Annotated in this window: 85 protein-coding genes, 4 tRNA genes and 7 pseudogenes; 46 read left to right on the top strand and 50 right to left on the bottom strand. The window is 68.8% G+C overall.

Annotated elements, in window-relative coordinates; translation table 11 throughout:
- Positions 1-182: 182 nt before the first annotated feature.
- A pseudogene (locus AB0B45_RS44595) lies at positions 183-449 on the bottom strand (transposase); the annotation flags it as partial.
- Between the two features lie 582 nt (positions 450-1,031).
- Here AB0B45_RS44595 and AB0B45_RS44590 point away from each other — a divergent pair.
- The 5 genes from AB0B45_RS44590 (at position 1,032) to AB0B45_RS44570 (ending at position 3,981) form a co-directional block, all read left to right on the top strand.
- On the top strand, positions 1,032-1,187 hold the full coding sequence (locus AB0B45_RS44590; protein WP_358143926.1) for a DUF6131 family protein: 156 nt from the start codon (positions 1,032-1,034) through the stop codon (positions 1,185-1,187).
- Between the two features lie 310 nt (positions 1,188-1,497).
- On the top strand, positions 1,498-2,127 hold the full coding sequence (locus tag AB0B45_RS44585) for a hypothetical protein (RefSeq protein ID WP_358143924.1): 630 nt from the start codon (positions 1,498-1,500) through the stop codon (positions 2,125-2,127).
- 4 nt (positions 2,128-2,131) lie between these two features.
- Positions 2,132-2,713, top strand: coding sequence for a hypothetical protein (locus AB0B45_RS44580; protein ID WP_358143923.1), 582 nt, complete (start codon positions 2,132-2,134; stop codon positions 2,711-2,713).
- Position 2,714: 1 nt separating this feature from the next.
- Positions 2,715-2,909, top strand: coding sequence for a hypothetical protein (locus AB0B45_RS44575; RefSeq protein WP_358143922.1), 195 nt, complete (start codon positions 2,715-2,717; stop codon positions 2,907-2,909).
- Between the two features lie 238 nt (positions 2,910-3,147).
- A complete protein-coding gene (locus AB0B45_RS44570; RefSeq protein WP_358143920.1) occupies positions 3,148-3,981 on the top strand; it encodes a DUF1206 domain-containing protein in 834 nt (277 codons plus the stop codon).
- Positions 3,982-5,282: 1,301 nt separating this feature from the next.
- Here AB0B45_RS44570 and AB0B45_RS44565 read toward each other — a convergent pair.
- On the bottom strand, positions 5,283-5,750 hold the full coding sequence (locus AB0B45_RS44565) for an STAS domain-containing protein (RefSeq protein WP_358143919.1): 468 nt from the start codon (positions 5,748-5,750) through the stop codon (positions 5,283-5,285).
- 281 nt (positions 5,751-6,031) lie between these two features.
- Here AB0B45_RS44565 and AB0B45_RS44560 point away from each other — a divergent pair, with 281 nt between their 5' ends.
- Positions 6,032-7,153 (top strand): AI-2E family transporter, encoded by a 1,122-nt coding sequence (locus AB0B45_RS44560; protein ID WP_358143917.1) that lies wholly within the window; start codon positions 6,032-6,034, stop codon positions 7,151-7,153.
- 435 nt (positions 7,154-7,588) lie between these two features.
- Here AB0B45_RS44560 and AB0B45_RS44555 read toward each other — a convergent pair whose 3' ends face one another.
- The gene (locus AB0B45_RS44555) at positions 7,589-7,768 is read right to left on the bottom strand and encodes a hypothetical protein (RefSeq protein ID WP_358143916.1); all 180 of its coding nucleotides are present in this window, start codon (positions 7,766-7,768) and stop codon (positions 7,589-7,591) included.
- A 335-nt stretch (positions 7,769-8,103) separates the two neighbouring features.
- On the opposite strand from AB0B45_RS44555, the gene AB0B45_RS44550 reads away from it, so the two are divergent.
- Positions 8,104-8,319 (top strand): DUF2795 domain-containing protein, encoded by a 216-nt coding sequence (locus AB0B45_RS44550; RefSeq protein ID WP_358143915.1) that lies wholly within the window; start codon positions 8,104-8,106, stop codon positions 8,317-8,319.
- Positions 8,320-8,500: 181 nt separating this feature from the next.
- Here the strand turns inward: AB0B45_RS44550 and AB0B45_RS44545 are convergent, their stop codons facing one another.
- The 4 genes and pseudogenes from AB0B45_RS44545 to AB0B45_RS44530 all read right to left on the bottom strand — a co-directional run bounded on the left by AB0B45_RS44545 (position 8,501) and on the right by AB0B45_RS44530 (position 10,742).
- Positions 8,501-9,271 (bottom strand): STAS domain-containing protein, encoded by a 771-nt coding sequence (locus AB0B45_RS44545; RefSeq protein WP_358143913.1) that lies wholly within the window; start codon positions 9,269-9,271, stop codon positions 8,501-8,503.
- 27 nt (positions 9,272-9,298) lie between these two features.
- Positions 9,299-9,865, bottom strand: coding sequence for a hypothetical protein (locus AB0B45_RS44540; RefSeq protein ID WP_358143930.1), 567 nt, complete (start codon positions 9,863-9,865; stop codon positions 9,299-9,301).
- Between the two features lie 124 nt (positions 9,866-9,989).
- Positions 9,990-10,307 (bottom strand): annotated as a pseudogene (locus AB0B45_RS44535) (YihY/virulence factor BrkB family protein); the annotation flags it as partial.
- 24 nt (positions 10,308-10,331) lie between these two features.
- Positions 10,332-10,742 carry a hypothetical protein gene (locus tag AB0B45_RS44530; RefSeq protein ID WP_358143912.1) on the bottom strand — a complete coding sequence of 137 codons (411 nt, stop codon included), beginning with the start codon at positions 10,740-10,742 and terminating at the stop codon, positions 10,332-10,334.
- A gap of 249 nt (positions 10,743-10,991) precedes the next feature.
- Between AB0B45_RS44530 and AB0B45_RS44525 the strand changes: the two genes are divergently transcribed.
- Together AB0B45_RS44525 and AB0B45_RS44520 are read left to right on the top strand one after the other, a co-directional pair.
- Positions 10,992-11,330, top strand: a complete 339-nt coding sequence (locus tag AB0B45_RS44525) for a lipopolysaccharide assembly protein LapA domain-containing protein (protein WP_358143910.1) — start codon at positions 10,992-10,994, stop codon at positions 11,328-11,330.
- Between the two features lie 217 nt (positions 11,331-11,547).
- Entirely contained in the window at positions 11,548-11,733 is a 186-nt protein-coding gene (locus AB0B45_RS44520) for a hypothetical protein (protein ID WP_358143909.1), read from the top strand.
- Here the strand turns inward: AB0B45_RS44520 and AB0B45_RS44515 are convergent.
- Both AB0B45_RS44515 and AB0B45_RS44510 read right to left on the bottom strand, forming a co-directional pair.
- Positions 11,694-12,401: an SRPBCC family protein gene (locus AB0B45_RS44515; protein ID WP_358143908.1), complete on the bottom strand. Its 708-nt coding sequence runs from the start codon at positions 12,399-12,401 to the stop codon at positions 11,694-11,696. The two genes, AB0B45_RS44520 and AB0B45_RS44515, sit on opposite strands and share 40 nt — an antisense overlap.
- Positions 12,402-12,593: 192 nt before the next feature.
- The gene (locus AB0B45_RS44510; protein WP_358143928.1) at positions 12,594-12,848 is read right to left on the bottom strand and encodes a MerR family transcriptional regulator; all 255 of its coding nucleotides are present in this window, start codon (positions 12,846-12,848) and stop codon (positions 12,594-12,596) included.
- A gap of 814 nt (positions 12,849-13,662) precedes the next feature.
- Between AB0B45_RS44510 and AB0B45_RS44505 the strand changes: the two genes are divergently transcribed.
- The 3 genes and pseudogenes from AB0B45_RS44505 to AB0B45_RS44495 form a co-directional block, all read left to right on the top strand.
- Positions 13,663-13,845, top strand: coding sequence for a hypothetical protein (locus AB0B45_RS44505; protein WP_358143906.1), 183 nt, complete (start codon positions 13,663-13,665; stop codon positions 13,843-13,845).
- 1,103 nt (positions 13,846-14,948) lie between these two features.
- On the top strand, positions 14,949-15,365 hold the full coding sequence (locus tag AB0B45_RS44500) for a transposase (protein WP_358143905.1): 417 nt from the start codon (positions 14,949-14,951) through the stop codon (positions 15,363-15,365).
- Between the two features lie 17 nt (positions 15,366-15,382).
- Positions 15,383-15,520, top strand: a pseudogene (locus AB0B45_RS44495) (hypothetical protein); the annotation flags it as partial.
- Positions 15,521-15,592: 72 nt separating this feature from the next.
- Here the strand turns inward: AB0B45_RS44495 and AB0B45_RS44490 are convergent.
- Positions 15,593-15,665: transfer RNA gene (locus AB0B45_RS44490), tRNA-Lys, on the bottom strand.
- A 52-nt stretch (positions 15,666-15,717) separates the two neighbouring features.
- Complete coding sequence (locus AB0B45_RS44485) at positions 15,718-16,872, bottom strand: acyl-CoA dehydrogenase family protein (RefSeq protein WP_358143903.1); 1,155 nt, start codon at positions 16,870-16,872, stop codon at positions 15,718-15,720.
- Between the two features lie 65 nt (positions 16,873-16,937).
- Here AB0B45_RS44485 and AB0B45_RS44480 point away from each other — a divergent pair, with 65 nt between their 5' ends.
- Complete coding sequence (locus AB0B45_RS44480; protein ID WP_358143902.1) at positions 16,938-17,276, top strand: PspC domain-containing protein; 339 nt, start codon at positions 16,938-16,940, stop codon at positions 17,274-17,276.
- Positions 17,277-17,290: 14 nt separating this feature from the next.
- Here AB0B45_RS44480 and AB0B45_RS44475 read toward each other — a convergent pair whose 3' ends face one another.
- Both AB0B45_RS44475 and AB0B45_RS44470 read right to left on the bottom strand, forming a co-directional pair.
- The gene (locus tag AB0B45_RS44475) at positions 17,291-18,577 is read right to left on the bottom strand and encodes an MFS transporter (protein ID WP_358143901.1); all 1,287 of its coding nucleotides are present in this window, start codon (positions 18,575-18,577) and stop codon (positions 17,291-17,293) included.
- A gap of 117 nt (positions 18,578-18,694) precedes the next feature.
- Positions 18,695-19,045 (bottom strand): metallopeptidase family protein, encoded by a 351-nt coding sequence (locus tag AB0B45_RS44470; protein ID WP_358143899.1) that lies wholly within the window; start codon positions 19,043-19,045, stop codon positions 18,695-18,697.
- Between the two features lie 33 nt (positions 19,046-19,078).
- Here AB0B45_RS44470 and AB0B45_RS44465 point away from each other — a divergent pair, with 33 nt between their 5' ends.
- The 4 genes from AB0B45_RS44465 (at position 19,079) to AB0B45_RS44450 (ending at position 20,959) form a co-directional block, all read left to right on the top strand.
- Complete coding sequence (locus AB0B45_RS44465) at positions 19,079-20,557, top strand: metallophosphoesterase (protein ID WP_358143898.1); 1,479 nt, start codon at positions 19,079-19,081, stop codon at positions 20,555-20,557.
- 82 nt (positions 20,558-20,639) lie between these two features.
- Positions 20,640-20,712 (top strand) — tRNA-Glu (locus AB0B45_RS44460).
- A 90-nt stretch (positions 20,713-20,802) separates the two neighbouring features.
- A tRNA-Asp gene (locus tag AB0B45_RS44455) sits at positions 20,803-20,877 on the top strand.
- A gap of 5 nt (positions 20,878-20,882) precedes the next feature.
- Positions 20,883-20,959 (top strand) — tRNA-Phe (locus AB0B45_RS44450).
- Between the two features lie 131 nt (positions 20,960-21,090).
- Here the strand turns inward: AB0B45_RS44450 and AB0B45_RS44445 are convergent.
- Both AB0B45_RS44445 and AB0B45_RS44440 read right to left on the bottom strand, forming a co-directional pair.
- Positions 21,091-21,663 carry a DUF2637 domain-containing protein gene (locus AB0B45_RS44445; protein WP_358143897.1) on the bottom strand — a complete coding sequence of 191 codons (573 nt, stop codon included), beginning with the start codon at positions 21,661-21,663 and terminating at the stop codon, positions 21,091-21,093.
- 5 nt (positions 21,664-21,668) lie between these two features.
- A complete protein-coding gene (locus AB0B45_RS44440; protein WP_358143895.1) occupies positions 21,669-22,064 on the bottom strand; it encodes a hypothetical protein in 396 nt (131 codons plus the stop codon).
- Between AB0B45_RS44440 and AB0B45_RS44435 the strand changes: the two genes are divergently transcribed.
- From AB0B45_RS44435 to AB0B45_RS44425, 3 genes are all read left to right on the top strand, one after another.
- Positions 22,036-22,578, top strand: a complete 543-nt coding sequence (locus tag AB0B45_RS44435; protein WP_358143894.1) for a helix-turn-helix transcriptional regulator — start codon at positions 22,036-22,038, stop codon at positions 22,576-22,578. The two genes, AB0B45_RS44440 and AB0B45_RS44435, sit on opposite strands and share 29 nt — an antisense overlap.
- Positions 22,579-22,868: 290 nt before the next feature.
- Positions 22,869-24,011, top strand: coding sequence for a site-specific integrase (locus tag AB0B45_RS44430; RefSeq protein ID WP_358143892.1), 1,143 nt, complete (start codon positions 22,869-22,871; stop codon positions 24,009-24,011).
- Between the two features lie 33 nt (positions 24,012-24,044).
- On the top strand, positions 24,045-24,950 hold the full coding sequence (locus AB0B45_RS44425) for a S41 family peptidase (RefSeq protein ID WP_358143891.1): 906 nt from the start codon (positions 24,045-24,047) through the stop codon (positions 24,948-24,950).
- 384 nt (positions 24,951-25,334) lie between these two features.
- Here AB0B45_RS44425 and AB0B45_RS44420 read toward each other — a convergent pair whose 3' ends face one another.
- On the bottom strand, positions 25,335-25,751 hold the full coding sequence (locus tag AB0B45_RS44420) for a hypothetical protein (RefSeq protein WP_358143890.1): 417 nt from the start codon (positions 25,749-25,751) through the stop codon (positions 25,335-25,337).
- 260 nt (positions 25,752-26,011) lie between these two features.
- Between AB0B45_RS44420 and AB0B45_RS44415 the strand changes: the two genes are divergently transcribed.
- Positions 26,012-27,244 (top strand): MFS transporter, encoded by a 1,233-nt coding sequence (locus AB0B45_RS44415; RefSeq protein ID WP_358143888.1) that lies wholly within the window; start codon positions 26,012-26,014, stop codon positions 27,242-27,244.
- A 90-nt stretch (positions 27,245-27,334) separates the two neighbouring features.
- Complete coding sequence (locus AB0B45_RS44410) at positions 27,335-27,478, top strand: hypothetical protein (RefSeq protein WP_358143887.1); 144 nt, start codon at positions 27,335-27,337, stop codon at positions 27,476-27,478.
- Here the strand turns inward: AB0B45_RS44410 and AB0B45_RS44405 are convergent.
- On the bottom strand, positions 27,475-27,621 hold the full coding sequence (locus tag AB0B45_RS44405; RefSeq protein ID WP_358143885.1) for a hypothetical protein: 147 nt from the start codon (positions 27,619-27,621) through the stop codon (positions 27,475-27,477). The genes AB0B45_RS44410 and AB0B45_RS44405 overlap by 4 nt on opposite strands.
- Before the next feature lie 423 nt (positions 27,622-28,044).
- Positions 28,045-29,337: a pentapeptide repeat-containing protein gene (locus tag AB0B45_RS44400; RefSeq protein WP_358143884.1), complete on the bottom strand. Its 1,293-nt coding sequence runs from the start codon at positions 29,335-29,337 to the stop codon at positions 28,045-28,047.
- Positions 29,338-29,779: 442 nt separating this feature from the next.
- Between AB0B45_RS44400 and AB0B45_RS44395 the strand changes: the two genes are divergently transcribed.
- From AB0B45_RS44395 to AB0B45_RS44370, 6 genes are all read left to right on the top strand, one after another.
- Positions 29,780-29,995, top strand: a complete 216-nt coding sequence (locus tag AB0B45_RS44395; protein WP_358143882.1) for a tyrosine-type recombinase/integrase — start codon at positions 29,780-29,782, stop codon at positions 29,993-29,995.
- Between the two features lie 345 nt (positions 29,996-30,340).
- Positions 30,341-30,580 (top strand): hypothetical protein, encoded by a 240-nt coding sequence (locus AB0B45_RS44390; RefSeq protein ID WP_358143881.1) that lies wholly within the window; start codon positions 30,341-30,343, stop codon positions 30,578-30,580.
- Between the two features lie 31 nt (positions 30,581-30,611).
- Positions 30,612-31,217, top strand: coding sequence for a Chromate resistance protein ChrB (locus tag AB0B45_RS44385; RefSeq protein WP_358143880.1), 606 nt, complete (start codon positions 30,612-30,614; stop codon positions 31,215-31,217).
- A 13-nt stretch (positions 31,218-31,230) separates the two neighbouring features.
- Positions 31,231-31,650 (top strand): DUF1232 domain-containing protein, encoded by a 420-nt coding sequence (locus AB0B45_RS44380; RefSeq protein WP_358143878.1) that lies wholly within the window; start codon positions 31,231-31,233, stop codon positions 31,648-31,650.
- Positions 31,651-31,812: 162 nt separating this feature from the next.
- Positions 31,813-33,078: a hypothetical protein gene (locus AB0B45_RS44375; protein WP_358143877.1), complete on the top strand. Its 1,266-nt coding sequence runs from the start codon at positions 31,813-31,815 to the stop codon at positions 33,076-33,078.
- Between the two features lie 54 nt (positions 33,079-33,132).
- Entirely contained in the window at positions 33,133-34,041 is a 909-nt protein-coding gene (locus AB0B45_RS44370) for a hypothetical protein (RefSeq protein WP_358143876.1), read from the top strand.
- Between the two features lie 137 nt (positions 34,042-34,178).
- Here AB0B45_RS44370 and AB0B45_RS44365 read toward each other — a convergent pair whose 3' ends face one another.
- From AB0B45_RS44365 to AB0B45_RS44355, 3 genes and pseudogenes are all read right to left on the bottom strand, one after another.
- Positions 34,179-34,592, bottom strand: a complete 414-nt coding sequence (locus tag AB0B45_RS44365) for a hypothetical protein (protein ID WP_358143874.1) — start codon at positions 34,590-34,592, stop codon at positions 34,179-34,181.
- A 35-nt stretch (positions 34,593-34,627) separates the two neighbouring features.
- Positions 34,628-34,894: a MerR family transcriptional regulator gene (locus tag AB0B45_RS44360; RefSeq protein ID WP_138664095.1), complete on the bottom strand. Its 267-nt coding sequence runs from the start codon at positions 34,892-34,894 to the stop codon at positions 34,628-34,630.
- A 980-nt stretch (positions 34,895-35,874) separates the two neighbouring features.
- Positions 35,875-36,608, bottom strand: a pseudogene (locus AB0B45_RS44355) (IS5 family transposase); the annotation flags it as partial.
- A gap of 747 nt (positions 36,609-37,355) precedes the next feature.
- Here AB0B45_RS44355 and AB0B45_RS44350 point away from each other — a divergent pair.
- Entirely contained in the window at positions 37,356-38,546 is a 1,191-nt protein-coding gene (locus tag AB0B45_RS44350) for a serine hydrolase domain-containing protein (protein WP_358143873.1), read from the top strand.
- 260 nt (positions 38,547-38,806) lie between these two features.
- On the opposite strand, the gene AB0B45_RS44345 is transcribed toward AB0B45_RS44350, so the two are convergent.
- Complete coding sequence (locus tag AB0B45_RS44345; RefSeq protein WP_358143872.1) at positions 38,807-39,613, bottom strand: MFS transporter; 807 nt, start codon at positions 39,611-39,613, stop codon at positions 38,807-38,809.
- Between the two features lie 81 nt (positions 39,614-39,694).
- On the opposite strand from AB0B45_RS44345, the pseudogene AB0B45_RS44340 reads away from it, so the two are divergent.
- From AB0B45_RS44340 to AB0B45_RS44325, 4 genes and pseudogenes are all read left to right on the top strand, one after another.
- Positions 39,695-39,745 (top strand): annotated as a pseudogene (locus AB0B45_RS44340) (hypothetical protein); the annotation flags it as partial.
- Positions 39,745-40,392 (top strand): annotated as a pseudogene (locus AB0B45_RS44335) (transposase). The pseudogenes AB0B45_RS44340 and AB0B45_RS44335, both read left to right, overlap by 1 nt.
- A 78-nt stretch (positions 40,393-40,470) precedes the next feature.
- Positions 40,471-41,004: a hypothetical protein gene (locus AB0B45_RS44330; RefSeq protein WP_358143870.1), complete on the top strand. Its 534-nt coding sequence runs from the start codon at positions 40,471-40,473 to the stop codon at positions 41,002-41,004.
- Between the two features lie 90 nt (positions 41,005-41,094).
- Positions 41,095-42,300 carry an MMPL family transporter gene (locus AB0B45_RS44325; RefSeq protein ID WP_358143869.1) on the top strand — a complete coding sequence of 402 codons (1,206 nt, stop codon included), beginning with the start codon at positions 41,095-41,097 and terminating at the stop codon, positions 42,298-42,300.
- Positions 42,301-42,414: 114 nt separating this feature from the next.
- On the opposite strand, the gene AB0B45_RS44320 is transcribed toward AB0B45_RS44325, so the two are convergent.
- From AB0B45_RS44320 to AB0B45_RS44310, 3 genes are all read right to left on the bottom strand, one after another.
- Positions 42,415-43,008, bottom strand: coding sequence for a hypothetical protein (locus AB0B45_RS44320; protein WP_358143868.1), 594 nt, complete (start codon positions 43,006-43,008; stop codon positions 42,415-42,417).
- 81 nt (positions 43,009-43,089) lie between these two features.
- Complete coding sequence (locus AB0B45_RS44315) at positions 43,090-44,250, bottom strand: VanZ family protein (RefSeq protein WP_358143866.1); 1,161 nt, start codon at positions 44,248-44,250, stop codon at positions 43,090-43,092.
- A gap of 173 nt (positions 44,251-44,423) precedes the next feature.
- Entirely contained in the window at positions 44,424-45,029 is a 606-nt protein-coding gene (locus tag AB0B45_RS44310; protein WP_358143865.1) for a cysteine hydrolase, read from the bottom strand.
- Positions 45,030-45,182: 153 nt separating this feature from the next.
- Here AB0B45_RS44310 and AB0B45_RS44305 point away from each other — a divergent pair, with 153 nt between their 5' ends.
- On the top strand, positions 45,183-45,944 hold the full coding sequence (locus AB0B45_RS44305) for a class I SAM-dependent methyltransferase (RefSeq protein ID WP_358143863.1): 762 nt from the start codon (positions 45,183-45,185) through the stop codon (positions 45,942-45,944).
- 68 nt (positions 45,945-46,012) lie between these two features.
- Here AB0B45_RS44305 and AB0B45_RS44300 read toward each other — a convergent pair whose 3' ends face one another.
- The 9 genes from AB0B45_RS44300 to rph all read right to left on the bottom strand — a co-directional run bounded on the left by AB0B45_RS44300 (position 46,013) and on the right by rph (position 56,367).
- Positions 46,013-46,222, bottom strand: coding sequence for a hypothetical protein (locus tag AB0B45_RS44300; RefSeq protein WP_358143862.1), 210 nt, complete (start codon positions 46,220-46,222; stop codon positions 46,013-46,015).
- Between the two features lie 409 nt (positions 46,223-46,631).
- Positions 46,632-47,114 (bottom strand): Pycsar system effector family protein, encoded by a 483-nt coding sequence (locus AB0B45_RS44295; protein WP_358143861.1) that lies wholly within the window; start codon positions 47,112-47,114, stop codon positions 46,632-46,634.
- Between the two features lie 260 nt (positions 47,115-47,374).
- Positions 47,375-48,244 carry a bile acid:sodium symporter gene (locus AB0B45_RS44290; RefSeq protein WP_358143859.1) on the bottom strand — a complete coding sequence of 290 codons (870 nt, stop codon included), beginning with the start codon at positions 48,242-48,244 and terminating at the stop codon, positions 47,375-47,377.
- Positions 48,245-48,283: 39 nt separating this feature from the next.
- Positions 48,284-49,618, bottom strand: coding sequence for a peroxidase (locus AB0B45_RS44285; protein ID WP_358143858.1), 1,335 nt, complete (start codon positions 49,616-49,618; stop codon positions 48,284-48,286).
- A gap of 22 nt (positions 49,619-49,640) precedes the next feature.
- Positions 49,641-50,657 (bottom strand): hypothetical protein, encoded by a 1,017-nt coding sequence (locus tag AB0B45_RS44280; protein WP_358143857.1) that lies wholly within the window; start codon positions 50,655-50,657, stop codon positions 49,641-49,643.
- Positions 50,658-50,684: 27 nt separating this feature from the next.
- Positions 50,685-51,218: a hypothetical protein gene (locus AB0B45_RS44275; protein WP_358143855.1), complete on the bottom strand. Its 534-nt coding sequence runs from the start codon at positions 51,216-51,218 to the stop codon at positions 50,685-50,687.
- Between the two features lie 117 nt (positions 51,219-51,335).
- Entirely contained in the window at positions 51,336-52,127 is a 792-nt protein-coding gene (locus AB0B45_RS44270; RefSeq protein WP_358143854.1) for a glycoside hydrolase family 16 protein, read from the bottom strand.
- 219 nt (positions 52,128-52,346) lie between these two features.
- Positions 52,347-53,510, bottom strand: a complete 1,164-nt coding sequence (locus tag AB0B45_RS44265) for an FAD-dependent monooxygenase (RefSeq protein ID WP_358143852.1) — start codon at positions 53,508-53,510, stop codon at positions 52,347-52,349.
- 244 nt (positions 53,511-53,754) lie between these two features.
- Positions 53,755-56,367 (bottom strand): rifamycin-inactivating phosphotransferase, encoded by a 2,613-nt coding sequence (gene rph, locus AB0B45_RS44260; RefSeq protein ID WP_358143851.1) that lies wholly within the window; start codon positions 56,365-56,367, stop codon positions 53,755-53,757.
- Between the two features lie 54 nt (positions 56,368-56,421).
- Between rph and AB0B45_RS44255 the strand changes: the two genes are divergently transcribed.
- From AB0B45_RS44255 to AB0B45_RS44240, 4 genes are all read left to right on the top strand, one after another.
- Entirely contained in the window at positions 56,422-57,201 is a 780-nt protein-coding gene (locus AB0B45_RS44255; protein WP_358143849.1) for an oxidoreductase, read from the top strand.
- Positions 57,198-57,809, top strand: a complete 612-nt coding sequence (locus AB0B45_RS44250) for a TetR/AcrR family transcriptional regulator (protein WP_358143848.1) — start codon at positions 57,198-57,200, stop codon at positions 57,807-57,809. The genes AB0B45_RS44255 and AB0B45_RS44250 overlap by 4 nt, the downstream gene beginning before the upstream one ends.
- A 102-nt stretch (positions 57,810-57,911) precedes the next feature.
- Complete coding sequence (locus tag AB0B45_RS44245) at positions 57,912-59,150, top strand: sensor domain-containing protein (RefSeq protein ID WP_358143846.1); 1,239 nt, start codon at positions 57,912-57,914, stop codon at positions 59,148-59,150.
- Positions 59,138-59,785, top strand: coding sequence for a response regulator transcription factor (locus tag AB0B45_RS44240; RefSeq protein WP_358143845.1), 648 nt, complete (start codon positions 59,138-59,140; stop codon positions 59,783-59,785). The genes AB0B45_RS44245 and AB0B45_RS44240 overlap by 13 nt, the downstream gene beginning before the upstream one ends.
- 69 nt (positions 59,786-59,854) lie before the next feature.
- Here AB0B45_RS44240 and AB0B45_RS44235 read toward each other — a convergent pair whose 3' ends face one another.
- The 11 genes from AB0B45_RS44235 to AB0B45_RS44185 all read right to left on the bottom strand — a co-directional run bounded on the left by AB0B45_RS44235 (position 59,855) and on the right by AB0B45_RS44185 (position 75,451).
- On the bottom strand, positions 59,855-61,606 hold the full coding sequence (locus AB0B45_RS44235; RefSeq protein ID WP_358143843.1) for a GEVED domain-containing protein: 1,752 nt from the start codon (positions 61,604-61,606) through the stop codon (positions 59,855-59,857).
- Between the two features lie 67 nt (positions 61,607-61,673).
- Entirely contained in the window at positions 61,674-62,834 is a 1,161-nt protein-coding gene (locus AB0B45_RS44230) for an NAD(P)-binding domain-containing protein (RefSeq protein ID WP_358143927.1), read from the bottom strand.
- A 63-nt stretch (positions 62,835-62,897) separates the two neighbouring features.
- Positions 62,898-63,983: an ATP-grasp domain-containing protein gene (locus tag AB0B45_RS44225; protein WP_358143842.1), complete on the bottom strand. Its 1,086-nt coding sequence runs from the start codon at positions 63,981-63,983 to the stop codon at positions 62,898-62,900.
- Positions 63,984-65,116: 1,133 nt separating this feature from the next.
- Positions 65,117-66,745 (bottom strand): glycosyltransferase, encoded by a 1,629-nt coding sequence (locus AB0B45_RS44220; protein WP_358143841.1) that lies wholly within the window; start codon positions 66,743-66,745, stop codon positions 65,117-65,119.
- Positions 66,746-66,756: 11 nt separating this feature from the next.
- Positions 66,757-67,362 carry a hypothetical protein gene (locus AB0B45_RS44215; RefSeq protein WP_358143839.1) on the bottom strand — a complete coding sequence of 202 codons (606 nt, stop codon included), beginning with the start codon at positions 67,360-67,362 and terminating at the stop codon, positions 66,757-66,759.
- Positions 67,363-67,364: 2 nt separating this feature from the next.
- Positions 67,365-68,459 carry a glycosyltransferase gene (locus AB0B45_RS44210; RefSeq protein WP_358143838.1) on the bottom strand — a complete coding sequence of 365 codons (1,095 nt, stop codon included), beginning with the start codon at positions 68,457-68,459 and terminating at the stop codon, positions 67,365-67,367.
- On the bottom strand, positions 68,456-69,220 hold the full coding sequence (locus AB0B45_RS44205; RefSeq protein WP_358143836.1) for a polysaccharide deacetylase family protein: 765 nt from the start codon (positions 69,218-69,220) through the stop codon (positions 68,456-68,458). Before AB0B45_RS44205 ends, AB0B45_RS44210 begins: the two co-directional genes overlap by 4 nt.
- Before the next feature lie 20 nt (positions 69,221-69,240).
- A complete protein-coding gene (locus AB0B45_RS44200) occupies positions 69,241-70,734 on the bottom strand; it encodes a lipid II flippase MurJ (RefSeq protein WP_358143835.1) in 1,494 nt (497 codons plus the stop codon).
- Positions 70,731-71,978 carry an O-antigen ligase family protein gene (locus AB0B45_RS44195; protein ID WP_358143834.1) on the bottom strand — a complete coding sequence of 416 codons (1,248 nt, stop codon included), beginning with the start codon at positions 71,976-71,978 and terminating at the stop codon, positions 70,731-70,733. Before AB0B45_RS44195 ends, AB0B45_RS44200 begins: the two co-directional genes overlap by 4 nt.
- A 2-nt stretch (positions 71,979-71,980) precedes the next feature.
- Positions 71,981-73,327, bottom strand: coding sequence for a sugar transferase (locus tag AB0B45_RS44190; protein ID WP_358143832.1), 1,347 nt, complete (start codon positions 73,325-73,327; stop codon positions 71,981-71,983).
- A gap of 345 nt (positions 73,328-73,672) precedes the next feature.
- Positions 73,673-75,451 carry a GTP-binding protein gene (locus tag AB0B45_RS44185; protein WP_358143831.1) on the bottom strand — a complete coding sequence of 593 codons (1,779 nt, stop codon included), beginning with the start codon at positions 75,449-75,451 and terminating at the stop codon, positions 73,673-73,675.
- Positions 75,452-75,613: 162 nt separating this feature from the next.
- Here AB0B45_RS44185 and AB0B45_RS44180 point away from each other — a divergent pair, with 162 nt between their 5' ends.
- Both AB0B45_RS44180 and AB0B45_RS44175 read left to right on the top strand, forming a co-directional pair.
- Positions 75,614-76,651, top strand: coding sequence for a histidine kinase (locus AB0B45_RS44180; protein ID WP_358143830.1), 1,038 nt, complete (start codon positions 75,614-75,616; stop codon positions 76,649-76,651).
- Positions 76,642-77,271 carry a response regulator transcription factor gene (locus AB0B45_RS44175; RefSeq protein WP_358143828.1) on the top strand — a complete coding sequence of 210 codons (630 nt, stop codon included), beginning with the start codon at positions 76,642-76,644 and terminating at the stop codon, positions 77,269-77,271. The genes AB0B45_RS44180 and AB0B45_RS44175 overlap by 10 nt, the downstream gene beginning before the upstream one ends.
- Here AB0B45_RS44175 and AB0B45_RS44170 read toward each other — a convergent pair.
- Positions 77,256-78,161, bottom strand: a complete 906-nt coding sequence (locus tag AB0B45_RS44170; RefSeq protein WP_358143827.1) for a LysR family transcriptional regulator — start codon at positions 78,159-78,161, stop codon at positions 77,256-77,258. The two genes, AB0B45_RS44175 and AB0B45_RS44170, sit on opposite strands and share 16 nt — an antisense overlap.
- 73 nt (positions 78,162-78,234) lie before the next feature.
- On the opposite strand from AB0B45_RS44170, the gene AB0B45_RS44165 reads away from it, so the two are divergent.
- Entirely contained in the window at positions 78,235-79,149 is a 915-nt protein-coding gene (locus tag AB0B45_RS44165; protein WP_358143825.1) for a DMT family transporter, read from the top strand.
- Here the strand turns inward: AB0B45_RS44165 and AB0B45_RS44160 are convergent.
- Positions 79,060-79,443, bottom strand: a complete 384-nt coding sequence (locus tag AB0B45_RS44160; RefSeq protein ID WP_358143824.1) for a tautomerase family protein — start codon at positions 79,441-79,443, stop codon at positions 79,060-79,062. The genes AB0B45_RS44165 and AB0B45_RS44160 overlap by 90 nt on opposite strands.
- Positions 79,444-79,461: 18 nt before the next feature.
- Between AB0B45_RS44160 and AB0B45_RS44155 the strand changes: the two genes are divergently transcribed.
- Positions 79,462-80,121, top strand: coding sequence for a response regulator transcription factor (locus tag AB0B45_RS44155; protein WP_358143822.1), 660 nt, complete (start codon positions 79,462-79,464; stop codon positions 80,119-80,121).
- Between the two features lie 11 nt (positions 80,122-80,132).
- Positions 80,133-81,185: a quinone-dependent dihydroorotate dehydrogenase gene (locus AB0B45_RS44150; RefSeq protein ID WP_358143821.1), complete on the top strand. Its 1,053-nt coding sequence runs from the start codon at positions 80,133-80,135 to the stop codon at positions 81,183-81,185.
- Between the two features lie 37 nt (positions 81,186-81,222).
- On the opposite strand, the gene AB0B45_RS44145 is transcribed toward AB0B45_RS44150, so the two are convergent.
- Both AB0B45_RS44145 and AB0B45_RS44140 read right to left on the bottom strand, forming a co-directional pair.
- Complete coding sequence (locus AB0B45_RS44145) at positions 81,223-82,482, bottom strand: acyltransferase (RefSeq protein ID WP_358143819.1); 1,260 nt, start codon at positions 82,480-82,482, stop codon at positions 81,223-81,225.
- Positions 82,483-82,565: 83 nt separating this feature from the next.
- Complete coding sequence (locus AB0B45_RS44140; protein WP_358143818.1) at positions 82,566-83,309, bottom strand: helix-turn-helix domain-containing protein; 744 nt, start codon at positions 83,307-83,309, stop codon at positions 82,566-82,568.
- 63 nt (positions 83,310-83,372) lie between these two features.
- Between AB0B45_RS44140 and AB0B45_RS44135 the strand changes: the two genes are divergently transcribed.
- The 3 genes and pseudogenes from AB0B45_RS44135 to AB0B45_RS44125 all read left to right on the top strand — a co-directional run bounded on the left by AB0B45_RS44135 (position 83,373) and on the right by AB0B45_RS44125 (position 84,864).
- Entirely contained in the window at positions 83,373-83,954 is a 582-nt protein-coding gene (locus AB0B45_RS44135; RefSeq protein ID WP_358143816.1) for a TIGR03086 family metal-binding protein, read from the top strand.
- Positions 83,955-84,254: 300 nt separating this feature from the next.
- A pseudogene (locus AB0B45_RS44130) lies at positions 84,255-84,479 on the top strand (AMP-binding protein); the annotation flags it as partial.
- Between the two features lie 67 nt (positions 84,480-84,546).
- Positions 84,547-84,864 (top strand): AMP-binding protein, encoded by a 318-nt coding sequence (locus tag AB0B45_RS44125; protein ID WP_358143814.1) that lies wholly within the window; start codon positions 84,547-84,549, stop codon positions 84,862-84,864.
- Positions 84,865-84,954: 90 nt separating this feature from the next.
- On the opposite strand, the gene AB0B45_RS44120 is transcribed toward AB0B45_RS44125, so the two are convergent.
- Positions 84,955-86,016: a hypothetical protein gene (locus tag AB0B45_RS44120; protein ID WP_358143812.1), complete on the bottom strand. Its 1,062-nt coding sequence runs from the start codon at positions 86,014-86,016 to the stop codon at positions 84,955-84,957.
- Between the last annotated feature and the right edge of the window lie 156 nt (positions 86,017-86,172).

Genomic DNA, 86,172 nt, shown 5'->3' with positions numbered 1-86,172 from the left:
CCAGGCAACTCGCCGACCAGCTTGGTTGGTTGGAAGCCGACGGCTCGGCCGCCGACCTGCCTTTGGGGCCGGGGGCGCGGGCGGTCATCAGCCGTAGCGATGAGGACTCTTGATGTTGACCATTGCCCCGGATGTCGGACGCGACAGTGCCCGTGGTGCCTATCGAACAGAGGGCTGGGTGCGGTGAGAACCTGGTAGATCTCGCGAGCGATGTAGCGCTTGAGGCAGCGGATGATGTCCTTCTGGGACAGGCCGTCCTTGATGCGTCGTTCCATGTAGGCGTGGGTGCGCAGGTCCCCGCGCAGGCGGCGGAGCGCGATGCGGTGCAGGGCTCGGTTGGGTTGCCGGTCACCGCCTCGGTTGAGGTGGTGACGGGTGATCTTGCCTGACGATACCGGGATCGGGGTCGTGCCGCAGAGCATCGCGAAGGCCGTTTCGGAGTGGAGCCGGTGGTGGTTCTTTGCGGCCTCACACCGGAACCGGCGGACGACCAGCACCACGTCACTGGGCGTCCGCCCGCCGCCAGGTCGGCGCGCCTCCGCTGATACCGATCATGGACCCGTTGCGAGCAGCACCCGCAGTCGGGACACCGCACCTTGTCCGTCGCGGTCCGAGCCTTGATCCTGAATCTCCCGTCAACCTCGCGGAGGTCTTCGACGACCAGCTCGGCCAAGTGCGGGAGTATCAGCCCCAAGATCCGATCACAGTTCACACATGATCAGATACCGGCCGTACGAACGTCACGGAGGGCATTCCCGAGAAGTGGATCAGAGCCGCTTCGCTTTTCCGCCGTCATACCTCTCTGATTCCAACGGCGTGGTGCAGAGAGGTGCTGCGTGCTGGGCAGACGGCGCCCCCTGCCACCCATGGCTCGACGAGACTTCCTTCCCGCCCCGGTCATGCCGCATGTCAATTCCCTGCAGGACCCGCAGGTGGGACCGCTCGAACGATTTAGATGCCAGCGACCAGGGAATATTGCAATTGCTACGCGACCACGTAGCAGAGGATTCATGTCTTCCAAGGAGGATGTCATGATCATCCTCGGTGTGATCCTGGTGGTGCTTGGGTGGCTCCTCGGCATCTCGATCCTGTTTACGATCGGCGCCATCCTCCTCGTCATCGGCCTCGTGCTGCTCTTGTTGGGCTCGATCGGGCGTCCGGTCGCTGGCCGACGACACTGGTTCTGACGCCCGGCGCGGGCGCGGATTATCCGAACTGAACGCAGTCACGTTGCGGGATCAGGGCAGCTTTTCGTCACGGTACTTCTGTGTCCTTGCGGGTGGGTTAACCGGCCAGTCGGCGAGCGGTGCGTCAAGTGAAGCCCGCAGGCCGCGCTGCTGCTCGTCGGCACAGTGGCCACGAGCGCGAGCACGAGGATCGTGCCAGACGCTCCCCAGGTACTGCGCGCGAAGTCATCGAAGTGGGGACTGACCTGGGCGTTTCGAGCGTCGTCTCCAGGGCAGTCGGGATCTCAACAAGCAGATTCGGAGGCGTCACATGACCACCGAGACTCTGATCTGGGTGGCCGTCGTCGTGGTAGTGGTGGCGGCCATCGCCGTAGTCGCATATCTTGCACTGCGGCATCAGCGCCGTGGCCGCCTCCGCGAACGGTTCGGCCCTGAATACGAACGCACGCTGGCCGAGCAGAAGAACACGGGAGCGGCCGAACAGGAGTTGCGCGCCCGTGAGGAACGCGTCGCCGAGCTCGACATCCGTCCGCTGACGCCCGAGAGCCGGCGGACCTATGCCGAGCGCTGGACAGAGGTGCAGAAGCGTTTCGTCGATGCTCCTGGTTTCGCGGTGACGGAGGCCGACCAGCTGGTGACGGGGGTCATGGCCGAGCGCGGCTACCCGATCGAGGACTTCGAGCAGCGGGTGTCCGACCTTTCGGTGGGGCACGGCGACACTCTTGACCAGTACCGGCAAGCCCATGAGATCAGTGGTCGTGCGGCCGCGAAGAAGGCCTCGACGGAGGAGTTGCGCCAGGCGATGAGGCACTACCGCTCCCTGTTCGAGGAGCTGCTCGGGGAGTCGCCGGCGAGCGACCGCGCCGCCCGCCGCGATCCGGCGACGGGCCGCGATGACCATGACGAAGGCAGCTCCCGTCGCGATCCCGGAGGACGGTGACGACATGAACCCGCGCAAGCGCGAAGACGAAGATCTGCGAACGCCGCGGCAGCGCGAGGAAGCGGTAAATAGGGGCGACGCCCCAGCGACGGGCCCTGCCCCTGCGCACAGGGAACAGGCCCGCAGGGATGTTCGTGACTCGGTGGAGGAGCCGGCGGGCCACGAGGCCCAGAGTTCGACCGACCCCCACGTAGTGTCCCAGGACAGGCGGTCCACGGACCTCGACGCCGCCACCGGCGACGTGCCGGTCGAGCCCGAACCCGCCCCAGCCCGGGCGCATGCCGTACCCCCGCAGAGCCCCGCCCTGTTCGACCAGGACCTTGAGCAGGCGCGCACGCGCTGGCGAGACCTGCAGACCACGTTCGTGGACGACCCGCGCCAGGCGATGGAGCAGGCGGACGAGCTTGTCGAGGAGATCGTCACCACGCTCACCAGCTCGCTGACCACGCGCACGAGCGAGCTGCGCGACCGGTGGAAGAACACCGACCAAAGCGACACCGAGCAGCTCAGGCTGACTCTTCGCGACTACAAGGCCACGCTCGAACAACTGCTCGCGCTGTCGGCCCCCAGAAATGAGGTCAGGTGACGTGCTCGCCATCGTGGCAGCGATCATTTTCGGAATCGGCTTCCTGCTCGACGTTCTGGGCATCGACATCCCGGGCGGGATCAGCGGCGTGACATTCATGCTGCTCGGCCTGTGCCTGCTGGCCCTGCATCAGGCGGGGATCGGCGCGGGCAGCACCGGCGGCCTCCTCGGCGGCTCGCGCCGTACACGACGCTGACGGCCGTGGGGAGGATGATCGAGGAACGCCCCTCCCAGGCGAGCAGGCGGCAACCTCGCCGCTGCCTATCAACGCCGTCCCGCATCAGTGTTTCGCGCCAGCCTCCAGGGCCGGCGTAGCTGGACAACCACCTGCCGCCCAGGAGGCAGACACGGCCATCATCGTCTGGCCCCTGCCTGTGGCCCGGCCTGGGGTTGGCCAACTGGTCGCTGCCGCGCCGAGAATGGAGGTGTCTGTGATGGCGATGAAGCGCGGCGTCGAGTCCGCGGGCCGCAAGGCGGCCTCTAGCCACTGGCTGGAGGGGCTCGCGCGCGGGGGGTTCGTGGCCTGTGGCGTGAACTACGTGCTGATTGGCCTGCTGGCCGTACAGATCGCGCTCGGGATCGGCGGTAAGACCGCTGACGCCGCGGGCGCGCTGCATGCCGTAGCCGCGCACCCCGGCGGGTTCGTGCTCTTGTGGCTGGTCGCCGTCGGCTTCGCGGGGCTGGCGCTGTGGCGGGTCGCCGAGGTGGTGTACGGGCAGGCCAGCCCGAACGGGCACACGGTCGCGAAGCGGTTGGCATCGCTGGCGCTCGCCGCTATCTACGTAGCCCTCTGCACCGGCATCGTCAGTTTCCTGATGGGCGTCGGGAGCCAACGTTCGGGCAACAGGCAATCCAAGGACTTCACCGCAACGCTCATGAGCTATACGGGCGGCCGATGGCTGGTTCTGCTGATCGGTCTCGGCGTCATCGCGGTCGGCGTAGGCATGATGGTGCAAGCCGTCCGAAAGAAGTTCATCGATAACCTGCACATGGCACAGATGAACGCGCGCACCCGCAAGTCGGTCGAGACGCTGGGGATGATAGGCATCCTCGCGCGAGGAGGCGTCTTCAGCGTTCTCGGGGTGTTCCTCATCATTGCCGCCGCCACGTTCGACTCCAAAGAGGCCCAAGGTCTGGACGGGACCCTGCGCAAGATCGCGTCGACACCGCTCGGTCCTTGGCTGCTGGTTGCTGTCGCGCTGGGCTTGGTGACCTTCGGGGTTTACTCCTTTTTCGAGGCCCGCTGGCGTAAGACCGAGCCCGGGTAGAAAGGGAGCCACCGATGACGGGGGATCTGAGAACGTGGCTACTCACCCCGCACGAGCGCGACAGCCCCTCGACACTGCTGGGCACGCCGACCGACAGGCTAGTAGACAGGCAAAGGCCGGGGCCGTTGGGGGGCCAGCCGCACATGGCGGGTGGTCAACCGACCGGCCGCGTAGCGCCATCAAGCCAAGCACTCCGGTGACCAGGTCCTCTGCGGGTCAGCGAGCTCCGGCACCCACGATGTCAGCGGTCCATGATGGTCCCATGACGCTCGCGCTCTTGCCCTCGCACACCAAGACGACGACCAAGACTTTCGTTGGACTTGTCTCGTGCGGAGATGGATAGCGGCTGACTGTTCGGTCCCTTGCCTGAGGGCGAACGGCGCAGGGGGCGTGTCTATGTGCGTCAAGCACGAACCTTGGCCCGGGCAGGCCGAGAGTCCTGACGGAAGGCCAGGACGCCGATAGTCGCCAGCGTCGACGCGATGACCAGTGCGATGATGACCACGATTGCTTTGCTCATGATCGACTCCTCTTGATTGCATTAAGTAGCGATCGGCTACTATTTGTAGTGTCTCCGGATGTGCCGTGCAGAAACCGCGCCTCCGGGGTTGCGGAGGAGAGATGACACCACTGTGAGCAATAACGGAAGGACGCCCCGGTCCGCCCGAACATGGCACCCCCAGTCAGCTCCTAGGCCTGGCTTGAATACACAGGCGGTCGCAGAGCAGGGTGACGCCCAGCAGCGCCTCCCGGAAATGACCGTCTCTGCCTTTGCGGAACGACACACAGCCGACTGCCCGCCGCCTATCAGCCAGCTGACCGCATCTGACATCAAGCACCGCTTCCAGCAGGCCGCTTTCCCGGACTGCTGCCGCCTGCGGGCCTATGCTCAATGCAACTCGAACCGGAGGTGACCGCGGCGAGGTCGTGGGTGGGCGTGGATCCTCATGTGAATGTCCACCAGCTAATCCATCACGCGGTGCCCGCTAACGCTGATGACCTCGTCGGGTGGCAAACCGCCTCGTGCGGGGAGCCGGTCGCCTTGGTGCCGCAGCGCCACTTGCTTCCGTTCTACGGGGCCGGGCACGGTGAGCCGCTGCAGTTCGACCCGACGCTGTCGATCCGTTGCCCTGACTGCCTGGCGATCGCCGTTGGAGAGGTGCCTGGCGTAACGGTGCTACGGCCTCAGGGCTCACAACAAGCGGTGTAGGCCAGGCAAAGGCCGGCGCCGGAGCATGATCCGCGGGTGGATGGGCAGCCTGCCCCGAGGCGAACTTCCAGGGACCTCTCGGGGCAGGTGCTCACCCACGACTTCCCGGCGGGGGCTCCGGCGAACCACCCGGCAACGGGGGGCACGGATGGGCGCGTCCGAGCAGTGCGTTCTCGGCGTCGGTCAGCGTCGGATAGCAGCGGAAGACCCGGTCCAGGCCGGTGCGGTACAGGATCTGCTCGACATTGTCATGCGCCCCGGCCAGGGCCAGCGGCCGACCGGCCGCCATCATCTGATGCCGGATGCCGATCAGCGCGCTCAGCCCGGAGGAATCGCAGAACGCCAGCTTCGACAGGTCCACGATCACGCCAGGCGGATACGGCACTGACTGGGCCAGAACCTTGTCCAACTCGCCGGTCAGCAACGTCCTGGTGTGCATGTCCAGTTCCCCGTGTAGGACGAGCACGAGTACCGAGGGCGTGCGGCGCACGACAACGCGCAGTGGCTGTTCCTGAGCCCCCGGCCTGTCCAACAGTCCCATCAGGACCACCCCCTTCACAGGGGCTTCTTCCCTCCCGAACAGGGAGAATCCGCCTTCTAAGCCGCCCGCACACTCGAGCGCTGCCTCGAACTCGGCACAGACTCGCGGGGCGGTGTGCTGGCCTTCTCGGCCTTCCCCTACGGCCGGAAGCCACCACCCTGGATGAACCTGGTCGCCTGGACCCCCTGTTGCGGGGCAGAAGGTGAGCTGTGCGCATCGTAGCCAGAGGTCACAGCCGGAAACGTGTCGAGTCGGATCGGGAGCGTCTCTGGAGGCTTGTGCCCCCCACGCTGGCGAAGATGGCGGCATGGAGCGCGTGTCTGATCCTCATCGGCATCGTGGCCGACTACGTGTTCGGTTTCGTGGCGATGATGCGCATCGTCGCCTTGCCGGTCGCGGTCGCGCTGCTGTTGACCGCCCTGCTGTTCCCGCTTACCAGGCGACTGCGCGCGGTGGGGCTACGACCGATCTACGCCACGTGGATCACCATGCTGGTCGCGTTGGCGGTGCTGGGCGGGACGGGCTGGATCATCGGGGTAAGGGCCAACGCGGAGTTCCCCAGCCTGGTCAGACAGGTGCAGGAGACCGCCAAGACGGTGGAGGGCTGGCTCTACACCGGCCCGCTGAACCTGGAGCCGAACCAGATCAGCAGATGGGTCGACGACATCGCCACCATGGTCACCCAGCAACAGCAGCAGATCACTTCGACGGTGCTCGCCGGTACCGTCGTGGTGCTCGAGGTGCTGGCCTCGATCGTGCTCCTGCTCTTCGTGACGTTCTTCCTGCTCAAGGACGGCGACCGGATCTGGGCCTGGTTCCTCCAAGCATTCGGTACGGCCGCGCCACGGGTCGACCGTGCGGGCAGGACCGCCTGGGTCACGCTCTCCCACTACGTGCAGGGCACCGTGGCCGTGGCCGCGGTGCACGGAGTCGTCATCGGTATCGTGCTGGCGGTCATGGGCGTCCCGCTGTGGGCCGCGCTCGCCGTGCTGATCTTCCTGGCCAGCTTCATCCCGATCGTGGGCATCTTCTTCGCCGGAGCCGTGGCCACGCTGGTCACGCTCGGCGCGAAGGGCCCGATCTACGCGCTGATCTTCCTCGGCATCCTGCTCGTCGAGCAACAACTGGAGAACCACGTCCTGCAGCCGCTGATCGTCGGCCGCGTGCTTCACTTCCATCCGCTGGCGATCATCATCGTGCTCGCGGTCGGCGGCATCCTCGCCGGCATCGCGGGCGCGGTCGTGGCCGTGCCCATCACCGCGATCCTCTACCGAGCGATACCCGAGCTCTTCAGGGAGGAGCCGCGCGGACGCCCGCCTGGGCCGGGTCGGCGACCACGGACACCAGCGGTACCTGATCGGGACGGCCCCAAGCCGGCGCCTGAACAGGCGAGCAGCGAGTCGCCCACCTCCATGGACTGATCCCTGCCCCCGCCACTCGATGCCACCGCGATCGGTACTGGGGTCATCGGCGAGGCGTTGCTGGCCCAACTCGATCCGGTCGACCGGGCCCGGCAGATCCGCGCCCGCCAAGCGCTGCGGCGATATGCCGACGTGATGTGCGGGGCGGTCAAGAACACCCACCCCGACAGCAGCCCCGCCACGCGTAACCCCTACAACTGCGTGGCCGCGTTGAGAGACCTCGCCGAAGAGCTATATGTCGCGGCCACAGGCGGCTGCCGCCGCCGACCCGGACGTCGACGACGGCGGCCCAGGCGACGTCGACATGTGGGGTGAGCAGGCCGGCGCCACCGGCACGCCCTTGCCGCGCTACCGCATGCCCGACCGCGCGCCGGGCGGTAGCTGCCGAGAGGCGTTCGGGACAACAATCCGTTTTGCGGGTGAAAGAAGAGGCTCTCACCAGGCGACCTGCAAACGCCGATCGGCGGCATCCGGCAGCCGGAATCCGGCACGGCCCGCGGGGTCGGTCTGCGAGAGGTCGCCCGCCAGTGTGTCGATGGCGTTCGCCAACTGGTCGGCGCGGGCGGCAAGCGCTCGCATCTGGTCGGGCGTGGGAGTGGCCGGTGTGGACGTCATGGTCACTCCTGTTCTTCCGACACGATCCAGGGATCTCGCCGCCTGAGACGTTTTCGCGAGACCTGCTGCCGGAAGTACCCCGCTAGCGCCGTGGAACGCGCCCTGACCAGGCCGGTAGCAGGGAGCAGCGCGCACAACGGCACCCCGCCACGGGCTCGTTGACGGGCGTCGATCGCGTGCCTGTCGCATATCAGCGCCTCGTCTCTGTTGGCGTCGATGAGGCGATGCGTGGCGGGTTCGCCCCGACCGCCGGGCCGCCGGAAGGGACCAACTTCACGAATGTTACTGTCTGAAATCAAACAGTAACTCTTCGTATCAATCTGTAGGGGAGAACCATGTCCATCACCAACGAGACGGTCACCGCAGACTTCGTCAAGAAGGCCCTGGCCGGCATGCAATATCCGGCCACCGCGCAGAGCGTGGCCAAGGCCCTGAAGGACAAGAACGCCCCCGAGCCCGTCGTCGAGACGTTCACTACGAACCGCGCCCTCCAGTACTCCCAGGCAGAGGACGTGGTCCGGGCGCTCAAGGAGCGCAAGCTGCTGAAGTAGCCGCAGAGCCGGTCGTCGCGGTCCGGCAACGCTGAGCGGAACCGCCTCAGACCGCCTGTCCGGTCAACAGCGCAAGGAATCCGCGTACTGAAGAACCGGCCCGCGCATCGCGGTGATGCGAGAGCCGGTGTGATGTGATCAAAGGCGTGCCCGGGGCTGAGTTGAGCAGTCCCGGGCACGCTCAGCGTGGCTGGCGCTCGACGACGAGCTTGTCCAGGTCGCGGTGCTCGACGACCACCGATGCCGCGCGCAGCGCGACAGCGATCTCTTCGGCCAGCAACGCCGACCGGTTCGGTGCCGCCGCCCGCGCATCCCACCGCGACCTCCCCGATCCGGATACGCGGGTACTGCCCTGTCGGGTCTGCGGTTGCGAGGCACGGTTTCCACGCGTCCCCGCCGGGCAGATGCTGCGAGTGCCTGTCCCGAGGAGGTCCCCAAAGATTCGCCTCGGGACAGGTCTGCTGTGCCAGCAGCGCCACGTCCGGCTCGTGCAGGTCACCCGGCCGGGTCCTGCGATCGCGCGCACGCGCGTGGGTAGCGCGCAGACTCCGAAAGCGCAAGGCCAGCGTGCCGGGCGCATGTGGGCATGTTTTGCCAAGTCCGCGAACTCCCCGACGCCGCAGGCGCGCTGTAGCGCTGCGGCAGATGGCCGATCCTTCCCCGTTGCCCAGCTCGATCGCCCGCGACATCTGCCAGTTGTTCGCCTGCGGTAGGCGAGCCGGGCCCCAGCGTCGCTGAGGCGGGTGTAGATCGCGATGAGGGCGGCCAGGCCGGTGGAGTCAAGAAAGTTGAGCGCGGACAGGTCGATCACGGTCAGCGGGGCCGGGTCGCTCGCGTACTCCTCGAACCAGGCGCGTAGGGCGGTGGCGGTTTGCCAGGTCAGCTCGCCGCTGGGCTGGAGGATGAGCGTGCCGGCGTCCGGTGTGGTGATCAGCTTCAGCGTGTCGCTCATGCAGGGTCCACCACCCGGGGTGGAGTCTCATTTGTCCCCGCGCGACCATCGGAAACGGGGCCTGAGTGGGCGTCGGAGTGGGTGGTGCGGTCCGCTGGGAGCCGCGGTGGCGTGCGGGTGGCGTCTGGGGGGTGGTGCGGGTTCGGCGGGTGTTGGTCGGGTGGCCAGGTCGGTGATGGTGCCGGTGGTGCTGGTGGCGGCCAGCGCGGTGGCGAGCAGGATCAGCTGGTTGGCGGCCTTGAGGTAGACGAGCATGACGGCGGCGCCGGCCACCAGCTGGTAGGCAGGGTTGGCCGCGGTGAGCTGAAGGTAGACCTGCCCCAGGCTGTTGAGGATTTGCAGGCCGACGGTGATGAGCAGGGCGGGTCCGAGCAGCCGCCGCAATGGCAGGCGCAGCCGAGGCGGTGCCGACAGCAGGGAGGTGGCCGGCAGCAGGTTCACGCCCAGGCCGAGCGCGACGCCGGCGCCGGTTTGCAGCCACCGGGCCGGGGCGGCGTCGCCTGTGAGGGTGTGGGTCAGCAGCCAGCCCAGCAGCGATTCGGCGGCGAAGGCCGCGGCCAGGCTGACGGCCAGCAGCAGACCGAGACCGGCCAGGATGGCCAGGTCGATGAGCTGGCGTAGCCAGACAGAAGCCGCCCGGGTATTGCTCCAGGTGCCAGATGGCCCGGCTGGCTGAGCGCAGCGTGTCCATCCAGAACAGCCCAGCCAGCGGCAGGGCGATGAGGGCGATGATGCCCACTGTTTCGCGGGCCTGGCGCAGCGCCTGGATGTCTAAGCGGGGGAAGTTGTCGCTGAGGTAGCCCGGCACCGTGGCCAGCACCGCGGGGTTGTCCAGGACGTGTCCGAGCAGCGAGAAGCCGAGCAGGATCAGGGCGAAGGTGGCGAAGAAGGCGTAGTAGGTCAACGCGGCCGACAGGCGCCCGGCGTCGACCTGGTCATAGCGCACGAGGGCGCGCACCAGGTGATCGAGCCAGCCGTAGCGGCGGCGGGCCGTCGACCAAGCCGCCGCCGCGTGCTTGGCTGCCCGCTTGAGCATCCGGCTCATTGGTATGGCTGCTCACTACCCCGCGCCGCATCCGATACCGCCACACCCGCCGCCATGCGTGCCGGGGGTGCGGGCCGCGCCCGGGATGTCGAGCGACGATGGAAAAGGGCCCGCCCAGGGCCGCAACGTGGGGGCGCTGGCAGGGCCGCTTGTCGTTAGGAGTTGCCCGACTCCGGCGGCGGAAAACGTCGAAAGCCGCCGGGCGATGGCGGCGAACGCACCCACTCCCTCGAAGTCGCAGAACGTCACCCCACCCGCGTCGAGGATCAGGGCCGGGCCGTCGCTCCACAGCCAAGCGGCATCGACATGGGCCATGAACACCGGCTCGCTGACGCGGTCCAGCACCCCTCGGGCGCTGACCATGGTGCAGTGGCCGTGATCGGAAATGCTGACCTGCAACGTGAAACCCTGCTGGGTATGCTCCACTTGCGATCACCTTCTTCCCAGATCAAGCCCTTCCCCGCCCCGTGCGAGATACGCACCGCCCACTGTTTGCGCCTGGCTCGTCACCGGAGCTTCAAGGGTTTGATCGCCCGCCTCATTCGGCCTCTGGATGGTTGGTCGGCCTCTATGGCAGTACGCCCGCCATAGGCGCAGACTGGCCGTATGAACGCCCCGAACCCCTCCTCGCCGGGCCAGCGGAAGCCACGTCGGTGGCCGGTTCGGCGTACCCGCGTGGGCGGCTGGTGGGTAGCGTTGATCGGCGGTGCGCTCGTGCTCCTCGTCTTGCTGATCTTCGTCCTGCAAAACGATCAACGGGTGCAGGTTTCCTTCCTTGGCTGGCAGGCTTACCTGCCACTCGGCGTGGCGCTGTTGCTGGCCGCCATTGGCGGCATCCTGGCTGTGGCCATCCCCGGCACAGCGAGGATCCTGCAACTGCGCCGCGCCGCCCTGCACCCCTCACCCCCGCGATCACAAGCCTCGCACATCACACCTGCCGCAGCAGCGGACCAGCAACCGCCCGCCAACCCTCAGCAGAGCCAGTCCGCGCCAGGTTCCGACGCGGCGCGCTAGATGGCGTGAGTACACAGCAGCCTGGCGCCCGAGCGGGAGCAGCCGTTGTCATCTGCCCTGAGATGCGCGCATACTGTGCCTGAGCCGGGCGCCTCGCGGTGCCAGAGGGCGGGCGGCGAACTCGCCCTCACCGGTGTGCACGGCAGGTGTGAACGCATCCTTCACATCACCGGCCTGGACGTCGTCTTCGCTCGACATCATCAATGACGCTGGCATCTTGACCTGCGAGCACCTGAACCGGATACCCAGCCCCGGCGCCCACGGCGCCCACCGCGGGTTCGGGCTGTACCTGATCCGCCGGCTGTGCGACGAGGTCCGGCTCGACCGTCCCGACGGCCACTCCCGCCTGCGCCTGCACATGCGCTACCCCGCCGCCCCGGTCGCTCGTCGTCGAATGGAGTAGGGAGTGATCGCTCGCCGCTTCCCCGGCTCTGCGCGCGCCTCCTCCATCGCCGTCTGGTGGTCCTTGACGACCTTGCCGTCGCGGATCTCACCGCGCCACCCCTCGCCGACGCTGTCGGGGTGCAGCAGGACATGCGCCATCACGTGCCGCTCGAAGTTCTTCAGTTCCAGCCGTACCCGCCGTCCCTGAGCGCGCCACAGGTTTCCGGTGCGCTCGAACAGCCCCTTCGGGTGATACTGCAGCACCACCAGGATCCGGGTGAGGTCGTCGGCGATCTCGTGGAACGTCACGACCCCGTCGACAGGGCCCTCCCGGCCCTTGCGGCCCTCGGAACACCAGAAGATCCGCTGGTCCGGAATCTGCTCGATGATGTGTACCTTCCAGTTTCGGTGGAAGGCGAAGACCTGAGCCTTCCAGGTGAGCTCCGTGTCGGAGTCCTGCTTGACGTTCGCCACCTTCTTTATAAAGGTCGGGAAGTCCGCAATCCGGGTCCACTGGTCGTACACCAGGCGGCGGGGCGCGCCGATGTCGATCGTCTCGACGATGTTGGTGGCCTTCTCAGGGCCGCCCTTGCCACGCTTCCCGCTGGTGACCTTCCCCCGCAGCTTTTTCCGTCCTCCTTTGAGGGCTCCGCTCAGCACGCTGCCGGGCTCGTCCGAGCCGGTCACCGCGCCGATGAGGCTCTTCCCGCCGTTGTCGGCGTAGTCGGTCAGCCGGTCGGCGAGGCCCCCGATCTTGTCTTCCGCGCGGGAGCGGGCAACGGCAAGAGCGCCAGGTGCGCACTGTCGCGGCGCTGCCTGGCGTCTTTGCTGTGCGGTGGGTCCTGCGACCCCGGCTCTGCTGGGGCCGGAATCCAGCGGTCAGTCGCGTTGACGCAGTTCTTCGTTGATGCGTAGAGCCTCGGCGAGCTGGTCTTCCAAGATGATGATGCGGCAGGCCGCCTCCAGGGCGGTGCCAGCATCGACGAGTTCGCGGGCGCGAGCGGCCAGGCGGAGCTGGTAGCGGGAGAAGCGGCGGTGGCCGCCCTCCGAGCGCAGCGGCTCGATCAGTTTGGCGGCGCCGAGACTGCGCAGAAACGCTGGGCTGACGCCGAGGATGTCGGCGGCCCGACCCATGCTGTAGGCCGGGTAGTCCTCGTCATCGAGCCGTTGCTCGGGACTGCCGGAGGCGGCGGCCGGCTTGTCAGCCTCCGTGCCGGCCCTCGTGCCAGCTGCCGTGTCGTTGGTGCGGTGGTGCGGGTCTCGCCTGGAGTGCGACACCTGGTGTGTTTGATCCATTCAACCTTCCCGAATGCGGACAGGGGCCCCGGCGCATGGATGCGCCGGGGCCCGAATGAGGTTTAACACCATCGACCGGCCATCCGGCCGGTCACTTCTTCCGCATATGCCCGCCTGCTGGGGCGGGGTGCGGGGATCGCGTAAGCGTGACCGTAGACCACCGTCCTGTTCGTGGAGCTGCGGTACCCGTGCGGCGATGACATCTAGCCGGCGACGGGCGATCCTGATGGCGTTCAACACTCCTTTCCGGTTATCCCTACGTCGACAGCGTGCGTCGACTCCGTGCAACGGCAGCGCGTCCACCGCCCCGGCCCTCTTCCACTGCACTGGCCGCGACAGTCCGACCTTCTGCCTCCTGCCTTTCCGCTCCGTACTGCTGTCCACGTCCGTCCGGGCAGTTCGTCATGGTGCTCGTCCTGCGCTGCCCTCGTGGATCCATCCCTTGCGATGTCAGAGACATTATCCCCACCCGGCGAGAATGTCTACCATGACGACAACAGGTTTTCTGCCCGCGAAGGGCAACAACCAGCCCTCGCCCCGACATGATCGACGCGAGGGCGGGCAGATCCCCAGGCAGTGAGGTGAGGGCGATGGGCGAGCACAGCCAGGTCCAGATCCACGGCCAGGGTCCAGGGCACCGTCAGAGGCAGAGGTGGGGGATGATCTGGCGATCGTGGTGTGGCATGGCGCGGTGTGCCCGGTGATCGCTCTGCGGGGCGAGCTGGACGCGGCGACAGTCGCCGGCTTCGCGCGCGAGGTGGACCGCGTCCTGGCCGACCGGCCCGCCGCGGCGGTGGCGGCTCTGTCCCGGCTGGCGTTCTGCGGCTTGGCATAGGCGCGCTGATCGGCGCGCGTGAGCGGGCGCGGGCACCTCGGCGGCGACCTGGTGCTGGCCGGGGCACAGGGCCGCTACGCGCGGACGCTGCGCCGCACCGGTCTCAACCAGGTCTTCCGGCTGATTCCCGGGCGGGCCGAGGTCGCCGACATGGACATGGGCGATGGCCGTAGTGACGCCGACCGGCCCGGCGCGAGAAGACGCCTCCCGCGGGTTTCGGAAGGTAAACCCGAGCGAGCCAAGGATCATGACAGGCACGGCAACATCGTCCTGCCCTGCGGCGGGCCTGCAGATCAGGGCGAGGCGCAAAAATCTAGACTCCGACCAGTGAACCCATCGAAAACACTGTGGGTGCCGAGAACTGTGTCACCTGCTCCGACCTGGCATGCGTCCCTCGGACAGCGGCGGTATACGAGGTGCTGTCGATCCCTGCCCGGCATGCTTGATCGCCGTGGCCTTCCGTTTGCTCTATCTGATCTTTGCTCGGCTGTGTGGCTGGCTCGTTCTGCTCGGCAGGTCTGCTGGAGCCAAGGATGCCGAGATCTTGGTGCTACGCCACCAGGTGGCTGTCCTTGAGCGGCAGGTGAAGCGGCCTCGGCTGTCGTGGGCGGACCGGGCGATCCTGTCGGCCTTGACGAGGGCGCTGCCGAGGGGGTGACGTAGCCGACTGCGGTTGATCGTCTCCCCGCGCACGCTCCTGCGCTGGCACGCCGATCTGGTCAAGCGCCGCTGGACGTTTCCGCGCCGCCGCCCAGGCAGGCCGCGAACGGGCATGACCCTCCAGCGGCTGGTGGTGCGATTGGCTCGGGAGAATGTGACCTGGGGATATCGGCGCATTCACGGTGAACTGGTCGGCCTGGGCTACGCGGTCGCCCCATCGACAGTGTGGGCGATCCTCAAGGCCGCAGGGATGGAGCCGTCTCCGAAGCGCGCGGGGCCGACATGGCGCGAGTTCCTTGCCGCCCAGGCCAAGACGATTCTGGCCGTGGACTTCTTCCACGTTGACACCATATTCCTGCGCCGCTTATACGTGCTGTTCTTCATCGAGCACGGCAGTCGCCGGGTGCATCTGGTCGGCGGCGAATCCGACCGGTGCGTGGGTCGTGCAGCAGGCCCGCAACCTGCTCATAGATCTCCAGGAAAGCGCCGGTGGTGCGCGGTTTCTGATCCGGGATCGGGACGCGAAGTTCACCGCGTTGTTCGATGCCGTGTTCCCCTCGATCGGGGTGAAGGCCATCATGACGCCGGTGCGAGCGCCGCGGGCCAACGCAATTGCCGAGCGGTGGATCGGCAGCGTACGCCGCGAATGCCTAGACCGGATGCTGATCACCGGTGAGCGGCATCTGCGCCACGTCCTGGCGGAGTACGCCGATCACTACAACCGCCATCGACCTCACCGGGCCCTGAACCAGACATCGCCGAACGGGCGGCCCGATCCGACCCCGCCGACGGGCCACCCTCGGCTGGTTCGCAGAGACCGCCTCGGTGGTCTGATCCATGAGTATGCGCAGGTCGCTTAGAGTGGCACTATTTCCGGCACCCACAGGATCTCCGGGTCGTGCAGGCCATCCTCGGCCACTCGCAACTGACCACGACGAAGCGCTACACGCACATCACCAAGACCCTCGCGACGGAGGCGGCGGCGCGGATGGGTCGCGCCCTCTGGGAGACGTGATTGCAACCCATAGTGCAACCCTGGGCGGATTCCCCGATCAAGAAAAGGGGAGTCCGCCCAGGTCATGTGAGGTAGGGCGCCCGGGGCTCGAACCCGGAACCTACGGATTAAAAGTCCGCAGCTCTGCCAATTGAGCTAACGCCCCTCGCAAGATGCAGGGTACAGAGAGTATCGCCCCCAGCGCGACGTCAGGCACCTCACCTGTACGCCGACAGTCCCGTCAGCGCCTCTCCCAGCACCAGCGTATGTATCTCCTCGGTTCCCTCGTACGTCAGGACGCTCTCCAGGTTCGTCATGTGCCGGATCACCGGGTACTCCAGTGTGATCCCGTTTCCACCCAGGATCGAGCGGGCCTGCCGGGCGATGTCCAGCGCGGCTCGCACGTTGGAGAGCTTCCCGAAGCTGATCTGCCGGGGCGTGAGTTCCCCCGCGTCCTTCAGGGCTCCCAGGTGGAAAGCGGTCAGCGACGACTGTGCCAGCCCGACGTACATCCACGCAAGCTTCTCCTGCGTCAGCTGGAATCCGCCGATGGGCCGGTCGAACTGGACGCGGGTCTGGGAGTAGCCGATCGCCGATTCCAGGCAGGCGCGGGCGGCGCCGACGACGCCCCAGAGGATGCCGAAGCGGGCCTCGGACAGGCAGGAGAGGGGCCCGCGCAGGCCGACCACCTCGGGCAGTACGGCGGAGGCCGGCAGGCGTACGTCGTCGAAGTACAGCGAGGATGTCACCGACGCCCGGAGCGACATCTTCTTGTGGATCAGGGGAGCGGAGAACCCGGGAGTGTCGGTCGGGACGACGAAGCCGCGGATGCCGTCGTCGGTCTGGGCCCAGACCACGGCGACGTCCGCGATCGAGCCGTTGGTGATCCACATCTTGGATCCGTTCAGGATCCAGTCCGAGCCGTCGCGCTTGGCGGAGGTGCGCATGGAGGAGGGGTCGGAGCCGTGGTCGGGCTCGGTGAGGCCGAAGCACCCGATGGCCGACCCTGAGGCCATCAGGGGCAACCATTGCTCCTTCTGCTCCTCCGACCCGTACTTCCAGATGGGGAACATGGCCAGGGAGCCCTGAACCGACACGAAGGAACGCAGCCCCGAATCGCCCGCTTCGAGCTCGCGGCAGGCCACGCCGTACGAGGTCGCGTCGGTGCCCGCGCAGCCGTACCCCTCGAGGTGCATGCCGAGCAGCCCGAGCTCGCCGAGGGCGGGCGCGAGCTCGCGAGCAGGGAAGACGGCCTCTTCGAACCAGTCGCCCACGTACGGCAGGACGCGGTCGCCGACGAACGATCTGACCGTGTCCCTGATCAGTTTCTGGTCGCCGGTGAGCTTGTCGTCGACCCGCAGCAAGTCGTCCATACCCCAGGGTTCTACCAGGGGCAATCCCGATGTGGAAACGCCGCGCCCGAGGGCAGTCTTGAGGCATGAGCGAATCGAACATCAAGCAGTTGCGCAGGACCCGCCAGGGCAGGATCATCGCGGGCGTCTGCTCCGGCATCGGCGACTACATCGGCATCGACGCCAACCTGGTCAGGATCGGCCTGGCGATCGCGACGGTGTTCGGTGGCGTCGGCATCGGCGTCTACGCGATCGGCTGGCTGCTCATGCCCGAGGAGGGCAAGAACACCTCGATCGTCCAGGACCTGATCAACAACAAGCAGGCCAAGGACACCTGGCACCAGGAGACCCCCGACTACAGCCCCGCCGCGGGTTGGCAGCACCAGGAGCCCACCGTTCCCGGTGACCAGAAGCCGCAGGCGTGACCATGCGGGCGGGCTCAGGCGGCGGCCTGAGCGCGCACCCTGGCGACGATGTCGCCGCGAGACTCGGTCCACATCATGGCCAGCACGGCCGCGACCGTTACCCCGCTGATCCCGGCGAGGGCGACGACGGGCTCGGGACCGAGTCTCTCGGCGGCCAGTCCGCCGATCAGGATGCCGATGCCCTGCGCCGCCATCAGGCCTGACTGCACCAGTCCGAACGCCTGGCCGCGCCGTTCAGCGGGGACGCACTGGACGAAGGCGGCATTGGCCGCGAGCTGGTAGGCGCCCCCGATCCCGGACAGAACCCACAGGCCGAGCACGATCGCCAGCGAGGGCCGCATCGCGCACACGATCAGCGGCGCACATGTGAGCATCGACAGCCACCCCATGGCCCGCAGCCGCCCCGACGGTGAGACGAACCTGCTGAAAAGGAACGCCCCCAGCACCGTCCCCGTCGGCATCGCCGCCATCAGCAGGCCGGTGATCACCGGCACCGGCAACGTCGTTCCCTTCGCCAGCTCGACCGCGTACGGCACCGCGATGCCCTCGGGCAGCACGTAGAACCCGCACAGCCACGCGAACATGACGAGCGTGCGCAGCTTCCTGTCGCCGAAGACCAGCACGACGCCGGCGCGCGTCATGTGCCACATCGACGGCTTCGATCCGTCCGTACGGCCGGCGGCAGGCCTCCGCCGTACCCCCGAGACGAGGATCAGCGCGGAGGCGAGGAAGGTGGCCGCGTCCAGCGCCAGCGCCCTGTAGGGCCCGAGGAAGGCGATCATCGCGCCGCCCGCGGCGAAGCCGAGCATCTGGACGGCCTGGTTGGTGATGTTCTGCAACGCCGAGCCCGCGACGTAGCGGTCGCCTTCGAGGATCTCGGGCAGCAGCGCCGCCCTGGCCGCCGAGAACGGCGCGCTGAGCAGCACGACGAAGAACACCAGCACGCACAGCGCGGCGAACGGCATGCCGGGTACGGCCATGGCGGCCACGAGCAGCGCGCGGACGAGGTCGCACACGATCATGACGCGGCGGCGCGCGAAGCGGTCGGCCAGGCCCGCGAGCAGCGGCCCGCCGACGATCGACGGCAGGTAGGTCAGCGCGTAGACGGCCGCCGTGGCCATGGCCGACTGCGTCCTGTTGAACACGAGCACGGCGAGCGCCACCTGCGCGAGCTGGTCGCCGAGCAGGGAGAGGCCCTGGCCGTACCAGAGCGCACGGAATTCGCGTATGGCGAGGACCTCGCCGTACGTGGCCTGTCGTTCGGAGGCGCGCCTGTGCCTCCCCGGAAGCCCAGCCCCCATAGGTCCCCGCTGAACCTGACTCAGAGTGTTCGCTATGTCACCTAAGGTGCCGGGGGGGAACCTTGAGCGCAACCGAAAGCAGCCAAGCTCTTGCAAACTGTAATCGTCAGCGCGGAATTACCAACCGAGTTGGTGGAGTCGGTCGTCATCGATCCCGAAATGGTGCGCGATCTCGTGGACGACCGTGATCTGCACTTCTTTCACGACCTGCTCCTCGGTATCGCACATCTGGCATATCGGGTTGCGGTAGATCTCGATGCGGTCGGGCAGAACCGCTGAGTACCAGTCGCCGCGCTGGGTGAGGGGAACACCGGTGTACAGCCCGAGCAGGCCGCGCTCCGGCGGGTCGTCGACGACCACCACCACGACGTTGTCCATCACGCTGGTCAGCTCAGGAGGGATCGTGTCCAATGCCTCGGCCACGAGTTCCTCGAACTTCTCCCGGGAGACCTCCATCACGGTTGCCATTCTGCCCCGTTCGTCAGGTAGGCAAGAAGGCGTATGAACTTCATCAGAACAGTCATACGGTCGCGGGCCGCCAAGGTCGCCGCGGTGCTTCTCGTGGCCGCGGTCGGCGCGTGGCTCGGCATCATCCTCAGCGGGACCGTCCGCGCGCAGGTCGGCCCTGTCGAGACGGGGATGTCCCTCAGGCCCGCGTGGACCGGCGAGACGGTGGTCGACGCCCACCCGCTCGGCACTCTGAGGTTCCGCAGCCACGACGCCCCGCTCCGCCTGCGCATCACGCTCGAGAACATCGACCAGGACAAGGCCAAAGCCCTCATCGACGACCCGCGGCTCGCCTCACGGCTACCCGAGATCATCGAGGACGACCTGAGAAACGGCGTCCAGGCGCTGGTGATCCGCTCGCTGCTCTGCGCCGCCGCGGGCGCCCTCCTCGCCGGATTCGTCGTCTTCCGCAGGCCCAAGGTCGCCCTCTACAGCCTGCTGGCCGCCGCCGTCGCCCTCGCGGGCACCGGCGCCGCCGCCGCCGTCACCTTCCGTCCGAGCTCCCTCGTCGAGCCCCGCTACTCGGGGCTGATCGCCGCCGCGCCGTCACTCGTCGGCAGCGCGCAGTCGATCGTGACCAAGTTCGAGTCGTACCGCCAGCAACTCACCAAACTCGTCACCAACGTCTCCAAGCTGTACGACACGGTCTCCGCGCTGCCCACCTACGACCCCGCGCCTGCCTCCATCAAGGTCCTGCACATCTCGGACATCCATATCAACCCGATCGCGTGGAACGTCGTCCGCTCGCTCAAGGAGCAGTTCATGGTCGACGCCATCGTGGACACGGGCGACATCTCCGACCACGGCACCAAGGCGGAGAACGCCTTCATGGACGAGATCGGCAAGCTCGGCGTGCCGTACGTCTTCGTCAGAGGCAACCACGACTCCAAGATCACCGAACGGGCGGTCGCCGCGCAGAAGAACGCGATCGTCCTCGACGACAAATCCGCCACGGTGGCCGGGCTGCGCGTCTACGGTCTCGGCGACCCCCGCTTCACTCCCGACAAGTCGATGGCGGCCGACAACGATCCCGCCCACATGCTCGAGTTCGGCCGCCAGCATGCCGTCCGGCTGCCGCGGCCCTCGCCCATCGACCTCGTCGCCATCCACGACCCCGACGCGGCCAAGGGATTTTCCGGAGCCGCCCCCATGGTCCTGGCCGGCCACTCCCACCGCCGATCGACCACGCTCCTGCCGACGGGGACCCGCATCCTCGTCCAGGGTTCGACCGGTGGCGCGGGCCTGCGCGCCCTCGAACACGCCGAGCCGACACCCGTCCAGGCGTCCGTTCTGTACTTCGACAGAGCCACTCACAGGCTCCAGGCCTGGGACGACATCACGCTCGGCGGTCTCGGAGAGCAGTCGGTGTACATCCAACGTCACGTCGAGCCGGACCCTCGACGTATGATTTCCCCAGAGCCAACGACAGCCCCGTCGCCAACGGGAACTGTCAGCGGCGCTTCCCGCGGATAGCCGCTTTGGCACTAGGGGCAATCGTCCCCTATGCTTCAGAGGTCTCCAACGGAAGACGTCAGGAACGGGACGAAAGTCCCGAGCCCCCATCGTCTAGCGGCCTAGGACACCGCCCTTTCAAGGCGGCGGCACGGGTTCGAATCCCGTTGGGGGCACGGCTACACCGGACGAACGGAAGGTCGAAGACCTCCGAAAGACTGGTAAGCTAAGCGAGGCGCTCCGGCCGAAAGGCCGGAACGAAGCAAGGTCCTGTAGAGCAGTTTGGAGTGCTCGCCACCCTGTCAAGGTGGAGGTCGCGGGTTCAAGTCCCGTCAGGACCGCTCTGGGTCAGGTAGCTCAGTTGGTACGAGCGTCCGCCTGAAAAGCGGAAGGTCGGCAGTTCGACCCTGCCCCTGACCACCATTCCTGAGCTGCAAAGAAGCCCCGAAGCGATAATCGCTCCGGGGCGTTTTTGTGTCTGTGACAGCAACGCTGACAGCAACAGCGCGCCGCCTCCGCTGCTCGGCGACCGTGGCAGGCTGATCCTCGTGTGGTTACTTCCTTGGCCTGTGGCAAAAGATCTTGATCGCGGCACGGCGCTGAAAGTCGACGAGGGCGGGAGCAGGGCCGCCGTCGCGGGCCAGGACGAGTTGGGGACGGCTCGGGACGGTCAGGGACTCGGTGGAGTTGGCGTCAGACGTCCTGATCGGGTCCGGGGACGTCTCCGAGACGTCTTCGGCACCCGGAGGTGATGAGCGGCGTTCGAGCATTGAGACCGCGACGAGGAAAGCGCCGGCGGGTGTGGCGGCGGTGAGCCAGCCCCAGAGGGTCGGGTCGGCTTGGGCGAGGTTGGCGGCCAGGGACAGGACGATGCTGCCGATGAGGACGAGGGTCGGCCAGGACATGCGGCCCTGCCGTACTCGACCGGTCCGCTTGTCGCGCTGGCGTTCGCGGGCGGCCATGACGCAGGTGAGGTCGATGCATACGGCGACGGCCCAGGCCATCCAGCCGGTCTGGCCGTGTTCGCTGGCGGTGTCGCGGATGTGGGTGAAGGAACCCGCACCCGCGATGACGGCCAGGACGACGACGGGGCCGGAGTCGAGCAGCCAGTAGGCGAGGCGTCGCATAGCGGTCAGCCCTTCCTCGGCTCGGGGATGGCCTGGAGGAGTTCGGTCAGGTTGGCGCCCGTGATCTGCGACCAGGCCGGGGAGCGGTGTGCCCAGGTACGGGCAGCGTTCTCGGCGGCTTCCGAGGAGACGTAGAAGGATCGGGCGCGGTACCAGTGGCCGTCCTGGCCGGCGACGATCGCGACGCCGGGCGTCTCGGAGGGGATGGCGCGAGCGGAGGCGAGCGCGGCGGGGTCAAGGTCGCCGAGGGCCATGGTGGCGGTCTCGGGGTCGTTGACGCGGTGGCAGATCCGTCCGGAGCACTGAGCGCGCAGCGCCGTCACGCCAGGTCCGAGGTCGGAGCCGATGCGCTGGCCGCAGCAGAACAGGTAGATGCCGAAGGCTCGCCCGAGCTGTGCCACGCGGAGGAGCGCGGTGGACGTGCGAGCTACTTCGTTTCGCAGTCCAGGAGCTCCTTGGACATTCATGGATCTCTACGACGATGCGCTACATCCACGTGCACGGAACCCGCGTCGAGGATGCGATCATGCGCGGGCAGGAACGCGCCGCCCAGCGGTGGGAAGGGCTGATTCGATGAAGTGGAACTTGCGCTTGGCGGCGGCAAACCGGGGCATTTGGAAGGCCAGCGAGCTGCGACGCATGCTCGCCGAGCGCGGCGTGGAGATGAGCGTCGGAAAGATGTCTGGGCTGTGGTCGGGTCGGCCCAACGTGCTGCGTCCAGAAGAACTGGACGCGTTCTGCGCGGTACTCGGTTGTGACATCAGCGAGCTGATCACTGCTGAACCTGAGGCTGTGCCGGCACCCCCATCGAGGTCGGAGGAACGCAGCGTCGTCGGCCAGGACGGCGCCTTCGTGGACTCGACCCGGATGGTGAAGCCGAGGGCGCAGACGGGTCGGTCGCTTCCGCCACGGTGAAGGAGGAGCCAGCCGGCGGGCTATGCCCGGGGTGCGGAGGCCCGATCGAGTCCAGCACGAGCCGCCGCGGCGGACGACCGCGCCTGTATTGCCGTTCTTGTCGGCCATCGCGAACCGAGAAGCGGCGTACTCTTCCTGGCCAACAGGCCAGCGAACCATGCCGGACATGCGGGGGCGTCGTGGACCACGATGTCTCCGTGCGTCGCGGTGGGCGGCCCCGGCTGAACTGCGAAGGGTGTCGGCCAGCAAGGACCAGTCGGCAGCCCGCATCAGCGGTTCGCCTCGACGACGTGATCGGTGACGTGACCATTTCGTTCACTCACCGCGCCGTGCTGCAGAGGGTGGCCGAGTCCGCCGAGGCAGCGAGCTGGAGCGCCCGAACTCTCCGGCCGGCGCTGGCTGGCCTGGTCCGCATCTTCGATGGGCACCCGGATGGACAGCCGGTCCGCCGTAGTCAGCTGAACACTGAACTCGGTGGTTCGAGCGGCGCCCGGCTGGCGCGCATGGTCCTCGACGAGGCGGGCCTCTTCCTCGACGACACCGTGTCCACGATGCGGCTGTGGGTCGAACGCCAAAGCGGCCTGCTTCCGAAGGGCTTTCGCGCCGACGTCCGTACCTGGCTGATCGTCCTGCTGGAGGGCAGTGCGCGCACCAAGGCTCGATCGGAGTCAACGCTCTATGCCTACTTCGGACGAGTCCGACCACACCTCCTGGCTTGGTCGGAAACCCGAAACCAGCTGCGTGAGATCACCGAGAACGACGTCTCCCAGGTGTTGGACGCGTTAAGCGGCCACCAGCGCGCTGGCACCTTCACCGCATTGCGGTCACTGTTTCAGTTCGCCAAGCGCCACCGCCTGATCTTCGCAGACCCGACCCGCCGCTTGAGCGTCGGCCGGGCGCCAGGGCGCGTGTTGCAGCCCATGACGGACGCGGAGATCGCCGAAGTGAAAAGGACAGGGGTGACGCCAGAACAGCGCTTAGTCGTCGCCTTGGCCGCCGTCTACGCCATGCGCGCGAGCGCCATTCGCCACCTGACTCTTGACGACATCGACCTGCCCAGGCGGCTGATCCGGCTCCGTGGCCATCAGCAGAAGCTATCCGAGTTCGCGCACCGCGCCCTCGTCGACTGGTTGCATGATCGCCATCGCAAGTGGCCGCATACGCCCAACCGCCATGTCCTGATCTCGTGGAAGTCCGCTGCCAGCACCGAGCCCGTCAGCGACTACTACCTGACCTGGCGTCTACTGCTTCTCGGCGTCCAGCTTGAGCAGATCCGAGGTGACCGCGTCCTCCAGGAAGCACTCGTGGTCAACGTGGACCCGTTGCACCTGGAGCTGGTCTTCAATCTCAGTTCGCAGACCGCCATCGAGTACGCGGACATTGCCCGAAGTCTGCTGGAGCGACCTATCGAGGCCGCACAATCAGTCTTTTGACGTTTCGTAAGGGCAGTGCTCTACTCCCCTGCCATGACAACTCTGACGAACCTTCAGCCCGCTCCTGTCATCGACGAGACAGCCCGACTGCTGACCGAGCACTACGTTTTCCCTGAGATAGCCGAGCAGCTCGCCGACCTGCTACGACGACGCCTCGCCGAGGGCGCTTATGACGTCGACGGTGCCGAGGAACTCGCCCGTCTGGTCACCGCGGACCTGCAGTCCGTCAACGACGACAAACACCTGAGACTGAAGCACCACGCCGACCCGGTGTCCCCCGAGCAGGGTGCGGCGACCCTGGAGTCCATCCGCCGGGACTTCGACACCTCGCTGGGCGGTGCGCCCCGGCTGGAGTTGCTCGACGGGGGGGTCGCCGTGGTGGAGCTGGCGCCGATGCTGTTTCCGCTGGGGTGGGCCGCCGAACCGCTGAGCGCCGCGCTCACCCTGGCCTCCCGCGCCCAGGCCCTGATCGTGGACCTTCGCAACAACCGGGGCGGCGACCCGGACACCGTCGCCTTCGTCTGCAGCTACCTCCTGGACGAGCGCACCCACCTCAACACCATGTACTGGCGCCGCGGCGAGCGCAGCGAGCAGTCCTGGAGCCTGCCGCACGTTCCCGGCGCGCGTTTCGGCGGCAGCAAACCGTTGTACGTGTTGTCCAGTGACAGCACCTTCTCCGCCGCTGAGGAACTGGCCTACGACCTGCAGCAGCTCGGCCGCGCTGTTGTCGTCGGCGAGCCCACCCGCGGCGGCGCACACCCGTGCAAGGGCTGGACCGTGCACCCACACCTGGAAGCCACCGTCCCCACCGGCCGCGCCATCAACCCCGTCTCCGGCACGAACTGGGAGGGCATCGGTGTGCAGCCGGACGTCCTTTGCGCTGCTGCGGAATCCCTCGACCAGGCACACGCACTGGCCCTCGCCCGACTGGCAGGCTGACGCAGTCCAGCTCATCGACAGTGTGATACCAAACGTCGTTCGTGATCAAGGCGACTGGAGCTTCGGGCCCGGTACCAGACCGCGCTGAGGTTGGTACCAAAACTCATGCTTCAAATTAGGCGCCCCCGGGGTGGGGCCAGTTCTCACCGGACATGAATCCGCTTCACCCCGGTAGGGTCAGCGGACTTCGTCAGGTGGACCCAGAATTCGTTCCTCAACTCAGGCGTGTTGAGCTGAACTCCACCCAATCCTGACTTTGAGCTTCCGAAGTCCAGTGGGTTCCGTCGTGAAGACCTTCATTCACGCTGAACCCACTGCAGTCAGCGGAGCAAGATAGGCATCAGGGCCCCTGATCCCTCAGGGGGTCGCGGTGCGTCGGGGTGGTCAGCGATCAGACGGTGGTGCGTCCGGCGGCCGTTCTGCCGGGACGGCGAGCCCTTCGGCGGTCATCTGCGCCAGGACCCGCCTGACGCTGTCGACGTCCGCGCCAGCGATGGCGGCCAGTTCCTCCGCCGGATACGGCCCGGCGCCGTGGCGGTCGACGACCGCGAGGATGGCCCCGAAGGTCGCCAGGTCGCCCAGCGGTTCCAGCGCCCGGACCACCTCATCCAGCCACGCGACATCCTCACCGGCCCGCGCACGTCGAACGCGATCGCGGCGCGCGTGCGCCAGCAGCTCGGCGGCGTTGGCGGTGACCTCGGTGAGGTGGCGCTTCCGCTCGGCCTCGTCCACGCTTTCCACGTTGCGCCTGGTCAGCGTGCGCTTGTTGAGCGTCGAGATGGTGACAGAAGGCGGCGACAAGTTGTGTCAGTAACGGTACGTAGCTAAGCGCCTGCGTTCTCCAGCCGTTTCCTCTGGGGCATTGGTGCCAGTCGCCGCCGTGATCCAGGGGGAGGGCGCACGTGTACGGTCTCCGGCGACTTCTTCGGCCTGGCCTGGCCACACACCGGATCGGTGGTGGCGGAAGGGATCTCGATGGCGAACCGTACGGCGTCCTCAGGCACGCTCGGTTGCGCGAACCCTCACCGAAATGGGGCAAACACACCCCTAGGGTAGATCAGATGACCCCCGCCTTCCGTCGTTACGTCACCGCCGACGGCTTCAGCCAATTCGGCACCCAGGTCACGCGCGTGGCCCTCCCGCTGGTCGCGCTGCTGGTGCTCGACGCGGGCCCGTTCGAGCTCGGCCTGCTCAGCGCCGCCGAGATGATCGGCTTCCTCCTCTTCGGGCTGCCCGCCGGCGTGTGGGTCGACCGGTTACGCAGGAAGCCCATCCTGGTAACGGCCGACGTCCTGCGCGCGGTCGCCCTGGCCTCCATCCCGATCGCCGCGCTGTTCGACGCGCTCACGCTGGCACAGCTCTACGCGGTCGCCGTGATCGTCAGCATCGGCACGGCTTTCTTCGACGTCGCCCACCTGAGCTTCCTGCCCTCCATCGTGACCAAGGAGCAACTGCCCAAGGGCATGGGAACCCTGGAGTCCGTGCGCAGCCTCTCCGTGCTCATCGGCCCGGGGCTCGGCGGCTGGCTCGTACAGGCGCTCACGGCGCCCATCGCCATCGTGGCCGACGCGGTCAGCTACATGATCTCCGCCACCCTGCTGGCGACCGTCAAGGCCAAGGAGACCCCCTCCGGGGGGCGCGTGAGCCTGATGGAGGGCCTGCGCTACGTACTCGGCCACCCCATCCTGCGCCTGATCGGCCTCGTCGGCGCCATGAACATGTTCATCAACGGCATCTGGGCCATCGTCCAGCCGTTGTACCTGGTCGACGAGCTGGGCGTGAGCGCGACGGCCTACGGCCTGATGATCTCGGGCGCGGGGGCAGGCGGCCTGCTCGGCGCACTCCTCGCGCCACGCGTGATCGCCCGCTTCGGTCACGGCCCCACGATGTACGGCGCAGCCGTCCTCATGCTGCCGCCCCTCGTGCTCGTCGCCTTCACGGGACCCGGCTGGCGGCTCGCCCTGTACCCGATCGGCATGGCGCTCCTCTTCCTGGTCGCGGTCATGCTCAACGTCGCCCAGGGCAGTTACCGCCAGGCGATCTGCCCCGAGGCCCTGCGCGGCAGGATGAACGCCAGCCTCCGTTTCCTCATGTGGGGTTCGCTGCCGCTCGGCGGTGTCGTCGGCGGGCTGCTGGGCGAGGCCGTCACCGTTCACCAGCTCCTGTGGATCGCCTGTCTCGGCACCGCGGCGGCCCATCTACCCTTCGTGCTGGCTCCCGCCGTACGGAGGCTCAAGATCACGGACGACGGCGGCCGTGTGGACGCCGACGCCAAGGAGGACAGCCGCGCGTAGGTCGTCCTGGAGCCCGTTCGCCGAGCCGCCATGGTGGCGCCGGCCGCGCCCCGACAACGAGCGGTCGCAGTCGCACAGGCCGCCTTTTCGATGATCGACGGCACCTTAAAATGGCGCGCCGCCCGCGCCGGGATGACTCCCCGCGCCTACGCCGCCCACACCGTCACCACCACCGCCCGCCACGCGCTGATCCTGCTCCCCGCCACCGACCGCGAACGCCTCGCACCGTCCTAACCGCCCGCCACGATCGCGTCCTCACCGACACCACCTGGGCGCAGGTCGCCGCCCGCCTTCTGGACGCTGCGGGCATCGCCCCGCTCGGCGACCTGTTCGCCTGTCGATGGATCGCTCTTCGGCACGCCCGCGACCACATCCACCTTGTGGCCACCCTCGCCCGCCAGGACGGCCGCCGCCCGAACCTGCGCAACAACTTCTATCGGATGCGCGATGTCTGCGACCTGATCGAAGCTCAGCTCGGGCTGGCCCCTGCCCGATGGCCGGGCCGCAGCGCCTCAGCAGCGTCACGCACTGTGATGCCTTCCACTGACACTTCATGACGCCTGGACTGTCATCTGCTGTCGTTTCTCACTGACATCTCGTGACGCCCAACATCGGGGTCAGGTCGTCCACGCCGCATCTCTTGTTGAGCGACAGGATTCTGACTGTGCGCGCGACAAGAAGTGTCAGTAGCGTTCCGTGACGGGGTGCCCAGTGACGGGATCGCGTAGTTACGTCCGGCTGAACCACCGGCGACGTCAAGGCGGTTCGTGACGGCACCACGCAGCGATCTCCCAGGACCATCACGCCGATTCCTCTTCATGAGCGGAGCTGTCTTGCCCTGCCGATTGGCTCCTTGGGGGTGATGGGTGGTGCGGTAGCGGCGCCTCGCTTGTCTCCTTGTGCTCAGCCCGTTCAGGGCGGGTCAAGACGCTGCTGCCGTCAGGGCCGGGCTCCATCTGCCAGCCCGATGGCCACACATGATTCGGATCGTCAGCGATTTCAGTCCACTCGGCCTTGTCCATCCTGGATCCGGTGAACTGGGTGATGACCACCCCGTTGAACACGGAGTCGGCGGCGAAGGTCGCCTCATCGAACCGGGCGAACTCGGTGAAGGCCGCGTCCTCGAACTGGGCGTCTGCGGCGAAGGCCACCCTGACGAACAGAGCGTAGTCCGCGAAGGTCGCCTCGTTGAACCGGGCGTTCCCTGTGAAGCTCGCCCCATAGAACAACGCCTCCTCGGTGAAGGTCGCCTCCTCGAAGTCGGCGTCCCTGATGAACGCTGCTGTGTGGAACCAGGCCCCCTCGGTGAAGCTCGCCCCGTAGAACGACGCCTCCCCGGTGAACGTCGTTTCCTCGAAAACAGCCTGCCTGGTGAAGACCGCCGAGATGAATGAGGCATCCCCGACGAAGGTCGCCCTGTTGAACCGGGCTTCTGCCAGATGGGCGTTGTTGAGGTTGAAGTCGATGAGGGTGGCGCCGGTCAGGTCGATGCGCATGCCCGGCCAGAGGCGGGCCGGGGCGGGGAGGTCAGCGCGCTGCTCGGGGCGGCGCTCGTCGCGTAGGTGCTCGGCAAGGATGGTCTGGGCGGTCAGTCGGACCTGTCGTTCCCCTTCGGGCGCCCAGTCAGGATCGGCAGAGGGGGCGCTCAGCCAGGGCCCTGGCGTCGATACAGCTAGTCGCCTGGCGTCGGGATCTTTGGGCGGGGTGAAGGGCATGCGTAGGTAGGCGCAGATGACGTTGACGATCGTCTGCCGGTGGGCGGGGTTGTCTTGGGCCAGACGCTCCAGGGCGTACAGGCCTGCCAGACGGACGGCGGGCTTGTCATGGCCGAGTTGTTCGGCGGCTTTGGTGTACAGGTCGGTGACCCGCCGTTCGGTGGCGTCATGGGTGGTGTGAGCGGTGGTGATCTCCTGATGGCGCTGGCGGCGGAATGCCAGGGCCAGGGTGATGGCAGCACCGACGCCAGCGCCAGCGGCCAGTGCGGTGCGCACGGCTTCCCCGCGTGCGCTGCCCGCCTGCCCCGGTGGGTCCGATGGCAGGCCGGTCAGAAGCCACCACATGGTCGCGGCAACCGTGCCGCCGACCAGCAGCACCGCTGGCAAGATCCACAAGGCGGCGGCGCGGGGCGTTCGCGGGGGTTCGGGCGGAAGAGCGCGTTCAGCTGGGCGGTGGCGCGATAACCAAGGCATATGGTCATTCTCATCCGGCCCCTGGCCCCGTCCCGCCATATTTTGGGGTGCCGGTAAGAATCGCGCCACACGGCCCAAAGCGACGTGCGTAACCGGGAGCCCCGGGGCGAAGCAACGTGACCTGCGGAAACGTCCCGTGCAGCGTTATCGCGCCGCAGAGCGCCGGACTCACCCCCGAACGCCCGGACCGAAACCGGCCCCGGCAGACGGCCGCGGTTGCCCAGCGTGACCTGCGGCGACGGTTATCTCGTGTGACTCTTAGTAGTCAGTCATGTGTAGCAAGTAGGGTTGGCGCGTACTTGCCTCACCAGTATTCAGGGGTCTTTAGGCATGTCAGGCATGTCAGGTGCGCTGCCTCGGTACTACCGCCCTCAGCGGGACGCTGCACCAGTTGCGGCACTCGGCGCTGACCCACGCGGCCGAGGACGGCGCCAACACCTCCACGCTGCTCGCGTTCTCCGGACACACCTCGGTCGTCTCCTTGGCCCGCTACGCCCGGGTCTCTGGTGAAGCGCTCGCGCGCTGGCAGGCCGGGCGCGATCCTGCCGCCCGAAAGCGGTGAGGGTGCCGGGAAGGGGCGGAGTCAACGGTGTGCGGCCCACACCAGCCCGGCCAGCTAGGTGAACGCGCTGTCGGGAGATGGCCGGACTGCACCGTTCGATCAGCACCACGTCGCGCGGGCGGCCGCCTGACTGACCGCGCCGCCCGCGACCGCGGGCTTGGGGTTTGCCGAGGCCGCGGCGGGCGTAGAAGTCGTATGGCTGGTTCCGTAGCTGACAACGGACAGCGTTTGTCGGTCGGCTGCGACAGCGATCGTTTGTGGTGGAAGGTGATGTCGCTGAGAAGTGACAGCGCTCTTGGGCTTGCGGTGGGAGCCTGAGTGTGCGCCACAGGGTGAGGGGGCGCTGTGCAACCGAAGTCCAAGGTCGAGTTGTACGCGGCGATCCGCTGCGATTCCCGCGCAGGGCTGGCGAGCAGGGCCTTGCAGCGCAAGTACGGGGTCGGCTTCCGCACGGTTGAGAAGGCGCTGGCCTCCGATCTTGACGTGGGCCGAGGAGCGGCCATCGTCAACGCGCCGAGGAAGAGCTCCCGCCAGCGCACCGTCGATTTGACCAGCACCAACCCACGGCGCATCAGCCGAAGTTAGCAGCGTTACGCTTGAATGTTACGTTCGTTACATGGACGTCGAAAGAGAGCGTCGCGACTGGGTGCTGGTCAGCATCTCCACCGGCGCGGTGGCCTCGCTGCGGGTGCACGTCTGGCGGCAACTACACAAGCTGGGTGCGGTCTATGTCCAGCAGTCGGTCTGCATCCTGCCCGACCGCCCTGCGGTGGGCCAAGCGCTGGCCCGCCTCCTTGCCAGGGTCCGCGACCAGGGTGGCCAAGCCCGCACCCTGCGTCTGCAGCTGAGTGACCCGCAGGAGATCGAGGCCCTGGTGGCCGAGCAACGCACCGAGCGCGACGCCGAGTACGCCGAGGTGCTCGAGCGGGTTCCGCAGTTCCTGGCCGAGCTGCAGCAGGAGACCGCGCGCGGCCGCGCCACCTACGCCGAAGTCGAGGAATCCGAAGCTGATCTGGAACGGTTCGCGCGCTGGCTGTCCGCGATCGAGGCCCGTGACTACTTCCAGGCCGCCGGCGGCGACGCGGCACGGGCGGCGGTGCAAGACTGCCGGACCGCGCTGGCCACCTTCGAGCAGGCCGCCCTGGCCGCCGACACCACCGCGGAACCGGCCCGTCCGGCCTGGCCCGCCAAACGGCGGCTGCGCGCCGCTGATCAGGACTAGAAGGGGAGCCTGCATGGGATGGGACATCCTCATCGGCGGCGTCGTCGCCATCGCAGTCAGCTGGGTCGTGCTGATCATCGCCTTGGCCGTGGTCCGCCCGAAGGGGCCGCTGCTGACCGAGGCATTGCGCATCCTGCCCGACCTGCTGCGGCTCCTGCGCCGCCTGTCCGCCGACCGCACCCTGCCCCGCGGGGTCCGGATCCGGCTCGGCCTGCTTCTGGCCTACCTGGCCTTCCCGATCGACCTGATCCCCGACTTCATCCCCATCCTCGGCTACGCCGACGACGCCATCATCGTCACCATCGTGCTGCGCGGCGTGGTCCGCCGCGCCGGCCTCGAAGCTGTTCACCGACACTGGCCCGGCAGCGCCGACGGCTTCACCGCCCTCTGCCGACTCACCGGACTCGGCAACGCCCCCGCCCAAGATCAGTAACGGGCACCGCAACCGCTGCTACTTCTCACCGACATTTCGGCAGCGCGTCACCCCTCAGCGCTGTCCAAACTGACCGTCAAACGCTGCTACTCGTCATCGACGAAATCATATGGCCGACAGGTAGGTGTCGATGGCGTTGGGGGCGCGTCGGCCGTTCTTCAAATGGCGGCGGAAGTCGCGTACCGCGCCGGTGAGCGGGTCGCCGTCAAGCGCGCCAGCGTCGGCTTTACTTCGGCACAGATCGGCGCGACCTTGTGGCTGCTGTGCGCCCGCGACGCCAGCCACCTCGCCGACCTTCAGGCCAGCTTGCCCGCCCTCACCCGCCGTGCCGTCCAGACGCGGGACGTGTCGTACCTGAGCTACTGCTTCGACCCCGCCGAAGACACACCACCTCGCCATCCCGTCGGGCAGGCGTCTGCGCGCCCTCTTGCGGGCCGTAGCATCACCGCGACGCCCCGGACGCCGGGCTGGCCGGCCCTGCCCTCGGCGGACTTCACCGCCTTCCTGGCCGCCTGCCGCCGCCACCTTCCTGGCCACACCTTCACCCCCGTGGCCGCCGAGTTCTACACCATCGCCGCCCGCACCGACTCCTGGACGCTCACGCACCGCGACCTGGCCGCCGTCTCCGACGCGGTGTTCACCGCCCACCTGGCCGCCTGGCTCCGCGACCACATCCTCGGCCCCGCCGACGACGCCATGCACGCCCTCATCCGCCTGCGCGCGGTCCAAGCCGCCCTGTTCCTCCACGGCATCCTGCTGCGCTGGGACCCCAGCGCTCTGGGACCGGCGCCCGCCCAGCGACTGCCCGGCACCCTCACCGCCCCGATCGCCCACCGGCTGTCGGTGATGTGCCGCACGGAGCTGGCCGCGGCGACCGCGCTGTCGCTCCACCTCAACCACGGCCCCACCTACTTCGAGACCTTGCGCTGCGCCGACATCAACCCCGACACGGTCACCATCACCACCCCCGACCACATCGACGACCACGACATGCTCCCGACCAACCCCAAGCACCGCCGCCCCTGGCCCGTCGTCAGAGCGCGGTTCTTGGCCGACGCCCGGCGCGAGCTGTCGCTGGGCACCACCGTCCACCTGCCCGCCGCGGCCGGCTGGCTGCTGGCCGCGCACCTGGCCCACCGCCGCCTCCAAGGCGCCGGCGACAACGACCCGTTCTTCCTTTACGAGAGCGAACCGCACCGCTCCCCGGCCGCCGCCCTGACCCAGGGCATCCGCCGTACCTGCCAGACCCTGCAACTGGCCACCCCGCCCTGGCTGCACACCGGCGACTGCAAGTTCGGCGCCGACCGCGGCCTGGTCCAGCGCACCCAAGGCTGGCTCACCGAACGCTGCCTGACCGTGTACCTGCTCGACCCGACCGGCCTGCCGCACGTCGAACGCCCCAGCACCTACCAAGGCCCCGAGTGGTGAACCAGGCACCCGGGCCGGAGCCGGGCGCCAGCCGATGACGAAGGAGAGACGGTCGTGGACCACCACCTGTTCCAGGTCCGCCTGCAGACGGGTGCGCTCACCATCTGGGAACTGGGCGATCTGCTCGGCATCCATCCTCACCTGCTGCACACGATGCAGCTCGAGTACCTTGCCGAGCTCCCCGTCAAGACCGTCATCGAGCTGGCCCGCCGTCTGGACATGCACCCGGCCGACATCGTCGCCGACCTCGACTCTGTCCTAGACAACCCGCGCGACCTCGAACCCCATATGCCCCGCCAGCAGAGCGGCGAGCTCGCCGACGACGCCCAAGCTCTGCTCGGCGCTCTCGCGCACGCCGCCGTCCCGCTCCTCATCGACGACGTCGCCACCGCCCTGCAGTGGGACCTGCAGCGCGTCTACGCCGCCCTCGGCCACGCCCGCGCGCACCCCGAACTCGCCGGGCCGTACACGATCGAGCGCATCCCGCCCGAGACCTACGCCCTGCGTCCCCGCCTGGATCTGCTCAGTCGCGCTCAGCAGCAAGCCATCCACAGCGTCGCCGACTACCACCAGCCCCTCACCGAAGCCGAGGCGACGATGCTGCTGTCGGTCATCTGGTGCGGACGCTCCCCGGAATACGCCGCCTTCCGCGCCCAGCACCTGGGGCTCGAACGCGAGCTGAGGCTGTGCGGGCTCATCCGCGACAAGGGCGTCCCCACCAAGGCGGAGGCCTCCGCCGACGTCCAGTACAGCCTGCGCCTCACCCGAGGCGACCACCTCATCGATCCCGACAGGCCCTTCGCCGAACCACCGTGGTGGCGACGGCCGCGCCTGGACGACGGTCAGCACCTCGAGGAGCAGCTGTACGGCGGGAGCGAAGTCGACGGCGACTCGTGGGATCCGTCGCCGCCGGACTTGGCGTGGCTCGACGAACAACCTCCCGCGGGAGATCACAGCGCGTAAGCCTCACTGCCATCAACTTGACGCGAGCCACTGTCACCGACTTGTCGTTCCCACTGTCACGAACCTGGCGCTCAACAGCGCTGTCCACCACCGGCCAGGCAAGGACAAGATCATCCCGGCCCGCTTTGCGGAGCAAGTTAGTAGATAAGCCTGGCTAAACGGGCGAGACCCGTTCCGAGATCGTGGCCCGCTGCGCGGAGCAAGTTGGTGCACAACTCGGAGAAAACTCCGGATCGGGGTCTTGAGCAGGGCGCCCGCCGTACGGCAATCCGGGTGATCTCCTGGGTGGTGGTCCGGGGGACGATGCGGATGAGTTCGCCGTTGTCGTGGATGGTGATGTGGGTGTCGTCCACGGTCACTTCCAGGATCTTGCGTGCGTGGATCCGGCCGACCTGGATGCGTTGGCCGACGATCTGGAAATGGCCACGGCTGGAGACCACACGCTGGACGGTGACCGGCCCGGTGGGTGAAGCGGGCGGTGGACCTGCAGGGCGGACGCCGCGCAGGGTGACGCATTCGGCGTGCGCGGGATGCGGTGTGGCCTGGTCCACGCGTCGGAGACCAGGCCGCCGGTGTCAGTCCTCTGTCAGTCCCCGGCCGCTCGCTCGCGTTCGTATGCGGCGTTGATGCGCAGCGCTTCGGCGAGTTGGTCTTCCAAGATGATGATGCGGCAGGCGGCTTCCACGGGGGTGCCCTGGTCGACGAGTTCCCGGGCGCGTGCGGCCAGGCGAAGCTGGTAGCGGGAGTAGCGGCGGTGTCCGCCGCTGGAGCGTTTCGGCTCGATCAGGTGGGCGGCGCCCAGAGCCCGCAGGAAGGTGGGGGTGACGCCGAGCATCTCGGCGGCCGTGCCCATGCTGTAGGCGGGGTAGTCCTCATCGTCGAACCGGTCGTCGGCCGTGAGTTCGGCCGTATCCGTAATCCTGCCGCGAGTGAGCGTGTCACTCTCGGCAGCCGAGCGACGTTGATCCATACATTCCTTTCTCATCACGCGCACAGGGGCCCCGGCGCCTGTTGCGCCGGGGCCCCGAAGAGTTCAACACCATCTACCGGCCATCGGCCGGCTTACTGTTTTGCGCAACCGCCGTACTGAGCGGCGGTGATGCGCGGATCGCGGATGCGTGACCGTAGACCACCTTCCTATCTGTGGAACTGCGGTACCCGAGCGGCGAAACTTCAGCCGACAACGGGCGATCCCGATGGCGTCAACACTCCCTTCATCTTGCTCTTCCGGACCACTTGTTCAACTTCACCTTCGGCAGCGCGTCCACGCTCTGGGCCTCTAACCACTGCGCTGGCCCGTCACGTCCGACCTTCTGCCGTCAACCTTCCACCTTCGGCAGCGCGTCCACGCTCTGGGCCCCTTACCACTGCGCTGGCCCGTCACGTCCGACCTTCTGCCAATCAACTACCGACTTCATCCTGCTGTGGGCAGTTCGTCGTGGTGCTCGTGCTAACTGCTGCTGCCCAGGGGATCCGTTCCTTGCGATGTCAGAAACCATAGTGCCCACAGCGACGAATGTCTACCACGGCGACAACAGATTTTCGGTACGGGGTAACACCGACTTCCGACCGTTGCTGGAGCACGCCGCCAAGCCGGGGCGAAGAGTCAGACGATCGAGGTCCGCCTGCTACCGCGAGCACCAGGGCGACGTCGACCCGACCCAGAAAAGGCGCCCCGGACGGCCTCACGATCGCCATGCGATGGTTGCCGAACCAACGGGGCCGAGGGCGATCGACGGTCCGGTACCTCCTTCGTCGGCACCGGCCCACCGAGACCACGGGCTGACGCAGTCGAGCCGACCACCGGTCATGATCGAATGCTTAGACGTCGTCTCATTTGGTGAGTCGGCGGTAGCAGATGAGGGCTGCGGCGATGGCGACGAAGGATCCGAAGTGGTCGGCCCGGCGCTCGTGGCGGCGGTGCAGGCGGCGACAGCCGGCCAGCCAGGAGACGGTCCGCTCGACGACCCAGCGGTGTCGACCCAAGCGGCTGCTCGATTCGATCCCTCGGCGGGCGATACGTGGAACGATGCCGCGGCCGCGCAGGAAGGCTCGCAGATGGGGGTAGTCGTAGCCTTTGTCCCCGTGGAGTTTGCCCGGCCGGCGACGCCTTGGCCCACGGCGCGAACGGATCGGCGGAATGCTGCGCACCAGCGGCTCCAACGCCAGGCTGTCATGGGTGTTGGCCGCGCTGATCGCGACAGAGATCGGCAGGCCGGTCCGTTCGGTGATCAAGTGGATCTTCGAGCCTTTCTTGCCGCGATCGACAGGATTCGGACCCGTCAGCTCCCCCCTTTGGCCGCCCGGACACTGACCGAGTCGATCGCGCACCGCGACCAGTCCAGCTCGCCGCGGGAACCAAGCTCATCCAGGATGACCCGATACAGCTTGGCCCACACCCGGGCTCTGCTCCAGTCGGTGAAGCGGCGGTGCACCGTCTGCCAGGAAGCGCCGAAGCCTGGTGGTAGCTGCCGCCACGTGCAGCCTGTGGTGGCCACGAACACGATGGCCGCCAGGATCAGGCGATCATCAGCCCGCCGTCGGCCACCACCCTGCGGCCGCTTCGGCTCTCACAGACAGAGCGGAAGGTCGGCAGTTCGACCCTGCCCCTGACCACCACACTTGAGCAGCAAGGAAGCCCCGAAGCGAAGATCGCTCCGGGGCGTTTTTGTGTCCCCTGACGGCAACGCCAGGCGGACGATCGCTCCGTTGTGGCGCGGCGGACGACGGAGCCTTACGAGGCTCGGTCGTGGCCAGGCGGCGCATCGGCGCCGCGCCAATCACCCGAGGCCGACCACTGTCAACGGCTCGCCGGCGACAGGGTTACACCCGGTGGTTCTGGTCACCCGGCACTGCGCCGGTAGTCGATCGCCCGCTCGCTCTGCCCAGGGAACACCATGACCAGCAGGTGCTGGACGCCCTCGCCGTGGGAGATCCGATGTGGGCGCGCACCCGTTAGGGGCCCTCGCCGGAGACGGCCACGTTCGGGAGTCGCTTTCGGCGACGTGGCTCTGTACGTGAATTCGGGAGCCAGATGTCGGTCAGTGGCTCTGTGGCGCCTGGTGAGGCTCAGGCCGTGTTAGCGAATTCGGGAGCCGCCTTCATAGCCGTGATCACCAACCCCGCCCTGCGGCAGCGCCTGCCACCAGTCCATGCCCGTGACAGAACCGGTTTCGTCATCGACGGAAACGGGAGGTTTTCCCCGCTGCGGGGTCAGGGTCAGTTCGGGGTTGGGTCGGGATGATCCCCGTAGAACCGGGCGGGCTAGGCGGACAGACTCGGACTTGATCATCGGATTACGAGTGGAGATTCCCATGCGCCGTTCCTTGGCCCTGTCCCTGGCCGCCGCCGCGACGTTCGGTGTCGTCGCCCCCGCGCAGGCCGCCACCGCCGGGCCCGCCACGGGCCTGGACCGTGCCGCCCTGCGCGAGGCGATCACCGTGCGCCCGGACGACGGCGCCTCCGGTGTCGTGGCCGAGGTGCACAAGAACGGGCAGACGTGGCGGGGTACGTCTGGGGACGTCGTCACCGGTAAGCGCATCAGCCGCGTTGCTCACTTCCGGATCGGCAGCATCAGCAAGCCCATGGACGCGGTGATTCTGCTCCAGCTGTCCGCCGAGGGCCGGATCGACTTGGACCAAAGCGTCCAGCACTATCTGCCCGGGCTGCTGCCGGAGGACCGGTTCAAGGAGCCGATCAGCGTACGGCAGTTGCTCAACCACACCAGCGGCCTGCCCCATGACCTAGAGGGCGCCCCGGCCACCTCCCCGGACGAGGAGATCGAGCGCCGCCTCGACTACCTCACCTTCGACGAGGCGATCCAGCAGACGCTCCGCCCCGAGGGCAGGCCAGCTCCCGGCCCGCGCTTTCGCCCCGGCACCCAGCAGGAGTACAACTCCTTCGGCTACCGCGTCGCAGGCAAGCTCATCGAAGAGATCACCGGGCACCCGTACCAGTACGAGGTGACCGCCCGCATCCTGAAGCCGCTGAAGATGCGGGAGACCAGGGCCGCCGTGCCGGGCACCAGCACGCCCGTGCCTCGGCCGTACCTGCCCGGCTACCTGCCGAGGAGCAATGGCGAGCTGGTCGACGTCAACGTGCAGGGCGGGGTGCCCGCGAGCATGACCTCCACCACGGGTGACCTGGACCGCTTCATCTCCGGCCTGTTCGACGGTCGGCTGCTGCGCCCGGCACAGGCCGCGGAGCTGTTCGCCGTGCCGAAGGGCGCCGACGGCAAGCCGCTGCCGTACGCCAACGACTCCAACTGCGAGACCGGTCCCGGCAAGGGTACGGCCTGCTTCAGCGTCGGCCTGAAGTACGTGCCGCTGCCCGACGGCTCGGTCCTGTGGGGCAAGACGGGCTCCGACCCGGGTTACCGGAGCGGCGTCTTCGCCTCCCGTGACCTCAACCGGCGCGCGGTCTACTCGATGGGCACCTCGTCCTCCCTCAACAACGGCGCCCCGGCAGTGGCCCAGCGCCTGCTCCTAGCCGCCCTCGATAGCTGAAAGGCCGGACCGACCGGAATGGGCGTACGTCAGCGACTTGGTCTGGGAACCCGTCGCCCCGCCCACCGGTCTCCAGCCCGGTATCGGCCGGCTGGAGACATCGCCCCCACCGTTCACGACCGCGATGCATTGAAAAACCGCCGCGCGGACTGGCTGTCTGCGCATCCAGCCGGACTGTAGACACCGGCTCCGGCGGAGGGCAGCCGGTGGGCAGGTGCGCTTGCGTGCGGACGTTCGCTGGCCGTGTGCGATTCTGGAACTCAACCCTGAGGTGCACCTTGATGTTCGGGGACATGTGCCGTGTAGCGGCGGAGTAGTCCGGCCTTCCACAGGTTCCAGGCGGCATAAACCGTTGCGAGAAGGGCGAGGGTGCCCGAACTGAGGATCGCCGTCCGGGCGTCCAGGACGATGCCGGGTGTCCCGAGCAGAAATCCGAGAGCCACACAGGTGTTCACCAGTACGCGGAAGTATGCCCAGGCTCGCCCGTGCATGTCCGCAGGGATGTGGTGGTGGATGACGTTGCGAACGCCGACGTTGTGCGCGCCGTTGCCGAACCCCCCGGCGACAAAGACGATCGCGATAACGAGGGCGACTGGGACGAGACCCTCAATCAGTAGCGCACTCCCCATGAGCGCTGCGCCTCCCATGACCATGACGAGGTGCTGCCTTCCGACCCTGCCCCAGGCCCCGATGAGAGAGCCGGGCAGCGAACCGAGCGCCCATGCGGACAGGAGGAATCCGTAGAGAGTGTCGCTGCTGGTGATGTCGCGCAGGTAGAAGACCCCGGCGACGCCCTCGATGGAGGTGGCGAAGATTACGGCGGCGAGGATCGGCAGGAGCGGACGTATGACCGGTGACTGCCACATGACTTTCAGGCCGTCGAGAGCGCCCGTGAACGGGCTGGCGTTCACAGACATGCGCTGGTCCTTGCCGCCGGATACCACGCCCCAGATGACGAGAGAGACCACTATGAACGTCACCGCGTTGAATCCCAGCAGCCACGCGTTCCCGGAAGCGGTGTACAGCGCACCGCCCAGTCCGGGACCGGCCAGGGTGGAAAGTGACATGGCCGCGGTGAGCCCGCTGTTGGCCTTCTCGAGTCCTGCCTCACCGGCTACGGCAGGAAGATCGTCAACGCGATCCTGTACGTGGTGCGCTCCGGCTGTCCATGGCGGTACCCGCCCACCGACCTGCCGCCATGGCAGACCGTGTACTGGTACTTCCAGCAGTGGGAAGAAGCCGGCGTCACCGAGAACCTGCTGACCGAATTACGCAGGTCGGCCCGCCGGCCCGCCGGCAGGCCGGCCGCGCCGATGAGCCATCGGCGGGGATCATCGACTCGCAAAGCGTCAAGGGCGCCGACACAGTCGGCCGCGACAGCCGCGGCTACGACGCGAACAAGAAGGTCAACGGCCGCAAGCGGTTCATCGTCACCGACACCAGCGGCCTGCTGGTCACGGTCGCAGTGATGGCCGCAAGCCGGCAAGACCGTGACGGCGCCAAGACCACCTTGCTGTCGACGTACCTGAACACCCCGATCCGTCATGTCTTCGCCGACCAGGGCTTCGCCGGACGGCTGGTGGACTAGACCCATGACACACTGCGCACCACCCTGGAGATCGTGCGCAAGCCCGCTGCCCAGCGTGGGTTCAACGTCATCTCACGCAGGTGGGTGGTCGAGCGGACGTTGGCCTGGCTGACCGCCTGCCGCCGTCTGGCTCGCGACTACGAACGCGATCCCGCGGTGTCCGCGGCGATCATCCGCTGGGCCGCCATCGCCAGTATTGCCCGTCGCCTTACTCGCGACGGACCCGCCCAACGCCAGGCCCGTTACATCTGCGACTGACAGAGATGATCACCATCTCAAGCACCTAGGGGTGATCCGTCGCGGAACGCTCAGTTTGAGTCGGCCGTCTAATCGATCATGGACCTGCGATGCCTGAAACGCTCGCCCGCTCTGCTGTGCGCTCTGGCAGCGCCGTTGCTGTACGCCGGAGCGACCCTGATCGCGCTCCAGTTGGCCGTCCAGACGGGGCTCAACTCCTGGCACGAGCCCTGGAGCGACCTGCTGCCAAGCCGGCTGGGCCCCGCGATCGAGTGGGCGTGGACGATGATGCTCGGCATCACTCTCATCCTCGCCGTCGAGGCGGCCGTACTCGCCGCGCTGGGTGGCTCGCTGAATCGTCGCTCCACCGTCAGCGGCCTCGTGTCGTGCGCGGCCGCCAGCATGGTCTACCTGTTCACTCTCGCCCTGGCCGTATTGGGCACTTACGCGTTCGTGTTGTATCCCAATGGCGATTTCGATCTCGGGGATCTTTTCCCGGATTGGTACTTTCCTGCACTGATCGTCATCGCCGTCGTGACCCTCACCGCGCTGACCGTCTGGCTGTCCGCCGCGGTCAGGGAAGCCTCAGCCTCCCGATCGTCGACGCTGCGGCCACGGCGGCCGCATACGTGACATGCCGCGCTCCCCGAACATGTCCGCGGCCTGCCAACCGGCTCCGTGGGCTGATGCGACTCCCTCAAGTTGACCTTCTCAAACACCGCCATGATCGGCTCGGTCACAGTGCTCCCCGCTCTTCTGGCCCTGCTCGGCCACCGCGTCGACAAGGCTCGCATTCCCTGGCTCGGCCGCCGCCGTACCGCGGCCGATGAGTCCCGTTTCTGGACAGCTGTAGCGCGCACGGTCGTACGGCGTCCGCGGCTGTGGGGCGGACTGGCCGCTCTCGTCCTGGTCGTGCTGACTCTGCCGGCATTCGAGATGCGGCTCCAGGACGCGGCGGTCACCAATAGCTTGCCCCGAGAGGTCCCAGTCGTGGACGCCGCGATCCGCATGCAGGAGGCGTTCCCCGGCAGCCCGCTGCCGACGTGGGTGGTCATGTGGGAGAAGCGACCCGGTGCACTGGACGCCCCCGGCGTGCGGCATGCGGTGAAGGAGCTGGATCCGATCTCTACCGTGCGCGTCGGCCGGATCATGATCGCTCGCGTCCCACTGGCCGACTTCGGTACCGGCGAGGTGGCCAACCGATCCCTGGAGGAGTTGCGCGCCGTCAAGGCTCCGACCGCGCTCGGCTCACTGGAGGGCCTGGACTACGCGGTGGCGGGCAAGACCGCGTTCGCCTACGACTTCACCAAGCAGATCACTGAACGCTCGCCGCTGGTGATCGGTTTCGTGCTCGTGCTCGCGCTTGCACTGCTGGCGGTCTCGTTTCGATCCCTGGCGGTATCTCTGGTGTCGATCCTGCTCAACCTGCTGTCGCTCGGCGCCGCGTACGGTGTGCTGACCTGGGTGTTCCAGGATGGCCACCTGAGCGCGGTGCTCGGCTTCACGCCCTACGGCGCCGTGATCGGCTGGTTGCCGCTGTTCATGTTCGTGATTCTTTTCGGGCTGAGCATGGACTACCACATCTTCATTCTCAGCAGGATCCGGGAACGCCGCGCCGCCGGCGCCTCGGTGCGCCAAGCCGTCGTCACCGGGATCGGTGCCAGCTCCGGCGTCGTCACCAGCGCCGCCGTGATCATGACAGCTGCGTTCAGTGTGTTCCTGGTGCTGTCGGCGATCGAGTACAAAATGATGGGCCTCGGGCTCTCGGTCGCCATCCTGATCGACGCGACCCTTGTCCGGGGTGTTCTGCTGCCGGCCGCGATCACTCTGCTCGGCGAGCGGTTTGGCGCCGCCCTGCCACCGCGCCGCCCTGCCGCCACCTCGTCCGTGGCGGAAGTGGCTCGGACGCCGTCGGACTCGCCCATGTAGGCGTGTTCGAGAGGTCCCTCGCAGGATCTACCGGTATGGCGGATCGTCTACGGGCGGGTGTGAGCACGTCCGACAGCATCGAGGCCGAGTCGAGGCGTTGGATGTCGGGCGCGATCACGCGGCCGGGGTACGGCGCCGCGTGACGAACCGGGCGATCACCAGTGCGGCGCCGAGCAGGGCGCCTGCCCAGACGAGAGCCTGGGCCCACACCGTCGCCGAGGTCACCGCCAGGCTCGGGCCGGGCGGCAGGACGACCATCTGGGCGGCGGCGCCCACGGGTACGGACAGCCCTGCGAGCAGCCCGATCACCCCAGGGCGGCGGATGGAGGCGCCCACCACGCCCAGCGCCGAGCCGAAGACCACGCCGGCGCCCCACCACAGCACCGTCTCCTGCCAGAACCAGGACAGCGGCTCATCCCGGAGGAGGGCGTCCATGGCGTAGTAGGCGGCGGTGGCCGCCATCAGAGCCGCCACTCCGGCCAGGCCCGCACGGACGAGTCCACCGACCAGCCAGCCCACGCCGACCGCGAGCGCCGCCCAGGCCCAGCCGCTGTCCACGAGCAGACTGAGGACCTTGGCCGCGCCGCCCCACAGCGTGCCGTCAAGTGGCGCGCCCAGCCGGGAGTACGGCGAGGACAACGCGTTGACGAGCGAGGTGCCCGCACCGAAGGCGACACCGACCAAAGCCGCACCAAATGTCCGGTTCATGGAGGGAGGCTAGCGTTTGCGGCCTAGTCGGGATGCGGCGTCATGGGGTGAGGGTCTGAGCGACGAGGCGACGAGGCAGTGTCACGGATGTGGGTGAAGGAGCGCGCGTCCGCGATGCGATCCGTCTGCGGTGGTGCCGTTCGCGGAGCGCGGGCCCTCGGCGTGCGCGCGCGCAGCGGCCCGCGTGACGAGCCGCGTCCGGGTCCACCGCGCCATGACGCCGCGACGTTCCAGTTCCAGTACGGCGAGGAGGGCAAGGGCGGGCACGAAGCGGCTGACGGCCGCACCCCCGGCGAGGGCGAGGTACGGAGCGGCGGAGCGTGCCAGCCGCCGGAGCACGGGCGCGGGCCGCCCGTCCGCCGCGTGGCAGAGTGCGACGTGCACGGCCGCCCTGCCCGGCGTGGCGCCGTCCTCGCGCGCCGCCGGGACGAGTACGAAGATGACCAGCCCGGTCATCGCGTACGACAGGCCGGGCAGGAGATCCCGCAGGAGGGCATCGGCGGGCATCGGGCCACCCGTGACGAGCCGGTAGCCCTGGGCGGCGAGCAACCCGAACAGCGGCGAGGCGAAGAACCACACCACGCCATCGAGCAGCATGGCGAGCGCGAGCCGACCGGCGGTGGGCGACGCGAGGTCAGGACGGGGCGCCGGCCACGGATCCGGCAGCAGCCGGGCGGCCGGGCCCGCCAGCGCCCAACCGAGTCCGGCGCCGGCCGTATTGATGATCAGGTCGTCCAGGTCGAACAGCCGATACGCGCAGGGGTAGAGGCCCCACAGGCCGGTGAGCTGGGTCAGCTCGATCGCCAGCGAACCGGCGAGGGAGATCATCAGGGTGCGCGCGACGCCGAGCCCCTGCCGGTAGCGCAGGAAGAAGCCGAGCGGCACGAACAGGGCGACGTTGAACACGATCTGCAGCACCGACCTGCTGTACAGCATGGCCGGCAGCCCCCGTCCGGCGTTCTCCCTGATCACGTCCTGGATGCTCGAGAACGGCTGCCAGCGCGGCGTCGCGAGGCTCTGCCGGATCGCGCAGAAGTCCGGCGTCACCTCGGGCAGCGGAAACAGCGTGAAGGCCACCACGCCGCAGGCGTACAGGACGAGCACCGCCGTGACGAGACCCGACCATCGCCCGATGTGCCCGAAGCGGCCATACTGCCGGGACACGAAAGGCAGCAACAGCAGCGCGATGGCCAGCGGGGCGAGAAGCAAGGCGATTTTCGCCTGGGTCAGGTAGATCTCCACAAGCCGCGAAGTCTAACCAAAGAGGACATATCGCTATAAATCCCACACCAACTGCTGCTTCCAGCGCATTCCGAGGACGTTCGCAGCGGTAGCTCGAGGTGGCCGCCGTCTTGCCGTCCATGCGGAGCGGCAAGCGCCGTCGGCTCGATCGAGCCCGTTGTGCGTCCTGCGGCTCAGGAGAACAGCCTCAGTACGTCCTCCGACGTCAGGCACCCGGCCGTCGCCAGATCCAGGTTGGCCAGCGACGCGTGATGAGCCTCGTCGGTCGCGGCCGTGACGCAATCGCTGACCGTGTGGACGGTGAGGCCGAGGTCGGTGCCCTGCCTGGCGGTCTGCTCGACTGTGAGGTTGGTGGCGACTCCGGTCACCAGCAGAGTGTCGATCCCGCGCTCGGCCAGCCACTGGGGGAGGTGGTTCCCGGCCAGACCGGACAGCTTCTGGTTGTCGACGACGTGGTCAGCCTCGGTCACAGACCGCATCTCCGGGATCACCTGCGTCCCCGGAGCATCCGGGCGGAAGGACTCCTGCGCGTCGGCGACCGCGTTCATGAAGCCCGTGTTGCGGACGAGACCACCTTCACCCACAGGGACGGTGAACCTGGTGAAGATCACCGGTACCCCTGCGGCGCGCATGGATTGGTGGAACCGTACGGCACGCTCCACGACGCCGCTGCGAGCGACCGGCTCGCCGAGCATCGCGCCGAAGAACCCCTCGGGCTTGATGACGTTGATCTGCCAGTGGAGGGCGAGAACGGCGGCAGTCCGCGGATCGTAGGTCATGGTCATGATCATGCCGTACTTGAGCCTTCGTGTTCGGGCTTGTCCGCGAGATCATCAGCCGATTGCGTTTCACGGTGGAGAGTGGTCGCACGGCCGGCGGTCTCGACGCATGCGACCGTGGGGTCGCAAAATCGTTGGACAGCGCGGACACCCATGACCATCGTTGGCGGCATGCAACAGGAGGAGATCTGGGGCGTCGAGACCGCCCAGCGCTATGACACGCCGGGCACCGGCATGTTCGCGCCCGAGGTCCTGGGGCCGACCGTGGACCGCCTCGCCGAGCTCGCGGGCGACGGACGGGCGCTCGAGTTCGCCATCGGAACCGGCCGCGTGGCCGTGCCGCTCGCTGAGCGAGGGGTGCCCGTCACCGGCATCGAGCTGTCACCTCCGATGATCGACCAACTGCGGACGAAGGTGGACGAGGTTACGATCCCGGTGATCGTCGGCGACATGGCGACCGCCGTCGCTCCGGGGAAGTACACGCTCGTCTACCTCGTCTTCAACACGATCTCCAACCTGCTCACTCAGGCCGAGCAGGTCGCGTGCTTCCGCAACGCCGCCAGCCATCTCGCACCGGGCGGCCGGTTCGTGATCGAGCTCTGGGTGCCTGAGCTGCGCAAGCTTCCACCGGGTCAGCAGGCCACGGTCTTCCATTGCGAGCCCGGCTACATCGGCTTGGACACCTACGATGTCCTGCGTCAGCACGTCGTCTCGCACCACTTCAGGTTCGACGAGAGCAGGCAGGCCCGGCTGTTCCGCAGCCCGCACCGCTACATCTGGCCGGCCGAGCTCGACCTCATGGCTCAGTTGGCCGGGTTCGAGCTGGAGACCAGGCACGCCGACTGGACCGGAGGCGACTTCACCGCCGAGTCGCGCTCCCACGTGTCCGTCTACCGCATCCCGCCCAACCACTAGCTTTGCCGACGCCCTCTCGGAGTTGTGGTCGCCGGCTCGCGTGTGCGAGCAGGCGGTCAGACGTCGATTCAGGGTCGTGGCGGATCGCGAGCGAGCTTGCAGCCGCCGGGACGCTCGGGACGTTCGCCGGTCCAGCCGGCCTCGGGCGGCCATGCTATGTAGCGCATGACGCTGCCCTTGGTCAGCCCTTCGGTGGCCTCCCCCGCGGAGACGGTCGCCGCCAGCATCCTGATCCTCACCTGCCGGCAGTTCGCGGGACGGGCGCCTCTGGTGCACACCCGGTCGACTCTGTCCGGGGAGCCTGCCTGCCTCCAGGCCGGCTCGTCGGCGGGGGTGGCGGGCCTGACGTACTCCTGGCGCGACTCTGTCTGGACGACGTCGCCGACGTCACGCGGCTGCCACAGGTCGGACCGTGGCGGTGGATGCCGTGGAAGTGCGTGTCGAAGACCTGGTCGAAGCGGTCGCGGAGGTCGGGTGGATGGGCTAACTCTGGTGGTACGGCCATGCCGGTCTGACTCCATCCATCCGGAAGATGATCGCCCCTACTTGCCCGATGGGCCCGATATCTTTCACGCCTCTCTCTGAGAAAGGTCGAACGAGCCGGAGCATCTCGGCGCTGATCGGTCCCCGCTGTGGCCTGTGCCCTGAAGCGGTTTGTCCCGGCCATCGACTCGCATGCCTGCCGTTTCAGATGAGATGCTCCAGGAAGACCATGACGGTCATGGTGGTGATGCCGGTCACGATCAGGTCGACGGCCCATCGCAGGTTGCGGTTCTTCATGTGCGCGACCCGGGCGATCTGGAGCGCGTTGGTGGCCAGGAACAGGTCGTACTCCCTTGCCTCGGCGCTCATCTGCTCGATCAGGTCCTGGGGCGTGGGTGCCTTGGCGTATTCGAGGACCTTCGCTCCGCCGCGTCCGGCGGAGAGCGGGCGGATGGTGATGAGGATCAGCACGACCGCCGCGGTCAGCAGGATCAACGCCGCGATGACGCCGAAGCGCCCAAGGCCGGGGAACCGGGCAGGGCCGGTGAGGATGAGCGTGACGAGCGCGCCGTACGCGACACCCGCCCAGGACAGCAGGAGTCCTGCTCTTCGCTCGCTGGCGCTGATCAGTTCGGCGCGGGCCGAGGTGACGGCGGCGTCGAGCCGTTCCCTGAGGAACGGGGACATGGACACGGGTTGGGCATCGCTGTCGTCTCCGGAGCGGGCGCCAGAGGCGGCTGGATCGTGGTTCATGGCGGGCCCTTTCCGCGAGGTCGAGGAGCGGGATGACCGGTTGGCGCGCGATGCGGCCGGTACGTCGAGCGTTCGGCGATGCAGTCGTAAGTGGAGAAGGTTGGGAGGTAGATGCCCAGGTGGGCGTGTCGGAGAAGGTGCCTTTGCCTGTTACGGACTCTTCTGTCGGCGGGATTTTGTGGAGCGCGGGGGCTTCAGGCCGCGGTGCCGGCCCGACGACGGCTCAGCACCGCCGCGATGGGCAGGGACGCGGCCAGACCGCTCAGCAGGACAGCCGCGAGTGCTCCCAGGATGGCCGGCTCGTTGCCGAAGGCGAGACCGACGGCGGCGAGCGCCGGCCCCGCGTTGCGGACAGCCGCGACTCCGCCCATGGTGGTACGGCGTGCCCATGGTCCGGTGGCCAGGGCCGTGCCGAGAGCGAATGCGACGATGGCGAAGACGAAGCCCGCGAGCAGGCTGAGTGAGCCGATCAGCGCGACGACGTCACGCCAGTTGCCGACGAGCATGCCCGCCAGCACCACGAGGAACGTCACGTTCGACACTGCCGCGGTCACAGGGTGCCAGGCTTGTGCCGTGGACGGCGCGTAGTGGCGCACGGTCAGTCCGACGGCGAACGGCACGAGCTGGAGGACCGCCACGGTCAGCATCAGCGTCGCGACGTCGAGTGAGACCCCACCACCCACGTTCGCGGCTCTGAGGATGACGTTCGCCGTCGGACCGAAGGTGATGCTGCCGATGGCGGCCAGCAGCACCTGCATCGCCGCACCCGCGACCACGTCGCCGTTCTGCACCATGCCGAGTTTCGCCCCGAACGGGCCGCCAGGTGAGGACGCGACCAGGAGCAGCGCGATGAACGATGCCGCAGGCAAGCCGAACAGCGCCGCGACACCCCAGCCGAGGAGCGGGACGAACACCAGGTTGGCCAGGAGTACCAGCAGGAGCAGCGGAAGGTTCGCGAAGACGGCGCGCAGCGCCGGCAACGTCGCGCCAAGGCCGGCGGCGAACATGGTGGCCGCTATGAAGATGACGGTCACGGCGTTGAACAGCAGTTGCAGCGTGTTCATGTGGATCCCCGGTCCTGTGCCGGAGCGGCGTGGCCGCGCTCAGTCCGTGAGGTCGCCGAGCCAGCGCAGTGCGGTCAGTCCTGGCATGAAGCAGTATTCGCCGCCGCGCGTGACGACGAATCGCGGCAGCGAGAGCAGGCGTCGCCGTACGGGACGCCGGGGGACGGTGAAGTCACCGGAGCCGTCGTGGGAGCCGACGACGGGATCTTTCGCGTCGCCCGCGCCGAAGAAGACGCCGTCGTTCATCCATTCGGACTGGACGAACTCGAACTGCCGCCCCAGGTGCGCCCCGATGAAGGCGAACATCAGCCCGCGGTCGGCCCCGTCGTCTTCCAGGACGCCCTCGGGCAGCGGCGGGCCGTACGCGGTGCCGCGCCTGATCATGCGGTGCAGCCGCGGCACGCCGGCCACCGCCGCGTCCCGGGGGTTGCCGCGGCGGACGTGGCTGCCGCCTGGAGTGGTGAAGCCGACCGGATCGTCCTGCTCGAACAGGAAGGTGTTGTTGCGGTGCGGGTCGGCTCCGAGGCCGGGATCGTCGTGCAGCGGGCTGAGCGCCAGCGGCGCGCCGCTGTGCCAGCGGCCCATGATCTTCGCTGCCAGCAGTTCCTCGGCCTCGGGGTCGGTGGCGTTGTCCTTCAGGTACCGCCGGAACAGGGCGACGCGCTGGTGGAGCTTGCGGAAGACCGCGTAGGAGCCGTTGCGTCCGAGCACCTCGGGCTTCGGCGTCTGGATGCCGCCGAGCTCGTCGGGGTAGCCGAGCACGAATTCGCCGGCCTTGAGCGGCGCCTCCAGCTTGTTGGATCCGGCGATGCCGCTTCCCTCGACGGCCGGATGGCTGATGCCGTCGCGGTAGCCGAAGGGTTCGGTCTCGGTGGGCAGTGCGTGGCAGTTCTGGCGCCAGATCGCCGTCACACCGGGGAGGGCCTGGTAAGCCGGTCGGGCACGGTCGATGGCCGTCTCCAACCGCGCGCTGTCAGGGGCGAGTGCCACCAGGACCACGTGGACGTCAGGCGTGCCGAGCGGGGGCTCCCAGTTCGTGGGACTGCTCTCGCCGACGTCGCCCAGCGCGGTGGCCCGTGCGGCCATGCCCTGCCGGAACTCCCACGCGAAGCTGTCCAGCGATTCCCCGGGAACGCCGAGCGCCTTGAGGCCGTGGTAGGTGAGCGCGACGCTGACCCAGGTCTCACCCAGCGGGCTCACCGGGTCGGCGGCCGAGGTCACCACGGCGCCGGCGCGCCGCATCAGCTCCCGCCCACGGTCGCGGTCGTCGATGCGGAACAGGATGTAGGTCGCCGCGTATGGTGACGGCCGTGGGCTGAGGACCCCGCGCTGGATGTCGTCGAGTTCGAGCTTGACGTGGGTTTGCTCGCTCACCGCGACCTCGCCTCCTACGGCGCTACTTCACTGAGACGATGTTGTTCCAGAAGGTGCGCAGGCTCTCGTCGACGCCGAACAGCGAGCTGAAGATCGTGGTGTCGGCGAAGATCACGTCGCCTGCCCGGTCACCGCTGGGCGGCATCCACAGGAACATGTTGAACTCGGTGTTTCCCGCCTCGGTGAAGGGATGCGGCCTGGACATGTCGATCGGCTGTCTGCCCAGCACGTGGATGAGGTCCGGGTCGTCGGTGGTCACGGCATAGTGCGGCAGGTGCATGTGGAAGTTGAAGCTGGACACGCCTTCCAGCCACCCCTTGGTGTCCAGGTCCCTGGCGATGGACAGAGGGGCGCTCTTGTTCCCTTCCGTCACCGCCGGACGCAGACCGTAGCGGTTCTCAACGGGCACCCCCAGGCCTGCCATCAGCGATCGGGTGTACCTGCCGAAGCGTTGCTGGCGGGGCACCAGCGCGTCACCGTGGTGGTGATACTCGATGTCGCGCACCGCCATGTCGTCCGATGCGCCGACGTCGTGATGCGGTCCCAGGGCCAGGCAGGTTCCTTCACGGGTGAGGAAGTCGCGTACGGCCTCGATCTCCTCGGGCGAGGCGTCCTGCCCGGTGATCATGTGATCCAGTCCCCACACGAACAGGGTGTCGGTGTCGGCCAGCACTCGCTCGTCCAGGGGGGTGTGGAATCCGGCCTGGTCGACGCGTTGGTACACGGGCACGGGGTATCCGGTGGTCTCCTGGACGAACTGCTGGAAGGGCAGCCAGCCCCAGAAGAACAGCTCCAGCCCGCCCGCGATGCCTTGCTGGAACCGCAGCGGATCCGACCATTTCGGGTCCTCGTAGGCCGGCCAGGTCACGCGGCGCACTTCGGTCATCGTGGAGAACCGGTTGTCCAGCTCGGCTGGGTTCCTGCCCGCCTCGGCCGGATAGCTCCATGCGACGTAGATGCTCAACCGCCGCCGGCCGGGGATGTACTGGCGAGGTACGTGGTTCTGGTTGTAGGTGCGCGCCGTTCTGAATTCGCTCATCTCGTCTCCGGGTGGCGCTGGCGGCTGTCACTGCAGCTGGTCGAGCATCTCCGACATGGCGCTCTTGATCCGCAGAGCTTTCTTGATCTCGTCGGCGGTGTAGTACGGATACTCGCCGTACTCGATGAAGCTCGGGCAGTGATGCTCGCGGACGAATTTGATGAACGCTTCGGGGTTAATCTTCCAGTCCTCGGGGAAGCCTTCGAGGTTCTCGAAGGCCGTACTCACCCCAGACTTGGTGAACAGCGCGATGGCGTCCTCGGTGTACTTGTCGAAGTCGGTGTCGAAGATCCCCTGATACATGAAGCGCGTGTCGTCGTCGAAGAGCACCCAGCGCAGGTAGTGCAGCTTGAGCGGCGCGAGGAGATACGGATCGCCTTCCAGCGCCTTGGCGAGCGTGTTGCCGTACTCTCGCATGGCATCGGCCCGGCCCGGTTTGACATTCGCGACGATGGTGAACCCGTAACACGCCGGGGTGCGCGGGTAGACGGGGCCGTACTTCCCTTGCTCCAGATGGTCGGTCTCCTTCGGGATGACGACCGCCTGCGGCTTGATCTCCATGGCCGTCCCTCTCCGTCGTCAAGCTCAATGGGGGAGAGGCCGAAAGTGGCCCGATTGGGAGAATTATCCCATAATGCGGTGTCTGTCACCATCGTTGCGCGGCTTCGGGAGGCGCTCCTACCTCTGCCACGCGCGGACGTAGTCCACCACCATGCGTCCCACCGACCCCGACGCGGGAGGCCTCCCGGCGTACACGAAGTTGCTCACCACCAGGTTGACCGGGCCCGCAGGCGTGCCCGACGCGTGACACACCCGTTCCCCGTCGACGTAGAAGTCCGTCCCCGACTCGCGGATGTCGGCACCATAGACGTGCATGCCGGCGCTCGGATCGAAGCGGGGCGTGTGGATGCACCCGTCGTCGCTGTCCCAGTGCCAGGTGAGATACAGGTGCCGGCGGTTGTCGGAGAAGTACTCGAAGACGTCCGTCTCGGTCCGCTGCTCGTTGTCGGCCGACTGCCAGGTCCAGAACGACGGCCAGAACCCCGGAGGCGAGGGAAGCGTCGCCCTGATCTCGACGTACCCGTACCGGAAGGTGTAGCCCTCGGGCCCGGTGGAGGTGATCAGGCAGCTGGACCATCCGTACCAGTTCCCGGACTGGGACCGGATGCTGTCGGGCCTGGCCGTGATGGTCAGCGCTCCGCCGGCCACGGAGCAGTTTCCGGGATGGTCGAACCCCAGTTGCTTGCTGTCCGGATTGCCGGTGCCGTACGGCTCGTCGGACCAGTCGGACTCGGCCGTCGAGCGATGCTCCCACTTGGACCCGTCAACAGCCGATCCATCGAATTCGTCCCGGAACGTGAGCGTCCATCGCCCGCCGGGCCCGACGGGCTCGACGTCTCCGGGGACCGTGCGCTCGGCAGAACTCATGGTGAGGGCCGACATCACTGCCAGGAATCGTATGAACCACATGGTTCCCGCCTTTCTCTGGCGAATCATTGATTCGCCGCCTGAAGTGGAAACCTGTGTCGACAGTGTCCGGGTGGTCTGTTTGCCGTTCGCACAAGTAGGTGCGCACCTCTTTGGCCTGCGGGTATTGGTCTTTAGCGGCCGATTGGCAGCAATGCGGACGTCCTTCAGCACGTCTGCCGCTTCCGGGTCGGCGGGGGTGAAGATGAAGATCGAGCGCCTTCAGCGGTGACGCGCGACCTTCGAGCCCAGCCAGCCGGTCATCTGGTCGATCCGGTAGTACAGCCGCGGCGGGACGTGCGAAAGCAGCCGGGAGTGCCGCCGGCCGAGCAGCGCGTACATCTGTGACGGTGGCAGGTTGATGTAGCGCGGGAGGTTCTCGTACCACCGGGCGCTGAAGCGGGCCTCTCGCTGGATGGACAGGATCGCGGCTTTGCGTTCCTTCTCGTAGCGGGCGAGGGCGGGCTGGAGCCGCGTGTCTCCGTGCAGCGCGGTGACCAGGAAGGCGGCGTCCCCCATCGCGAGGGCGGTGCCCGCCCCGATGGAGTAGTGCGTGGTGTGCGCGGCGTCCCCGAGCAGGACGAGGTTGTCGTGGTACCACGTCCGGTTGGTCAGGGTGCGGAAGTTCAGCCAGTGCGCGCTGCCGTCGGCCTGCGCCCGGCCGATCAGCGGGTGCCCGTCCAGCAGGTCGGCGAAGAGCTTCTCCAGCAGGGCCAGGCTGTCGGCCTCGTTCGCCTGGTCGAGCCCGAGTCCCCTCCAGGTAGTGGGGGAGCACTCGATGACGCAGGTGCTGTGGTCCTTGCTGAAGCCGTAGCCGTAGCACCAGATCCAGCCGTGCGGGGTCTCGACGAAGGCGAAGGTGAAGGAGTCGAAGATCTTGGTGGTGCCGACCCACATGTAGGTGTTCCGCCCGACCGCGACCTCGGAGCCGAAGTGGTCGGCGTGGCGCTCGCGCAGCACGCTGTTGGCGCCGTCGCCGGCGACGACGAGGTCGGCCTCGGCCAGCTCGTTCGCGTCGGCGATCTCGCGCTCGAACTCGATGCGCACGCCGAGGGAGCGGGCCCGCTCGGCGAGGATGCCGAGCAGCCGGTGCCGGCCGATGCCGAAGCCCTCGTCCCCGTGCTGGACGGTTACCGTCGTGCGGTCGTGGACGTGCACGACCCAGCCGTCCCAGCGGACCGAGCTCTCGCTGATGGCGCGCGCGGACTCGGGGTCGGTGCTGTGGAGACTGTTGCGCACGTTGTCCCAGTAGGTCACGCCCCAGCCATATGTCGACCCGGCTGGGTGGCGTTCGTAGACGGTGATGTCATGGGACGGGTCCACCCGCTTCATCATGATCGAGAAGTACAGGCTGGCGGGTCCGCCACCGACGCAGGCGACTTTCACACTGGCTCCCGTAGTAACGTAATGTAATCAATTAGGAGCATAGAGTAGCAGATGGTGCACGTCGGGACGGTCTCCCCCCTGCTGAGCAGCCGGTCAGGAGATGGCCAATGGGTCCGGCTCGCGCGGCGCGGCCTTTGGATCGCGTCAGGCCGTCACGTGTTGGTCGCGCCGCGGGCGATGAGCCCGAGCACCTCGAGCTCCCTGCGGCTCAGCGTCTGTTGTTCCGGTGTGCGCACCCCGTGCGTCACGCCAGCACCTCCACGTAGCCGTCGGAGCCGTTCACCCTGATGAGCTGGCCGTCGCGGATGCGGGTCGTGGCGCCCTCGACGCCGACCACGGCGGGCAGGCCGTACTCTCGTGCGATCACGGCTCCGTGGGTCATCACGCCTCCCACCTCCAGCACGACGCCCTTCACCGAGACGAACAGCGGCGACCAGCTCGGGTCGGAGTAGACCGTGACGAGGATGTCGCCCTCCCGCACGTCGGCGTCCTCCAGGTTCATGACGACCCTGGCGCGGCCCTCGACCACGCCTGACGACACCGCGATGCCCGCGAGGGCGCCTTCGGGCAGGGCGCCCGTGTCGTACTCGCCGGAGATCACCTCGCCGTCCGAGGTCATCACGCGCGGCGGGGTGAGCTTCTGGTACCCCTCGAAGGCGTCCCGCCGCTCGGTGATGACCGTGTGGTCGAGCCGCCCGGTCCGCACCACCTCCCTGAACTCCTCCAGGGACAGGAAGTACGCCTCCTCCGGGCTCTCGAGCAGGCCCTGGGCGACCAGCTTTCTCGCCTCCTCCATCAGCGCCCGCTTGTAGAGCCCGTAGCGCTGCAGGCAGGCGTGCTTGGAGTACTCCCGGTAGCCGATGAAGTGGCGCAGCCGGCTCATGTGCTTCGCCGCCTTCTTCGCCTTCCGCCCGCTGAGGCGGGACAGGAGCTCGGTCATCGTGCGCTCGGCTTCGAGGCGTCCCTGCTCGATCTTGGCCTGGCGGGCTCCCGGCGGGAAGTTCTTGACGTTGCCGAGGATGATCGGGACGAGCAGCGTCGGGTCCTCGCTCCACCGCGTCCTGGTGATGTCGATGTCGCCGGAGCAGTGCATGCCGTACTTGTGCAGGTAGTCCTCGATGGCGCGGCGCACGCGGTCGCCGCCGTCCAGTCCGGCCATGCCGTCGAAGAAGGTGTCCCGCTCGGCCCGCTCCAGGTAGGCGGCCATCGCTGGGCACTGCCGTACGACGTCGGCGACGTCCAGCAGCTCGAGCCCCATGGCGGCCACGACGTTGTGGTCGGCGGACTGGGCGATGGCGTCGGCGGCGTTCTTCACACCCAGCCACGCCTGCATGTGCTTGTTGACCCAGTTCGCCGACTGGATGCCGAGGAACGCGGCCGCCACGCTCCGCGGCTCGAACATGATGTCGGTCAGCTCGCGGTGGTCCTCGAAGATGAACGCGAAGACGTCGTCGCCCGACCTGCCGGCGATCGCCTGCCGCAGGGCCTCGACGGACCGCTCGTTCTGTGCGATGAGTTCGGGGACGACGCGCGGGTCGTCCTCCCTGGCGAGTTTGAGGTACTGCCGGGCCATCGGCAGCGGGCCGCCCTTGCCGAAGTTCATCACCGACGCCTTGCCGCGCGCCAGCGAGCGGGCGAAGTCCTTCCTGCTCATCACCGTGCGCAGGGCATTGGCCATCAGGACGTCCACCTGGCCCAGGCTCTTCAGGGTGACCGCCCTGGTCATGGGGGAGGAGAGCTCGTGGGACATGTCCTTGTAGAACCGGCCGCCCGCGACGCTCATCGGCGGGCGGCCCAGGCACTCGTCCAGGAGGAGGAAGAACGACAGGCCGAGGGGGGTGAAGGCGTCGGTCATCATCTGCCGGTGACCGTACGACATGTAGACGTGGTTCTTGCCGTCGTGGGTGACGGGCACCGGGTAGAGCGTGGTGATGGGGCGGCTCTGGAGAACGTGGAACACGCCGCCGTCCAGGCCCCATTCGATGTCCTGGGGACTGCCGAAATGGGCCTCGATCCGCCGCCCGAGGCGTTCGAGCTGCAGGATCTGCTCGTCGCTCAGGGTCTGCGCGTTCTGGCGGGCGGTCTCGACGGGCCGCTCCCTGGTGCCGCCGTCCGGCGCGGCGTAGAGCTCCTTGGTCTGGGTGGAGACGTGCCGCTCGACGACGCGGCCTGCCTTCACCCGGTAGGTGTCGGCGTTGACCAGCCCGGAGACCAGCGCCTCCCCGAGGCCGAACCCCGCGTCGATGGACACCACCGTGCGGTTGGACGTGACGGGGTCGGCGGTGAACATGATGCCGGCCGCCACGGGGAAGACCATCCGCTGGACGGCCACCGACACCATGACGGCGCGATGGTCGAAACCGCTCCTGATGCGGTACGCCACGGCGCGGTCGGTGAACAGCGACGCCCAGCATCGCCTGACGTCACGGACCACGTCGGCGGGCCCTCGGACGTTCAGATAGGTGTCCTGCTGCCCAGCGAAGGAGTTCGACGGCAGGTCCTCGGCGGTGGCGCTGGACCGTACCGCGTAGGCCACGCCGTCGTCGAGCCGCGCGACGATGTCCCGCTCGAGCTCGCCTGGTATCGGCAGGCCCTCGATGGCCGCGCGCAGGTGCGCGCACGCGCCGGCGATCGCCGTCCGGTCGTCGGCCCGCAGGCCGGACAGCCCGTCGATGAGCCGGCTGATCGCGGGGTCCCGCTCCACCGCCGCCCGGTAGGCCTCGGTGGTGACACAGAACCCGTCGGGCACCCGGACCCCGTCGATCGAGGACAGCTCTCCGAGGTTGGCTCCCTTCCCTCCGACCACGGTGAGCAGGGTCTTGTCGATCTCGTGGAAACCGAGCACGTAGGCACTCATGGCTGACTCCCTTCCGCCTAGATACAATACAGAACAGTGCTGTATTGTAAATATATGACCGCGAAGATCTGCCTCATCACCGGAGCCTCATCGGGGATCGGCCGCGCCACCGCGCTGGAGCTCGCGCGGGCCGGCCACATCGTGTACGGCGCGGCCCGCCGCGTTCACCAGGTGCCCGGCGGCCACGCCCTCGCCATGGACGTCACGAACCCGGCCGAGGTCGAGCGCGCCGTGCGCACGGTCCTGGACGAGCAGCACCGCATCGACGTCCTCGTCAACAACGCCGGGATCGGGCTGTACGGAGCCGTCGAGGACGTGTCGCTCGACAGGGCGCGCCACCTGTTCGACGTCAACCTCTTCGGGGTGGCGCACCTGACCAGGCTGGTGCTGCCGCACATGAGGGCGCGGGGCTCGGGCTCGATCGTCAACGTCTCGTCGATCGCCGGCGAGATCTCGCTGCCGCTCGGCGGCTGGTACCACGCCTCCAAGCACGCGCTCGAGGCGCTCACGGACTCGCTCCGCCAGGAGGTCGAGGCGTTCGGCATCGACGTGGCGCTCATCCAGCCCGGACTCATCAAGACGGAGTTCGAGCAGGACATCCGCGAGATCTCGGGGCGCGGCGCCTACCGCGACCTCGCGCAGGCGATGGCGCGGCGGGCGGAGGCCTCGACGGGAGGCTCGGATCCCGCCGTGGTCGCGACGGCCATCAGGAAGGCGGTCGAGTCCACGCATCCCAAGCCGCGTCATCCGGTCGGCCACCTGGCCAGGACCGTCCTGTGGCTCAACAGGCTCCTGCCCGACCGGGCCTTCGACAGGCTGGTCACGAAGAGGTGAGGAAGACCGGCGCCCGTCGAGCCCCAGGGCGGCCGCGCAGCCAGGAGGCCGACTCCGCCATCCTCTCCGCCGCTCTCGATCTGATGATCGAGCGCGGCGCGGGCCGTACGAGCATCGAACAGGTCGCCCAGCGCGCCGGGGTGACCAGGGCCACCGTCTACCGGAGGTTCCCCGACAAGACCACCCTGCTGATCCAGGCGATCGAAGCCGAGCATCGCGACCACGACCCCGGCGCCCCGGACTGGCCCGACCTCTCCCTGATGGTGCACGACATGGCGAGCTATCTCAGCAGGCCGCGGCATCGTCGCATGCTGCGCCGCCTCTACGGCGCGGTGGACGACCACCCCGAGCTCCTCCGGTCCTACCGCGACTCCCAGGGCGGCCGCAGGGCTTCGGCCGAACTCGCCACGCTGGCGCGGGCCCGCGACGAGGGACGGCTCCCGCCGGACACGAACCCGGAGATCCTCCAGCAGATCCTCAACGGCGCGATCCTCCACCATCTCGGCGCCTATCCGGACACCGTGACCGCCGCCGACATCAGCGCCTTCTTCATCGCCGTTCTGAAACAGACCGGATACGACCAGGGCCGTCAGCGGGCCGCGAGGTGACCGTCCCGTACGGCGGGCGGCGCGGCCACGGCTTCCCGTCGGCCGGCAGAGGTGCAGTCCGCTGTAGTGTGCGCGGTCCTGGTGTCCGTCAGACTGGGCGGCATGCGCGATCGAACCAGACAAATGTGGCGCGGAGGTCAGTATCTTCTGATTGGCCTTCCGGCGGCGATGGCCACCATGGTCGTCCTGCCGCTGCTGGCCATCGGGGTCCTGACCACGGCATTCGGTGGGCTCGGGCTGGTGGTGTTCCCTCCGATGATGATGGGCCTGCGCCGGTGGGCCGAGTGGCATCGGCGTCGGGCGGCCGCGCTGCTGGGCGTGTCGCTGCCGCCGCGGCGGACGAGCCTCGCCAAGGGGATCCGCGCGCGGTGGAAGCAGGTGCTCGACCGGGAGAGCAGGCGCGACCTCCTGTGGGCGCTGCAACACGTGGCGATCGGCCTGCCCGCCGGGCTACTCGCGCTGTTCTGCGTGGGCACGACTGTCGCCACGCTGGTCGGCGCCCCGCTGTGGTGGCTGTTCCCTGAGGGTGACCCGCTGCGGTTGCTGCTGTCCATGCCGGTGCGCAGCTGGGAGAGCGCGTTCGCCATGGGCGGCGCGCAGATCGCCCTCACGGGGGCGCTGGCCTGGTGGGCGCTGCCGCGTGTGTCGCGCTTCCACGCGCGCCACTGCATGACGGCGCTGGAGCCCTCGGTGGAGGACCAGCTCACCGAGCGCGTCGACGAGCTGACCGAGAGCAGGGCGGGCGTGCTCGACGCCCACGGCGCCGAGCTCCGCCGTATCGAACGGGATCTGCACGACGGCACCCAGGCCAGGCTCGTGTCCATCGCGATGCGGCTGGGCGTGGCGAGGGAGGCGCTCGACGACGACACGGGAACGGTTGCCGCCCTGCTCAAGGAGGCCCACGAGGGAACCGAGGAGGCCATGACCGAGCTGCGCGACGTGATCCGCACGATGTATCCGCCCATCCTCGCCGACCGCGGCCTCGAAGGCGCGATCGCGGCGGTGGCCGCGCGCGCGGGCGTCACCACCGAGGTGGAGCTCGGCCCGCTCGGCAGACTGCCCGCGGCCGTCGAGGCCGCCGCATACTTCATCGTGGCCGAGTCCCTCACCAACGCCGCCAAGCACAGCGGCGCGACCCGCGCGCTGGTACGGCTGAGCAGGCATGACGACAGGCTGCTCGTCGAGGTCACCGACGACGGGATCGGCGGGGTGGACGAGAGCCGCGGCACCGGCATCGTCGGCATCAGGCGCAGGGCGGCCGCGCTCGACGGCACCGTGCTCGTCCAGAGCCCGGCGGGCGGGCCGACCGCGATCACGGTGGAGTTGCCGTGCGCGTCGTGATCGCCGAGGACAACGTGCTGCTCTCGGCCGGTCTCGAGCTGCTGCTCGGCACCAAGGGCATCGAGGTGGCCGCTGTCGTCACCGACGGCCCAGGCCTGATGGAAGCCGTCGAACGGCACGAGCCCGATGCCGTGATCGCCGACGTACGGCTGCCGCCCTCGTTCCGCGACGAGGGGATCAGGGCCGCGCTGGAGGTACGGCAGGCAAACTCCGGCATGCCGGTCCTCGTCCTGTCGCAGTACGTCGAGAAGGTGTACGCCCGCGAGCTCCTGTCGGACGGCAAGGGCGGCGTCGGCTACCTGCTGAAGGACAGGGTGAGCAGGGTCGGCGAGTTCGTCGACGGCCTGCGCAGGGTCGCCGAGGGCGGCACGGTCATGGACCCCGAGGTCATCGCCCAGCTCATGGCGGGCACCGGAAAGAACGCCATCGACGCGCTCACCAACCGCGAGCGGGAGGTGCTCGCGCTGATGGCGGAGGGGCTCGGCAACACCGAGCTCGGCAAGCGGCTGTTCATCACGGACAACGCCGTGCACAAGCACATCGGCAACATCTTCGCCAAGCTCGGCCTGCCGGTGGCCGACGGCGGACATCGCAGGGTCCTGGCCGTGCTCGCCTTCCTCAACAGCCAGCCGTGACGGGAGGCAGGAAAACGGAAGCGAGGCCCGCATCGGGATGCGGGCCTCGCTCAGAACCTTCTACGGTTGTCAGTAGTCCGGGATCTCCTCGGTGTCGAGGAACGGCGTGTACTCCGTGTCGCTGGGCGGCGTGAGCTCGCTCTGCTCCCATGGCGAGTCGAGCGACCTGGCCCTCGGGTCGGCCTCGGCGCGCTCACGTCTGGCCGCCGCGTCGGCGTCGGCCCGCTCGCGCCTGGCCGCCGCGTCGGCGTCGGCCCGCTCGCGCCTGGCCTTCGCCTCGGCGTCGGCCCGCTCGCGCCTGGCCTTCGCCTCGGCGTCGGCCCGGCGGCGCTTGGCCTCGTCGTCCTGCTCGCGCCTGGAATCGGCGCGGTTGTCCCTGCCCTCGGCTCGCTTGTGCCTGTCGTCATGGTCGCGCCTCACCCCGCCGCGCGCCGGCTTGTCGGGCTTGGGGATCTCGCGCTTGGGCCGGTCGGCGTCGGGCCTGCGCCGATCGGCTCTGGACCGGTCGTCTTCCCTGGGCCGCTCCTGCCTCGGCCTTTCGACCGTCGGCGGGCTGATCCTGGGCGGCTCCGCCCTCGGCGGGCTGACCCTGGGCGGCTCGACCATGGGCGGTTCGGCAGTCGGCGGTTCGATCGTGGGCGGCTCGGCCTTCGGTGTGACGGCCTCGCGCCTCGCCAGCCCGAACGGGTAGTCCTCGACCTCGCCGCTGTCGGCCCATCCCGTCGGCTGCTCCACCCCGGCTGACGTGGCGGCCATGCGGAGGCGCAGCCACGTGCTCCCCGGCACGACTGTGGATGGAACGTTCCAGGTCAGCCTCTCGAAGTCGGCTCCGTGCTCGACCTGCGCGTGCGCCCTCTCCTCCGCGTCGAACCTGCCGTTGCGGTCGAAGTCGATCCACCCCGCCAGCTCGGCGGCCGAACGGGCCCGCACGGGGACGATCAGCGAGTACGTGGTGGCGTTGCCCTGCAGCCCCAGGCTGGTGCCCTGCGGCAACGCGTCGTCGGTGTCGGAGTTCTGCCGCAGTGCTCGCGGATCGAAGCTCAGCGTGTCGACGTTGTCGGCCGTCGTGTCCTGGCCGATGAAGGCGTCGGTGATGGTGTGGGTGGCGGCGCCGTACGAGGTCGGCGCGTCGGAGTCGTCCTCGTACAGCGACAGCTTGAAGGCGCCCCACAGGTGCGCGCCGCCCGCGTCGCCCAGCGTGCGCACGTTGCGGGCGCGCAACCTGATCGTGAACGAGGTGATGGTGCCGTTCACCTGGACGGTCCCGCAGGTGTAGACCACACCGCAGGTGGTGGGGGTGGTCCTGGTGACCCGCTCGGGCGCGATCGTGGTGTCTGTGACGACGTATCCGGGGAATCCGGCCGCGTTGGAGAACCTGGGCATGGTGGGCGCCCCACCGACCAGCTCCACTCCGGCCCAGTAGTCGTCGCGCCTGCCGAAGGCGTCCTCGGCCGCGCCCCCGGTGCCGAACACGTGCAGGCGCGGGTCGCGCACCGGCCTGGAGAAGGTGAACGTCAGCTCGGCGACGTCACTCCAGCCGTTGACGTTGACCCTGAAGTCCTCGTAACGGTCGATGATTCCCGCGTCCGCCTTGGCGTTGACGGGGCTCAGGTACTCGTCGGCCGGAGCCGCGGGATCGGAAGGCGACACCCTGGCGGAACCCACCCGGGTCCCGTTGAGCATCGTCTTGCGTATGGTGACCAGCACGCCGGACGGGGTGTCGCCCGTGGCCTCGGTCGATGAGTTGATGAACGCCGCAGGCGATCCGCCGGCGTAGGCGAGGGGAACGATTCCCGCCGCCCCGACGAATGCCGCGGTCACACTGGCGAGGACTACACGCACAACCAATTTCGATCCCCTGTTCTTCTCACCCAGGTCTTAGGAAAAATCAAGCGGACTTGCGCACCTGGCTCACCAAGCCACGGGTGACCCGCCTCGCGGCGAAGTCACAGCCGTGGACGAACCGCATGGCGGGGCCGAACGTGGCGGCCGCCGCGAGCCCGACCAGGTAGAGCCCTGTCATCGGGGTCTCGAAGGTCCTCGACAGCCGCGGCGTCGGGCCCGCCGAGCGGATGCGTCGCCGCACGTTCGGGTCGAGGATGTCGATTCTCCCTACGTCCACCTGGTAGCCGGTCGCGGCGATCACGTGCTCGGTCTCGAGCGTTTCGACCTTGCCCTGGCCGGTGGTCAGGTGCAGCCGTACGCCCCCGCGATGGTCGGCGCCCGCCAGCCGCACGCCCAGCGTCACGGGAACGGCGCCGTCGAAGCGCTCCCTGAGCCACCACGAGCCCGCGGGTCCCAGCGTGGTGCGCACGATGTGGTTGCGGGCCCCCTTCGGCAGGTACCTGACGGTGCCTGGCATCTCGGCCCACACAAGGGACCGCCACCCCGAGCCGAGCCCCGAGCGTGGGGCCAGCGTGCGGGAGATGATCGAGCGCTGGCCGCTGGGTGTGGCGTTCCAGACCAGCGACCTGGTCCTGGCGACGATGCGAGGCTTGGCGCCCGCCTCCACGAGCAGCGTCGCGGTCTCGAGCGCCGACTGGCCCGCGCCCAGGACGGCCACGTGCTTGCCGGCGAAGGCCGACAGGTCGTGGTGGTCGGAGCTGTGCGACGACACCTCGGGCGGCAGCTCGGCCAGCGCGGTCGGCCGGTATGCGAACGGCAGGAAACCGAGTGCGAGCACGACGGTCCTGGCCCGCACGCGGGCACCGGACGACAGGGCGACGGTGTACAGCCCGCCCTCTGTGCCGATCTCGGTCACCGTCGACTCGTCGAGCGCGTCCCTGACCGTCTGCTCGCGGAACCACTTGCCGTAGGCGACGAACGTCTCCAACGGGATGGGCTCGCCGTAGGAGTAGCGGCGGAAGGCGTCGAGACCGTACCGCCGGTCGGGATCGCCCAGATGGGAGGCGTCCGGCTCGGATTTCAGCAGCATTCCGCGTGGCATGTGCCATTCCCATGCTCGCATGGGCTGCCCGAAAACACGCGCTTCGAGCCCGGCTGCGAGCGCGTGGGCGGCCACCGAGAGTCCATAGGGACCTGCGCCCACAATTGCCACGTCTATGACCGGCGTCTCCAAAACTTCCCCTCCTGTTCGTAGGTACACAAAAGCCTATTTCCGGCCCCTCGCCAGGCGAGTAAAGGCACGCTTTATCGACTGTCTAACCATTGCCACGAAGGGCCAGAAATCGTCCCCAGATAGCCAGGCGAGCTCGTCGGCGTCGCGCATGGCACGCAGCCACGCGGAGCACGTTCGTTCGCGTCCGACGCGGAACGCGGGATACACGTCGTAGTTCTCGACGAGGAAGGTGCGCCCGTGGAGGGCGCGGCTGGCGATCGCCCGCCGTCCCGACAGATGCAGGTGCATGGCGCGGACGAGATCGACGCCGCGACTGTCGCCGAACAGCCGGAACTGCGCGCCGAGACGCGGATTGAAGTCGAGAAGGTAGTACACGTCCTCGTCGGTGTTGTAACGGAAGTCGATGTCCAGGACGCCTCGGTAGCCGAGCGCGGCCGCCATCGTGTTGGCCACGTCCTCGATCGTGGGATTGGGCAGCGCCCTGCCGTACGTGGTCAGTCCTGCGCCGGGCGGGTAGGCGCGCTCCTTCCTTCCCGTGCCGCTGAACAGGCAGGTGGAGCCCTGGTCGTAGTAGCCGTGGAAGAACCAGTCGGACGCGGGTCCTCCGGGTACGAAGCGCTGCAGGAGCAGGTCGCAGTCGCCGCCGTGGTCGAGAAGTCCGACGGCGTCCTCGGGCTGGTGGATCAGACTGGTGTTGCGCAGGCCGGAATCGCGGGGGAGCAGCCACGGCTGCGCCCACTTGGCCACCAGCGGGAGGCCGAGGTCGGTGACGGCGGAGGTGATCTCGTCCTCGCGGGTCACGATGCGGGTCTCGGGGTGCGCCACGCCGAGAGAGGCGCACAAGGTCGAGAGCCTGGCCTTGTCGGCGAGCGAGCGGGGCAGCCCCGGCGCCTGGTCGGGCAGCAGGAAGTAGGGGCGCAGCTCGGTGGTGTGCTCGGCGACCGCGATGGCGCCGGCGTCGTCCATGGCGACGAGCACGGCCTTGCGCCCGATCCGCTCGGCCACCGAGGTCAGCGTCTCGACGATTCCCCCTCTCTGCGGCCAGGTGTACATACGGCTGAGATATTTCGACCGGGAGACCGGCGCGTGCCTGCCCTCGATGAGCCCGTGCACTTCCACGCCGGCTCTGCCGAGCGAGCGAATGGCACCGAGTGTCCCGTGATGAAAGATATTGTCGTCCCGCCGCAGCACCAGTGCGGGAACGGTTGAATCGAGCATGTTCTGCGTTCCACTCCAAAAATCAAATGCCTCATCTCGGGCATTCCCTGCAACTCGCGGGCTGGATATTGGTCATCTCAGTGACTTGGGTATATAGGGTGAGACCTGAGACGACATATGGGGACGTGCGTAATGACCGCCAAAAAGGGATACGTTCGCTGCCTTTTCGCGATAGTCGCGGGATCGGCTGCTGTGGCGTGGTTCACCACGGGCACGCGGGTCAACGGTGCGCCGCGCGAGGAGCCCGCGCGAAAGCCCGCCGCGCTCGGTGTTTTCCTCTCCTCCGACGGACGGGGCCCCGCCAGGTTGCCCGGTTTCGAGTCCTGGCTGGGCACCCAGGTGACCGTCGGGCGCACCTATCTGCCGGGGGAGATCTGGGGGTCCCTGGAGGGCCCCGGCTTCATCCTCGATCCGTGGACTCGCTGGCGCGCCGCCAAGCCGGGCCGGATCCTGGCGCTGAACGTGCCGATGATCACCCCGAACGAGAGTGAGATGCCGGACTCCGATGTGTCCGTGCTGCTCCGCGCGGGCGCGAACGGCGCGTTCGACCCGTTCTACGAGCGCCTGGCGCAGAAGCTGGTGGCCGCCGGCGCGGGCGACACCATCATCGTGCTCGGCTGGGAGATGAACGGCAGCACCTACTCCCACCGGTGCAGCCCCGATCCGGCGGCGTGGCAGAGCTACTGGCGGCGCATCGTCACGGCGATGCGCGCGACGCCGGGGCAGCGATTCCGCTTCGACTTCGCGCCGGCCCGCGGGCACGACGCGATCGCGTGGACGAGGTGCTACCCGGGCGACGACGTGGTCGACATCATCGGCATGGACAACTACGACCTCGGCCCTGGGACGGACTTCTCCGACTACGTGGAGCAGCCGTACGGGCTGCAGGCGCAGGCCGACTTCGCGAAGGCGCACGGGAAGCCCATCTCGTTCCCCGAGTGGGGGCTCTTCGACTACGGAGACCGCCCCGAGTACGTGCGGCAGATGCTCGACTGGATCGCCGAGCACGACGTGGTGTATCACTCGATCTCCGACTACTGTCCGCACGGTGTCTGGCAGTGCTCGTCGAACCCGCGCTCGTCGGCGCTGTTCCGCAAGCGGTTGCGGCCGCAGGCGCCCGTGACGCCCACGCCGCCGGTAGCGACGCCGTCGCCGTCGACGCCGAGCCCGCTCGGAACGGCTTCCGGCACACCGACGCCGCCCTCCGCCAAGCCGGAGACGCCGAGCTCGGTCGCGACGACCCCGTCGACGACGGCCCCGTCGACCGCGGCGCCGTTCATTCCGCCCGCGGGTACGACGGTCACGCTGGCGCCGTTCATCACGGCGCCGTACACGCCGACGCCTTTCACGCCCGCACCGCTGACGCCCAAGCCGTTCACGCCGACGCCTGCGGCGCCGGTCCTCGCGGCACAGGCGCAGGTCGCCGACAAGCCCGCGGTCCCGAAGCCGATGCCGGCGCCGCCGCCCACCCCGCCCGCGGCGGCGGCCGCGGTGGCTCCCGCCAGCGCGGTCCCGAAGCCGGTGCCCGCGCCGCCGCCCACCCCGCCGGCGGCGGCCGGGGCGGTCAAGCCCACCAGCCGCAAGGTGTGCTCGGCGAGCTCGCCGAAGGCGACCGCGACGTCGAACGAGGCGGATCGCGCCGCGGCGGCGCGCCCCTCGGCCGCCGCGAGCCCCGGCTGCGCGAACCGGAAGAGCAAGGCCTCGGCGAGTGCCAAGACGTCTTCGGCCGGTACGGCGGCGCCCGTGCCCTCGCCGACCACCTCGGTCAAGCCGGGCACGTCGTAGACGACCAGCGACCGCCCCGTGGCCATGGCCTCGAGGGCGGTCAACGGCAGCCCCTCCCAGCGTGAGGGGAGGACCACCACGTCGGCGGCGGCGTACCAGGGGCGGGCGTCGGCCACGGCGCCCACGAACTGGACGCCGGGGGTGTCCAGTGAGCGCAGCTCGTCGAACAGGTCGCCGTCGCCCACGATCGCGAGCCTGGCCTCCCCGCACCTCTCCATGACCAGTTCCCACGCCGACAGCAGCAGGTCCTGCCCCTTCTGGCGGGTGATCCTGCCGACGCACACGGCCAGCGGGGCCGACCAGAGGACGCCGTGGCGCTCCCGCGCGGTGGCCCGCTCCTCCTTGTCTGCGGGGTGGAACCGGCGCAGGTCCACGCCGTTGCGCACGACCACCAGGTTGCCCCGCACGCCGTTCTGCTGGGCGAGCACCGACTCTCCCTCGCCCACGCACACGAGCAGGTCCGCCCAGCGTGCGGCACGGCGCTCCCACGCCAGCGCGGCCCTGGCGACCGGGCCGCGGGCGGCCAGCCACGACCAGCCGTGGGGCTGGAAGAGGGTGGGTATCCTGCCGCGGATCGCGGCCCTGCCGACCAGCCCCGCCTTCGCCGAGTGCAGGTGCACCGCGTCCGGCCCGAACGCGGCGATCAGCCGGCCGAGCCGCCGGATCGCGGCTAGGTCACGCGGGCCGGGCGACCGCCCCACGGGCCAGTCGAGCCACGGGACCTCCAGCTCGGCCAGCCGCTCGCGCAGCGGTCCCTCCTCTGGGCACGCGACCGCGACCTGCCAGCCGCGCCGCACCTGGTCCGCCGCCACCGCGGCCACGTAGGCGCCCACGCCGCCGTCCACGGGCTGCGTCACGTGCAGGACCCGTGGGCTCACCTGATCGGTCCTCATGACTCCGCCCCGCTCATCGCCAGAGCCTTCTCCGCCTCGTTCGCGATGGGGGCCTGCTCCTCCGGCTTGGGCCGGGAGAGCATGTACGGCGCTGCCAGATAGGCGAGCCCGACGATGAGCACCGCCGCGGCGGCCCCGACGGCCACGTTGACCAGCAGCACGGGCGACGACGGCGAGGCCGCGACCGAGGCGCTGGCGAAGCTGGTCAGACGCACATCGGTGTCGGCCGTGTGCCCGTCGGCATAGAGGATCAGCGCCGCGGCGGCCTGGTTGGCCCGGTCGGCCGCCTCACGCGCGGTCGGGGCCAGCGCGGTGAGCCTGATGAGCGGCGCGTCGGGCGAGGCCGACGCGCTCAACGACGTGCGCGCCTGCTCGTCGCTGGTGATGAGGCCGGGTTGTACGGCGATTCTGGTGTAGGCCTGTGCGAAACGCACAGCCTGGGCCGTGTCTCCCTTCGCCACGACCACCACGTAGGCGTCGGAGCTGTAGACGGGTTCCCTGGCCAGCGAGTAGAAAAGCCCCGCCAGCACTCCGAGCAGAAGCGACAGTGGTAGCCACCATTGCGCCAGCCACCGCTTCACCCCAGCATGCTTCCGTGTCATCGCTACTCCTCGTTCGCCCCGGCGCCCAGCAGACGTCGGTAGAGCGCTTCCAGTTGGTCGGCCTGGTGTCGGATGTCGTAGAGCCGGACGGCTCCAGGAGGCGCCAACCTGGCGGGCCGCTCCGCGGCCAGCGCCCTGATCTCGGCGCCCAGCCCGCCCTGCGCGACGCGCCGCGCTCCCGGCGCCGCGTCACAGGGCAGGTCGTCGATGGCGGGGCAGGTGTCGTAGAGGACGGGCAGACCCGCGGCGAGCGCCTCGACGACGGCGAGCCCGAACGTCTCCTCCTGAGAGGGCGCGGCCAGCACGTCCATCGCCGAGAGCATGGCCCGCATGTCGGCCGACTCGCCGGCGAAGACCACCCGCCGCTCGACCCCGAGCGCGCGGGTGAGATCCTCGAGCCGCTGCCTGACCGATCCCGTGCCCACCAGCAACAGGACGGCTTCCTCCAGGCCCTTCATGGCCTCGACGAGCAGGTCGAACCGCTTGCCGGGTTCGAGGCGGCCGACCCCGCCCACCACGAACGCGTCCATGGGCAGGCCCAGCCTGGCGCGGGTCTGTTCCCTCAGCCGTGGGTCGTAGCCGAACGCGGCGCTGTCGATGCCGTTGGCGATCACCACGATGCGCGAGCGCGGTATCCCCCACGCGGTCAGCCGGTCGGCCACGGTGGGGGACACCGCCACGGTGGCGTGGCCGAGCAGCTCGCTGGCCAGGTAGAGCTGCCTGATCGGCATGGTGATGCGCCGTCCCTCGATCTGCTCGTGTCCGATCGAGTGCTCGGTGGCGACGATCGCGGGGACGTTGGCCAGCCGCGCGGCCAGCCTGCCGTAGACGCAGGCGCGGTACAGGTGCGTGTGCACCACCTCGTAGCGGCCCGCGCGCATCAGCCTGGCAAGCCGCCCGACCGCGCGCAGGTCGCGGTTGCCCCGCATGTCGAGCCTGTGGACGGGGATGCCCATCTCTTTGATGGCCTCCGCCACCATGCCGAGCCCCGTCAGCGCCGCGACCTCGCACCGCGCGCTCATGTGCGGCAGCAGCGCGCGCAGCTGCTGCTCGGCGCCCCCGGTGGCCAGCCCGGTGATGACGTGCAGGACCTTCATGACCACCACCGCATCCGGTGTCGCAGCCGCTTGGCATGCAGGCGCAGCGCGCCGTCGCGGTCGCCGACGTAGGTGCGCGGCAGCGCGTGCATCCCGCTGATCTCGGACTTCCAGATGGCGCAGGCGTAGTGGTAGCCCGCCTCGCGGACGGCGGCCACCTCGCGGGCGCCGACGTGACCGTACGGGTAGCAGAAGCCCGTCACCTCGGCGCCGACGATCTCCTCCAGCGCCGCCTTGCTCGCCACCAGCTCATGCCTGAGCTCGTCGTCGGCCAGTGTGGTCAGCGAGTGGTGCCCGACCGTGTGCGAGCCGACCTCGACGCCGAGGTGGGCCACCCTGGGTGCGTCGTCGGCCAGCGTGGTCAGCGAGCGGTGCCCGACCGTGTGCGAGCCGACCTCCATGCCGAGGTCGGACATCCTGCGGACGTCGTCGGCGTCCATGAGCGGCTTGCGGGGGTATCCCGCGGAGGCGTCCCACGTGTTGAACCCGCCGAGCTCGCCCGCCACGGGGAACACGGTGGCGGTGAATCCGTGGTCGAGCAGAACGGGGACGACCTCGGCGGCGAAGTCGGCGTAGCCGTCGTCGAAGGTGAGCCCGACCAGGCGGCCTGCCGTACCTGACCGCTGGGCGGCGAGCAGGTCGCGCATCGAGACCCCGCGCAGCCCGCGAGCCGCGAGCCAGCGCATCTGGGTGGCGAACCGGTCGGGTGAGACGGTGACGAGCAGCGGGTCACTGTCGTACTTCGTCACAGAGTGGTACATGAACACGAGCGGCATTGCGGTCACGAGCGACCTCGCATCCTGATCATCCTGTGGAACTCCTTTGTTCCTGTGAGTGCTGTCACTGCGCAGAACGCCGCGGCCATCGCGATCGCGGCGAGCACGAGGGCCGCCGCCGATGGCAGCAGCCCTTCCAACACCGAACGTGTGCCCCATCCGGTCGCGGCGGCGACCGCGGCGGCAAGGAGCAGGCGGGCGGCCGGCCTGGCGATCTCGCGTACCGGCATGCCGATAGCCGAGCCACGCAGCCCGGCGAGCAGGATCACCGCGGTCAGGGTGATGCCCGCCGCGTTGGCCGCGGCGATCCCCGCGGCTTCGGACGACGGAATGGCCAGCGCGATCGTGGCGGCGAGGCCCGCGACCATCGCCATGGCCGGATACCAGCTCGGGCGCGATCCGCAGAAGTACACCCTGCACACGACGCCGACGACGGCCTGTCCGAGCAGGCCGAGTGAGTAGAGCCGCATGATGTCGGCGGTGGCGGCGGTGTCGGCGTCGGTGAACGCGCCGTGCTGCAGCAGTACCCGCACGATGTCGGGCGCGCACACCACCAGGACCGCGGTGGCCAGCAGCACGATCGCGGCGGCGGCCAGCAGGTCGTCGGTCAGCCTCCGCCACGCGGCGGTGCCGTCGCCCGCCGCGATGGCGCGCACCAGATGAGGGAAGCTCACGGTGGCGACGACCAGCGACAGCATCATCGGCACCTGGGCGATCTTCTGGGCGTAGTTGAGGTGGGAGATGGAGCCCTCGACGAGCGACGATCCGACGAACCGCTCGACGAACACCTGGCCCTGACGTTCGAGGGTGAAGGCCGCGACGGGGAAGAACGCTCCGAGCGGCAGCAGCATCGTGCTCGTGGGCCTGCGCGGCAGCCCGAGCCTGCGGACGAACGCGGGAGCCTGGATCAGCACCATGCCCACCCCGCCGATCGCCACGCCCACCGCCGCGGCGGACACGCCGAGATCGTGGAAGCACCCGACGCACGCGACGATGCCCAGGTTGTACGCCACGGTCACGGTCGCGGGCGGCCCGAATACGTGGTGGGCGCGCAGCGCCGCGCTCGCGTATCCGGCCAGCCCGAACATCAGGATCGTGACGGAGGTGAAGCGCATGCAGCGCACGGCGAGCTCGGCGTCCGCGATGCCCGGAGCCAGGAGGTCGACCAGCCATGGCGCGCCCACCGCCGTCGCCACGCTCAGCGCCGTCAGCGCGACGCTCATGTGCGGCAGGGTCGCGGAGATCAGGTGCCTGACGTCGTCGCCCAGCTCCGCCGCCCTGCTGAACAGCGGGACCATCAGGAAGGCCATGGCGCCCTCGATCAGCAGCGGCGCCGCGGTCTCCGGCACCATCCACGCCACGAGGAAGGCGTCAGTGCCCGAGTCGGCGCCGTAGGTCCTGGCGAGCAGCAGGTCGCGGCCGAAGCCGAGCAGGAAGCCGACTCCGATGAGCAGCGCGGTGACGCTCGCGGCCTTCAGCCCTGGCGAGGTTCTCGTCACAGCGCCCACCCACCCGAGGCCCAGGACAGCGCGAAACCCAGCACCAAGGCCGTGACCAGTGTCGGCGCGCCGCCGATGTCGGAGTAGGCGAAGTCGACGATCAGCCAGGTCAGCAGCCCGCTGACGACCAGCCCCCCATACGCGACCGACCACAGCAAAAGCGCCCCGAGCAGGAACACGAAGGCGACCAGCCCGAGCAGGCCCTGCTCGCTGAGCACCAGGAGATACATGTTGTGCGGCGACAGCAGTGGCTGGCGCTGGTACCCGTTGACGGGATCGTCGGTGTCGCTGCCCGAAGACAGCCCCGTCGGCGCGTAGCTGTCGCGCAGCGCGGCGAACCTGCGCGGGCCCACGCCGGTCAGCGGGTGGTCCTGCCACATCCCCTCGGCCGTCCGCCACAGGTCGTAGCGGTCGCTCACCGACTGGTCGGGCTGGGTGACGGACGAGGTGATCGAGGCGAGCCGCTGCCCGATGGTGTCCGAGCCGACGCCGGCCCCGAGCACCAGCAGGATCACTCCCGCCGACGTCACCATGACTACGCGGGCCGCGGTGCGCGTGCCGTACATGACGAGTATGAGCAGCGCGGCGCACGCCAGCGCCACCCAGGCGCCGCGGCTCAGCGACAGCACCAGGGGAACGGCCAGCACGCCCGCGCCCGCCAGCGTGGCGATCCTCGGCCGGCCGCGCATGGTTAGCCCCGCCCCGAGCAGGATGATCGCGCCGTAACTGACCACCGTCGCCATGCCCATGACGTCGAGCGCGCCGAACGTGCCCACGGCCCGCACCCGCTCGCCCCCGTAGGAGGCGCCCGTTCCCGTGAGCACCTGGTAGAAGCCGACGGCCCCCTGTACGCCGGCGGCGGCCACCAGCGCGCCGCCCACCAGCCACGCGTCGACCCTGTCGCGCAGCGTCACCAGGACGGCCAGCGGGATGAGCACGAAGACCTGGAGGTACCGGATGTGGCCGGGCAGGCTGGTGACCAGGTCGGGGGAGGCCAGCGTCGCGATCGTGGCCGCGACCACCACGGGTGCGAGCACCAGCGCGCGCCTGGGCAGCGGCCTGCGACTCGCGAGGAGGCAGGCCGCTGCGGCAATGATCAGCACCACCGAAGCCACGTCGGCCACGGTGATGTGGACGGCCGAGGCCTGGTCGGCCTGGTCGGACGGAAGACAGGTCAGCAGGACGGTCAGGGCGGCCAGGATGCTCGGCCTGCGGATCAGGCTTCCGAGAGGCAGGTCGCGCATTCCTAACTGCCACCAGGGCGAAGCATTGACCACGCGGTCCTGAGCAGGATCTTGAGGTCGGCTCTGAACGACCAGTCGTCGATGTAGTGGTTGTCGAAGCGGGCCCTGTCCTCGATCGAGGTGTCACCGCGCAGCCCGTGGATCTGGGCCCAGCCGGTGATCCCCACGGGCACCCGGTGCCGCAGGTTGTAGCCCGGCGTGGTGCTGGAGAACTGGTCGACGAAATAGGGGCGTTCCGGCCTCGGGCCGACGATGCTCATGTCACCCTTCAGCACGTTCCAGAGCTGGGGCAGCTCGTCGAGCGAGGTCCTGCGCAGGGTCCTGCCCGCGGGACCGAGCCGATCGTCGTCGGCGATGCTCCAGCGGGTCGCCGACTCGTGGGCGTCCACGGGCTTGAGCGTGCGCAGCTTGATCAGCTCGATCGGGGTGCCGCCGTAGCCGACCCTGCGCTGCCTGAACAGCACGCCTGGGCCGATCTCCCAGCGGACCACCGTCGCGCACACGGCCATGATCGGCGCGCTGACCACCAGGCCCACCACGGCGACCGCGACGTCGAGGACCCGCTTGAGCGGCCAGCTCAGGCGGGCCTGCGGGTCGGGACGCATACGCAGGAGCGCGAAGCTCCTGACGTGTTCGCGCAGCGGGACGAAGTCGACGAGCACGTCGCCCGGCTCTGGCGCGAGATAGACCTCGCAGCCCAGCGACCTGGCCGTCCTCGCCGTGGCCTGGTTCTGGCCCGTGATGACCACCGTGCGCGCCCCGTGAGTGCTGACGATCTCGCGAAGGTCGGCGGGCCGGCCGAGTACCGGCAGCGGCGAGTCTTGGTCCTCTCCCTCGTCGACGAAGCCGACCGGCAGCAGGCCGTACTCGGGGTGGCCGAGCAGGGCGACGGCGAGGCGCTGCCCGTGCCGTCCGGCGCCGACGATCACGGCTTGGGCCGTGGCGCCGCGCCTGCGCGCGCCGCGCACCGCCGCGTGGAACACGCATCTGCCGCAGAAGGCCAGGAAGGTGAACAGCAGGCAGGACAGACCGACCACCGCCGGCGACGCGCTTCCCCAGAAGGCGGCGAGCGCCGCGACGAGCCCAGATCCGGCCAGCCAGAACCCCCTGTCGAGGCTCGATGGCAGAACTCGCGGCTCGTAGCCGCGGCCCACCGCGTTCAACGCCACGATCAGCACCGCTGCGAGGGCGACGCGCGCGGCCTCCTGCCCAGCCATCAGCGAGGTGAAGGTCATGCACACCAGGTCCATGACGACCAGGCCGAGTGGCTGGACGGCCGTCCGGTGCCACGGCCTCCGGTGCCCCGCCCACTCCTCGGCATGGCGGTTATCCCTTACAGGTACAGCCATCATTTCTCCGGAATTAATTACCTTAAGTCGGGCATGTCCGACTTAATCCGGTTTAAGATCACCGGTGGCATATATGTGTAATTTGTCCCTGCTAATGGTGAGACGCTAGATTTGCCTCTGCAATGCGCGAGAAGTCCCTTAACAAACACCTTGATCGTAGCCTCTCGACAATGACTGATTCCCTAGCTGGGCAGGGCAAACGGCAGATTGGTGGGCAAGATTCATTGGTTGTACGTTGGCCGTAGAAATACCGGTTCCGCGTTTATTGGTGCGGGAATGCCAATCGGGGCCGGCAGGTACCGACCCCGATTGGGGAAATGTGCTTATTCGAGGGTGATAGCGCGCCTAAAATCGAGCTGGCATAATCCTTCCCGATATCGGGCGGTCGCCCGACGGTCTTGACCACCACACGCCCATGCCGCCCGTCAGGCCCGGAAGGTGGCGCTTCGCCTCGTTCGCCAGGCGAGCGGGCAGCGACCCCGTGACCAGCGTGGGCGAGGTGTCGGCCAGCTCCGCGCCCAGCGCGGTCAGCTTGGCGGTGACCTGGCCGAACGCCTCGGCGGGGAACTCCACCTCGAAGGCGTGGCACGGCTCGAAGACCCGCGTGCCCGCCCGGGACAGCGCCGACCTCAGCACGATCGCGGTCAGGCCGCGGAAGTCGGCCGCGGTGGTGACGGGCGAGTCGTAACCCGTCCTGGTCAGCGTGACCGTACAGTCGATGACGGGCCAGCCGTACAAGCCCTCGCGGAGGGTGGTACGGACGGTGTCCTCGATCGCCTGGTTGAAGCTGTGCGGCAGCGAGCCCAGCTCAACCTCGCGCCTGAACGTGTAGCCCTCGCCCGGCTCGATGCGCAGGCCGACGGTGGCCCAGAAGTGATGGTCGTTGTGCCTGTCCATCTCCGACCAGTCGGCGCCGACGCCGGTCGGCCTCTCGAGATAGACGGGCGTGCTGTCGGCGAAGACGGCCTCGACGCCGAACTCGTCGCGCAGCCGCTCGGCCAGCACCTCCTTCTGAACCTCGCCGTAGAGCTGCACGGACGAGCCGCCGCCCGGCAGGGCGCGGGTGCTGATGAGCGGGTCCTGCTCGGCCATCCACAACAGAGCCGAGTGCAGGCGGGCGGCGTCGGCCGGGTCGACGGCCCGCACGACGGTCTCCAGGCCGGGCGGCGCGAAGGAAGGAGTCTCGCTTCCCTCGTCGGACAGCCGGTCGCCGACCCTGGCGCCGTGCAAGCCCCAGAGCCTGGCGATGTTGCCCGGGGTCAGCGTGGCCTCCTCGGCCGAGCCGACGACGCGCAGCGCGGTGATCTGGCCCGAGTCCAGCTTCTGCCGCGGGCGCACCTCGCCGGAGAACAGCCGCAGGTAGGCGACCTTCCGCCCGGCCTGGTCGCGCTCCACGGCGAAGATCGTGCCCTTGAGTCCCTCGTCTCTCGCAACGGGCACAGGCAACAGGTCGCGGATGCCGGTGAGGAGCTCGGCCACGCCGTGGCCGCCGATCGCCGACCCGTGGAAGACCGGGTAGACCCGGCAGGCGGCCGTCTGCGCGGCCAGCGTCTTGATCAGCTCGTCGTGACTCGGGGTCCGCCCCTCGACGAGCGCCTCCAGCAGCGCGTCGTCGTGGTCGGCCAGCGCCTCGGCGTCGATGGGCACGGAGACGACGCGGCCCTGCCGTACCCGGTTCACGGCGACGGCGGGCAGGCCCGCGAGGATGTCGCGCTGGAGCGCGCCCATCCTGTCGATCTTGTTGATGAACAGGAGCGTGGGCAGCCGCATCTTCCTCAGGGTCTTCAGCAGGACCCTGGTCTGCGCCTGGATGCCCTCGACCGCCGAGATCACCAGGATCGCGCCGTCGAGCACGCCGAGCGCCCGCTCCACCTCGGCGACGAAGTCGGCGTGGCCAGGGGTGTCGATGAGGTTGACCCGCAGGTCGCCGACGGTGAAGGAGGCGACGGCCGAGCGGATGGTGATGCCGCGGCGGCGCTCGATCGCGCCGGTGTCGGTCTGGGTGTCTCCGCCGTCGACGCTGCCGAGCCTGCGGATGGCGCCCGAGTCGAAGAGCAGTCGTTCGGTGAGGCTGGTCTTACCCGCGTCGACGTGCGCGAGCACGCCGATGTTCAGGGTGGTCATGGATGCGTGGAACCTCGGTAGGAAGGACAGGACGCTGGGTTGCCGCGAGGCTCTGCCGCATCTGGTCCTCCCGAGGTTCGTGGGGCCTCCATCGTGCCGTCGCCCGTCCCTCCACGTCGAACGGTTTTTCTCCGCGTACGGCGAGGCCGTCACAATGCCTGGGTGAGAGCTCTGCTGTACCTCCTGGCCGGCGTGGTCCCCGGCGTGGTCGCGGTGGCGATCGCCGTGGCGGCGTTCGAGACGCCGTTCGCCGTGCTGCTGGCCGTGCCCGCCGTACCGCTGGTGGCGTGGTTCGAGCTGTGGCGGCTGCGGTGGGCCGATCCCGGGTCCGTCGCCAGGAACCGGCGGCGCGAGCTGGGGCTCGGGCTCGTCTCGCTGGCGGCGCTGTGGTGGATCGACCTGGTGATGATCGCGTTCACCGTCGGAGGGCCGATCGTGCTGATCATCTCGCCTGCCGTACAGGAGGACCTGGGCCCGGCCATCGTGGCGTCCGTGGCGGGGGTCGTGCTGGTCCCCGTCGGGATCTACGTCCTGATCATGTGGGGCAGGGCGCGCGTCCTGATGGTCAGGTCGCAGCTGGAGCCGCGCAGGCTGGAGGAGATCGTGGCCTCAAGGGCCAGGCTGGTCGACGCCTTCGAGGCGGAGCGGCGCAGGATCGAGCGGGACCTGCACGACGGCGCGCAGCAGCGGCTCGTCGCGCTGTCGATGCGGCTCGGCCTGGCCAAGCTGGACCTGCCTGAGGGCTCGCCCGCCGCGGAACAGGTGGCCAGGGCGCACGAGGAGGCCAAGCAGGCGCTGGCCGAGCTGCGCGAGCTGATCAGGGGCGTGCATCCCCGGGTGCTGACCGACAGGGGGCTGGCCGCGGCCATCAGGGAGGTGGCCTCCCGCTCGCCGATCCCCGTGGAGGTCGAGGCGGACCTGGAACGGCTGCCCGAGCCGATCGAGGCGACGGCCTACTTCGTCGTCGCCGAGGCGCTGGCCAACGTCGCCAGGCACAGCCAGGCCACCACCGTGCTGATCAGAGCGCGCGACGGGCTGGTCATGGAGATCAGCGACGACGGGGTGGGCGGCGCCGACCCCGCCAAGGGCACGGGGCTGACGGGGCTGGCCGACAGGCTCGCGGTCGTGGGCGGCAGACTGTCGGTGTTCAGTCCGGCGGGCGGGCCGACGACGATGCGAGTGGAGATCCCGTGCGGGTAGTGATCGCCGAGGACGCCGTGCTGCTGCGCGAGGGTGTGGTCGGCCTGCTGGAAAGGTTCGGGCACAAGGTGGTGGCGGCCGTCGGCGACGCCACGGCGCTGGTCGAGGCGGTCGTCGAGCATCAGCCCGACATCGCCGTCACCGACGTGCGGATGCCGCCCGGCTTCACCGACGAAGGACTCAGAGCGGCGCTGGAGCTGCGCGCGAAGGGCCTGCCCGTGCTCGTGCTCAGCCAGTACGTCGAGCAGACCTACGCCGCCGAGCTCATGGACGCGGGCGAAGGCGTCGGCTACCTGCTCAAGGACAGGATCGGCGAGGTCACCGAGTTCGTCGACGCGCTGGAACGCGTCGCCAGGGGCGGGATGGTCGTCGACCCCGAGGTCGTGAGGCAGCTGCTCGGCCGCAGGCGCGACCCGCTCCAGCGCCTCACGCCCAGGGAACTGGAGGTGCTCGGACTGATCGCCGAGGGCCGCGCCAACGCCGCCATCGCCCGCGAGCTGGTCGTCACCGACGCCGCCGTGGCCAAGCACATCGCCAACATCTTCACCAAACTCGACCTGCCGCCCGCCGCCGACGGGCACCGCAGGGTGCTGGCCGTCCTCGCCTACCTGCGGACCTGAGCCTCCAGCGCGCGCATCCTGGCCGAGGCCAGCTCCAGCACCATGCGCGTGGCGGGGGAGAGCGCCGGCCCGTGCACGATCGCGAACGTGTCGTGCAGCGGCGGATCCAGCGGCGCCCACCGCAGGTTGCCCGGCATGCGGTCGGCCAGTCTGTGCAGCACGCCGCGCCACGTCACCGTCGCCGCCAGGCCGCGCGCCGCGATCTCCAGCGCCATCTCCGGATCCTCCACCTCCACCCTCGGCCGCAGCACGTGGCCGGCGGCCTGCACGGTGCTGGTGAGCGTGCGGCGGGTGGCGTCCTCCTCGCGCCAGCTGACGTTCGGCAGCACGAGCGGGCGCGTGGCCAGCTGCTCGGGCGTCACGGGGCCCGACGGCTCGGTGCTGACGAAGACCAGCTCGTCGCGCATCACCGGCGTCACCGACAGGCCCTCGTCGGCGACGGGTACGGCCGCGACCGCCGCCTCCAGCCTGCCCCTGCGGACATGGTCGAGCACCTCGGCCGAGTTCTGGCCGATCAGCTCGACGCGCACGCCGGGGTGGCGTTCGAGGACGTCGGCCACCAGGTCGGCGCCCAGGTAGAAGCGGGCCGTGCCGAACAGGCCCAGGCGTACCGTGCCCGTCAGCACCTCGCGGACCGCGGCCACCGCCCTGCCCGCCTCGTCGACCGAGGCGATGGCGGCCAGCGCGTGCGGGCGGAGCGCCAGCGCGGCCTCCGTCGGGACGACGCCCCTGCCGACGCGGAGGAACAGGGTCACGTCGAGATGTTGCTCCAGCAGCCGCACCTGCTCGGAGACGGACGGCTGGGCGTAGCCGAGGGAGCCGGCGGCCGCGGTGAACGAGCCCTGCTCGAAGGTGGCGAGGAAGCAGCGCAGCTGGTGCAGCGTGGTCATATAGGCATTTCCTTTGGATCGCCAAGGAAAGCAAGGCTACCTCGATGGCTCAGGACTGCCTAGGTTGATCGCCATGGGAGTGCTGTGGTGCCTGGTCTCCGCGGTGGGGTTCGGACTGTCGCCGATCTTCGCCAAGGGGGCCTACCAGTCGGGCGTGAGCGTGACGGAGATGCTGACCGGCAGGTTCGTCATCGCCGCCGTCGTGCTGTGGGCCGTGTGCGCGTGGCGCAGGCCCGCTCTCCCCACGTCGAAGGTGCTCTTCACCGCCGTAGGACTCGGCGGCATCGGCTACGCCGTACAGGCGCTGTGCTACTTCGGCGCCGTCGCCAGGATCGACGCCTCGCTGGCCGCGCTCCTCCTCTACACCTTCCCCGCCCTGGTGACCGCTCTGGCCGTCGCCCTGCGCAGGGAGTCGCTCGACCGGCGCAAGCTCGCCGCCCTCGGCTGCTCGGCCGTGGGCCTGGTGCTCCTGCTCGGCCTCGGCGGCGTGTCCGAGGGCGGGACCACGGGTGTGCTGCTCGCCCTCGGCGCGGCCGTCGCCTACTCGATCTACCTCACCGTCGCCGACGGCCTGCCCGCCGACGTGGACGTCTACCTGCTGTCGGCCATCGTCTGCACCGCCGCCGCGATCACCATGGGCTTCGCCGGAGGCTTCCAGCTGCCCGGCACGGCCGAGGGTTGGCTGTGGACGGGCCTGCTCGGCCTCATCTCAACCGTGCTGGCCATGGCGACCCTGTTCGTGGGCGTGCGGCTGCTCGGCGCGCCGACCGCGGCCATCCTGTCGTGCGCGGAGCCGGTGGTCACGCTCGTGTCCACCTCCCTCGTGTACGGCGAGAGCCTCACGCCAGGCCAGCTCGCGGGCGGTGTCGCCGTCCTGGCCGCGGTGCTGGTCCTGCGGCTAAACCTCGACTTTGTACGGCAACGCCAGCTCATCGGCGGGAACGCCCCTGATACCCCAGTTCACAGTGGGCATCTCAATGATCGTTAGCTCCAGGTCGTCCGTCGGGATCCCGAGCGCGGGCGCCTTGGCGAACACCTCGCGGATCAGCGCCCGCTTGGCGTCGTCGCTGCGACCGGTGAAACAGACGATCTCGACGATGAGGTAGGCCTCACCCCGCTGCGGGCAGATCAGGTCGTCGGCGTCGAGCAGCAGGAAGCGATGGAACCGCTTGCCCTCCGGCAGCCCCCACGCCTTCGTGACGCACTCGTGCAGCAAATCGGAGACCTCCCGCTGCCGCCCCGCCCACACAGCACGCCGACCGTAAATCTTCACCTGTGCCATGTCGGGCAATATACAGAGGTGGTACGAATCCTCCTCGCCGATGACGAGGCCATGATCAGAGCTGGGGTCAGCGCGATCCTCAGCGTCGACCCGACCTTCGAGGTCGTCGCGGAGGCCGGAGACGGCAGGCAGGCCGTCGACCTCGCCATCAGCCACCGGCCCGACGTCGCCCTGCTCGACATCCGCATGCCCAAGCTCGACGGCCTCGCCGCCGCCGCCGAGATCCGCAGGGTGGCGCCCGGCACGGCGGTCATCATGCTCACGACCTTCGGCGAGGACGACTACATCGCCAAGGCGCTCGACGTCGGCGCCAGCGGCTTCCTGCTCAAGGCGGGCGACCCGCGCGAGCTCATCGCCGGCGTCCACGCCGTCGCCGACGGCGCCGCCTACCTCTCGCCCAAGGTCGCCCAGCGGGTCATCACCCAGATCAGCGGCGGCAGGATGGGACGTGGCGCGCACGCCCGCGACAGGATCGAGGTGCTCACCGACCGCGAGAAGGAGGTCCTCGCCCTGGTCGGCCAGGGCCTGTCCAACGCCGAGATCGCCAGGCGGCTGTTCATCGTCGAAGGCACCGTCAAGGCGTACGTCAGCGCGATCCTCACCAGGCTGGAGGTCCGCAACAGGGTCCAGGCCGCGATCGTCGCCTACGAAGCGGGCCTTGTCAGCCAGGACCGATAACCTGGTCCTTGATGTACCGACTCCTGTTCATGCAGGTCTTGCGGCGGGTCGACGCCGAGGCCGTGCACCACGCGACCGTCAGAGCGCTCGCGCTGCTCTCCACGTTGCCGCTGCTCAAGCGGCTGCTCCACCGACTCCTCGCGCCGAACGACCCCGCGCTGCGGGTGACGGCCTTCGGCGTGCACTTCCCCGGGCCGCTCGGGCTCGCCGCCGGGTTCGACAAGGACGCGGCCTGCGCCGAGGCGCTGTCGGCCTTCGGGTTCGGGCATGTGGAGGTCGGCACGATCACCGCCCACGCCCAGCCGGGCAACCCCAGGCCCCGCCTGTTCCGCGACCTCGGGCAGCGTGCGGTCATCAACAGGATGGGGTTCAACAACGCGGGCGCCCAGGCGGCGGCCCGCAGGCTGCGCCGTACCAGAGGTGTGCCCGTCGTCGTCGGGGTCAACATCGGCAAGACCAAGGTCGTGCCGGAGTCCGAGGCGGCGGCCGACTACGTGACCAGCGCCAAGGAGCTCGCGCCGCTGGCCGACTACCTCGTGGTGAACGTCAGCTCGCCCAACACGCCTGGGTTGCGCAACCTGCAGGCGGTGGAGCTGCTGCGGCCGCTGCTCGCGGCGGTCAAGGAGGTCGCCGACTCCACGCCGCGCCGCACGCCGCTGCTGGTGAAGATCGCGCCGGACCTGGCCGACGCCGACGTCGACGCGGTCGCGGATCTGGCGCTGGAGCTGGGGCTCGACGGGATCATCGCGACCAACACCACCATCAGGCACGCGGGCGAGACCGGCGGGCTGTCCGGACGGCCGCTGAAGGAGCGGTCGCTCGAGGTGCTGCGTCGGCTGCGGGCGCGTGTCGGCGACCGGCTGACGCTGGTGTCCGTCGGCGGCGTCGAGGACGTGGACGACGTGTGGGAACGCCTGCTCGCCGGAGCCACGCTGGTGCAGGGGTACACGGGGATGATCTACGGCGGGCCGCTGTGGGCGTCCCGCATCCACCGTCAGCTGTCCAGGCGCCTCCGCCGCCACGCCACCACGATCCCCGACCTGATCGGCCGCACCGCCCGCTGACCCGCCACACGACGAGGGGCTTCGGTCGGCGGTCGGCTCACCCGCGCCGGGCGTCTCCATGACGTTCCCGAAGCCGGGCGGAGAGCCGGCGGCCCGCCCGCTGCGCCGGAGCCTCCACCAGCCGGTACGTGAGCGCCGCCGTGCCCAGCAGCACCGCCAGCACGACCACCCCCAGCCCCACCCGGTATGGCCACGCGACCTCGCGCGGGTCGGGCAGCAGCCCGTCGACCACTTCCAGCAGGATCGGGTGGATGAGATACACCGAGTAGCTGACCACGCCCAGCCATGCCCAGAACCGGGGCACCGCCCGGTCCGCCAGCAGCATCCCGGCGGCGAAGGTGGCCCACGCGGCGACGATGGCGTTCACCCACGGCCACGGAGACTCCTGGCCGTGCCAGATCCCCGCTCCGACCGCCGCCACGGGCACGAACCCGGACAGCAGCAGGCCGCTGCGCCATCCGATCTCCCCTGATCGCGCCCGGTAGAGCGCGGTGCCGGCGAACATGGTGGCCAGGATGGACATGCTCTGCCACGCGGGGATGCGCCCGTTGACGGCCAGCAGACCCAGCGCGATCAGGGCCAGCGCCGCCGCCCCCGCCCGCCGTGCGACGGCGTGAGAGCTGAGCACACCCGCGAGACCGCCCGCCCCCAGCACGGTCACGCCCAGTGTGAGGGCGAGCGTCGCCGTCGCGCCGTGCGACAGCAGGATCGAGGGCAGCAGCCCGCCCGCGAGCAGCGCGACGGCGGCGAACCCGAACCCGATCTCCGCGCTGCGCCGCTGCCACCCGGCCACGTACAGGGCCGTGACCAGGAAGTAGAAGACCATCTCGTACGACAGCGTCCACAGCACGTTGATCACGTTGGGGACGTTCAGCAGGTCCTGCAGCATCGTGGCGTGCCCGACGACCGCCGACACAGGCCGCTGCGTCAGCCACACGTGCATCGGGTCCACCCCCGTGACGGCCAGCACCCCTGCGGCCGCGACGGCCACCGTCCACAACGGGTAGAGCCGGAAGAGGCGGCCGATCCAGAACTCCGCCACACTGCCCCTGCGCTCCAGCGACGCGGGCACCACATAGCCGCTGACCAGGAAGAACACCATCACGCCGTACATCCCGGCGTTGAACCACGGCCCCGTGAGGCCGCGCAGCTCGGGGAACAGCGGATTGAGCGCGTGCTCGTACACGACCACCAACGCGGCGACAGCCCGTAACGCGTCCAGCCACCCCTGCCTGCCGACGCGCCTGCCGGCCGTCGCCGAGGCGATCGTGGTGCCGGCCCCCGTGATCTCTACCATGGCCGCCGAACCTAACGCGCCGTATGAGATGCTTGCCGCGATTGCGCCCCGAGCTGAAACCGGTAAGAACCAAGCTGCGCGCCCTAGTAGCGCTCGGCGTACGAGGTCGGGGACTCGCCGAACATGTCTTTGAAGTCCCTGACGAAGTGCGCCTGGTCGGCGTACCCGAGCTCGGCCGCCAGCGCGGGCCAGTCGATCAGCGCGCCGCGCGACAAGCGCTCGGTGACCTCGTGCAGCCGGTAGCGGCGGATCACCCACTTCGGGCCGATGCCGACGTACTCGGCGAACAACCGCTGCAGCTCCCTGACGCTCGTGCCGAGATGGTGAGCCAAGGCGTCGACCCTGGTGATCTCCGGGTTGGCGATGACCGTCGCGACGACGTCCGCGGCCCGCTCCACCTTGGCGTCGCGCTCGGGCAGCCCTGATCTCAGGAAGTCCTCGACCGTCGCGACCTCGACAGGATCGGGCAGCGCGCCAGGGAACACCTGGCTCGCGTCGACCGACCTGTTCATGATCGTCGAGACGGGCGCCCGCAGGAACGGCCGGAAGCCCCCGGGCCGGAAAGCCACCCCGAACACACCGCTCGTCCCGGCCAGCACCCTGACCTGATGCCCGCTGCGGACACCTTGCACCGTCGCGCCGCCGTCGTGGAAGGTCAGGTGCACGTTCGGGTACGGCACGATCAGCTGACGGTACGGCTCGCCGTACTCCCATGAGACCACCCAGTAACGCTCCACGAACGGCGCCAGATCGGGCGAAGGGGTCGGGAAGGAGTGGCGCTGGAACCGCGTCCACGCACCGGAGAGTTCGCGAGCGTCCCTGGGCATGCGGTCGAGCCTATGTCGCGTTTGTTCAAGACACCTGTCAGGCGATGTGCTTTCTTGGGCGTCATGTCTGGCGACGAACTGATGGCCCGCGCGGCCGCACCTTTGATGGAGATCATCCGCGATATCAAGCCCGACCAGCTGGACGCCCGTACCCCGTGCGCGGAGTACGACGTGCGCAAGCTGGTCAACCACCTGCTGTTCTGGGGCCCCTCGCTCGAAGCGGCCGGGCGTGGCGAAATGGTGCCACCACCGGCGCAGGCGGAGTCGGACGTGGACCTCACCGGGGGAGACTGGGCGGTCGCCCTCGAAGGGAACGTCGAGCGCGTCGTGGCCGCGTGGAGCAGGCCGGCCGCCTGGGAGGGCACGACCCACATGGGCGGACCGACGGAGCTGCCGGCGTCGCTGGTCGGCGGCATGATCATCGGCGAGCTGGTCGTCCACGGCTGGGATCTGGCGCAGGCGACAGGGCGGCGCCCCGCGTGGGACGACGACCTCATGGCCTACGTGTACGAGGAGGTCGCGAAGAGCGCCGAGCAGGGGAGGGCGATGGGCATCTACGGGCCCGAGGTCCCGGTCGGGGCCTCGGCGCCGGCCTTGGACCGGCTGCTCGGCCTGACCGGCCGTGACCCGTCCTGGACCCCCTGACCCCGCCGCACCGGCCTGGTCTCCCGGGGGTTCGAGGCGGTGACGATCTCCCTCTTTCGGGGGTGCCAGGCCTGATACTGCTGTCGTAGCTTGTGGCAACCGTCGAGAGGAGTTGCCGCCAAGGGCGCGACCAGCAACACCGAGATCTATCTCAAGGCGCGTGACCTGCTGCTGGACCTGAGCGGGCGCCATGCAGAGGCGGTCGAGCAGTTCGCCTGGCCGCGGTTCCAGACCCCCTTCAACTGGGCGGTCGACTGGTTCGACGCGATCGCGCGCGGCAACGACCAGACGGCGCTGTGGGTGGTGGAAGAGGACGGTTCGGAGGCGCGCTACACCTTCGACGAGATGGCTCGCCGCTCGGACCAGGTCGCGGCGTTCCTCGCGGCGCAGGGCGTCTCCCGAGGGGACCGGGTGATGCTCATGCTCAACAACCAGGTCGAGCTGTGGGAGTCGATGCTGGCGGTCATGAAGCTCGGCGCGGTCATCCTGCCGGCCACCACCGCTCTGGGCCCCGCGGACCTGCTGGACCGCATCGACAGGGGCGGCGCTCGATACGTGATCGCCAACGCGGTGGACACCGCCAAGTTCGACGATGTGCGGGGGGACTACACGACGATCGGGCGTGGGCGACGCCCCGTCGGGCTGGGCCGCCTATCGCGATGCCCATGCCGCTCCCGCGTCCCCGGCGGCGCACCCCGGCACCGCGCCGGAGGACCCGCTGCTGCTGTACTTCACCTCGGGCACCACGAGCAGACCCAAGCTCGTTGAGCACACTCAGGTCTCCTATCCGGTGGGACACCTGACGACGGCCTACTGGATCGGCCGCCGGCCCGGCGACGTGCATGGACTAGAACATCCGGCAACGGACGGCAGCTTCCACGATCGCCGCCCCGTGTCAACCTTCAGGTGATGCTTGACGGATCGGGCTCAGCTGATGCTTTCCACCTGGCCTAGATCTCGTAGTTGATGTGGCCGCTCGCCCGCAGATGCGCTCTCACGGTCAGTAGCCGTCGTCGATCTCAATCACGCCGGTCCGCTTCGAGCCGACCAGGACAAGGCAGGCCCCATCGCCGGCCAGCTCCAGCGGCAGCCCCGCGCCGTAGGCGAGCCGCAGCGCACCGCCGGGGTCGCCGGTGACCTCGGCACGGACGGTGTCGAGCAGCTCCCCGAAGAGCCAGTGGACGAGATGGTCGCCGGGGTCCTCCGGTGGTGATTCGTCCCAGTGCACCGCGAGCCCCCAGGCGTCCTGGATCATGGCGCTCTCGGAGTCGGCCAGGACGGCCTCCAGGTCGTCGTCAGCCAGTCGGCGGAGCAAGCCAGCCGCCTCCTCCTCGGGGGTCTGGGCGAACTCCCACTCGCCCGGGGGCGGTCCGGCACGGAAGGCGGCGTCGGCGGCCTCGGGATCAGCGGAGGCCGGGAGGGCATGGGATCCGAAGGTCACCTCGAAGGTCACCTGGTTGTTGTTATTCATGTAGAGGAACTCGCTGAGCAACGTGGTGACGCACGCGATATGGAACTCCGGGTCGTCGCGACCCTCCGGCGGCACGGACGCGGCGGGAACCACGGCCAGTCGCGCGGTGTGTCCCCGCCGTCCCCGCACCAGCAAGTGGACCTCGTCGTCCAGCGGAGAGCCGCCGGGCTCAGCGGCAACCGCGATCCTCAGCAGGTCGCCGTTGCCCTCGACCAGCATCCCGGCCACGAAGGCGGCGAGTGCCCGCTTCCTTCGATCCAGAGGGCCGGCGGCAGCCTCCAGGACGGGGGTCAGGAACGCCAGAGCCCGCTCCGCACCAGCTTCGGGGAACCCCGCCGCAGCGCGCTGGGCACCGAACATCATCTGCTTGTCCTTGATCTCGAACCGCTCTACAGACACCGGGTGGCGGTCTCCCCCGCCGGGAAAGGTCCCGGGGAACCCTCCGTACCGGGCCACCCGCTCCACGGACGGTAGCGCCGCCCAGTCCTCGTCGAGCTCGCCCGGCGCCTCGCCGCGGACGATCACCGCCTGGATGCCAGGCAGCCAACGTTCGAGCAGGTACACCCCAGCCGACAGGGGATTGCCTGTCATCATTCCTCCTCCGCCAAGATCCCCGAAGTCTATGGGCAACGATCGCCGCCCCTGGACACCCTGTCTAGACCCACGTGATGCTTGACGGTTCCGTCCCACCACATGCTTGACGATCGCCCTTGAACTCATAGGGCGGCCTTGCGGGGCCGGTGGGCT

This window comes from Nonomuraea sp. NPDC049152, from assembly GCF_040648355.1.
Classification (GTDB): domain Bacteria; phylum Actinomycetota; class Actinomycetes; order Streptosporangiales; family Streptosporangiaceae; genus Nonomuraea.
The sequence above is the reverse complement of the archived record's forward strand: the minus strand, read 5'-3'. Positions and strand labels throughout refer to the sequence as shown.

What these genes read in the sequence shown, in the direction of transcription:
- AB0B45_RS44590 (WP_358143926.1), top strand. Translation starts at nt 1,032, where the DNA reads ATGATCATCCTCGGTGTGATCCTGGTGGTGCTTGGGTGGCTCCTCGGC.
- AB0B45_RS44585 (WP_358143924.1), top strand. Translation starts at nt 1,498, where the DNA reads ATGACCACCGAGACTCTGATCTGGGTGGCCGTCGTCGTGGTAGTGGTG.
- AB0B45_RS44580 (WP_358143923.1), top strand. Translation starts at nt 2,132, where the DNA reads ATGAACCCGCGCAAGCGCGAAGACGAAGATCTGCGAACGCCGCGGCAG.
- AB0B45_RS44570 (WP_358143920.1), top strand. Translation starts at nt 3,148, where the DNA reads ATGGCGATGAAGCGCGGCGTCGAGTCCGCGGGCCGCAAGGCGGCCTCT.
- AB0B45_RS44560 (WP_358143917.1), top strand. Translation starts at nt 6,032, where the DNA reads ATGGCGGCATGGAGCGCGTGTCTGATCCTCATCGGCATCGTGGCCGAC.
- AB0B45_RS44555 (WP_358143916.1), bottom strand. Translation starts at nt 7,768, where the DNA reads ATGACGTCCACACCGGCCACTCCCACGCCCGACCAGATGCGAGCGCTT.
- AB0B45_RS44550 (WP_358143915.1), top strand. Translation starts at nt 8,104, where the DNA reads ATGTCCATCACCAACGAGACGGTCACCGCAGACTTCGTCAAGAAGGCC.
- AB0B45_RS44545 (WP_358143913.1), bottom strand. Translation starts at nt 9,271, where the DNA reads ATGAGCGACACGCTGAAGCTGATCACCACACCGGACGCCGGCACGCTC.
- AB0B45_RS44510 (WP_358143928.1), bottom strand. Translation starts at nt 12,848, where the DNA reads ATGGGTCGGGCCGCCGACATCCTCGGCGTCAGCCCAGCGTTTCTGCGC.
- AB0B45_RS44485 (WP_358143903.1), bottom strand. Translation starts at nt 16,872, where the DNA reads ATGGACGACTTGCTGCGGGTCGACGACAAGCTCACCGGCGACCAGAAA.
- AB0B45_RS44480 (WP_358143902.1), top strand. Translation starts at nt 16,938, where the DNA reads ATGAGCGAATCGAACATCAAGCAGTTGCGCAGGACCCGCCAGGGCAGG.
- AB0B45_RS44475 (WP_358143901.1), bottom strand. Translation starts at nt 18,577, where the DNA reads ATGGGGGCTGGGCTTCCGGGGAGGCACAGGCGCGCCTCCGAACGACAG.
- AB0B45_RS44470 (WP_358143899.1), bottom strand. Translation starts at nt 19,045, where the DNA reads ATGGCAACCGTGATGGAGGTCTCCCGGGAGAAGTTCGAGGAACTCGTG.
- AB0B45_RS44465 (WP_358143898.1), top strand. Translation starts at nt 19,079, where the DNA reads ATGAACTTCATCAGAACAGTCATACGGTCGCGGGCCGCCAAGGTCGCC.
- AB0B45_RS44445 (WP_358143897.1), bottom strand. Translation starts at nt 21,663, where the DNA reads ATGCGACGCCTCGCCTACTGGCTGCTCGACTCCGGCCCCGTCGTCGTC.
- AB0B45_RS44435 (WP_358143894.1), top strand. Translation starts at nt 22,036, where the DNA reads ATGCCGAAGGCTCGCCCGAGCTGTGCCACGCGGAGGAGCGCGGTGGAC.
- AB0B45_RS44425 (WP_358143891.1), top strand. Translation starts at nt 24,045, where the DNA reads ATGACAACTCTGACGAACCTTCAGCCCGCTCCTGTCATCGACGAGACA.
- AB0B45_RS44415 (WP_358143888.1), top strand. Translation starts at nt 26,012, where the DNA reads ATGACCCCCGCCTTCCGTCGTTACGTCACCGCCGACGGCTTCAGCCAA.
- AB0B45_RS44410 (WP_358143887.1), top strand. Translation starts at nt 27,335, where the DNA reads ATGATCGACGGCACCTTAAAATGGCGCGCCGCCCGCGCCGGGATGACT.
- AB0B45_RS44385 (WP_358143880.1), top strand. Translation starts at nt 30,612, where the DNA reads ATGGACGTCGAAAGAGAGCGTCGCGACTGGGTGCTGGTCAGCATCTCC.
- AB0B45_RS44380 (WP_358143878.1), top strand. Translation starts at nt 31,231, where the DNA reads ATGGGATGGGACATCCTCATCGGCGGCGTCGTCGCCATCGCAGTCAGC.
- AB0B45_RS44375 (WP_358143877.1), top strand. Translation starts at nt 31,813, where the DNA reads ATGGCGGCGGAAGTCGCGTACCGCGCCGGTGAGCGGGTCGCCGTCAAG.
- AB0B45_RS44360 (WP_138664095.1), bottom strand. Translation starts at nt 34,894, where the DNA reads ATGGGCACGGCCGCCGAGATGCTCGGCGTCACCCCCACCTTCCTGCGG.
- AB0B45_RS44350 (WP_358143873.1), top strand. Translation starts at nt 37,356, where the DNA reads ATGCGCCGTTCCTTGGCCCTGTCCCTGGCCGCCGCCGCGACGTTCGGT.
- AB0B45_RS44345 (WP_358143872.1), bottom strand. Translation starts at nt 39,613, where the DNA reads ATGTCACTTTCCACCCTGGCCGGTCCCGGACTGGGCGGTGCGCTGTAC.
- AB0B45_RS44330 (WP_358143870.1), top strand. Translation starts at nt 40,471, where the DNA reads ATGGACCTGCGATGCCTGAAACGCTCGCCCGCTCTGCTGTGCGCTCTG.
- AB0B45_RS44325 (WP_358143869.1), top strand. Translation starts at nt 41,095, where the DNA reads ATGATCGGCTCGGTCACAGTGCTCCCCGCTCTTCTGGCCCTGCTCGGC.
- AB0B45_RS44320 (WP_358143868.1), bottom strand. Translation starts at nt 43,008, where the DNA reads ATGAACCGGACATTTGGTGCGGCTTTGGTCGGTGTCGCCTTCGGTGCG.
- AB0B45_RS44310 (WP_358143865.1), bottom strand. Translation starts at nt 45,029, where the DNA reads ATGACCTACGATCCGCGGACTGCCGCCGTTCTCGCCCTCCACTGGCAG.
- AB0B45_RS44305 (WP_358143863.1), top strand. Translation starts at nt 45,183, where the DNA reads ATGACCATCGTTGGCGGCATGCAACAGGAGGAGATCTGGGGCGTCGAG.
- AB0B45_RS44295 (WP_358143861.1), bottom strand. Translation starts at nt 47,114, where the DNA reads ATGTCCCCGTTCCTCAGGGAACGGCTCGACGCCGCCGTCACCTCGGCC.
- AB0B45_RS44290 (WP_358143859.1), bottom strand. Translation starts at nt 48,244, where the DNA reads ATGAACACGCTGCAACTGCTGTTCAACGCCGTGACCGTCATCTTCATA.
- AB0B45_RS44280 (WP_358143857.1), bottom strand. Translation starts at nt 50,657, where the DNA reads ATGAGCGAATTCAGAACGGCGCGCACCTACAACCAGAACCACGTACCT.
- AB0B45_RS44275 (WP_358143855.1), bottom strand. Translation starts at nt 51,218, where the DNA reads ATGGAGATCAAGCCGCAGGCGGTCGTCATCCCGAAGGAGACCGACCAT.
- AB0B45_RS44270 (WP_358143854.1), bottom strand. Translation starts at nt 52,127, where the DNA reads ATGTGGTTCATACGATTCCTGGCAGTGATGTCGGCCCTCACCATGAGT.
- rph (WP_358143851.1), bottom strand. Translation starts at nt 56,367, where the DNA reads ATGAGTGCCTACGTGCTCGGTTTCCACGAGATCGACAAGACCCTGCTC.
- AB0B45_RS44255 (WP_358143849.1), top strand. Translation starts at nt 56,422, where the DNA reads ATGACCGCGAAGATCTGCCTCATCACCGGAGCCTCATCGGGGATCGGC.
- AB0B45_RS44245 (WP_358143846.1), top strand. Translation starts at nt 57,912, where the DNA reads ATGCGCGATCGAACCAGACAAATGTGGCGCGGAGGTCAGTATCTTCTG.
- AB0B45_RS44215 (WP_358143839.1), bottom strand. Translation starts at nt 67,362, where the DNA reads ATGACACGGAAGCATGCTGGGGTGAAGCGGTGGCTGGCGCAATGGTGG.
- AB0B45_RS44210 (WP_358143838.1), bottom strand. Translation starts at nt 68,459, where the DNA reads ATGAAGGTCCTGCACGTCATCACCGGGCTGGCCACCGGGGGCGCCGAG.
- AB0B45_RS44205 (WP_358143836.1), bottom strand. Translation starts at nt 69,220, where the DNA reads ATGTACCACTCTGTGACGAAGTACGACAGTGACCCGCTGCTCGTCACC.
- AB0B45_RS44195 (WP_358143834.1), bottom strand. Translation starts at nt 71,978, where the DNA reads ATGCGCGACCTGCCTCTCGGAAGCCTGATCCGCAGGCCGAGCATCCTG.
- AB0B45_RS44190 (WP_358143832.1), bottom strand. Translation starts at nt 73,327, where the DNA reads ATGGCTGTACCTGTAAGGGATAACCGCCATGCCGAGGAGTGGGCGGGG.
- AB0B45_RS44185 (WP_358143831.1), bottom strand. Translation starts at nt 75,451, where the DNA reads ATGACCACCCTGAACATCGGCGTGCTCGCGCACGTCGACGCGGGTAAG.
- AB0B45_RS44170 (WP_358143827.1), bottom strand. Translation starts at nt 78,161, where the DNA reads ATGACCACGCTGCACCAGCTGCGCTGCTTCCTCGCCACCTTCGAGCAG.
- AB0B45_RS44165 (WP_358143825.1), top strand. Translation starts at nt 78,235, where the DNA reads ATGGGAGTGCTGTGGTGCCTGGTCTCCGCGGTGGGGTTCGGACTGTCG.
- AB0B45_RS44160 (WP_358143824.1), bottom strand. Translation starts at nt 79,443, where the DNA reads ATGGCACAGGTGAAGATTTACGGTCGGCGTGCTGTGTGGGCGGGGCGG.
- AB0B45_RS44150 (WP_358143821.1), top strand. Translation starts at nt 80,133, where the DNA reads ATGTACCGACTCCTGTTCATGCAGGTCTTGCGGCGGGTCGACGCCGAG.
- AB0B45_RS44145 (WP_358143819.1), bottom strand. Translation starts at nt 82,482, where the DNA reads ATGGTAGAGATCACGGGGGCCGGCACCACGATCGCCTCGGCGACGGCC.
- AB0B45_RS44140 (WP_358143818.1), bottom strand. Translation starts at nt 83,309, where the DNA reads ATGCCCAGGGACGCTCGCGAACTCTCCGGTGCGTGGACGCGGTTCCAG.
- AB0B45_RS44135 (WP_358143816.1), top strand. Translation starts at nt 83,373, where the DNA reads ATGTCTGGCGACGAACTGATGGCCCGCGCGGCCGCACCTTTGATGGAG.
- AB0B45_RS44125 (WP_358143814.1), top strand. Translation starts at nt 84,547, where the DNA reads ATGTGCGGGGGGACTACACGACGATCGGGCGTGGGCGACGCCCCGTCG.
- AB0B45_RS44120 (WP_358143812.1), bottom strand. Translation starts at nt 86,016, where the DNA reads ATGACAGGCAATCCCCTGTCGGCTGGGGTGTACCTGCTCGAACGTTGG.